104 protein-coding genes and 8 tRNA genes are annotated in these 83,496 nt (G+C 53.1%); 75 read left to right on the plus strand and 37 right to left on the minus strand.

Annotation, left to right across the window (positions count from 1 at the left end):
- The first annotated feature begins 179 nt into the window (after positions 1 to 179).
- Together H8Z83_RS20215 and H8Z83_RS19665 are read left to right on the plus strand one after the other, a co-directional pair.
- Positions 180 to 1,100 carry a recombinase family protein gene (locus tag H8Z83_RS20215; protein ID WP_256181770.1) on the plus strand — a complete coding sequence of 307 codons (921 nt, stop codon included), beginning with the start codon at positions 180 to 182 and terminating at the stop codon, positions 1,098 to 1,100.
- A 180-nt stretch (positions 1,101 to 1,280) separates the two neighbouring features.
- A complete protein-coding gene (locus H8Z83_RS19665; protein ID WP_227145533.1) occupies positions 1,281 to 1,736 on the plus strand; it encodes a DUF4368 domain-containing protein in 456 nt (151 codons plus the stop codon).
- Between the two features lie 131 nt (positions 1,737 to 1,867).
- Here the strand turns inward: H8Z83_RS19665 and H8Z83_RS13285 are convergent.
- The 18 genes from H8Z83_RS13285 to H8Z83_RS13365 form a co-directional block, all read right to left on the minus strand.
- Positions 1,868 to 1,955: transfer RNA gene (locus tag H8Z83_RS13285), tRNA-Tyr, on the minus strand.
- Positions 1,956 to 2,051: 96 nt separating this feature from the next.
- Positions 2,052 to 2,127: transfer RNA gene (locus H8Z83_RS13290), tRNA-Gln, on the minus strand.
- A gap of 6 nt (positions 2,128 to 2,133) precedes the next feature.
- Positions 2,134 to 2,208, minus strand: a tRNA-Trp gene (locus H8Z83_RS13295).
- A 9-nt stretch (positions 2,209 to 2,217) separates the two neighbouring features.
- A tRNA-Glu gene (locus H8Z83_RS13300) sits at positions 2,218 to 2,294 on the minus strand.
- Between the two features lie 3 nt (positions 2,295 to 2,297).
- A tRNA-Cys gene (locus H8Z83_RS13305) sits at positions 2,298 to 2,374 on the minus strand.
- Between the two features lies 1 nt (position 2,375).
- Positions 2,376 to 2,451: transfer RNA gene (locus H8Z83_RS13310), tRNA-Gln, on the minus strand.
- A gap of 6 nt (positions 2,452 to 2,457) precedes the next feature.
- A tRNA-Glu gene (locus tag H8Z83_RS13315) sits at positions 2,458 to 2,534 on the minus strand.
- Positions 2,535 to 2,563: 29 nt separating this feature from the next.
- Entirely contained in the window at positions 2,564 to 2,800 is a 237-nt protein-coding gene (locus H8Z83_RS13320; protein WP_108979729.1) for a helix-turn-helix domain-containing protein, read from the minus strand.
- Between the two features lie 125 nt (positions 2,801 to 2,925).
- Positions 2,926 to 3,060 (minus strand): hypothetical protein, encoded by a 135-nt coding sequence (locus H8Z83_RS19920; protein ID WP_256435340.1) that lies wholly within the window; start codon positions 3,058 to 3,060, stop codon positions 2,926 to 2,928.
- A gap of 86 nt (positions 3,061 to 3,146) precedes the next feature.
- Positions 3,147 to 3,386: a hypothetical protein gene (locus H8Z83_RS13325; RefSeq protein WP_162497703.1), complete on the minus strand. Its 240-nt coding sequence runs from the start codon at positions 3,384 to 3,386 to the stop codon at positions 3,147 to 3,149.
- 72 nt (positions 3,387 to 3,458) lie between these two features.
- A complete protein-coding gene (locus H8Z83_RS13330) occupies positions 3,459 to 3,845 on the minus strand; it encodes a hypothetical protein (RefSeq protein WP_108979727.1) in 387 nt (128 codons plus the stop codon).
- Positions 3,846 to 3,959: 114 nt separating this feature from the next.
- A complete protein-coding gene (locus H8Z83_RS13335; RefSeq protein ID WP_187015496.1) occupies positions 3,960 to 4,493 on the minus strand; it encodes an HdeD family acid-resistance protein in 534 nt (177 codons plus the stop codon).
- Between the two features lie 163 nt (positions 4,494 to 4,656).
- Positions 4,657 to 5,091 carry an Hsp20/alpha crystallin family protein gene (locus tag H8Z83_RS13340; RefSeq protein WP_148337218.1) on the minus strand — a complete coding sequence of 145 codons (435 nt, stop codon included), beginning with the start codon at positions 5,089 to 5,091 and terminating at the stop codon, positions 4,657 to 4,659.
- A 208-nt stretch (positions 5,092 to 5,299) separates the two neighbouring features.
- Positions 5,300 to 5,695, minus strand: coding sequence for a hypothetical protein (locus tag H8Z83_RS13345; RefSeq protein ID WP_187015497.1), 396 nt, complete (start codon positions 5,693 to 5,695; stop codon positions 5,300 to 5,302).
- Between the two features lie 16 nt (positions 5,696 to 5,711).
- Positions 5,712 to 6,305, minus strand: coding sequence for a metallophosphoesterase (locus H8Z83_RS13350; protein WP_108979723.1), 594 nt, complete (start codon positions 6,303 to 6,305; stop codon positions 5,712 to 5,714).
- A gap of 11 nt (positions 6,306 to 6,316) precedes the next feature.
- A complete protein-coding gene (locus tag H8Z83_RS13355) occupies positions 6,317 to 6,925 on the minus strand; it encodes a hypothetical protein (protein WP_147560840.1) in 609 nt (202 codons plus the stop codon).
- Positions 6,922 to 7,857 carry a metallophosphoesterase gene (locus H8Z83_RS13360; RefSeq protein ID WP_227145523.1) on the minus strand — a complete coding sequence of 312 codons (936 nt, stop codon included), beginning with the start codon at positions 7,855 to 7,857 and terminating at the stop codon, positions 6,922 to 6,924. Before H8Z83_RS13360 ends, H8Z83_RS13355 begins: the two co-directional genes overlap by 4 nt.
- Positions 7,858 to 7,990: 133 nt before the next feature.
- Entirely contained in the window at positions 7,991 to 9,616 is a 1,626-nt protein-coding gene (locus H8Z83_RS13365) for a 3'-5' exonuclease family protein (RefSeq protein WP_177696120.1), read from the minus strand.
- A 188-nt stretch (positions 9,617 to 9,804) separates the two neighbouring features.
- Here H8Z83_RS13365 and H8Z83_RS13370 point away from each other — a divergent pair, with 188 nt between their 5' ends.
- Positions 9,805 to 10,059, plus strand: a complete 255-nt coding sequence (locus H8Z83_RS13370; RefSeq protein ID WP_187015498.1) for a hypothetical protein — start codon at positions 9,805 to 9,807, stop codon at positions 10,057 to 10,059.
- Positions 10,060 to 10,094: 35 nt separating this feature from the next.
- Here H8Z83_RS13370 and H8Z83_RS13375 read toward each other — a convergent pair whose 3' ends face one another.
- The 3 genes from H8Z83_RS13375 to H8Z83_RS13385 all read right to left on the minus strand — a co-directional run bounded on the left by H8Z83_RS13375 (position 10,095) and on the right by H8Z83_RS13385 (position 12,042).
- Positions 10,095 to 10,757 carry a hypothetical protein gene (locus tag H8Z83_RS13375; RefSeq protein ID WP_187015499.1) on the minus strand — a complete coding sequence of 221 codons (663 nt, stop codon included), beginning with the start codon at positions 10,755 to 10,757 and terminating at the stop codon, positions 10,095 to 10,097.
- A gap of 142 nt (positions 10,758 to 10,899) precedes the next feature.
- Positions 10,900 to 11,232: a helix-turn-helix domain-containing protein gene (locus tag H8Z83_RS13380; protein ID WP_187015500.1), complete on the minus strand. Its 333-nt coding sequence runs from the start codon at positions 11,230 to 11,232 to the stop codon at positions 10,900 to 10,902.
- 177 nt (positions 11,233 to 11,409) lie between these two features.
- Entirely contained in the window at positions 11,410 to 12,042 is a 633-nt protein-coding gene (locus H8Z83_RS13385; RefSeq protein ID WP_177696124.1) for a metallophosphoesterase, read from the minus strand.
- A gap of 105 nt (positions 12,043 to 12,147) precedes the next feature.
- Between H8Z83_RS13385 and H8Z83_RS13390 the strand changes: the two genes are divergently transcribed.
- Entirely contained in the window at positions 12,148 to 12,384 is a 237-nt protein-coding gene (locus tag H8Z83_RS13390; protein WP_187015501.1) for a hypothetical protein, read from the plus strand.
- Positions 12,385 to 12,498: 114 nt separating this feature from the next.
- Here H8Z83_RS13390 and H8Z83_RS13395 read toward each other — a convergent pair whose 3' ends face one another.
- The 10 genes from H8Z83_RS13395 to H8Z83_RS13440 form a co-directional block, all read right to left on the minus strand.
- A complete protein-coding gene (locus H8Z83_RS13395) occupies positions 12,499 to 13,068 on the minus strand; it encodes a hypothetical protein (RefSeq protein ID WP_108979715.1) in 570 nt (189 codons plus the stop codon).
- Entirely contained in the window at positions 13,065 to 14,129 is a 1,065-nt protein-coding gene (locus H8Z83_RS13400) for a recombinase family protein (protein WP_187015502.1), read from the minus strand. Before H8Z83_RS13400 ends, H8Z83_RS13395 begins: the two co-directional genes overlap by 4 nt.
- Positions 14,113 to 14,517, minus strand: a complete 405-nt coding sequence (locus H8Z83_RS13405; RefSeq protein ID WP_147560805.1) for a recombinase family protein — start codon at positions 14,515 to 14,517, stop codon at positions 14,113 to 14,115. Before H8Z83_RS13405 ends, H8Z83_RS13400 begins: the two co-directional genes overlap by 17 nt.
- Positions 14,514 to 15,128: a recombinase family protein gene (locus H8Z83_RS13410; protein ID WP_187015503.1), complete on the minus strand. Its 615-nt coding sequence runs from the start codon at positions 15,126 to 15,128 to the stop codon at positions 14,514 to 14,516. The genes H8Z83_RS13405 and H8Z83_RS13410 overlap by 4 nt, the downstream gene beginning before the upstream one ends.
- A 4-nt stretch (positions 15,129 to 15,132) precedes the next feature.
- A complete protein-coding gene (locus H8Z83_RS13415) occupies positions 15,133 to 15,471 on the minus strand; it encodes a hypothetical protein (protein WP_108979711.1) in 339 nt (112 codons plus the stop codon).
- Positions 15,458 to 16,387: a ParM/StbA family protein gene (locus H8Z83_RS13420; protein WP_148341853.1), complete on the minus strand. Its 930-nt coding sequence runs from the start codon at positions 16,385 to 16,387 to the stop codon at positions 15,458 to 15,460. The genes H8Z83_RS13415 and H8Z83_RS13420 overlap by 14 nt, the downstream gene beginning before the upstream one ends.
- A 126-nt stretch (positions 16,388 to 16,513) precedes the next feature.
- Complete coding sequence (locus tag H8Z83_RS13425) at positions 16,514 to 16,915, minus strand: RNA polymerase sigma factor (RefSeq protein ID WP_148341852.1); 402 nt, start codon at positions 16,913 to 16,915, stop codon at positions 16,514 to 16,516.
- Between the two features lie 348 nt (positions 16,916 to 17,263).
- Positions 17,264 to 17,815 (minus strand): hypothetical protein, encoded by a 552-nt coding sequence (locus H8Z83_RS13430; RefSeq protein ID WP_108979708.1) that lies wholly within the window; start codon positions 17,813 to 17,815, stop codon positions 17,264 to 17,266.
- A gap of 25 nt (positions 17,816 to 17,840) precedes the next feature.
- On the minus strand, positions 17,841 to 18,197 hold the full coding sequence (locus H8Z83_RS13435) for a S24 family peptidase (protein WP_187015504.1): 357 nt from the start codon (positions 18,195 to 18,197) through the stop codon (positions 17,841 to 17,843).
- A gap of 7 nt (positions 18,198 to 18,204) precedes the next feature.
- On the minus strand, positions 18,205 to 19,449 hold the full coding sequence (locus H8Z83_RS13440) for a DNA polymerase Y family protein (protein ID WP_187015505.1): 1,245 nt from the start codon (positions 19,447 to 19,449) through the stop codon (positions 18,205 to 18,207).
- A gap of 217 nt (positions 19,450 to 19,666) precedes the next feature.
- Between H8Z83_RS13440 and H8Z83_RS13445 the strand changes: the two genes are divergently transcribed.
- The 50 genes from H8Z83_RS13445 (at position 19,667) to H8Z83_RS13680 (ending at position 62,999) form a co-directional block, all read left to right on the plus strand.
- The gene (locus H8Z83_RS13445; protein WP_118624399.1) at positions 19,667 to 20,104 is read left to right on the plus strand and encodes a helix-turn-helix domain-containing protein; all 438 of its coding nucleotides are present in this window, start codon (positions 19,667 to 19,669) and stop codon (positions 20,102 to 20,104) included.
- Positions 20,105 to 20,208: 104 nt separating this feature from the next.
- Entirely contained in the window at positions 20,209 to 20,739 is a 531-nt protein-coding gene (locus H8Z83_RS13450; RefSeq protein ID WP_243185022.1) for an ImmA/IrrE family metallo-endopeptidase, read from the plus strand.
- Positions 20,740 to 20,741: 2 nt separating this feature from the next.
- Complete coding sequence (locus H8Z83_RS13455; RefSeq protein ID WP_186878196.1) at positions 20,742 to 21,038, plus strand: hypothetical protein; 297 nt, start codon at positions 20,742 to 20,744, stop codon at positions 21,036 to 21,038.
- A 38-nt stretch (positions 21,039 to 21,076) separates the two neighbouring features.
- Positions 21,077 to 21,589, plus strand: coding sequence for a hypothetical protein (locus H8Z83_RS13460; RefSeq protein ID WP_187015507.1), 513 nt, complete (start codon positions 21,077 to 21,079; stop codon positions 21,587 to 21,589).
- Between the two features lie 325 nt (positions 21,590 to 21,914).
- Entirely contained in the window at positions 21,915 to 23,066 is a 1,152-nt protein-coding gene (locus H8Z83_RS13465) for a transposase (protein ID WP_187015508.1), read from the plus strand.
- Between the two features lie 5 nt (positions 23,067 to 23,071).
- Positions 23,072 to 23,860: an N-6 DNA methylase gene (locus H8Z83_RS13470; protein ID WP_187015509.1), complete on the plus strand. Its 789-nt coding sequence runs from the start codon at positions 23,072 to 23,074 to the stop codon at positions 23,858 to 23,860.
- Positions 23,861 to 23,885: 25 nt separating this feature from the next.
- Entirely contained in the window at positions 23,886 to 24,404 is a 519-nt protein-coding gene (locus tag H8Z83_RS13475) for a hypothetical protein (RefSeq protein WP_187015510.1), read from the plus strand.
- Complete coding sequence (locus H8Z83_RS13480; RefSeq protein ID WP_187015511.1) at positions 24,401 to 24,595, plus strand: hypothetical protein; 195 nt, start codon at positions 24,401 to 24,403, stop codon at positions 24,593 to 24,595. Before H8Z83_RS13475 ends, H8Z83_RS13480 begins: the two co-directional genes overlap by 4 nt.
- Positions 24,579 to 24,833, plus strand: a complete 255-nt coding sequence (locus tag H8Z83_RS13485) for a hypothetical protein (protein WP_108979697.1) — start codon at positions 24,579 to 24,581, stop codon at positions 24,831 to 24,833. The genes H8Z83_RS13480 and H8Z83_RS13485 overlap by 17 nt, the downstream gene beginning before the upstream one ends.
- 2 nt (positions 24,834 to 24,835) lie before the next feature.
- Positions 24,836 to 25,096 carry a hypothetical protein gene (locus H8Z83_RS13490; protein WP_147560781.1) on the plus strand — a complete coding sequence of 87 codons (261 nt, stop codon included), beginning with the start codon at positions 24,836 to 24,838 and terminating at the stop codon, positions 25,094 to 25,096.
- Between the two features lie 12 nt (positions 25,097 to 25,108).
- A complete protein-coding gene (locus H8Z83_RS13495; protein WP_187015512.1) occupies positions 25,109 to 25,651 on the plus strand; it encodes a hypothetical protein in 543 nt (180 codons plus the stop codon).
- A gap of 3 nt (positions 25,652 to 25,654) precedes the next feature.
- Positions 25,655 to 26,692 (plus strand): YqaJ viral recombinase family nuclease, encoded by a 1,038-nt coding sequence (locus H8Z83_RS13500; protein WP_187015513.1) that lies wholly within the window; start codon positions 25,655 to 25,657, stop codon positions 26,690 to 26,692.
- 11 nt (positions 26,693 to 26,703) lie between these two features.
- Entirely contained in the window at positions 26,704 to 28,914 is a 2,211-nt protein-coding gene (recD2, locus tag H8Z83_RS13505) for an SF1B family DNA helicase RecD2 (protein WP_187015514.1), read from the plus strand.
- A gap of 66 nt (positions 28,915 to 28,980) precedes the next feature.
- Positions 28,981 to 29,796: a hypothetical protein gene (locus tag H8Z83_RS13510; protein ID WP_147560771.1), complete on the plus strand. Its 816-nt coding sequence runs from the start codon at positions 28,981 to 28,983 to the stop codon at positions 29,794 to 29,796.
- Between the two features lie 28 nt (positions 29,797 to 29,824).
- On the plus strand, positions 29,825 to 30,919 hold the full coding sequence (locus H8Z83_RS13515) for a CHC2 zinc finger domain-containing protein (RefSeq protein WP_187015515.1): 1,095 nt from the start codon (positions 29,825 to 29,827) through the stop codon (positions 30,917 to 30,919).
- A gap of 57 nt (positions 30,920 to 30,976) precedes the next feature.
- Positions 30,977 to 31,357 carry a hypothetical protein gene (locus tag H8Z83_RS13520; RefSeq protein WP_187015516.1) on the plus strand — a complete coding sequence of 127 codons (381 nt, stop codon included), beginning with the start codon at positions 30,977 to 30,979 and terminating at the stop codon, positions 31,355 to 31,357.
- Positions 31,354 to 31,488, plus strand: coding sequence for a hypothetical protein (locus H8Z83_RS19925; RefSeq protein WP_255654084.1), 135 nt, complete (start codon positions 31,354 to 31,356; stop codon positions 31,486 to 31,488). The genes H8Z83_RS13520 and H8Z83_RS19925 overlap by 4 nt, the downstream gene beginning before the upstream one ends.
- A gap of 140 nt (positions 31,489 to 31,628) precedes the next feature.
- Entirely contained in the window at positions 31,629 to 31,958 is a 330-nt protein-coding gene (locus tag H8Z83_RS13525; RefSeq protein ID WP_226907800.1) for a DUF6870 family protein, read from the plus strand.
- A 118-nt stretch (positions 31,959 to 32,076) separates the two neighbouring features.
- Positions 32,077 to 33,738 (plus strand): recombinase family protein, encoded by a 1,662-nt coding sequence (locus tag H8Z83_RS13530; RefSeq protein ID WP_187015517.1) that lies wholly within the window; start codon positions 32,077 to 32,079, stop codon positions 33,736 to 33,738.
- A gap of 2 nt (positions 33,739 to 33,740) precedes the next feature.
- Entirely contained in the window at positions 33,741 to 35,429 is a 1,689-nt protein-coding gene (locus H8Z83_RS13535) for a recombinase family protein (protein ID WP_187015518.1), read from the plus strand.
- The gene (locus H8Z83_RS13540) at positions 35,419 to 37,005 is read left to right on the plus strand and encodes a recombinase family protein (RefSeq protein ID WP_187015519.1); all 1,587 of its coding nucleotides are present in this window, start codon (positions 35,419 to 35,421) and stop codon (positions 37,003 to 37,005) included. The genes H8Z83_RS13535 and H8Z83_RS13540 overlap by 11 nt, the downstream gene beginning before the upstream one ends.
- 52 nt (positions 37,006 to 37,057) lie before the next feature.
- Positions 37,058 to 37,192: a SpoVA/SpoVAEb family sporulation membrane protein gene (locus H8Z83_RS13545; protein WP_243185012.1), complete on the plus strand. Its 135-nt coding sequence runs from the start codon at positions 37,058 to 37,060 to the stop codon at positions 37,190 to 37,192.
- Positions 37,193 to 37,246: 54 nt separating this feature from the next.
- The gene (locus H8Z83_RS13550) at positions 37,247 to 37,699 is read left to right on the plus strand and encodes a hypothetical protein (RefSeq protein WP_187015520.1); all 453 of its coding nucleotides are present in this window, start codon (positions 37,247 to 37,249) and stop codon (positions 37,697 to 37,699) included.
- Positions 37,700 to 37,738: 39 nt separating this feature from the next.
- The gene (locus H8Z83_RS13555) at positions 37,739 to 39,022 is read left to right on the plus strand and encodes a nickel pincer cofactor-dependent isomerase, group 22 (protein ID WP_187015521.1); all 1,284 of its coding nucleotides are present in this window, start codon (positions 37,739 to 37,741) and stop codon (positions 39,020 to 39,022) included.
- Positions 39,023 to 39,126: 104 nt separating this feature from the next.
- Complete coding sequence (locus H8Z83_RS13560) at positions 39,127 to 40,494, plus strand: GntP family permease (RefSeq protein WP_187015522.1); 1,368 nt, start codon at positions 39,127 to 39,129, stop codon at positions 40,492 to 40,494.
- A 37-nt stretch (positions 40,495 to 40,531) separates the two neighbouring features.
- Positions 40,532 to 40,822 carry a UxaA family hydrolase gene (locus tag H8Z83_RS13565; RefSeq protein ID WP_187015523.1) on the plus strand — a complete coding sequence of 97 codons (291 nt, stop codon included), beginning with the start codon at positions 40,532 to 40,534 and terminating at the stop codon, positions 40,820 to 40,822.
- Positions 40,823 to 40,837: 15 nt separating this feature from the next.
- On the plus strand, positions 40,838 to 42,001 hold the full coding sequence (locus tag H8Z83_RS13570) for a UxaA family hydrolase (protein ID WP_187015524.1): 1,164 nt from the start codon (positions 40,838 to 40,840) through the stop codon (positions 41,999 to 42,001).
- A 464-nt stretch (positions 42,002 to 42,465) separates the two neighbouring features.
- The gene (locus H8Z83_RS13575) at positions 42,466 to 44,460 is read left to right on the plus strand and encodes a DNA gyrase/topoisomerase IV subunit B (RefSeq protein ID WP_187015525.1); all 1,995 of its coding nucleotides are present in this window, start codon (positions 42,466 to 42,468) and stop codon (positions 44,458 to 44,460) included.
- Positions 44,461 to 45,203: 743 nt separating this feature from the next.
- Entirely contained in the window at positions 45,204 to 47,450 is a 2,247-nt protein-coding gene (locus H8Z83_RS13580; RefSeq protein WP_187015526.1) for a DNA gyrase subunit A, read from the plus strand.
- A 43-nt stretch (positions 47,451 to 47,493) separates the two neighbouring features.
- On the plus strand, positions 47,494 to 48,345 hold the full coding sequence (locus tag H8Z83_RS13585) for a YitT family protein (RefSeq protein WP_187015527.1): 852 nt from the start codon (positions 47,494 to 47,496) through the stop codon (positions 48,343 to 48,345).
- Positions 48,346 to 48,358: 13 nt separating this feature from the next.
- On the plus strand, positions 48,359 to 48,958 hold the full coding sequence (locus H8Z83_RS13590) for a lactate utilization protein (protein WP_187015528.1): 600 nt from the start codon (positions 48,359 to 48,361) through the stop codon (positions 48,956 to 48,958).
- Between the two features lie 25 nt (positions 48,959 to 48,983).
- Positions 48,984 to 49,709 carry a hypothetical protein gene (locus tag H8Z83_RS13595; protein ID WP_187015529.1) on the plus strand — a complete coding sequence of 242 codons (726 nt, stop codon included), beginning with the start codon at positions 48,984 to 48,986 and terminating at the stop codon, positions 49,707 to 49,709.
- A 93-nt stretch (positions 49,710 to 49,802) separates the two neighbouring features.
- Positions 49,803 to 49,878 (plus strand) — tRNA-Gly (locus H8Z83_RS13600).
- 367 nt (positions 49,879 to 50,245) lie between these two features.
- Positions 50,246 to 50,416 carry a hypothetical protein gene (locus tag H8Z83_RS13605; protein ID WP_187015530.1) on the plus strand — a complete coding sequence of 57 codons (171 nt, stop codon included), beginning with the start codon at positions 50,246 to 50,248 and terminating at the stop codon, positions 50,414 to 50,416.
- Between the two features lie 213 nt (positions 50,417 to 50,629).
- Positions 50,630 to 51,061, plus strand: a complete 432-nt coding sequence (locus H8Z83_RS13610) for a translation initiation factor 2 (protein WP_187015531.1) — start codon at positions 50,630 to 50,632, stop codon at positions 51,059 to 51,061.
- A gap of 117 nt (positions 51,062 to 51,178) precedes the next feature.
- Positions 51,179 to 51,679: a DUF3991 domain-containing protein gene (locus H8Z83_RS19670; RefSeq protein WP_243185014.1), complete on the plus strand. Its 501-nt coding sequence runs from the start codon at positions 51,179 to 51,181 to the stop codon at positions 51,677 to 51,679.
- Between the two features lie 60 nt (positions 51,680 to 51,739).
- A complete protein-coding gene (locus H8Z83_RS19675) occupies positions 51,740 to 52,102 on the plus strand; it encodes a toprim domain-containing protein (RefSeq protein WP_366464314.1) in 363 nt (120 codons plus the stop codon).
- Positions 52,103 to 52,166: 64 nt separating this feature from the next.
- Entirely contained in the window at positions 52,167 to 55,427 is a 3,261-nt protein-coding gene (locus H8Z83_RS13620) for an S-layer homology domain-containing protein (protein ID WP_243185015.1), read from the plus strand.
- 78 nt (positions 55,428 to 55,505) lie between these two features.
- Complete coding sequence (locus H8Z83_RS13625; RefSeq protein WP_187015532.1) at positions 55,506 to 55,880, plus strand: single-stranded DNA-binding protein; 375 nt, start codon at positions 55,506 to 55,508, stop codon at positions 55,878 to 55,880.
- Positions 55,880 to 56,854 carry a ParB N-terminal domain-containing protein gene (locus H8Z83_RS13630; protein WP_187015533.1) on the plus strand — a complete coding sequence of 325 codons (975 nt, stop codon included), beginning with the start codon at positions 55,880 to 55,882 and terminating at the stop codon, positions 56,852 to 56,854. Before H8Z83_RS13625 ends, H8Z83_RS13630 begins: the two co-directional genes overlap by 1 nt.
- Positions 56,851 to 57,342 (plus strand): hypothetical protein, encoded by a 492-nt coding sequence (locus H8Z83_RS13635; RefSeq protein WP_187015534.1) that lies wholly within the window; start codon positions 56,851 to 56,853, stop codon positions 57,340 to 57,342. The genes H8Z83_RS13630 and H8Z83_RS13635 overlap by 4 nt, the downstream gene beginning before the upstream one ends.
- Positions 57,339 to 57,761, plus strand: coding sequence for a synapsin-1 (Synapsin I) (locus tag H8Z83_RS13640; RefSeq protein WP_187015535.1), 423 nt, complete (start codon positions 57,339 to 57,341; stop codon positions 57,759 to 57,761). Before H8Z83_RS13635 ends, H8Z83_RS13640 begins: the two co-directional genes overlap by 4 nt.
- Positions 57,748 to 58,143, plus strand: a complete 396-nt coding sequence (locus tag H8Z83_RS13645) for a hypothetical protein (RefSeq protein WP_187015536.1) — start codon at positions 57,748 to 57,750, stop codon at positions 58,141 to 58,143. The genes H8Z83_RS13640 and H8Z83_RS13645 overlap by 14 nt, the downstream gene beginning before the upstream one ends.
- Positions 58,133 to 58,819, plus strand: coding sequence for a DUF4240 domain-containing protein (locus H8Z83_RS13650; RefSeq protein ID WP_187015537.1), 687 nt, complete (start codon positions 58,133 to 58,135; stop codon positions 58,817 to 58,819). The genes H8Z83_RS13645 and H8Z83_RS13650 overlap by 11 nt, the downstream gene beginning before the upstream one ends.
- Complete coding sequence (locus H8Z83_RS13655; protein WP_187015538.1) at positions 58,816 to 59,742, plus strand: ParM/StbA family protein; 927 nt, start codon at positions 58,816 to 58,818, stop codon at positions 59,740 to 59,742. Before H8Z83_RS13650 ends, H8Z83_RS13655 begins: the two co-directional genes overlap by 4 nt.
- Positions 59,732 to 60,028, plus strand: a complete 297-nt coding sequence (locus tag H8Z83_RS13660; RefSeq protein WP_187015539.1) for a hypothetical protein — start codon at positions 59,732 to 59,734, stop codon at positions 60,026 to 60,028. The genes H8Z83_RS13655 and H8Z83_RS13660 overlap by 11 nt, the downstream gene beginning before the upstream one ends.
- Before the next feature lie 14 nt (positions 60,029 to 60,042).
- The gene (gene dcm / locus H8Z83_RS13665) at positions 60,043 to 61,278 is read left to right on the plus strand and encodes a DNA (cytosine-5-)-methyltransferase (protein ID WP_187015540.1); all 1,236 of its coding nucleotides are present in this window, start codon (positions 60,043 to 60,045) and stop codon (positions 61,276 to 61,278) included.
- The gene (locus H8Z83_RS13670) at positions 61,275 to 62,237 is read left to right on the plus strand and encodes an amidoligase family protein (RefSeq protein ID WP_187015541.1); all 963 of its coding nucleotides are present in this window, start codon (positions 61,275 to 61,277) and stop codon (positions 62,235 to 62,237) included. The genes dcm and H8Z83_RS13670 overlap by 4 nt, the downstream gene beginning before the upstream one ends.
- Positions 62,234 to 62,491, plus strand: coding sequence for a hypothetical protein (locus H8Z83_RS13675; RefSeq protein WP_366464319.1), 258 nt, complete (start codon positions 62,234 to 62,236; stop codon positions 62,489 to 62,491). Before H8Z83_RS13670 ends, H8Z83_RS13675 begins: the two co-directional genes overlap by 4 nt.
- Position 62,492: 1 nt before the next feature.
- Positions 62,493 to 62,999 (plus strand): gamma-glutamylcyclotransferase family protein, encoded by a 507-nt coding sequence (locus tag H8Z83_RS13680; RefSeq protein WP_187015543.1) that lies wholly within the window; start codon positions 62,493 to 62,495, stop codon positions 62,997 to 62,999.
- 65 nt (positions 63,000 to 63,064) lie between these two features.
- On the opposite strand, the gene H8Z83_RS13685 is transcribed toward H8Z83_RS13680, so the two are convergent.
- Entirely contained in the window at positions 63,065 to 63,526 is a 462-nt protein-coding gene (locus H8Z83_RS13685; RefSeq protein WP_187015544.1) for an SLOG family protein, read from the minus strand.
- 157 nt (positions 63,527 to 63,683) lie between these two features.
- On the opposite strand from H8Z83_RS13685, the gene H8Z83_RS13690 reads away from it, so the two are divergent.
- The 4 genes from H8Z83_RS13690 to metK all read left to right on the plus strand — a co-directional run bounded on the left by H8Z83_RS13690 (position 63,684) and on the right by metK (position 65,955).
- Positions 63,684 to 63,860: a helix-turn-helix domain-containing protein gene (locus H8Z83_RS13690; RefSeq protein WP_337764891.1), complete on the plus strand. Its 177-nt coding sequence runs from the start codon at positions 63,684 to 63,686 to the stop codon at positions 63,858 to 63,860.
- Positions 63,861 to 64,072: 212 nt separating this feature from the next.
- On the plus strand, positions 64,073 to 64,342 hold the full coding sequence (locus tag H8Z83_RS13695; protein WP_187015545.1) for a hypothetical protein: 270 nt from the start codon (positions 64,073 to 64,075) through the stop codon (positions 64,340 to 64,342).
- A 106-nt stretch (positions 64,343 to 64,448) separates the two neighbouring features.
- The gene (locus H8Z83_RS13700; protein ID WP_436231648.1) at positions 64,449 to 64,814 is read left to right on the plus strand and encodes a DUF3846 domain-containing protein; all 366 of its coding nucleotides are present in this window, start codon (positions 64,449 to 64,451) and stop codon (positions 64,812 to 64,814) included.
- Positions 64,804 to 65,955: a methionine adenosyltransferase gene (gene metK, locus H8Z83_RS13705; protein WP_187015547.1), complete on the plus strand. Its 1,152-nt coding sequence runs from the start codon at positions 64,804 to 64,806 to the stop codon at positions 65,953 to 65,955. The genes H8Z83_RS13700 and metK overlap by 11 nt, the downstream gene beginning before the upstream one ends.
- Positions 65,956 to 65,994: 39 nt before the next feature.
- Here the strand turns inward: metK and H8Z83_RS13710 are convergent, their stop codons facing one another.
- Positions 65,995 to 66,267 carry an HU family DNA-binding protein gene (locus H8Z83_RS13710; protein WP_187015548.1) on the minus strand — a complete coding sequence of 91 codons (273 nt, stop codon included), beginning with the start codon at positions 66,265 to 66,267 and terminating at the stop codon, positions 65,995 to 65,997.
- Between the two features lie 184 nt (positions 66,268 to 66,451).
- On the opposite strand from H8Z83_RS13710, the gene H8Z83_RS13715 reads away from it, so the two are divergent.
- The 13 genes from H8Z83_RS13715 to H8Z83_RS13775 all read left to right on the plus strand — a co-directional run bounded on the left by H8Z83_RS13715 (position 66,452) and on the right by H8Z83_RS13775 (position 76,123).
- A complete protein-coding gene (locus H8Z83_RS13715; RefSeq protein WP_207732061.1) occupies positions 66,452 to 67,144 on the plus strand; it encodes a phosphoadenosine phosphosulfate reductase in 693 nt (230 codons plus the stop codon).
- An 11-nt stretch (positions 67,145 to 67,155) separates the two neighbouring features.
- On the plus strand, positions 67,156 to 67,791 hold the full coding sequence (locus tag H8Z83_RS13720) for a hypothetical protein (protein ID WP_243185018.1): 636 nt from the start codon (positions 67,156 to 67,158) through the stop codon (positions 67,789 to 67,791).
- Positions 67,788 to 68,558 (plus strand): DUF7768 domain-containing protein, encoded by a 771-nt coding sequence (locus tag H8Z83_RS13725; RefSeq protein WP_187015550.1) that lies wholly within the window; start codon positions 67,788 to 67,790, stop codon positions 68,556 to 68,558. Before H8Z83_RS13720 ends, H8Z83_RS13725 begins: the two co-directional genes overlap by 4 nt.
- Before the next feature lie 6 nt (positions 68,559 to 68,564).
- Positions 68,565 to 68,828: a hypothetical protein gene (locus H8Z83_RS13730; RefSeq protein WP_187015551.1), complete on the plus strand. Its 264-nt coding sequence runs from the start codon at positions 68,565 to 68,567 to the stop codon at positions 68,826 to 68,828.
- Complete coding sequence (locus tag H8Z83_RS13735; RefSeq protein WP_187015552.1) at positions 68,818 to 69,546, plus strand: DNA-methyltransferase; 729 nt, start codon at positions 68,818 to 68,820, stop codon at positions 69,544 to 69,546. Before H8Z83_RS13730 ends, H8Z83_RS13735 begins: the two co-directional genes overlap by 11 nt.
- A 94-nt stretch (positions 69,547 to 69,640) precedes the next feature.
- Entirely contained in the window at positions 69,641 to 69,907 is a 267-nt protein-coding gene (locus H8Z83_RS13740) for a hypothetical protein (protein WP_187015553.1), read from the plus strand.
- 6 nt (positions 69,908 to 69,913) lie between these two features.
- Positions 69,914 to 70,822 (plus strand): HipA domain-containing protein, encoded by a 909-nt coding sequence (locus H8Z83_RS13745; protein ID WP_187015554.1) that lies wholly within the window; start codon positions 69,914 to 69,916, stop codon positions 70,820 to 70,822.
- A gap of 99 nt (positions 70,823 to 70,921) precedes the next feature.
- Complete coding sequence (locus H8Z83_RS13750) at positions 70,922 to 71,320, plus strand: DUF6329 domain-containing protein (RefSeq protein ID WP_187015555.1); 399 nt, start codon at positions 70,922 to 70,924, stop codon at positions 71,318 to 71,320.
- A gap of 224 nt (positions 71,321 to 71,544) precedes the next feature.
- Positions 71,545 to 71,862 (plus strand): plasmid mobilization protein, encoded by a 318-nt coding sequence (locus tag H8Z83_RS13755; RefSeq protein WP_172697350.1) that lies wholly within the window; start codon positions 71,545 to 71,547, stop codon positions 71,860 to 71,862.
- Positions 71,862 to 73,268 carry a relaxase/mobilization nuclease domain-containing protein gene (locus H8Z83_RS13760; RefSeq protein WP_187015556.1) on the plus strand — a complete coding sequence of 469 codons (1,407 nt, stop codon included), beginning with the start codon at positions 71,862 to 71,864 and terminating at the stop codon, positions 73,266 to 73,268. Before H8Z83_RS13755 ends, H8Z83_RS13760 begins: the two co-directional genes overlap by 1 nt.
- Positions 73,249 to 73,986, plus strand: a complete 738-nt coding sequence (locus tag H8Z83_RS13765) for a DUF3801 domain-containing protein (protein ID WP_187015557.1) — start codon at positions 73,249 to 73,251, stop codon at positions 73,984 to 73,986. The genes H8Z83_RS13760 and H8Z83_RS13765 overlap by 20 nt, the downstream gene beginning before the upstream one ends.
- A gap of 119 nt (positions 73,987 to 74,105) precedes the next feature.
- Positions 74,106 to 75,797 carry a VirD4-like conjugal transfer protein, CD1115 family gene (locus H8Z83_RS13770; protein WP_243185020.1) on the plus strand — a complete coding sequence of 564 codons (1,692 nt, stop codon included), beginning with the start codon at positions 74,106 to 74,108 and terminating at the stop codon, positions 75,795 to 75,797.
- A complete protein-coding gene (locus H8Z83_RS13775) occupies positions 75,797 to 76,123 on the plus strand; it encodes a formate hydrogenlyase (RefSeq protein ID WP_187015558.1) in 327 nt (108 codons plus the stop codon). The genes H8Z83_RS13770 and H8Z83_RS13775 overlap by 1 nt, the downstream gene beginning before the upstream one ends.
- A 46-nt stretch (positions 76,124 to 76,169) precedes the next feature.
- Here the strand turns inward: H8Z83_RS13775 and H8Z83_RS13780 are convergent, their stop codons facing one another.
- Together H8Z83_RS13780 and H8Z83_RS13785 are read right to left on the minus strand one after the other, a co-directional pair.
- Positions 76,170 to 76,472 carry a type II toxin-antitoxin system RelE/ParE family toxin gene (locus H8Z83_RS13780; protein ID WP_187015559.1) on the minus strand — a complete coding sequence of 101 codons (303 nt, stop codon included), beginning with the start codon at positions 76,470 to 76,472 and terminating at the stop codon, positions 76,170 to 76,172.
- Positions 76,459 to 76,731 carry a type II toxin-antitoxin system Phd/YefM family antitoxin gene (locus tag H8Z83_RS13785; RefSeq protein ID WP_187015560.1) on the minus strand — a complete coding sequence of 91 codons (273 nt, stop codon included), beginning with the start codon at positions 76,729 to 76,731 and terminating at the stop codon, positions 76,459 to 76,461. Before H8Z83_RS13785 ends, H8Z83_RS13780 begins: the two co-directional genes overlap by 14 nt.
- 138 nt (positions 76,732 to 76,869) lie before the next feature.
- Here H8Z83_RS13785 and H8Z83_RS13790 point away from each other — a divergent pair, with 138 nt between their 5' ends.
- On the plus strand, positions 76,870 to 77,667 hold the full coding sequence (locus H8Z83_RS13790; RefSeq protein ID WP_207732062.1) for a VirB6/TrbL-like conjugal transfer protein, CD1112 family: 798 nt from the start codon (positions 76,870 to 76,872) through the stop codon (positions 77,665 to 77,667).
- Here the strand turns inward: H8Z83_RS13790 and H8Z83_RS13795 are convergent.
- Positions 77,664 to 78,038 carry a molecular chaperone GrpE gene (locus H8Z83_RS13795; RefSeq protein ID WP_187015561.1) on the minus strand — a complete coding sequence of 125 codons (375 nt, stop codon included), beginning with the start codon at positions 78,036 to 78,038 and terminating at the stop codon, positions 77,664 to 77,666. The genes H8Z83_RS13790 and H8Z83_RS13795 overlap by 4 nt on opposite strands.
- A gap of 101 nt (positions 78,039 to 78,139) precedes the next feature.
- On the opposite strand from H8Z83_RS13795, the gene H8Z83_RS13800 reads away from it, so the two are divergent.
- The 3 genes from H8Z83_RS13800 to H8Z83_RS13810 are packed head-to-tail and all read left to right on the plus strand — an operon-like array spanning position 78,140 to position 82,865.
- Positions 78,140 to 78,493 carry a PrgI family protein gene (locus H8Z83_RS13800; protein WP_187015562.1) on the plus strand — a complete coding sequence of 118 codons (354 nt, stop codon included), beginning with the start codon at positions 78,140 to 78,142 and terminating at the stop codon, positions 78,491 to 78,493.
- Positions 78,486 to 80,819: a VirB4-like conjugal transfer ATPase, CD1110 family gene (locus H8Z83_RS13805; RefSeq protein WP_187015563.1), complete on the plus strand. Its 2,334-nt coding sequence runs from the start codon at positions 78,486 to 78,488 to the stop codon at positions 80,817 to 80,819. The genes H8Z83_RS13800 and H8Z83_RS13805 overlap by 8 nt, the downstream gene beginning before the upstream one ends.
- Positions 80,820 to 80,825: 6 nt before the next feature.
- The gene (locus H8Z83_RS13810) at positions 80,826 to 82,865 is read left to right on the plus strand and encodes a C40 family peptidase (protein WP_187015564.1); all 2,040 of its coding nucleotides are present in this window, start codon (positions 80,826 to 80,828) and stop codon (positions 82,863 to 82,865) included.
- Between the two features lie 430 nt (positions 82,866 to 83,295).
- Here the strand turns inward: H8Z83_RS13810 and H8Z83_RS13815 are convergent.
- Positions 83,296 to 83,496 (minus strand): S-layer homology domain-containing protein (locus H8Z83_RS13815; RefSeq protein WP_187015565.1); only part of this gene is annotated, 201 nt, incomplete at its 5' end.

Here is an 83,496-nt window from a genome sequence, read left to right on the forward strand (position 1 = left end):
CCTACTGCCCTGGCCAGTATGATTGACATCGGAGTGGCCGGAGAAAACCGAAACACCATCCTAATCATTGCGGCGGTGATGGCAACCCTGGCCATTCTGCGGCTCTGTGTTTATTATATTTGAGCTATTCACAGTAAAGTTGGACATTTGTATTCAGCGGGAGAAAATAACCTTGACAAATCTCGTCTCAGAAGGCCATGCTTTTGCAGTATGCCAGGGAGCATCACTTCCCCAACCCAACCTTTTTCGTGGATGACGGTGTAAGCGGTGTGACCTATGACCGTCCCGGCTTTCAGGCCATGCTGGCCGAAATCGAGGCGGGACGGGTGGCCGTGGCGATCGCCAAAGACCTTTCCAGACTGGGCCGCAACTCCGCGCTGACCGGGCTTTACACCAACTTCACCTTTCCGCAGAACGGTGTTCGTTTCATCGCCATCAACGACAACTACGACACCATTGACCCTAACCGTGTGGACAACGATTTTGCGGGCATCAAAAACTGGTTCAACGAGTTCTATGCCCGGGACACCAGCCGCAAGATCAGAGCCGTCCAGAAAGCCAAGGGTGAGCGAGGCGTACCCCTGACCACCAATGTGCCCTATGGCTATGTAAAAGACCTGGAGAACCCCCGCCGCTGGGTGGTTGACCCGGTAGCCGCTGATGTGGTGAAACGCATCTTCGACCTGTGTATGAAGGGCCGTGGTCCCATGCAGATCGCCAACCAACTGAAAGCGGACAAGGTGCTAACGCCCAGCGCATACAGGGCCTTGCAGGGCATCAAGACCCCAAACAAGAAACCGGAGGACCCCTGCGACTGGCACAGCAGTACCGTTGTGGCGATTCTGGAACGGCGGGAGTACACGGGCTGTACGGTGAACTTCAAGACCTATACCAACTCCATCTGGGACAAGAAGCAGCGGGACAATCCCCTTGAGAAGCAAGCCATCTTCCCCAATACACATGAGGCCATCATCGAGGAAGCCGTGTTTGAGAAGGTACAGCAGGTGCGCCAGCAGCGGCATCGCAATACCCGTACAGGCCGAAGCAGCATCTTTTCCGGGCTGGTGTACTGTGCCGACTGCGGTGAGAAGCTGTATTAAGGGGCGACGAACAATTACCGACCGGAGGGCGCGTTCTTTGACTGTTCTCTCCATTAGAAGCACAAGGACAAGTGCGGTACTCATTACATCCGGGAAACCGTACTCAGCCACATAGTCCTGAAACACATTCAGGCTGTGACGGGCTACATTCTGCGGCATGAGGCACATCTCCGTGCAGTGATGGAGGAACAACTCCGGCTGGAAAGCAGTGAGCAGATCCGCATCCGAAGGAAACGGCTGGAACGGAACGAAAACCGCATCGCTGAACTGAAACGGCTGTTCATCCGGATTTACGAGGACAACGCCTGCGGACGGCTGAGTGATGAGCGCTTCGATATGCTGAGCCTGACCTATGAAACGGAGCAGAAGCAGTTGGAGACCGAGTGCGTAACTTTGCGACAGGAAATTGAAGTACAGGAACGACAGAACGAAAACGTTGAGAAGTTCATTCAGACGGCGCACAAGTATGTGGGCATCGATAAGCTGGACGGCTACGCTCTGCGGGAACTGGTGTCCGCCATCTATGTGGACGCACCGGACAAATCCAGCGGGAAGCGTGTGCAGCACATTCACATCCAGTACGATGGGCTGGGCTTCATCCCGCTGAATGAGCTGATGAAAGAGGAAACGGCGTGACCGAAGTCACGCCGCACCCTTTGAAAACTCAAGGTTTTCACCATTTTTTCATTTTACTGTTTTACGACCACCCGGCCAATGATGTGACCATTATGAAAGAGGGGCACCCAGAAGCGGGTACCCCTCTATTTTGGTGGGTCAGGTTGGAATTGAACCAACGATGTTTCAGATGTCACGGTTTTACAGACCGCTGCGATCGCCAACTACGCGCACTGACCCATATGGCGGAGAGCGCAGAACTCGAATCTGATATCACTTCTGATACGATCCGCTTAGCGGGCGGTCCCCGGGCCTTCCGGGTTCACTCTCCAAATATGGCTGGGGTGGCTGGACTTGAACCAACAAATGCCGGTGTCAGAGACCGGTGCCTTGACCATTTGGCGACACCCCAGTATATTGGCAGGGATAGGGCGACTCGAACACCCACGGGCGGTTTTGGGGACCGCTGTTCTTCCGGTTAAACTATACCCCTGTATGATGATGGTGATGCCTGCGGGATTTGAACCCAGCATTACAAGCTTGAGAGGCTTGCGTCCTAACCAATTAGACGAAGGCACCAGATGGAGATACGGGTCGGATTCGAACCGACGATTAACAGCTTTGCAGGCTGTCCTCTTCAACCTCTTGAGTACCGTATCATGGCTGGGATAGTTGGATTCAAACCAACAGTGGCCGGCATCAAAGGCCGGTGCCTTAGCCGCTTAGCAATATCCCAGTATTATGGAGATCCGCGCCGGACTCGAACCGGTCATTGCAGCCGTGAAAGGGCTGTGTCCTAACCATTTAGACGAGCGGACCGTATGGCAGGGAGAAGTTCTCCCTGCATATTAAGCAACCGAGTGATCGGTAATGAGGATATCATCAATACGCACATGCAGCAGTGCAGCAAGGGCGATAAGATTATCTACAGTCGGCAGCGCAGTGCCGTTTTGCCACTTGTAAATGGCCTGCGGGGAATTGAAGCCGAATGCCATTTGTAGGTCATGCACCGTCAGCCCCGCTGCTTTGCGAAGCATCACAATATTGGTGCCTGTGCGAGCAAGGTTGATCGTTGGAATGTTCATTCTCAAATACACCTCCTATCTGAATTATTTGGCCTCATGGGCATGAAAAAGCCGCTTGTCTGCACTCAAGACAAGCGGCTTCAATAATTCAGAGAAGGAGATCCTGATAGACCGATTCTTTCAGGTCAACAGGTACTCAATCCGATCATATTCTTCTGCTTATCTTGATATGGGCGTGCTTCGCAAAAGCTATATTCCTCGCACTGGAAGATAGCCTGCCATTCGCTCATATAGAAGATAGCGGAAGAAATAGTCTTCATAGTTCTGCGTCCTTTCTGTAGAGATTTGTTCTTGGTTTCTGACTGTACTATACCACAACTCTTTCGGTTTGTCATTCAACTTGTGGTTAAATATCGCTGTTTTCTGGAGAGATGACACCATTCTCAACATAGTATCGGTAGCTGCCGTCGATATTGACCTTGCCCCAGTGCTTAATATCATCATTCTCTTCAAGCTCATCTGGATGGATACAAAAGTCGTCGATCTGGTCGCCATAATCCTCGTCGGCATATACCTGACAATAGTATCCGCCTTCATTAGGCTCACAATCTGGCGTTGCAGAAACATAAAGGCCCCTGTACTCCATGGTCATCGACTCCTTGTACAAAAAATGCGGTCCCAATATGTCAGAATGCACAAACCGTTTCAAGTGCAGTTTTCACCCATTACACCAGGCTACAGCCTCTTTGAATTGCTCCCATGTAATAGCTGTACCGTATTCATCATAGATGCTGAACTCGGGATTGTCGCGGAGCCACTGCTCTACGGAGAAAATGTCTCGAAACCCGTTCTCGACTCTCCAGGAAAAATGACCGGCTCTTGCTGTGCCGATCACGACGGACGCACTTTCCGGTTCCTCAATCTGAAAGAGGAACTGATTTGAGATTTTATTAAGCAGTTCATCCATTGTGTCCTCCAGGTCAGAAGTGACGGGGATTTCTTTGATCCGGTTGATGCAATCCGCCTGGATTGCGATTAGCTTTTCCTGAAGAGCAGCCACTTCTTCAACGACCTGTCGTTTCATAAATTCATATTGCGTACTCATTGTGTTTCCTCCCATGAGTCATGACTGCCGTGCACTGCCTTCAAGGCATCTCTATGCGCAACCTCTTCAACAAGATAGTCAGCCTGTGCGACCATGGATTTTTGTTGTTAAGCTTTACATCCAGAACCGTCCGGACAGACACCCGAACACGATGGAAACCACGCCCTGGATCATCAGGAACAGCCCCGCCAGAACGGACAGCGTCACCGCCGCAGCCAAGGGGTCCATAAAGGAGAGGAATCCAGCCGCCGCCATTAGCAGGCCGAAGGCTGTCACCCAGCCCCATCCCCGCACTCCAAACCGGCGCAGATCAAAGGAGTTTACAAATTTCGTGATGCCGGAGAACAACAGCCACATACCCAGAATATAGGGCAGGGTCATCATGGTGAACATCTGGTTGCACAGCAGGAAGATGGACAGCAGCACCGTAAGGATGCCATCCACCAAAAACCATCCGGAACCGTAAATACTGCTGCCCGCCGTGGCAAAAATCATAATATCTACCGCACCGGAAAATAACATGGCCATTCCTAACAGGAAGGACAGCCCGCTCAGGGCAGCGCCGGGATGGAGCATACATGCACCACCCGCCACGATCAGCAGCACACCTGCCACGATCCACAGCACGCGGGAAACGGTTTTATTCATACATCATGCCTCCTAAGGAAAAAGAGGGGGATCCAACTTTCCTCCCGTCGATCCATTCGATCTTGTTTCGTATCCCCGCCCGGAACCCGGACGGAAATACGACGCAGGACCGCCGTTAAAAGAAACCGGCCGGGACCCGTCCTTGCGGGCCCCGGCCATTTGGTCACTCAATGGCGATAGCGGTCTGAGCAGGCACCTGCTTGACCTCGGCCTTGGGGACGAACAGCTTCAGAACGCCGTTCTCATACTTGGCCTTCACATCCTGAGGCTCCACATCCTCGCCCACATAGAAGCTGCGGCTGAGAGAACCGGCGTAACGCTCCTGGCGGATATAACGGCCCTTCTTATCCTCCTCGTCCTTGTCCAGTCCCTTGGCGGCGCTGACGGTCAGGCAGCCGTCCTGCAGCTGGATCTCTACCTCGTCCTTCTTAAAACCGGGCAGGTTCATGTCAATCTCGTAACCGTTCTCGACCTCCCGCACATCGGTGTTCATCAGGTTCTTCGCATGCTTGCCGTACAGCTCATGTTCGGCATTCGGGAACATTGCGCTATTAAAGAAATCATCAAACAGGTTCTCACTAAAAATACTGGGTAACATAAATTGTTCCTCCATTCAATTCCCGCTCTCGGTTCCGGGAGAAGCTCCCGGTCCGGAGCTTGAGTATTTATAATTTGATTTGATCTCTTGGGGGGGATCTCTTTATCCCTCTCCCTAAGATCGTGTTCATTATAACCCCGTTTTTAGCAATGTCAATATACGAGTGCCAACGTTTACAAAATCAGCGATCTTTGTTCACACTTTCCTGCTATTTTTGAGTATTCGTTTTGTTATATTCGATTTTTCTTTGGTTTCGATTTAAATTATCGTCATTTTGTTTATAAATTAAAAACTCGCATCTCGACTTCTTTACATAGAGGGCGCCGGCCTCAGTCAAATCAACAGAGACTTCCTTGCCGGCTTCTTCCCAGGATACGGTGTAACCGGCATCCGGCGCTTCGTATAACCACCAGCCGATATTGTCATACTGGTCTTGCATAGTGTACTTCAGCAAATCGCGCAGTGCGAGCAGGTAGAGATTGTCCTTGTCGAAGGCAGGAAAACCATCGCACATTTTACTGAGGGCCTTATCGAACTCATCAATACGAGCCTCCTGCTGGCGTATCTTCTCAATCGTGCTCAAAAACAGTGCTTTTGGCAGCACAGGCAGCACTCCTTTCTTATTCATGCGCGGATAGGATTTCTTTCAGCGTTCTCGGCTCGTAGCCCATGTAAGGCATCATGCAGCCGACATTGATGGCGCGAATGGGCTTTCCTTGTTGAACATTCAGTTTCTTGTTCTCGTTGAGCTCTTTGACGCATTTCTGGAAGAATGCCTCTTCCACAGTATTATGAGTATGGGCGTAGAGAAGAATCGATCCGCGATGCTGGCCGTTCCACATCAGGATGGGATAGTGCATCAAGCAGAGCTTGTATGTCTTTCCATCAAAGGAATCGGCAATCTCCCGGTAGTCAGTGATTTCCTCAAAGAGCCGCTGATAGCGATAGTCGGACAGGTCATCGTGGTTACCGCGAAACAAAATCTTCTTGCCCTTCAACTGGGCAACCAGCGCGAGTAGTGCACTGTTCTTACCCCGCATGGCCATATCGCCCAGGATATAGACGGTATCACCGTTGTTGATCTTGGCGTTCCAGCGTTCGAGGATGTACTGGTTCATCTCTTCTACCGTAGCGAACGGGCGTCTGTCGTAGTTTCTGCCTTCATCTGTCTGGTTGCGGTTGAATAGGTGCAAATCTCCAATGTAATAATTCATCCGATCCCTCCTTAGGTGATACGGTAGATCACACGGATTTGAGAGGCAGCCCGATCACCATAGGACTGACCCGCCCGGTAAGGGAGCGCATCATTGAAGCACTCAACCTGATACTTCAGGCGCTCCACCATAGCCCGGATGTTCTCTGTGTTTGCAAAGGTGTCGTTCCAGCGATAGAGCACATACTCGTTTCGGGTAGCCTGAGGCAATTCGAGCAACTCGTGAGCGGTCAGGTATTCGTAAATTTCGTCAATCTTGTGTTCTTCATAAGCTGCAATCTGGTTGCGGGTGACATAGTATTCCATCTGGTACGGGCCATTGAGCAGCCGTTCAAAATCATCGAGATTCCCGGCTACATAGAAGCGCTCCAGTCGAAGACTATCCTCTCGGCCTTCAAAAGTACTTGCAAGTAAAAGCTGCTGCGTGCTCTCAGCCAAGTCATCAAAGCCAATGGCCCATGCTCCGTTCACCTGATCCTCCAGCAAGCCAATAAAGCTGCGTGAAATGGTGGCGAGGTACTGATGACGCAATTTGCCGTCAATATCCTTGGTATGGAAGTCGATGTTGTACCACTTGCCCTCGTACTTGGCCTCGACCATGAAATCATAATAGGTGCTCATGAGATATCATCTCCATTCTTTTGGTTTGGTGCATCATCCAGAAGTCCCAGCGCTTCCACAATCTCCGCCTGACGATGCATGCGGCGAAGCATGTCCTTTTCTGCCGCAACGGAGGCTTCGCGAGGGATCATAGTGTAGTCATTATGCATGATCCGAATCTTGTCCACTTCTTTCTCGGTGTGGTAGTGGGCGAAATACCATCGCTCATAATCGAGTTTCGCCTCGATCTGCTCCAGCCATACTTCGGTAGACTTGTCCACGGTGCTCTGATCGATCATGGGCAGAAAGACCTCGGTCGGCTCATACTTCAACGGGCCGGTATGAGACAACACGATATCAATCTTCCAGCTGCGCTCGGCGAGGACGCGCTCCACCTTGGCTTTGATTTCTTCGGAAGGCTGTTCATCTGGGAACCAGCTCCAACCACGGGCCAGACGATAGTATTTATCCACGCTGTAGGCGCCGCCGATGACAATGCAGGAATTGCCATTGAAGTCATAGACCTCGCCGTCAATGGCGAACAGGATATTAGGATAAGCCGGCTGCATCCATACCTTGCCACCGTGATATTCAGCGACCTCATAACCGAGCTCTTCGGACGGGCGCATCTCGTGATTGCCGTGTAGGCAGAAGAAGGTGATGGGTACCTGGGCAAGTTGGTCTTTCTTCTTTCGGTCCCTGCGGTCATTGTAGTAGTTCAGCCCTGCGTCGCCCAAGATCACAAAGGTGTTTTCCGGTTCAACCTCTCTGCGTGCGCAGAACTCGATCACGCGCTCAAATTGCCCATGGGTGTCGCCAGTTATATATACTTGGTTGCGAGGGGCCAGGATTTCCAGCAGATGGGCTCGCACCTCTTCCTCAGAATAGTATGGGCCCTCTTGTGCTTCTTCGAGCATGGCCATCAACTCTTTTGCTGCTTCTTCTCTGTCCATTTTTATTCACTCCTTTTCGTTGGCAGGAGTTTGGATACTCCCAATACCACTTACGGATGACAGGATTGCTTAACAACAGAATCAAACGAAATTGGCGCGACGATGGAGCTACCCATTGCCGCGCCTTTCTTACTTAACCCATTGCCAGCTCCTGGCTCTGGTTGTCCTTGGCAACAATCTCTTCAATCAACTTGCTGTCATGGCGCATGATGTAATCAAAGGTGTCTTTGAGGGAGAGGAAGAGACGGGGCTGTGTATGGAACTTCTTTGTGTTCCCGCGCTCGGTGACGAGATTGATATGCTCCAGCCGAACGGGCCGCAAACTCATGTCGATACGCCACTTGCCGGCCATGGTCTGCAGCGTGAAATACCGCATGTCATATTCGAAGGGCAGACAGTGCTGCGTACAGAGCTGAATCAGGGTGTCCGTAGTCTCGCCGTGTCGCTCCTTATTGGTGATAGGAATTGAGAATTTTACATCCTGCTTGGGACTGGGTCTGCAATGGCGGCAAGGAGAATAGCCGGCTCGCACAGCGTCCTGATACCGCGCAAAACCCCTGAGCTGGTTGAGCCCGGTAATCTTAGAGCAGTTTCTTGTGTGGAAGGTGCTATACCCCTTGCTTGCCCAGAAAGCAAGACCGGGTTGCGAAAGGGCCATGACGGTATTGCGCTCAGCCTCCGTCAAATCGCCGCGCTTGAAAGCTGTTTCACGTTCTTCTTTAGCTCGCTTGAACCGACCAAGTGCCTTTCGTTCTTCGCCGTTCAGATTGCGGTTTTCCGCTTTCTGCGGCTTGTTTTGCTTTATCGGCAAAGAAATGCGCTTGCGCTCTATCGGCACGGGCTTACAATGTTTACAGGGCCGGCGTCCGCTCTTCAAGCAGGTCTCATAGGATACGGTACCCTGAATGTCAAAGGATAGCAGCACATGGGAGCAGTTTCGTGTATGAAACACCTTGGACTGCTTGGAATACACATAATTGTAATCAGAGCGGGTGATGGAGTCCTGGTTACGATCCCAAAGCGCATCCAGAAATTCATCATGGCAGCAGGCGCAGGGTTTATACCTCTTCCGGATCGGTGCCTTAAACGAAGTGTATGCCGGCAGGTAACGGTTATCCGGAAGCAGCTCGCAATCAGAGTGGTGCAGCAGCTGGGTTGAGGTATCGTAGAGAAGCGGAAACACCGGTGATCCTTTCAGAGCAGTGGTGTCCTTTACCCACTTCTTGGGTGGCGCCTGCAGATTTCTTTGCTGGAAATCGATGCTTTGAACGAGAGACTGTATCGCCAAAACATCATTGATGGAACAGTGTGCAGGCTCTGGCGTCGTGATATCTCTTGCCGCACAAATCTTGTAGGGACTTCCTACGGCACCTTTCTGACCGGCCAGGAACCCGTAGATGTAGTCGGAGAGGAATACTACCATAGAGACCCGATCACGGATCTGTGCTACCTTGGTGAACATGATATAGAGGTCATAGGCCTCCTGGTGCCACCAGCAGAGAATGTCCTCGGGCTGTAGCCAGTGCTCAAAGGCGTCAAGTGCCGGATAGAGCGAATCTGCATTCAGAAAGTTGTCACGAGTCCAACCGGAGAAGGCCATGTGATCCCACTTCTGGAAGGTGATATCCTTGGGCCGAAAGAGTACAGAGAAGGAATCCACCGTCTGCCATTCTTCATCTACACGGATTGCCGCAAGCTGTGTTGGCCAGTGGTTTCCATGGCGATTTGTAACCCACTCCATATCGATCAGAACATACATCTCTGTCACCTCTCCTTTGTGAGACCTATCGGATTATGGCCATAGCATACAATAGAGGGTGTCCAAAAGAACGGACAGCACATATGTGTACCCTGCGGGGAGGTAGTAATTACAGTACAACGCCGTGTTTTTTTCAAAAACTATGTTGCACTTTCTCTGTTTTGGTGTCTCATATATGGGGGATCAAAATGAACATATTGCAAAAGCTGTTTCAAGGAAAATGCATTCCTGTTTCAGAGCATGGCGGGAACTCATATTGTGAATATGAGGTAGCCGTGGAAAAACTTTGTAAGATTGCAGAAAACCTGCGACAATATGGCGTGCCGGAAGAGCTGATTTCTGCGCTTGATAAAGCGGAGAACGAGATCCTTGCATTGGAAGAGGAGCGGATGTTCCGTTTTGCGATTCGATATGGAGCAGAATTACAGCGAGAGCTTATGTGAAAGGGACAGGCCATTGCGGCCTGCCCCTTTCGCTATTATGAGGTTTTCTTCTTCCGTTCCTGCTCCCGTTCAACCTGTTCATAGGAGCCGATGTACCCAAGTCTGTATTCCAGAAGAAGCGTGTGGTCGATCATACTCATGCTCTCAAGCCCTCCGACTGCGTCAATAACCCTCAGCGCCGCACGATAGCCACAATAGAAAGCGTGGCAGGCAAAGGAGTGAATGCGTTGGCCCCAAGCGCATTCCAACGAGACAACATGCTCCTTGTTTTCATCCGTCAGCTCCTCGCCCAGCTCCTTCCCCAGGCGGAGAATCTCGTCGTTGCGGGCGTAGTAGTCTACATGGCGCTGCATACCGGGCATCTCCATAAGGCTTTTCATGAGGTAGCGATCGAAGCCATCCTCTGTTATCCCATTCCCACTGAAGAACAACTGGAAGCCAGAGAACAGGCCCGCTTCAAACCCATAGTGGGAGGCGTATTTGCGATTCTGCCGATAGCGCTCTTCCATCGTCTTCAACTTCTCCATTTGCTCGGAACTGAGCACTTTGGGCAACTCCAATCTTGCCGCATCATACTCGCCCTCTTCCGTTGCGAATGACTCTACTGCCCATGCATCGTACTCCTCGCTGATATATGCGTCGTAGGTGGAGTCGAGGGCACGCCTTTTCATGTTTTCCAGCATACTTGCTACGCTCATTTTTACTATCTCCCTTGTACTATATTGATACTAATCGTACCAGATAAGTACATAATAAGGGGAAGTAAGCGCAAAACTTGTCGAATCATGGGGAGTGCGCAAAAAAAGATATGCACCTACCGAAAACCGGCAGGTGCATGGCTTAGCAGATTCGCTTTATGACAGGTATCGCATTGAGTGCGATCTCCACACAAGCGTCCTCTTGGGCTTTTGTCAGGCCCATATTCTCAAGTTCCCGGCGTACTCTGCGCTCGAGGGGAAGTTCAGTTTTACCGGCGAGGTAATCCAGGGACACATCGAGTATATCCGAAATGTTGTCTAACAGAGCGTAACTGGGTCGTCTGGTACCATTTTCGATATGGCGCAGAGACTCCGGGGCAATGCCAAGCTGCTCAGAGAGTTGTTCCGCAGTCAGTTTCCTGAATTGCCTCGCAGTCCGTATTCGGTTGCCCATTACATGTAAATTGGTGCTCATTGAACATCTCCTACCTATCATTATCTTTCTTTAAGTATAGGAGATTAACGGCGACTCAAAAATGAGCAGGACAGTACGGATAATACCAAATTAGTACGATTGCAGGAATTATCGCTGACAAGAAAAAGGACGCCTTCTACCAGTATAAGCAGAAGGCATCCTCATGTTGATTGGTTATTAGATGTAGAATTCTTTCAGATCGTCCAGTCGAAGGCAGGCGAGGCGCCGCAGCTCTGTCTTATTCCCGCACCCACAATCGATATCGATCAGCCCGTTTCCATGCCAGACGGCGAAGGGACTTTCCATATCGCCACTCATGTAGCAGGTGGGCGTATGGCCGACGACTGCGATGCGATCCTCGAAGTACGGAGGATCATCCGGTTTAGGCCTCCTCCAAATCCGATCATCCGGGTCATCTGACGGCATGGCATGAACCAGATGGAATTTGCGGTCGCCAACCTCAACATCAAAATGATCCGGCAGCGTACTCAGGAAATGTATGATCCTGCTTCGCTCAGCGAGCGAACATACATAGAGCAGCTCTCGATATGTATTACTTCCACCATTCTCTAGCCATAACCGTCTGCTTCCATACACACTGTTGGGGCCAAGGGTATCCAGACACATTTGCTCGTGGTTGCCTAGTAGCATGAACATGTTCGGTGTGTCCTTGATGATTTTGAGTATCTCCACGCCTCCTGGATGGCGATCTATCACATCGCCTATGATGTATAGCGTATCGTCTGAAGAGAAATTGATCAGGTCGAGCATCGCCTTGAAGCGATCCAACTCGCCATGGATGTCGGACATACAGTATATCACTTGCGATGCCTCCTTCTGAAAAAGTCAAGTCTTGATTTGTTTTGAAATCCCTCTATAATCGTCTGTAAAGAACACGAAAGAGGAGTAGAGAAGATGAACCAATCCGTATTGCCCGGTTTCGAGTTCCTGCTGATGGTGACAAAGGAAATTATGCAGGAGTATCCGAAAGCGCAGACTGTTGGCGAACTGGATGAAATGCTCCTGAAGGTCTGTCATGAGGCAAATAACGAGTCAATATCGGATGCTGAATTCCGTGGCATGATCTACGACCTGATGCTCAGGAAAGTAGAGCTCATGGAGGATCGGATGCCAAAGGTCCAGCTTACCTAAAGATATCGCACTCGCTGTCCAATAGAACGGACATACCCTACAATACCATTTTTCCTCTTCACTATCAAGAGGTTGAAGGCCCCCGACATCGTTATGGATGCCGGGGGCTTCTTGTTAGCTCACTTGCACATACTGAGTTTCGATGACTTCACTGGGAGGCACGGAAGCAAAGGGCTGTCGGGACCATGCGGGGGCCATAACAGGAAGCAGAGAGCCGGACTCGGCCAGTTCATAGGCACGCAGCATATCTTCCGCAGACAGGTTCGGGGTCCGGGTACGAGGCGGTGCAATCTTGGTCAGATCAAAGATGATCGCGCCCTGCTCAGGCCAGGGCACGCCATAGAACCGGCGCGGCGTCTTCGCGGTTTCCCAGCCCAGCTTGCTCCGGATGATGTGGGTGAGCATCCGGTTACTCACAGTCGTCCACTTTTTTTGACCTTTCAGATCATCGGCAGTGCGACCGGCCATAAAGGGCACGGCGCACTTGTCCTTCGGATCACAGGCCTGAATGGCCAGCGTGCAGCCATCCGAGCTGATCAGCAGACGAATATGCTCCGGATAGCCCAACTCAGCGGCACTCAGATTATTGAACCGTATGCTCGAGTGGGCGATGCGCGCCTCAGCGGCGCTGAAGGTGCGAAGGGTCGGGTTGACAATGCGGAATTCAGACATGCAGGCATTCATACATCAATGTCCTCCTTGAATAGTATCGGATGTAGTGAGGAGAGAATTCCCTCTCCAGTAATTTCTTCGAGAATAACAGCTTCGCGATCGGGCATAGAGATCCGGTTCTTTGCCTCACGCCACTCCTCCTTGGAGATCAGAGGCGGGTGAACATCACGCATCCGGTACCGTTCCACCTGGCCCAGATTGCGAACGCGCTTGTGAGCGAACAGGTCTACACATAGGCTCTTTTGCATAATCACATCTCCACAGTATCGGTCGTTGCCGAGAATGTAGGTGACGGAAGAGATCGTCCAGCACGGCTTCTTTCCGGTGGGAGTGGGGATACCTTCGTGCGTCAGTATCTTTGCGATCTCATATGGGGTTTTACCCCCGAGATAGAAGGCGAAGATCCGAATAACTACACCGGCTTCCTCCTCATCCACGACAAGCTTGCCATCAACATTCTGATATCCGTAGGGCTTGACCAGTTTGGGAATGCCCTTAGCAAATCGCTGTCGGATACCCCAGGCAACGCTGATGGACTTGTTGACGCTCTCGTCCTGTGCAAATGCGGCCAAAACGGTTAGGAGCAGTTCGCCATTTTGGGATAGCGTGTTGATGTTCTCTGTTTCAAAGTAGATGCCGACGGGTGGCGATAGGGCTCTCAGGTCACGGGCGTACTTGATGCAGTCCACGACATTACGGGCAAAACGGCTGACAGACTTTGTGACGATGAGGTCGATCTTGCCAGCCTTACAGTCCTCAATCATGTTGTTGAAGTCCTTGCGGTTCTTCACCGAAGTTGCTGAGATGCCTTCATCGGCATAGATGCGAACCAGCGTCCAATTCGGGTGCTTGGCAATGTACTCGTTGTAGTACTGTTGCTGGATTTCAAAACTCTCTGCCTGCATTTCGGACATCGTACTGACTCGGCAGTACGGAGCAACCCGATAGATAACATCATCGGAATGCTGAGGAGCCATGTCCTCTCGGGCAGGCATTCGCTCTACCTGTTTCCCATCATGGAACGCCTCGCGGATCCTTTGCTTGCGATTCTCGTTTTTACTTTCCTGGGCCAAAATCGTTTTCTCCTTCCTTATGGTATCTGGAATAGAAGAAGGCGTGAGGCGGGGGCAGCTGGATCTTTCCCTGAGGGGTATAGACCCTGATCCCATGCCGGTTCAGCTTCTGGCCAATCAAGGTGTAGCCCTCAGTGCTCCTTGATAATCTGGATGGATCAACAATCAGCACGCAATCATAGGCGCCGTGTTTTCCATCTCGGATCAGCGTTTTGATGCTCTGCCGCTGCGGGTCAGTGCCACTTTCAAAAACAGTCACTTCTGCCACGACGGTAAGGCCGAGATCCTCAGCAGCCTTTCGCAGCATCTCAAGTTGGCTGTTCATGGCTATTTGGTTGGGTTCATTTGCGGTGCCGCCAATGCGGCAATATATGCAACAACGACTCATTCGCTTTCGTCCTCCAATTCATATTTCCGTACAAGACGGTAGAATGTAGATGCGCTGATCCCGAGCTGTTTATAGCACTGGACAGCGGTGATTTGGCCCTGCTTCCACTGGGGGTAGTAGGTATCCCAGCCTTCGACGGTGCATCGTGGCCGGCCAAACTTGACGCCTTTTAGGTGTGCAGCGGCAATGCCCTCTGCCTGTGCCTTAGACTTGGTATCGACCTCGAGCTGTGCTCCAAAAGAGAGCACAGCGAGGACGATATCGGTGATGACGCTGCCAAGCAGGTCCTTATATTGGGTGGTGTCGAGGATGGGGGTGTCCAGAACAACGATATCAACACCAAGAGTCTTTGTGAGAAACTCCCATTCCGCGCGGATGGCAGAGTAGTTGCGACCGAAGCGGTCGATGCTTTTGACAACTAACACATCTCCTTTTCGCAAGATGGTGTTGCGCAGGGCCAAATAGTTGGTTCTCTCAAAGCTGCGGCCACTCTGCTTGTCCACATAGATATCACGCTCTTCGATCCCAGACTCCAGGAGTTCCAGAACCTGTCGGTCCTCATTCTGATCCGTGGTGGACACGCGAGCGTAACCAAAGCGTTTGTTACTCATATGCTCACCCCTTGGTCCGGAACATTCCCATAACGCCACCGAGCTCGGCGAGGTCATCTGCAGCAAGGCTTGATCCATTTGTCTCCGGAGCCGGAGTTTGCGCTGAGATCTGCAACTCGCCGCTGGAGATCATTTCGGTAATGATCTCCTTCACAGTGCTTGCAATCCACTCCTTGCTATGCTCATCAGCAACCTCAGGGCAGCTGGTGTAGTGTAGTATGGCGCTTACAACCAGTTCAGACATACTGCGTGGTCGCTGGCGAAGGATTTCCAGAGCACGCCGGTGCCGAAAGTCCATCTCATTGAACTGAAGGACCACACGGGCCTTTTTATTGCTGCCCATTTGCCGCCACCTCACTCTGGTAGAGGAGCTCATAGCCGCGAGCATTGGCATGAATATCCTCGATGAAAATGGGGAAAGCTACTTTGTTACCGCGTTCGATCATTCCACGCAGGAGCAAGGAACCGCCACCAGCAAAGACGCATTTACTGGTGGAGACATCAACGCCTCGCTCACGCAGGAAGTTGTAGAACTCCGTAAGGAAGTCATTGGTCATGGTACGGATCAACTGCTGTACCTCGCCGGGAAGGACGGTGGGTTGGTTTCGGATGACCTCGTCGATATCGCAGTCTTCCAGGATCCGGGCATAGAGCGCATTACACTTGCTTGCGATACCGTTGTAGAGGGTAATGACACCCTTCTCGAAGCTCTCTACCACCGCCAGATCCGGATGGCCGCTGCGTAGCTTCAGGACATCGATGGTAAAGCCGCCAATGTCAATGATATAGGCGACGGAATGAGCTTTCAGCGTGCCGAACTGGGTAACGGCAGCCGCAAATGCCTGGGGATAGCTGAGTACCTTGCTGACCCGGATCGAGTAGTACTTTCCGTTATACTCAAAATCCACGATCTCGCGTCGGCGCAGGAAGTACTGCTCGAAACGGCTGTGCAGCTGCTCATAGTGTGCGGGAGGCAGACCCACAAGCAGGGTAATGTCAATGGGATCGAGTGTCTCGGGCACCTTGCGGCGCTCCAGCTCCTTGGCGATGGCAAAGAGGGTGAGGACATAGAAACGCTCATCCTCCGTCTTATCGCGGAGATAGGCGATGCGCTGCTCTGTCAGCGTATAGTACTTGTTGTTCCAGCAGATGTAGTCCGTTTTGAAGCCCTGGAGCCCCTCGGATACAATCAGGCCGGAAGTGAACAACGCGTTGGGGGTCTTAATCGACTTATTGCCGTGATCGACAGAAATAATCATGGAAATTTACCTCCTTATCCGGTGAAACAAGGCGAGGCGGGAAGCCCCGCTTGATGTGTCTGTTAGTATTTACGCATAGTGTTTTCTTAGAACAACAACTACGCAAAATGTTTTTCTGCGTGTAGTTTAGTGGTCTTGCAGAAGACCCCGGAGCTTCTTGAGGGCTCCGTTGACCGACTTCAATGCAGCGTTCATATGGCAGCCTTCCCGCCTTGCAATCTCACGGATTGACATATTATCCATGAGCATACGGATGCGGCGCTGCTGGATGGGCGTCAACTGAGAAATCGCCGCATAGAGCTCTACGACCTGCTCGTCCCAGATCAGAGCGTCCTCAAGCTCGTTAAGCGTAAAGTGCTGCGGCATTTCCTCCAGATCGTCCATCGGGGTCCAGTCGCGGTGATATACTTCCTTTCGATGAATACGCTGAGTTTCGTTCTGCAGCGCACGCCATTCTTCGTACAGCTCATCGCTGACGGGAATTTCCTGATAAATGCCATAGTAGTCCTTGATTTTGATTGTCTTCATGTGTTACCTCCAAGTCGTTTCATTAGCGGATGCGGACGAACGACTTGAGGGGGGCGCACGGGCCCAGTAGCTGGCTCTTGACATGGATTACGCTCCCAATCAGGGCAACAAAAAAGCCGGCCACTCTCGTTTTCGAGAATGGTCGGCTCTTTGTTCCGGTATTGGCTGGCGCACAAGGGTATGAAAAAAGCCCCTCGGATCATAGACCCGAGAGGCTATAGGTGCTCCAGCATAATCCATTATACCGGCTGAGTCTCTACACTACAATTTCGTTTGGCTCTCAATTTCCTCCCAATTTTCTATCATGTTTTCTCTCATCTGACTGCCACATTGTCTCTCATTTGTCTCTCACGAGACTTCCACCTGAGCGGTGACGCTACCGCTTTGCTGCAGGTGCTCCCTGATGATCAGATCAGGGATTACGACACACCAGAGGCTTGCCGCATAGGCACGGATAGCTGGCTTGATGTGCCGATAGTATGTAGATGAGGAGATTCCGAGGTTGAGATATGCTTCCTCATTTGAGGTGCAGTAGACATCAAAGTACCTTGCCTGGAGGATGTTGAAATAGGTGCCTCCATTGGGCGGCGTGTCCTTCACGAGCACCAGGGCATCCTCCATAACGGACAGAAGCTGCATGGAGTGGCCCATCTCGGCAAGGCGATCGGCGATGCGTTTCCGGTCAGTGTCACGGTCATAGTCGATGGCCAGATTGATGAAGTCGGAGATGCTTTGCCGTCTACCTTCATAGCACTCTTCTTCCATCTCACCGATGCGAGAGGCAGTCCTTCGAACGGCGGGGCCGTAAATCTGGAGCAGCGCCAAAGTCTTATCAATATCCTCCTCGGTGAGGGTACTGGTGATGTCAAAGGTTTTCAAGTAGTTCTGGAATTTACTCATTATTCGTCCTTTCTGCCAGGCCTCTTTAATGGTAAAAGTTGAAGGAGCCAAGAACTTTGGCATAGGCCTTGGACTTATTGTGGAGGATGCGCTTTTCGCCGTCCGCCTTGACTTTACGATCTTTCAGGTAGAGATAGAGTGCGAAGGCTCCATTTTCCTTCACGACGATCAGGTCACCGTCATTGATCTCGGCTGCCCTCTGACAGAACAACACGCTGCCGGTGGAAATACCGTGCTCCTGATAACGATGTCCATCGGCCATAATGCAAAAACACTTTTTGGGAATCAGACCAGAAAATCCGTCGATCTGGATGGAGCCATAGCCATTGCTCAAAATGGGGTGTCTGGCTTGAGTCGTTTCAACTGCTGTGTTTATAGTCAATACCTCCTCAGTGATACATAACAGAGGGCATCTTGTATTCAACCTCCCGATGGGCAGGCATCTTCAGCCCCGTGGTGAGTGCGGCGAAATTGATCATACCGAGCCCATAGCGATGGCGGATATCTTCCACGGTGCGTTCCAAAGTTAAACGCTTATTATGCTTCTCAAAATCAGACCAGAGATCGAGCTGGATTGGTGTATCCGAGGGAATCAGGTCGATCGCGCTAATCGTCAGAGATCGAACATCCGCATTCCATGGATAACGCCGGCAGAACAGATTAAAGCCAGCCGCAGCAATCTCTGTATAACTTTGAGTTGGGAATTCCAGCTTCCCCTGATACTCTCTCTGAGACAGTGTGTTGTCGCGAATACTGATGCGGATCCGCGTGGCAGCCAGTTTACTTTTCCGCAGCTTTGCGCCCACTTCCTGTGAGAGCTCCATCAGAACATGTCGAACCTCTTCATTTGTACGCAGGTCTGCTGTGCAGGTGATTCCGTGTCCCACGCTCTTGATGGGGATTTCGTAGTCGCATGGCATAACGCGCGATTGATCCAGTCCATTGGCAAACACCCACAGCTTTTCACCATTGACGCCAAGCCTGCGAATTAGCATTGCCCGATCCGCTTGGGCCAGATCTCCGATGGTACGGATCCCGTAGAGCCGAAGCTTTTCCGTCGTTGCTCGCCCCACATAGAGCAGGTCTGAAACGGGGAGCCGCCAGATTTGATCTTTGAAGGATTCCCGCGTTATGACAGTCACGGCATCTGGCTTTTTCATGTCTGAGCCGAGTTTCGCAAAAATCTTATTGAAGCTGACGCCAATGGAAACGGTGAGTCCGACTTCTTCTTTCACAGTAGTCCGAATCTCGTTGGCGATTTCAAGCGGAGTTTTCTGCTGGAGAAGCGGAGACCCAGTCAGTTCAATCCAGCTCTCATCAATGCCAAATGACTCGACTTCCGGAGAGTATCGCAAATAGATAGAGCGGACAATTTTGGAGAATTTCAGATATTGATCCATATGCGGTTCTACAATCGTCAGTTGCGGACACTTCTGGCGTGCCTCCCAAATCACTTCACCTGTCTTCACCCCACATTGCTTTGCCAATTGGTTCTTCGCAAGAACGATCCCATGTCGATCCTCTGTGCTGCCGCAAACTGCAATGTACTTTCCACGCAATTCCGGATGCAGCATACATTCAATACTCGCATAGCAGTTGTTGAGGTCACTATGCAATACAACTCGGCCTTCCATATTCGGCATACCTCCTGTCCATAACCCTCAAGAAATAGTTCCATCAAGTTCCTAAAAGTTCCTATTGACAAGTTCCAGTTCGCAGAATATAATGAGCCTAAAGTTCCAACCGAGTTCTATTAAGTTCCAATAAGTTCTAATAACAAAATAGCAGGTCAGGAAATGGTTTGTCAATAGAACTTTCAAAAACTTTCCAAACCTGCGAGAGGAGACGGTTATGAAGACGACTGGTGAAAAGATTCGAGAGAGCCGCACGCATCTGGGCCTTACGCAAACAGAACTGGCCGATAAGATTGGTGTCACGCTGCGCACGATTACCAAATACGAAAAACAAGGTGTAATGCCTCGCGGTGTAAATCTTCAGAGGTTGGCAGAGGTGCTGGGTGTTTCCACGGCATATCTAAGCAACGATGAGATCGTAGATCCCAACTATGGACTTGAAGAGGCACCATACATCGAGAGCGCAAGAGCAGCCTATGGCCGTAAAGGAGCAACTGATGTAGAGCAGCTGCTGACACAAACGCGTGCTCTCTTTGCTGGTGGAGATGTCCCTGAGCAGGATAAGGAGCTTTTCTTCCAAGCAGTCACTGAGGCGTATTTTGCTAATAAGCAGCGAGCCAGCGAGAAGTTCACCCGTAAAGACTACAAAAAGTAAGCAGGAATATTCTGAGTGTACGGATTTTTGGACAACCCTTGTGGTACTGTCAGGCTGTATAATAGAAAACTACTTTCTGAAGTGAGGCGAGTGGATTGCTGACGATGACGATTAGGCAGGAAGTAAGTCGATTGAAAATGAAATATCAGACAGATGACCCGTATGAGATCTGCGAGTATTTGGATATCCAGGTGATGGATCGTCCAATGGGAAAGAGTCCCCGTTCCTGCAAGGGCTTTTTTCTGGTTTCTTCTCGGTGCAAACTGATTGTAATCAACAGTGATTTGCCCGACAGCATTCAACGGATCATCATTGCGCACGAGCTGGGGCATGCAGTCCTCCACAGCGATTCTGCCATTAACACCTTCCATGAGTTTGCGATGTTTGAGGATACAAATCGAATGGAGTATGAGGCAAATGTGTTTGCTGCGGAGTTCATGCTCAGCGATGACACCGTCTTAGAAGCGCTGGAGATGCAAATGGACTTTTATCAGACAGCGAAGTGTTTGTATGTGCCACCTGAGTTACTGGACTTCAAGCTACGGATTCTACAATGCCAAGGTGTAAGAATCATAGCTCCGTATATCGCGCACGGGGATTTCCTCAAGCGAGATCTGGAGCAGCCGTTGAGTTAAGTATGCTGCCAGGTGAGGCTTATAAGGTCTATGTGAGCGTTTTTGTAGAGCATCGTTCGGATGGGACAATGCTGCCTAGGGAAATCATCTGGGAGGATGGCCAGAAATATGAAATAGACCGCGTGATCGATATTCGCCCAGCCTATGCTGCAAAAGCCGGCGGGCAAGGCGATCGTTACACCATCCAAGTCAATGGTGCAAGAACATATCTCTATTTTGAACGATCCACCAATCTAACGGGTAATACGATAGGCCGTTGGTTTGTGGAACGAAAGGTGCCATTGAGGGATCTACTTTAGAGCCCATGACATTGGAGAAACTTGTGAGGAGGGAAAAAATGTATAGCGCTGCTATCCAAAGATATTTCAATGAGCACATCCATCTGCCGTATTCCTTCTTCCAGCAGCCTCAGCGTTTTATCCGACATGCGCTCAAGAAGAAGGGTGCGTTCATGGCAACCGCATACAACTATGTCGAGCCCAGCGAGGCTGACAATGAAGACATTATCGAGTATCTTGCTACAGACTTCGATGTCATGGCCGGCAACACGGCTGGCCGGCTCTGCATTTTAATGAAGCTTCCAGAGCCCACGATGCCTCTGCACTGTAAGATGATTGGTTGCTCCATCAAGCAGAATGGGAGCAATCCCATCTGGCGCACGATTGAGCTGACTGAGCAAGGGACTCTGCTCCTGTGTGGTTGGGGCGAAGGCCATACACATATGACGATTTGTGAGGTGGGCTCTGAGCCCGATCAATTCATTCCTCGCTTAACGCAGGAACTGGCCACTGCTACGGCTTTTTGGTCTCATGTCACTGGTACAGGTTTCCCTGTGGCTGGACGACCTTGATGAGATATCCCAAAAAACTGAATGAAGACGGAAGGATCGATCTCTGTTGAATGGGATCGATCCTTTTTTGTCTGGAAAGCAGAATTAGGTATTCTGGCACGAGTAAAGCTCCAATGGTATTCTGACTCTGTACTTATTAGATTTCATCTCCGTTATGGAGCTTCATAAGCTGTGAGCCAACACATTCTGGCATTTCTGGGCGGACAATTTGTTTCGCCGCTCTCTTTGCGCTTTGATTTGAATTTTCAGATCAGAGCGCTCCTTTTTTGTCCAAATTCCGCATTGCGGGTTTGAGAATTATTTATTTGAAAGGTGGAACAAGCAAATGATGGAAAGCAAAGTATTCGCGGACAACTTCAGTCGTAGCTTCAGCGAGTCGGGGGACTTCTTTCAGTTCCTCAGCGCTCGGCAGGCCCGCAGCAAGTGGATGACAGCTCCGTCCAAGGAACTCCGGTTTGAGCCGGTGGAACGGGGATCCACGCTCGGAAATCTGTATATGCAGATCTACGACCACAACGGCGATGCAGATGTTCTGGAGGACACGATGGAGAATACCAGCCTCCTGTTGAAGGTGGATGGTAAGGACTACCCGGTCCGTTCCTGTGCTCTCAAGACCGTTCTGGAGCGTGCCCGCATCTCCGGTCATGCCCTCAACAAAGTCTCCAAAAGCGTATTCGCTGAGATTCTCAACTACTGCATGGGCGTTGCCTCCGGCGACAGCCTGATCAAAGTCGCAGATGAGAAGGTATCGGCAGTACACGGTGGAGATCCCAAGGACTACACGGTCATGGAGATGCTGCCCCTGTTCAAAGCGACCAATGACTTCCTCGATCGAGAGTATCCCGGCAATCGGTTCATGACCGCCCACTTCGATCACTCTATCGCAACCGCTATCTGGTGCCTGGATGGCCAGGCAGACAAACTCCTTGATACATACCACCGGGAGATTGCCGCCAAAGGCCTGCGTGCCGACAAACTGGTTCCCGCACTGCGTTTCTCCACCTCCGATGTCGGCATGAGTGGAGCGAACCTCTATCCGATCTTCCTGGCCGGCGCAGAGTCCCGGATTATCCCACTGGGATATCCCATCCGCACCGAGCACAAGAACGGATCTGGCATGGAGTACTTCGAGGAGCAGCTTGGTTTGGTCTATGCGCAGTTCGAGAAAGCAGTCGATAAGCAGGTTCAGCTCATGAACATCGAGATCCGCTATCCCGTTACTACCTTAATGCGGGTGCTGAAGCGGATCAAGGCGCCCAAGAAGGCTTCCTATGAGGCGATGGACTACTTTATGGCCATTCACGGTGATGCGCCCTGTACGGCGTATGACCTGTTCATGCAGATGAGCGATGTTATCTTCTCTGCCCAGTGTGACGGCGCATCCGGTATGCGCATTGCACAGCTTGAGGAGATCGTCAGCCGGGCGCTGAATGTGAACTGGCACGAGTATGATCACCCTGGCGACTTCAAGTGGTGATTGCGATGGCCAAAGCTGTTTACTACCCGAAGGGTGAGAGGCAAAAGACCATCATCAAGCTTTTGAACTCTCTGGAAGGGCGCTATTCCAGGTGGGATATTTGGCAGGATTTCATTGTCCTGTCTGCCGTCAGCATTGCCAATGCTTTCGGTGGCCCATACAGAGAGCAACGCGAAGCGATGTATCTGGAGCGTAGCAAAAAATACTCAACCTCCGAGCTGGAAGTCTTAGCGCAGATGCTCGCCGAAGTTGTCGATGAGATGGAGCAAAATCCAGATCAGGATATGCTTGGCGAGCTGTTCATGGCATTGGGCCTTGCGAATGAGTGGAAGGGGCAGTTCTTTACACCCTATGACATCTGCAGAGCGATGGCAGCCATGAATCTGGGTGAGGATCTGAAAAGTCAGATAGAGGAAAAAGGCTGGGTATCTGTGAGTGATCCCGCCTGTGGGGCCGGCGCATTACTGCTTGCCTTCGCAAACGAGTGCAAAAGGAACCACATCAACTATCAGACTTCCGTTTTCTTTGTCGCGCAAGACATTGACTTCTTGGCGGGCTGCATGTGCTACATCCAGATGAGCCTACTCGGCTGTCCCGGCTATGTGGTCATTGACGATTCCATCCTCCATCCGGCGCAGAGCTACAATGAGGACGGACTTATCCCCAAGAACAGCCCCAATGTCTGGCTCACCCCGATGTATTTCAGGGATGTCTGGCATTGGCGGAGAATTTTCGCACAGCTGGACCTAATTACTCAGACAAAGGAGAGAACGCATGGAAAACCTGACATGTAAGGGACTGAGTGCCGCTCATCGGAGAATGCTGATCAAATGCATTACCGAAGAGATTGGCAGCATTCCTGAACCGGTGGAAATCGAGTTCATGGAGCCCATTCGACGGAAACAGTATTCATCGCTATGGTACGGCGGCCAGATCGCTGCCATTCGGGTTCACGGTTGCGTTTTTGAGGTCCATGCATTAGGCGATGTCTACGCATGGCTCTATGACAAGAGCGACCGCAATCGCGAACTGCTCTATGTGAAGGACAAGAACAACTCCGGCCGATTTGGATCGGATATCCAGCCTTATCTCAAGACTGACCGTGCTTTGGTAGCAGCAATCTGCAGGAAGCACAATCGGTATTGGATCGATATGGAGCATAACAACTGGTGGGAATGCTCTGTCTATACACCGGATGGAGTATTCCATGATTTGATGTGGGTGCTGGATAGCGACCACATTTTCGCTGGAATCAGGGAGGTGTTCTGTCACATGGACGCAGTTCTGAAGGATCTCGGTGTCCCGGCGGGAAACGAGGGTTCGGAGGTGTCATCATGAGCAGTTTTCGAATTCCCTTGGTTTGGCAGATGTACGGGCATGTGGATGTAGAGGCTGATACCCTGGACGACGCTATCGAATACGCCTTGGGGCCGGATTGCCCGCTTCCTGAAGGCGAGTATGTAGATGACTCGATCCAGGTGGACGATCTGCTTTTGAACCAGGAGGCAACCCATGAAAGCCATCAATGAGCACTTTGAAGTTGGGCAGCAATACTATGCTCTCGTCAGTAAAGAGGTGTTGGTGGTGTCTGAAGTTTTGCAGCCTGGAATGTACCCGTCAGGCTCCGGAGGATACCATACGCTCCGGTCGCCGATGGTTCGGTTCAGAAGTGAGAAGACTGGCTTAGTGCATACCTGCAGCCTTGAGCTGGCCAAGCATCTGCTGCTTGCCAAGCGACAGACAGCAAAAGAAAAAGGGGTTGGTTGATCATGAATAAGGCACGACGCTTCGTCATTGAGACTCCGCTTGGAAAGCTTGAGGTCTACGCCAAGCACGATAAGAGCGATTGTGCGGAAGACTATCCCGGCGTCTTTATCGACTTTGTACGCGAGGATGGCGCCACGGTCGTGCTGGCTTGTGTGGAGTATGATCCGGACAAAGATTTGCTCCAGACAGTCGTCTATGGCGATTGCGCATCGGACGAGCCAACAGCGATTGTTGAACACTACAATACTGATTTTGAAGAATGAGGAGGATCGATTATGCCTAATTGGGCGTTTGGAACTGTTAAGGTGACTGGTACTCGCGAGGGTGTCAAGTCTTTTGTGGAGCGTTTCATCAGCAGCGATGATCAATCAACTGTCCCCGGAAAGCGGTTTTTTGCCCGAAGCTTTTCCGAGCAGAAGCGAGAGCAGAGCGTCAAGGATGCCATGGAAGAATTCGAGGGGAAAGCAGATAACGAAACTGCTGAGCATTCCTTCCTCATCATGTTTGCCTGGTCTGTTTGGTCCTGCATGATTGATGGTTACCCCCAGCGAAATGATGCCGAGTGCATCACGCTGAGTGAGGCCTGTATGGAGGATCATGTAGCTGTTGAAATCCGCTCTACGGAGACCGGAATGTGCTTTGAGGAACATGTCACCTGCGACGAGGATGGCAATCTTAACCATGCTGAACGAGACCTGAGCCGCTGCAAGTGCCGCAACTGCGGTGAGATCAGCCTCTTCGGATCTTTTGAGGATCTGGACGATGCTGAGTGCTCGGAATGCGGTGAATGTGGTTTCGACCGTTGTGAGGAGGAGTGATTTATGGCGCTGAATTTGAATTACACACCCAATAAGCTGGTCGATATCACCACCCTCACTGAGGATCAGTGGTTGGACTGGCGGCGCAAAGGGATTGGCGGCAGCGATGTAGCTGTCGCCCTTAATTCCTCTCCGTATCGCACGGCCAGAGAACTCTACTATGACAAGATCGGAGTGGTCATGGCAGATGAAGGCCCGGATAAGAGCATCACTTTCCAAATTGGGCATCTGCTCGAGGATGTGGTGGCTCAGATCTTCGCCAAGAAGACCGGCCTGTCTGTCTTTGAAGACCACTGGATGTACCAGCATCCTATTTTCCCGTTCCTGATTGCCGATGTAGACCGGTTCGTTATGCTTCCGGATGGTCGAAAGGCCATCCTCGAATGCAAAACCGCGCACTATGATATGCAGTTCAAGTGGGCGAATGGCTCTGTGCCACGCCATTATGAGCTGCAGGTGCGACACTACATGGCCGTCATGAACATCGATGTCGCCTTTATCGCATGCCTGTTTTCCAACAATGAGAACGACTTCGTATGGCAGAAGATTGAGCGCGACCTCGATGAGGAGGAGAATACGATTATGGAGCTGGAGGCGTTCTGGCACAATCATGTTCTGGCTCGTGTGGAACCGCCTCTGGTAGAAAAGCCGGATGCAGTGCTGGAGTCCCTTCGTCGTTATTTCGGGCCGGCCGATAAGTCTGAGCCGAGTGTTGATTTGGACTGCAAGTTCCTTGGCAGCCTGAAAGAAATTCTGAACCTGAAGGAGGAAAAGAAGGTGATCGATGCGCAGTCCAAAGCATTGGAGACACGCATCAAGTCGCTCTACGCCCCCATTGTCGAGCAAATGGGGACTGCCTGTAAGGCGTCCTGTGAGCACGGCAGTGAGTGCTTCAGAGTAACCTACAATCCTCAATACAGGGAAGGGATCAACAAGGACAGGCTGTCAGCGCTGAGAGCCCAGTATCCGGAAATCTACGACGAGTTCGTCGATCAGACAGAATTGAGAATTTTCAAGGTGGTCAAGACGGCCATCGCATAAGGAGTGATCGAATGCTATGTCGATATGAGCGCACCATCTTCAAGTCGGATAAGGGCTTCTGCATCTTCTCCTACAGCACCGAGGATCAGTCAGTTCCCAAGGAAGCGCATAACCGATCGTTCTACCACGACGATAAGATCCACTTCACGGCAATCGGCTATCACCTTGTAGCCTCAAATGCCGTGGAAGTAGAACTTGATGGCACCTGGGAGAACTCGAAACATGGTCTTCAGCTATCGGTCTCAATGTGTAAGGAGATTGTTCCTACAAATCAGGCTGGTATCCTCGCATACCTGAGTAGTGGTGTGATTAAGGGCGTTGGCCCGGAGATTGCCAAAGCCATTGTTGCAAGGTTTGGGGATAAGACCATGGAGGTGCTGGACAAGGAGCCACAGAAGCTGCTGAGCATCAAGGGAATCGCCCAGAGGAAGCTCAAGGCCATCATCGCCTCCTATGAGGAGACAAAGGCCCTGAGCGACCTTATGATCTACTTGGCGCCGTTTGGTGTTTCAATGAAGAAGGCTGCGATGATCAAAGAAGAGTTCGGCGACAACAGCCTGAAGATCGTGAAGTCGGATCCCTTCCAGCTTTGTAAGATCAAAGGGTTTGGCTTTATGACCGTGGACTCGATTGCCCGCAAAACCAAGGTAAGCCTAAAGCATCCTATGCGATACTCCGGCGCAATCAATTATGTGCTGGATGAGGCCAGGGTATCTGGGCATCTCTTTCTCACCGTTGATGAGACCGTGGGTCAGTGCTATGACCTGCTCAACTCGGATTGTGAAGAAGAGGTGGTCTCCGAGGAGGAGATCCGACAGGCCATCTCCAATGAGCGTGTTGAGTCCCGTGTCTATGTTGAGGGATCTCGTGTGTACCTGAGCTATGAGCGTATGTGCGAAGTCAAAGCTGCCAAGCGGATTGTGTCCATGCTCCTCCAGGAAGGGTTCGATGAGATCCGTGACCTGGATGAAAAGATCGATCGGGCGGAGAAAAACTTGCATCAGAGACTGGCCCCTTCTCAGCGCAATGCTGTGAAGCTATGCTTGTCCTATCCCATATCCATCATGACTGGTGGACCGGGCAGCGGCAAGACGACAACGCTAAGGTTTATCTTGGACATCTACCAGGCAGCGTTCCCGTCAAACGAGATCCTTTTGGCTGCACCCACCGGTAGAGCCAGTCGGCGAATGTCGGAGCAAACGGGCAAATATGCCTCCACGCTTCACTCTGCTCTTGGTCTGGTCACCGAAGAGGATAGTCCACTCAACGATACGGAAATGCTTTCTGCAGATCTTATCGTGGTGGATGAGTTCTCCATGGTGGATATGCGCCTTGCGTATGTGCTGATGGAGCGAATCAAGCCAGGAGCCCAACTGATCATCGTAGGTGATGCTGACCAGCTTCCATCTGTCGGTGCCGGCAATGTGTTACGGGAGATGATCCGTAGCGAGAAGGTGCCAACGGCAGTTTTGGAAACGGTATTCCGGCAGGCATCCAATAGTCGGATAATCACCAATGCCCATGCAATCAATCATAATGACACACATCTACAGTATGGGGATGACTTCCAGATGCTCGAAGTGCAAAACTCGGAAGAGGCAGCGCGGCTGGTCATTAAAAACTATCTGCGCGAAGTTGCAATTCATGGCATAGAGAATGTTCAGATCCTATCGCCGTTTCGGAAGCGTGGCGCTGTGGCGTCCAATGCATTGAACGAGACAATACGGGAACTCGTCAACCCTCCGAACAATCTGAAAAAGGAAATGAAGTGTGGCAGCCGGGTCTTCCGTGTGGGCGATCGCATTATGCAGACTGTAAACAGGATCAATGTGTCGAATGGCGATGTCGGTATCATAACCGACGTGGAGACAGAGGATGATGATACGATTGCGCGTGTCAAGCTTCTGGATGGGCGTGAGCTGAGCTATACGCAGGAAATGTTGGAGGACCTTGAGTTTTCCTACTGTACGACCATCCATAAGAGCCAAGGACAAGAGTATCCGGTCATCATCGTTCCTCTTCTGAAGGAGCACTATATCATGTTGCGGCGAAATCTGCTCTATACAGCGGTGACCAGAGCCAAGGCAAAGGTCATTCTGATTGGGCAGAAACAAGCCGTATTTATTGCGATCCACAAATGTGATGTGGGTCAACGGAACACCGTCCTCGCTGATCGAATCGTGGCTTACTACAACCGCGAGCTCTGCAAGCGAGTGACTTGATTTTTGGGAACCGGGGTGGTCAGAAGCCACCTCGTTTCTACATTTATTATGAAGGGAAGACTCAACATGAGTGAATTGAACACAAACGCGATCCCGGCCATCAATGCCGTTGAAGGATTTAACCCTGCTGACTTTGTGCGTAACACCGTTGGAGAAGAAGGTGAAAACGATCTCTATTTGGATGTCAAGTACCGACTCCTCTGGTTCCGGCTGCACTGCCCGAACGGCAAGATTGATCCGGAGCTTGTACATCTAGACGAGAAGAGCGCTGTTGTCTGCTGCAAGGTCTACGCAGACAAGGCTGACCCTGCTGACCAGTTCATTGGGAAAGCCTACTCTCAGCGCTTTCCTACTGAGGAGCGTTTTGGAGATCGCTTCCTGGAGATAGCAGAAACGGTGGCAAAAGGGCGTGCGCTGGCCGATGCCGGCTATGGTACGCAGTTCTGCATGAATGGAGAAACCCTGGCGAGCATCATCGCTGACGCTCCCATCAAAATGCCGCCTGATGAAGACGCCGGACATCCGGGAAATGTAGCGGCCAGCTTTACTGCGCAGCCGATGCCTCCTGCAGTTCCGGCTCAGAGTGCTCCGGTGTCTCAGCCACCTCAGCAGATGCAGCCTCAGACACCCGCACAGCAGCCGAAAGCAGCTGCGCCTGAACCGCCCAAGACGGTTGATGAGTATATGAGAGTCATGACCATCGAGCAGGCCAAGGCCGTTAAGGTTGATTTCGGCCGCTTTAACGGTTGGACCCTGGGCGATATTGCCATGAAGAACCCCGGAGATTTGGCGTGGTATGTGAAGAACTATTCTGGCCATAACCTTGCACTCAAGGCAGGTGCCACAAAGCTGCTGGAAGCTGTTGGTCAGATGGCCAGCTGATTGGGCCCCTCACCGAGGGAGGTGATTGATGATGGGCAGAAAACCAGATCTGCCATGTGACATCGAACAGGTAATTGATTTGCTTGGAATTGAAGTGATCAGAGATACCGGCACGCAACTACATTGTAGGTGTCCATTCTGTGCAGATCGAAAAGCTCATATGAATGTGAAGATCCGAGACAATGTGTTTCGGTGCAACCGCTGCGGCAAAGGTGGGGGCATCCTCCACCTTTACGCAGAGTTTTGCGAAGTCACCCTCCATACGGCCTATGAGGAGCTTTGTAAGATATTCGGTCCCGACAGCAATGAAAAACCGCGCGAGTATAAGAGAAGGCGGAAGATAATTGAGACAGCGGAACTGCCGATAGCCTCAGCTGAGGTGCGAGATAACACCTATTCAAATCTGCTCTCACTTTTGACCCTGTGCCCCACACATCAAGCATCGCTGAAGGAACGAGGCCTGACCCGAGATGAGATTGACTGGCTTGGCTATCGGACAACCCCCACGACACGCCTGAGACGGATCGTGACTGAGTTGCTGGAGCGCGGTTGTGTTCTTGATGGTGTTCCTGGTTTCTATTGCCAGAAAGATACCGGGCAGTGGACGCTCGACATCAGAGGTTCTGGAATCATGCTCCCGGATCGAAATCTTAATGGGCAAATTGAGGCCATTCAGGTTCGACTCGACAAGGTTTATAACCAGAAGTTCTATAACCTAACGAGCATCGATCAGTACTATGGAACACAGTCCAAGTGCTGTCCACATTATGTCGGGGTTCACGAAGGCGACGAGGTAGTCTGTCTCACAGAAGGCGTGATGAAGGCAGATATTGCCTACAGTTTTGCACTTGGCACCTCATATGAAAGTGGTTTTGCCGGCCTTACCGGAGTGCCAAGCTATTCCCAGTTCGAGCGTGCGCTTGAAGAGCTTAACTCTATCGGCGTGGTACGAATCAACATTATGGTTGACTCGGACTACCAGGTCAAAGAAGAGGTCCGAAAGGCGCGTGATCGCTATATCGAAATGGGGGTTGCTGCTGGCTTTGAGGTGGCTCCGATTACCTGGACACAAAAGCGGAAAGGCGTAGATGATCTCTATAAGCACCTTTTCCGGAACAAATGATTATGACTTGGGCTGCAGCATTTTAGCTGCAGCCCTCTGCGTATGAGGAGAATCTATATGGTTCCTATTGAAAACCAAGAGCGACCGAACATCAAGTCAGTCTATACTTGCTCGAACTGTGAGAAGGCTCTGTTTGATGGCGATGATGACCATCCGAGATGGAACTTCTGCCCCATGTGCGGCCAGGAGATTGAGTGGGATAAATCTGCAAAGGTCGTTTGGGAAGAAAAAAACTGTAATGTCTGTGGCGGTTGGCTTGTTAAGCGCCACCCTGCAGGTTTTTGGTATGCCTCAAGCGACTATATTGGGATGGATACCTGCTACACCTGTTGGCTCGAGGAGTGCCTTACGACCAACTGCCTTGGCTGTAAGCGAGGGAACTATCCGGACTGCAAGTGGATTGATTTGAAAAAGTCTTATCAGGAGGAAGACAAATGAGCGTTGAGATCTATATTGATGACTTGAAGCCTGACATTCAAAGACAGGTATTGGAAGAGCTGGGGCTCGAAACTGCAGAAGATGGGAATTATGATATTATCCCTCTTTTCAGCGTAGAGAGACCGGAATGATTTTTGGGCAGATCACAAATTTTTAGTAGAGGGGGGGTGGTCAAACACACCCTCATTTCTACATTCATTATGAGGAGTGAACTGCTGGAATAATCCAAATAATACTAGGGATAATATCCCAAGGAGGTGCTATCGGTATTATGGAAGAACCTAAGATTACTTCTGGTACAGTGCCATATATCGCATCTGAAATCCCTGATGATCCAAGAGATATCACACCCGAGCAGTGGGAAGCGATGAAGGCGGTTGATATTCGGACAGTAGACAAGTCTCAGCTTGTAGACTTGAGCACCGTTCACATTGATGAATCCTTGCCTGTGCGTGAAAGAGTGCTCAGTTATCTGAAGCAAGTGAAGAATCCATACTGTGTCCGAGTGGGCAACTTTGCTGTCAAGGTGAAATACAAAGAGGACGGGCCATCCTTTGAGGAAGTGTTCAAGCATCTGCTGCAGCAGCAGAGCATGATGTAATTCTTGCCAGGTCCGTTTTTCATCTGGATAAAGGGCCATAGATGTGGTATAATAGCCTCGGACTAAATCAAGCATACTCACTCCTTAGGCAGACAGACCACGCCAAAGGAGTGAGATTATGCAGAATAATGCGAACGAGATGGCTGTGTTTAATACCGCCATCTATGTGCGTCTTTCCAAGGAAGACATCGTTGCGGCGCAATCTGGCCGTGAGAGCAACAGCATTACCAACCAGAAGCAGCTTATCCTGGACTTTCTGAAGGATAAGCCTGAATTTAATATTGTCTCCATTCGTATAGACGATGGATATACAGGGACGAATTTTGACCGTCCAGCCTTTCAGCGCATGCTGAACGATATTAAGGCTGGACGGATCAATTGCGTGGTCGTAAAAGACCTGTCCCGTTTCGGAAGAGAGTATATCAATTCCGGAAAGTATATCCACCGTCTATTTCCTGTTTTAGGGGTGCGCTTAATCGCTATCAATGACAACATCGACACGATTACCCGTGACGAGAGTAGCGAGTTTAGCATCACGCTCAAGAACTTGATGAATGACAACTACAGCCGTGACATCTCAGTGAAGGTCAGAAGCCAGCTGCAGGTGAAGCGGAAACATGGTGACTTTATTTGTCCGTTTGCACCGTATGGGTACCAGAAGTGCGAGGGAAACCACAATCGAATTGAGCCCGATCCCTATGCTGCCACAGTTGTCCAGGATATTTTCAACTGGAAAATTCAAGGCATGACGAACAATGGCATAGCAATTCGGCTTGCAGAGAGCGGAATTCTTGCGCCGCTGGAGTATAAGCGCCACAAGGGAGAGCCGTTATTCTCCGGCTTCAAAATGAAGGAACGGTGCGAATGGACAGCGCAGGCAGTTGCCCGGATACTCACCAACCCGATCTATATTGGAACCCTCCGCCAAGGCCTTCGCCGTAGACCAAACTATAAAATCAAGAAATCAATACCAACAGAAGAAAACGAGTGGGTTGTGATCCACGACGCCCATGAGCCTGTTGTCACGAAGAGGACATTCTATCTTGCTCAAAAAGCTCTTCTGATAGATACGCGAGCAGCACCACGAGCAACGACAGTTTATCCGCTATCCGGCTTGTTGGAATGCGGAGAATGCGGGAACGCAGTTACTCGAAGCACAATTAACAACGGATATAAGTTATACAGCTATTTCCGCTGCAGCGTGCGCACGAAAGAGAATCGCTGTGAACTCAAGCAGGTACCAGAGGCACAGGTTGAGGCAGCTGTCCTTCAGCTATTGCAAGAGCATATCAGCGCGGTGGTTGAGCTCGACCGGTGTCTATCTGAAATTCAGCAGGTGCCATATCAGAAAATCAATGTTGCCAAGTGTGAGCAGCGCAGAGAAAAACTTGCGGCAGAAATCGCTCGTTATCGCGATCTGAAGGCATCTCTCTATGAAGATATGAAAGAAGGACTCATTTCGAAGACTGACTTCTGTGACATCAGAGGTCAGTATGATGCAAGAATTGCCGATGCGCTGATTGCTCAGGAGCAGATCGACCGAGAACTCAGTATCTATCTCTCGGGCGAACAGTCCCCGAACAACTGGATGAAGACATTTACCGAACATCGAGGATTGAAATCACTCACGCGGGCAGTTGTTCTGGAGTGCATTGAAAAAGTTGTTATTCACAAAGACGAAAAGTTGGAAATCATCTTTGAGCATTCCGAGGACTATGCCCGTTTGGTGAGCAGCCTGCAGGAATATGCCGCGCGTGGAATACTAGGGGAGGCGATGTAAGCATGGCAAGAAAGAGCAGAAAAAATGTCCAAGTCACACCCGCAGTTGTTGTAGGCCCCGTCCAGTACAAGGTAGCGCTCTATGCCAGAATCTCGGTTGAGAACGAACAAAAGCGAGAAGCAGACACCATAGGTAATCAGATTGCGTTGCTGAAGGACTTTGTTTCCCAGCATCAGGATTTAGTTGTCTTTGACCTCTATTGTGATGACGATATCTCGGGAGTTAGCTTTGTGCGCCCGGAATTCGCTCGAATGATGAATGACATCCGAGCTGGCAAGGTGACCTGTGTGATTGTCAAAGACTTGTCTCGTCTGGGGCGAAATATGATTGAGAGCGGTGAATATATTGAGCAGATCTTTCCGAGAATGGGTGTGCGCTTTATCTCCGTTACCGATCGCTTTGATTCATTGCGGGATGATGCCGACATTTCAATCCAACTGAAAAATTTTGCAAACGAGGCATATGCGAGAGACATTTCCAAGAAAATTCGGGCGGTGAAACGGACGCAGCAGCTTGCTGGTAAGTGGACCACTGGCACTCCGCCATATGGATATATGTTAGATCCGGATGACAAGTACCACCTATTTCCTGATCCGCAAACGGGGCCAATCGTTCTTGCCATTTTCCGTATGGTGGCAGAGAATCATACTCTCCACTTCATAGCGAAAACTCTGAATGAGCAAGGGGTGCCCAGTCCCGGACGCTATCTGTACGATATTGGTTTGCGGAAGACGGAGAAGTTCAAAAATGCCATCTGGTATCTGCAAACGATCAAGAAAATTCTTGTCGATCCGGTCTATCTTGGTTGGATTGTGTCCGGAAAGTACAGAAGCCAGCTGTGCGAGCGGGGGACAAAGACTACAGTTAAAACGCCCGAAGAGGAATGGATTATCAATAAAGGTATGCATGAACCCATTGTTTCCAAAGAGCTTTTTGATAAGGTTCAGGACATCCTCTCGGCTAGGCAAAGTGAACAGGGCCTTGCGACTATCTACGATTCCAAGAGTAAACGAAGAAGTATGTTCAAAGGAATTCTTCGTTGCGGAGAATGTGGTCGCAGTATGTACTTGCGCAGTAAATCTAATCGCGGTTATTACTATTATTGCACTCTCCATGAGAATTACAATGCCACCATTTGTCCCAAGAAAGCGGTCAAACAGGAGGATGTAGAGTCCCTTGCCCTGCGGCTTATCCAAACTCAGATAAGAGCATTCTCCGATGCCCAGAGACTGATTGCCAACTTGAATGCTACGCCTTCTTCGCAGACCCGCTATCAGATATATGAAACCCAGATTGATGATGCAAAGAGAAATATTGAAAAGTTCAATCAGCTGAAGGCAGCCCTGTATGGCGATTTTGCAGATGGGCTTCTGAGCCATCAAGATTACACAGATCTGAGCGAGGACTACTCTAGGAGGGCGGATGATTTGAGAATCTTTATTGCTGAATTGGAGAAGGAAAAGGAAAAGTACTCAGCGGGATTTGGCAGCAAAATGCAGTGGGCACTGTTGGTTGAAAAGTATAAGGATCAGGAGTCCCTTGACGCTGAGATGGCAGCAGCCTTCATTGAGACGCTTACCTTGTTTAACGATGGCCATGTTGAAGTGGCATTCCGCCATCGTGATGAGATTGAACAGGTTCTCTATGTCGCTGCGACCCGAGGAAAGGAGGCGGAGAGATATGCCGGATAAGGTGCTGGCGTTTTATATTCGTTTGTCGAGTGAAGACCGAGATCTCAAAACAAATGCATTGAAGAATGAGAGTAACAGTGTTTTCAACCAAAGGCGGTTACTCCAGGATTACTATGATACACATGAATCGCTCCATGGTTATAAAGTGATCGTGTTCTGCGATGACGGTGTCACGGGAACACATTTTGACAGGCCAAAGTTCGATGAGCTAATTGAGATGGCTCGCAATCAGGAAATTCATTGCATTATGGTGAAGGACCTATCTCGTTTCGGAAGAAACTTTCTTGAGATGGGAAACTACCTCGAACTGATCCTGCCTCTTTATGGGGTCCGCTTTATCTCTATCAATGATGCCTTTGATAGTGATGACTACTTAGGTGTCACGGGCGGACTTGAGTTAGCCCTCCGCAATCTCATCAATAATATGTATAGCCGAGATCTATCAACCAAGGTGCGCTCAGCTTTTCGTACCCGCAATCTGCGTGGTGAATACTGGGGAGGAAACGGCTTCTATGGCTACCAAGTCCATCCTCATAACAAAAAGAGATTGATCGTAGATGAGCAGGTTCGTGACATCATTGTCATGATTTTCGAGTCCTGCGTTGCAGGCATGACCACGAGCGAGATCGCTCAAATGCTGAATGATATGGGCATTCCATCCCCGTTAGAGCATAAACGGCGAAATGGCGGGTTTTATAATGGGGTGGTCAAGGAAGAGACTGGAATCTGGCTCAAGGGGGCTGTTCGAAAGATTTTGACTGATGAGCGCTATACCGGTAAGATGATTACCAATACTCGAGAGACAGAAGAAGTAGGAAAGCCTAAGATGCGGTCGTTGCCCCGAGATCAATGGATCATAGTGCCAGGTACACATGAAGCAATCATTTCGGAGGAGCTGTTCCGAGCTGCACAGAATGCGCTCCAAGGGCGTATTCGGAATGTTAACAAGAATACTGCCGGGAACCGAGCCAACAATCTGTTTGTTTGTGGCTGCTGCGGGAGGAAGCTCCGAAAGAATCCAGCAAAGGAACCACACCTTGTTTGCCCGAAAAATGACAGTATTAAGGGTGCTGAGTGTGCAGGCATCTTTGTCAATCAGGCCCATATTGAGCAAGCTGTTCTTCAGATGCTGCGGGAACAAAGTAGGAGCTTCCTTGAGCAGCATTGCTTGATGCAGGCATGCATTGACAAAAAGCTTTCAAGTATTCAAACGGAGCTTGATGCTAACACCAATATGACAAGACGGCTCCAAAGTAGAAAGGCTGAACTATATGAGCAATACCGAGCGGGTCGCATAAGCAGAGAGAAATTTGCTGATATCCAGAAGACAGATTCAGAGAAGCTGGCAAGACTCTCATGTAGAGCTGAAGAGATCAAGCGGCTTCTGGTAGAGCACTATGAGTCTCGAGGTAATCTTGCGGCGGGAAAAAGAACAGCCGATCAGATCATCCTGCTTAAAGATTATGATCCGGAAATAATTAGAAATTTTGTAGAGCGGGTTCGTGTGTACCCTTCAGGAGAGATTGAGATAGATATGCGTACTTCGAGCGGGTTTGCATTTGTAACGGCAAGCTAAAACAATAAGCGGCCCACTTTGGAGGCAGCTGAAAAAATTCCGAAAAAACTGTATGTCTATCTTGACACAACCAGAGGGCTTCGTCACCGGTATGGCGGCGAAGATGTTCACCGTGGCCGGGCCGGTCATTACCTTCGGGACACTGGCATCGGTGATCTACGGCGTGATCCTGATGCTGTTGAAATGATCGGCGGGGGGAAAATTGCATATCTGAACCGAACTCCTTTGACGTGGAGATGTCTTGGCGGATCTGTGCGTCGGATTCACCTTTCCTGAAAACGGGGAGGTGACAACTGCGATCGACCATGCAGCCTGCGGCCTTGCATTGAAATTTCGCAAAGCTGAACCGGTAGGTGTATTGCGTGGCATTTTTCAAATTCTACAAAAAATTGTTATTTTTTTGTCATATCTTATAATTGCAAAAGAAACGGACACAGATTATACTAACAGTGTTAATGAGCGATATTGTTTCGCTTTTCTTTTTACATTGACTCGTGCACGTGCACGGAACGGAAAAACATATACAGCTCGAGTGGAGACCAACAGAGCAAGTATGGAACGCATCGCCGCTAGAGCCTGGCGTATCCCGGGGCACTGGAATCGGGTGCTGCCAGCTATGATCTTGACGGGCACGGTGTTGGGGGGAACAGCCCACGGCATCCGTTTTCAAATTAAAAATCTGTATACTTGTTGATACGATATGCCGCCTGCGGCGGCGAGAGAGGAGCAAGACATGGAAACCATTACCAACCTGATCAAAGACACACCGATCCCCAAGATGGTCAAGGTTCGCCAGAACTTCGACAAGACCTGCATCCCTGAGAGCGATATTCCCGGCATCATCACCCGGGAGCTGGATCGCCCTGAGATCGGCGGCAAGATCCAGCCCGGTCAGAAGATCGCCATTACCTGCGGCAGCCGCGGCATCAATCACAATGCCGTGATGGCCCGTGCCATTGTGGATTTTGTCAAATCCAAGGGTGCCGAGCCTTACATTGTGGCGGCTATGGGCAGCCACGGCGGCGCTACCGCCGAGGGCCAGCTCCAGATCCTCAAGGACTACGGCGTCACTGAGGAAGCCATGGGCTGCCCCGTGAAAAGTTCCATGGAGACGGTGCAGATCGGCATTTCCGGCATGCGTCACCAGCCGGTGTTCATGGACAAGAACGCCTCTGAGGCGGACGGCATCATCCTCTTCAACCGCATCAAGCCCCATACCTCCTTCCGCGGTCCCTATGAAAGCGGCCTGATGAAGATGATGGCCATCGGCCTTGGCAAGCAGAAGGGCGCTGAGAGCATCCATCATCAGAGTCCTGCCATCATGCATGAGCTGGTGGAGGAGTACGGCCGGACGATCCTGGAAAACGCACCGGTTCTGGGCGGCATCGCCATCATTGAAAATGCCTATGATGATACCTATCTCATCAAGGGCCTGAGCCCGGAGGAGATCATCAGCGAGGAACCCAAGCTCAAGGAGATCTCCTACAAGACCATCGCCCACCTGCTGTTTGACAAGTGCGACGTGCTGGTGGTGGATAAGATCGGCAAGAACATCTCCGGCGACGGCATGGACCCCAACGTGTCCGGCCGCTTTGTCCAGCCCAAGTACTGCTCCGGCGGTATTCAGGCGGAGAAGTGCGTCATCCTGGACCTGACCGACGAGACCCACGGCAATGCACAGGGCATCGGCCTGGCGGAGGTCACCACCCGCCGTCTGTTCAACAAGATGAAGCTGGAGATGACCTATCCCACCGGCGTGACCAACACCTTCCTGCATCTGATGAAGATTCCCATGATCATGGACAATGACCGGGAAGCTTTACAGCTGGCCCTGATGTGCTGCCCCGAGGCAGAGGATCATGACCACATGAAGATGATCCGCATCCCCAACACCGCCCATATCGGTGTCATCGAGATTTCTGAGGGTATGCTGCCTTTGGTGGAGAACAACCCCAACTTTGAGGTTCTCACGGAGCCCTATGACCTGCCCTTTGACGAAAACGGCAACCTGTTCTGAAAAATCCGAGCTGCCGGAGGCCTGCCGTGAACAGGCGGACCGCCGGAAAGCTCTGGTTTTAAATAGTAGTGCAAGAAACGCAAAAAAAGAAAGGAACTGACTCTATGGTATCTCCCGCAATGCTGATCGTAGCACTGGTGATCGCAATCGCAATCATCCTGTTCTGCATCATCGTTCTCAAACTCAACGCTTCCATCGGCATGGTTCTGGCCAGCCTGTTCATGGGTGTGGCCGGCGGCCTCGACCTGATGACTACAATGGACACCATCTCCTCCGGCTTCGGCAGCATGATGACCAGCATCGGCCTGCCTGTCGGCTTCGGCACCATCCTGGGCCAGCTGATGAGTGACAGCGGCGCTGCCGACATCATCGCCGACAAGCTGGTTTCCGCTTTCCCTGAAAAGCGCTCCATCTGGGGCCTGAGCCTGGCCGGCTTCGTGCTGTCCATCCCTGTGTTCTTTGACGTTACCTTCATTATCCTGATCCCCATCGGCATCACCATTGCCGCCAAGATCGATATGAAGATGTGCTATGTCACCGGCTGCCTGACCATCGGCGCCACCACCGCTCACTGCGTGGTGCCTCCCACGCCCAACCCTCTGGCTGCTGCCGATATCTTTGGCTTTGATCTGGGCATCATGATGATCGTCGGTCTGGTTGTCGGTTTTATCACTGTTCTGGTGTCTGACTTCATCTATGTTAAGATCCACAACCGCGGCATTTGGAATGAGGAAAAGGACGTGAACCACAGCTCCAACGTTGTCAATGAGCTGGTGGCTGCCCGTGCTGCCCAGAATGACGCTAAGGCCCGCCCCTCCTTCGGCATGGCGCTGCTGCCTGTTGTGATCCCCGTGGTGTGCATCCTGTTCGGCACTCTGGGCACCGCTGTGTTTGACGAGGAGCCTCTGATCTGCAGCTTCCTGGGCAACAAGCTGGTTGCCATGACTCTGGGCACTCTGGGTGCTTATCTGGTGAGCCTGCCTTACATCGGCCGCGAAAATCTGGAGAAGTCTGCCGGTGAGGCCCTGAAGAGTGCCGGCGTGGTGCTGCTGATCACCGGTGCAGGCGGCTCCTTCTCCTCCGTTATCACCGCCACCGGCATTGGCAACGCCATCGTGAGCCTGCTGGGCACCGATACCACCTCCGTCATCCCTGCCATGTTCCTGGCCTACTTCATTGGCATGATCTTCCGTGTGGCGCAGGGCTCCGGCACCGTGGCCGGCATGACCTCTATGGGCATCATGGCAACCATCGCTCCCGCCATCGGCTGCCATCCCGTGTGGATCGCGCTGGCCTGCCTGTCCGGCGGCAACTCCATCGGCCATGTCAATGACTCCGGCTTCTGGGTGGCCACCAATATGTCCGGCCTGACCGTGACCGGCGGTCTGAAGACCTACACCCTGGGCTCCTTTATCTCCTCTGTGTGCATTTTCGTGCTGGCTCTGATCGGCGCCCTGGTGATCCCCCTGTAAGCATACCCGGCCCCATAATATGAAGGAGGAATTATACATGCAAAATGCAATGATTATTGACCCCAAAGACAATGTGGCCGTTGCCATTGAGCCGATTGCCGCAGGGGATACCGTTACCTATCTCAAAGAGGGAAAGACTGTATCTCTGAAAGCCACGGAAGATATTACCATTTATCATAAGCTGGCTACCCGGACCATCGAAAATGGTGAGCCTGTGGTGAAGTATGGCGAACACATCGGTGTGGCCACGGAACAGATCCCCGAGGGCGCTCATGTTCATGTTCACAATGTTGAGAGCATGAAAGAAGATCGCCGCGGGATGGAGTAAGGGAGGATACAGAATATGACTTTTTACGGATATCGCCGTCCTGACGGACGGGTTGGCGTGCGTAACCGAGTACTGATCCTGCCCGCCAGCGTTTGCGCCACAGACACGGCCCGCATCATTGCACAGCAGGTCGAGGGCGCTATCAGCTTCAATAACCAGCAGGGCTGCTCTCAGGTGGCCCCTGACCAGCAGTTCACTATGGATGTAATGGCCGGCTATGCCGCCAACCCCAATATCTACGGTACTGTGGTGGTGTCTCTGGGCTGCGAAAACTGCCAGATGGACCTGGTGGTCAAGGCCATTGAGGAGCGCACCAACAAGCCCCTCAAGCAGGTCATCATTCAGGAAGTGGGCGGAACCCTCAAGGCTGTTGAGATCGCCGTTCGTTATGCCAAGGAGATGGTGGCTGAAGCCTCCATGCTCCAGAAGGAGGAGTTCCCCCTGTCCGAACTGATTGTCGGCACGGAATGCGGCGGCTCCGATCCTACCAGCGGCCTTGCTGCCAACCCCGCCATCGGCGCTATGAGCGATCTGGTGGTGCAGGCAGGCGGTACCAGCATTCTCTCCGAGACCTCCGAGTTCATTGGCGCTGAGCACATTCTGGCCCGCCGTGCTATCAACAAGGAAGTCCACGATCGCATCTATGAGATCACCAGCCGCTTTGAGGCGCACTTCCACGCTGTCGGCGAAGATGTCCGCCAGGGCAACCCCTCTCCGGGCAACAAGGCCGGCGGCATCACCACGCTGGAGGAGAAGTCTCTGGGCTGCATCCACAAGGGTGGCCACAGCCCCATCAATGCTGTATATGATTACGCCAAACAGGTCGAGAGCAAGCAGGGCCTGGTCATCATGGACACGCCGGGCAATGACCCCGCCTCCGTGGCGGCCATGGTGGCCGGCGGTGCACAGGTCATTGTGTTCTCCAGTGGCCGGGGTTCACCGGTGGGCCATCCCATTGCTCCTGTGGTGAAGGTCACGGGCAATAAGATCACTTTTGCCAATATGGAAGATAACATCGACTTCTGCGCAGCTCCTCTGATCTACGGGGAGAAGACGGTGGAGCAGCTGGGTACTGATCTGCTGAATATGGTGGTAGAGACCGCCTGCGGCAAGCAGACCAAGGCGGAAGCACTGGGCTTTGTTGAGACCGCTATTGCCCGTATCTGCAACTACGTCTGATTTGTTTTATAAAGTACATCTATAAAGTACATCGTCGGCTCTGACGCGGCTTTATGCCGCGTCAGAGCTTTTTTGTGCAAAGAGAGAATTGGATAGACCGTCCCAATATTTAAGAGCGGAAAGAAAGCGGCCGCAAACAGGCGGCATATCATCAGGGCTTCTTCCTTGTATAAGCTGTGTAAAATTTGTGAACTTTTTTCGCTTTAACAGGGTTACATAACGATGTGGAAAAAACTGTGGAAAATGTGAAGAACCCTTTGGAACCGGGGAAAATCCGGGGTGACGGGCTGTTATATAAAAAGTTACGTAACAACCTTTCTGGGTGAAACGGCACTCTTTCTGACAAAAAAACGGGGAACAGCGGGGGATGCTTGCAGTCGGGACGGGGATATGCTATAATCAACTCAATATGAAAATGGCAGAATGTTCCCTGATAAACGGGGAAATGCCCTCTTGGAGGAACTATGGCGACTAAAAAACAGGATTATGGCAATGACAGCATCTCGTCTCTGAAAGGCGCGGACCGGGTCCGGAAACGGCCCGGTGTCATTTTTGGCTCCGACGGTCTGGACGGCTGCGAACACGCGGTTTTTGAGATTCTCTCCAACTCCATCGACGAGGCCCGGGAGGGCCACGGCCGGGTCATCACCGTGACGCGGTACAATGACCGCTCTATTCAGGTGGAGGATATGGGCCGGGGCTGTCCCGTGGACTGGAACGAAAAGGAGCAGCGCTACAACTGGGAACTGGTGTACTGCGAGCTGTACGCCGGCGGCAAGTATGATAACCTCACCGGTGACAACTATGAATACTCTCTGGGCCTCAACGGTCTGGGTGCCTGTGCCACCCAGTACGCCTCCCGCTACATGGACGTCACCGTCTGGCGGGACGGCTTTGAGTACAAGCTCCACTTTGAGCGGGGCGAGATCGTGGGAGGGCTGGAAAAGACGCCCCTGCCCAAGTCTCAGGTGAAAAAGACCGGCACACGCACCCGCTGGCTGCCGGATCTGGATGTGTTTACCGACATTGCCATCCCGGCGGAATACTTCACGGATGTGCTGCGCCGTCAAGCAGTGGTGAATGAGGGGATTACCTTCAAGTTCCGGGATCAGCAGGAGGACGGCTCTCTGCCTGAGGAGGATTTCGTTTACGAGCACGGCATCCAGGACTATGTGGCGGAGCTGGCCGGAGAGGGCGCACTGACCGCCCCGGTGTTCTGGCAGGCGGAAAAGCGGGGCCGGGACCGGGCGGACAAGCCGGAGTACAAGGTGAAGCTCTCTGCCGCCTGCTGCTTTTCCAACAAGGTGCAGGTCATCGAGCACTACCACAACTCCTCCTGGCTGGAGCATGGCGGCGCGCCGGAAAAGGCAACAAAAAGCGCTTTTGTCTCCGCAGTAGATAAGTACCTGCGGGAGCAGAACAAATATCAGAAAAACGAAAGCAAGATCACATGGCAGGATATTGAGGACTGCCTGATCTTCGTCTCCAACAACTTCTCTACCCAGACCAGCTACGAGAACCAGACGAAAAAATCCATCACCAACAAGTTCGTGCAGGAGGCCATGACGGAGTTCCTGCGGACGAATCTGGAAATTTACTTCATTGAGAATCACTTCGACGCGGAGAAGATCGCTGAGCAGGTGCTGGTGAACAAGCGCAGCCGGGAAAGTGCGGAGAAGCAGCGGCTGAATATCAAGAAAAAGCTCTCCGGCAATATCGACATCTCCAACCGGGTCCAGAAATTCGTGGACTGCCGCTCCAAGGATGTGGAGAAGCGGGAAATTTATATCGTGGAGGGCGACTCCGCATTGGGCAGCGTCAAGCTCAGCCGGGACGCGGAGTACCAGGGCATCATGCCCGTCCGGGGCAAGATCCTGAACTGCCTGAAAGCGGACTACGCCCGCATTTTCAAAAGCGAGATCATCACAGATCTGATCCGTGTGCTGGGCTGCGGCGTGGAGATCCAGAACAAGCACGTGAAGGATCTGGCAGCCTTCGATCTGAACAACCTCCGGTGGAACAAGGTGGTCATCTGCACCGATGGCGACGTGGACGGCTTCCAGATCCGGACGCTGATTTTGACCATGCTCTACCGCCTGACCCCTACCCTGATCCAACAGGGGTATGTGTATATCGCGGAAACGCCGCTTTTCGAGATCAACTGCGGGGATAAGACGTGGTTCGCCTATTCCGACAAGGAGAAGGCGGATATTGTCAAAGCTCTGGAGGGGAAGAAGTACAAGATCGACCGCTCCAAGGGCCTTGGTGAGAACGACCCCGACATGATGTGGCTCACCACCATGAACCCGGAGACCCGGCGGCTCATCCGGGTCATGCCGGAGGATGTGGAGCGGACGGCGGAGGTGTTCGACCTCCTGCTGGGGGATAACCTCCAGGGCCGGAAGGACCATATCGCGGAAAACGGAGCAAGATTTTTGGATCTGGCGGATATTTCATAATTGTGCCGCCATGCGGCACCAGATTGCGGCCCCCACTTTTCTTTTGTCTTGTCAAAAGAAAAGTCGCCGCCGCAGCGGTGGAAAAGAAAAGCGCTATCAACCAAACTTGCACACCGTGCAAGTTTGGGGAAACGGGTTCTGTGAGAACTGCTGTGCAAATGAAGCAGTGCGTACTAAATCACGGGCGGGGTACACATCTTGCTTAACTCTGTGCGCCGTGACGATCAAACATCAAATTCCGGGGCATAGGCAGGACACCCCCTGCTCCTCTTTCCGCTGCCGCTGATATTCATTTGCGGAATCAGCCAGCGCGTAGCGAAGCGGAACGCGCGGGAGCAGAAATACGCCGGTTCGGTTTTGCAGCCTGATGTGCGGTGTGCCTACAGGTGCGGGGACGCAATGCCGGACGGAACAGGTTTAGCGCAGCCGGTAGGAGACTTCCGGATTTGGTCGGAAGTCCGTGACAGCCAGCCCCCGTTTCGGGTGATTTGACACAGAAGTGTCAAATCATCCCTCAGCGTCTTTTCTTTTGACCATGAATGGCCGTTTTCTTTTCCGCAAGAGGAAAAGAAAATGGGGATTCAATTCTGCATGGTATCACCATGCTCCCCCGTGCGGCAACGCCACGCTCCTTTGTGAAGCAAGGAACATACAGGGGACATCTGCACGGCAAAGCCGTGTTGCTCAGCAATTTATCTGGCAAAAACACCACTTTTTTGTGGATAAAATAAGGAACGTTTATTATGCCGAAAAAGAAGCAGCCGGAAGGATCCCGGCATCCAGCCAATAACCCCAACGTCATGGGCCTCCGGGCGGCGGTGGTGGAGCAGCCCATCACCGACACGCTGGAGACCAACTATATGCCCTACGCCATGAGCGTCATCGTCTCCCGCGCCATTCCGGAGATCGACGGCTTCAAGCCCTCTCACCGCAAGCTGCTCTACACCATGTATAAAATGGGGCTGCTGACGGGAGCAAGGACGAAGTCCGCCAACATCGTGGGCCAGACCATGCGCCTAAACCCCCACGGCGATGCCGCCATCTACGATACGATGGTGCGTCTCTCCAAGGGCTACGGCGCTTTGCTGACGCCATTTGTGGACTCCAAGGGCAACTTCGGTAAGTCCTATTCCAGGGATATGTCCTGGGCCGCCCCCCGGTATACGGAGGCGAAGCTCTCCGCCATCTGCGGTGAGATCTTCAAGGACATCGACAGCGACACCGTGGACTTCGTGGATAACTACGACAACACCATGAAGGAGCCGGCGCTGCTGCCCACCACCTTCCCCAATATTCTGGTATCCGCCAACAGCGGCATCGCCGTGGGCATGGCCTCCCAGTTCTGCGGCTTTAACCTGAAAGAGGTCTGCGATACCGCGGTGGCCTATCTGAAAAACCCGGACTGCGACCTGACGGAGACGCTGCTGGCCCCGGATTTTCCCACCGGCGGTGAGCTGATTTTTGACACAGATGCCATTCGGGACATTTACAATACGGGTCGGGGTAGCGTCCGGGTGCGGGCCAAGTACCGCTATGTGAAGGATCAGAACCTGCTGGAAATTTACGAGATCCCCTACTCCACCACAGTAGAGGCCATTCTGGACAAGGTGGCGGAGCTGATCAAGGCGGGCAAGGCGAAAGAGATCTCGGATATGCGGGATGAGACCGACCTCTCCGGCCTGAAGCTGGCCATCGATCTGAAACGGGGCGTGGACCCTGATAAACTGATGGCCAAGCTCTATAAGCTGACGCCGCTGGAAGACGCCTTTGCCTGCAACTTCAATGTGCTGATCGCCGGCAGCCCCAAGGTGCTGGGCGTCCGGCAGATTTTAGAGGAATGGACGGCATGGCGCACCGACAGTGTGAAGCGGCGGATCTTCTTCGTGCTGGGCAAGAAGAAGGAAAAGCTGCACCTGCTGAAGGGCCTGAAGCGCATCCTGCTGGATATTGACAAGGCCATCCGCATTATCCGGGAGACGGAGGAGGAAGCCGAGGTCATCCCCAATCTGATGATCGGCTTCGGCATCGACCAGATTCAGGCGGAATATGTGGCGGAGATCAAGCTGCGGAACATCAACAAGGAATACATCCTCAAGCGCACCCGGGAAACCGACGCACTGCGGGATGAGATCGACGATCTGGAGGACCTGTTGAACAGCCCTAAGCGGGTGAAGAAGGTCATCGTGGAGGAGCTGAACGCCGCCGCCAAGAAATACGGCGAGCCCCGCCGCACCTCCATCGTCTACCCCCACGAGATCACCAGCTACACCCCGGAGGAGGAACAGAAGGAGGAGTATCCCGTCACTGTGTTCCTGTCCCGTGAGGGGTATTTCAAGAAAATCACCCCCGCCTCTCTGCGGATGAATAGTGAGCAGAAGTTCAAGGAGGGGGATGCCCTCCGCCAAAGCTTTGAGACCACCTCCAACGCCGAGGCCATGTTCTTTACCGACCAGTGTCAGGTCTACAAGACCCGGCTGGGCGAGTTTGATGACGCCAAGGCCAGCGTACTGGGTGACTACCTGCCCACCAAGCTAAAAATGGATGCGGGAGAAAATGTGATCTTCATGGTGCTGCCGGGGGTAGACTACGCTGGAAGCCTGCTGTTCTTCTATGAGAACGGCAAGGCGGCCCGGATTGAGATGAAGGCGTATCAGACTGCCTCCAACCGCCGGAAGCTCACCGGCGCCTATTCCGACAAGTCGCCCCTGGCCTGCATCCGTCGCCTGGATGAGGACTGTGAACTGGCTGTGTATTCCAACGAACCTCGCTGCCTGATCTTCCACACGGCGCTGTTGGCTCCCAAGACCACCCGTTCCGCTCAGGGCGTGGCGGTGATGACGTTGAAGCCCAAGTATCATCTGGAAACGGTGCTGTTGTCTGAGGAGACCTCTATTACCAACCGGACCCGCTATCGGGTGCGGGCCATTCCCGCCGCCGGCGCTTTGGTAAGGGAAGAGGATTCTGAGGATCAGCAGATCAGCCTGCTGTAAGGCCATGTTCCGGGCGAATAGATAAAGATAGGGAGAAATCCATTTGAAAAAACAACTGAGAAGCTATGGCATTATAACAGTGGGCTCTGTGATCTTCGCACTGTCCTTCGACTGGTTTTTTGCCGCTAACGCCGTGGGTATGGGCGGCATCACCGGCCTGGCCCAAGTGCTGAATGTCCTGTTCCCGGCTCTTTCCGTAGGTATCGGCACGATCCTCCTGAATGTCCCGCTGTTTCTGGCCGGATGGAAGTTCATCGGCTTTCACCTACTGGCCTCGTCCCTGTTTTCCATGACGGTCAGCTCACTGGCGATGGACGGCATCGCCCTTTTGTATACATTCTCCCCGATGGATCCCATGCTGGCCTCCATCTGCGGCGGCGCTATGATGGGTGCGGGACTGGGCATCGTCTTTTCTCAGGGGGCTACCACCGGCGGCACGGACATCGTGGCCCGCCTGCTGAAGCTGAAATTTCCGTGGCTTCCTATGGGCAAGCTGATACTGATCCCGGATGGTGTGGTACTGGCATTGACGGCCATCGCCTTTCAGCGGCTGGAAACGGCTCTCTATGGTGCGGTGGCCCTGTATGTGTCCAGCAAGGTTATGGACACGGTGCTCTACGGCCTGAATGCGTCCAAGGTGGCCTACATCATCTCGAATCACTGGCAGAAGATCTCCGACGCTATTCTGGCCTATGACCGGGGCGTGACCATCCTCAATGCCACCGGCGCGTACAGCGGCAGCGAAAAGCACGTTTTGATGGTGGCCTTCCGCCAGCGGGAGATCGTGGAGATCAAGGAGATCGTCCATGAGGCGGACCCGGCGGCATTTTTGATCGTCTGCGACGCCCATGACGTGCTGGGCGAGGGCTTCGGCGAGTATCAGAAGGAATTATAAGGAGGCAGTTTCCATGACGGATTTTACAAGGGTCAAAAAAAATCTGGAATCCAAGCGGTTCCGCGTCAGTACGTTTGCCACGGCGGAGGAGGCCGCGGACTATCTGGATCGCTCCATTGACGGCGTATCTGTGGGCATCGGCGGCTCCGTCACGGCGGAGCAGATGGGCCTTTACGAAAAATTGTCCGGACATAACCGGGTGTTCTGGCACTGGCGTCCGGAGTCGGCGGAGGACCCCCGCAGAGAGGCTATGACGGCGGATATGTATATCACCTCTGTCAACGGCATGGCGGAGACTGGCGAGCTCATCAACATCGACGGCAACGGCAACCGGGTAGCATCGTCCCTGTACGGCCACAAGAAGGTCTGGTTCATCGTGGGACGGAACAAGCTGGCCCCCACCTACGAGGAGGCCCTTTGGCGGGCGCGGAACATTGCTGCGCCGAAGAATGCCCAACGGCTGGGCCGGAAAACGCCCTGCGCCGTTCATGGAGATCGCTGCTATGACTGCAAGAGCCCGGAGCGGATCTGCCGGGGCCTGGTGGTCCTGTGGGAGGCCGTAGCCAACATGGAGATGGAAGTGGTCCTGATCGATCAGGATCTGGGCTATTAAACGATTTAAAAAAGGAGGGGCGCGAATGAAGGTATATCGACTGGCGGCGGCGGGACTGGCGCTGGGCCTGCTGACAGGCTGCGCCTCTCTTCTGGAGCGCTCCTATACCACATCAGAGCCTCACAGCAGCAAGTTCTGGGAAAGTGAGGCCGCCGCTACCCTGCGGGCGGAAAACCGGCAGGATATGGTCAACGATCTGCTGATCCTCATCGGTCAGCACACAGAAACCGCGTCGCTGCGGCTGTATAATTTCCCGGACGAACAAACTGCGTTGGAGGAATTGGAAAAGGCGGCACAGGAGGTTCAGCAGGAGACCCCGCTGGGAGCCTATGCCGTGGAGTACATCACCTATATCAGCCAGCCCCAGCGGAGCTGCTTTGAGGCGGACCTTCAGATCGGATATCGGCGCACGGCGGAGCAGATGCAGACCATCGTCAGCGCCTCCAGCGTCAGTGCGCTTGGTGATCTGCTGGAGGCGGCGCTGGACGGTGGCCGGACGGAACTGGTGGTCCGCATGGGCTATTGGCAGGCAGACAGCCGGGAGAAGGTGGCGCAGGAGGTTCAGCAGGTGCGGCAGGAGCGGGGGACCCGGGAGGAAGCGGTCTGGATCGTCCATTACTATCCGGAAACCGACCCGGTGGGGATCATTGAATTCCTGCTCAAGCCCACGGAGGAAGAAATTCAGGTGTATCAAGCAGAGCAGGTGTCTGCGGCGCAGTCGGAGGCATCTTCAACAGAACAGGCGCCGTGATAGGCTCTTTGAAAGACATCGAAAAAACTATTGAAAAAAATGTAAAAAATGCTTGACAGAACGGGGAGGTCTTGCTATAATACTTCTTGTTCCGCGGGCTTAGCTCATCTGGTAGAGCGCCACCTTGCCAAGGTGGAGGTAGCGAGTTCGAGCCTCGTAGCCCGCTCCAGAGTAAATCAGGACATCCGATTTGGATGCCCTGATTTTTTTATTAGACGAAAAGAACTCGATACCGACACCCATGCGCGAAGCGCATTTTAATCAGAGGTGAGGCAGGGTTCCTGCGAATTGCGGAACACAATTCGCGGGATGCCGGGAAGCGGGTTCGAGCCTCGTAGCCCGCTCCAGAGTAAATCAGGACATCCGATTTGGATGCCCTGATTTTTTTCGTTAGACGGAAAGAACTCGATACCGACACCCATGCGCGAAGCGCATTTTAATCAGAGGCGAGGCAGGGTTCCTGCGAATTGCGGAACGCAATTCGCGGGATGCCGGGAAGCGAGTTCGAGCCTCGTAGCCCGCTCCAAGATGTGTTGATGAAAGATGCAACACAGAAAACGCCGCACGAAAGTGCGGCGTTTTTGCATCTTTACAGGCTTTTTGCTGGCGAAAAAGTTGGGAAAAACGCTTTTTTCAGAAAAACAGTTTTTCCACGCGAGAGGCGACATTTCAGAGATGCAGCAGAGCGCTCTTATGGACTGGTGTGACTTGAACACCGAGGCTAAAAAAGAATGAAGAATAAGAAGGCAGGCCGCCGTTCGGCTCCCCATGTGGGAGCGGACGGTGGCCTTTTTCGTCTCATTGGTGCTTATGTTGCTTTCGCTTCGTTTGTCTGCCATTCCTTGGTGGTGTTGGTAATAGCTTTCTCGTAACCTTTCGGGTATGCTTGCGTTACAAAAATACGAAAGAGGTGTCCGAGAATGGCAACCACCAAAAACTTGTGCGCTCAGATTCCCATCGACCTGCATGAGCGGGTCAGCGAAGAACGGGAACGGCTGGGCCAGACCACCAGCGAGTACATCACAAATCTCATCCAAGACTATTACAACATGATGGAAAATCAGAAAGGCGGCATTCAAATGACTGAAAAAGGCAGAACCATGGCATTCCAGATTCCCGAAGAACTCTTCCAGCGCATCAAGCGTCACTTGGAGCGCGAGACGCTCCGCAACGGCAAAAAGCTCACCCAGCGAGACTTCGTGCTGAACCTGATCACGCAGGCGCTGGACGAGGCGGACGCTGAGAACACCGAAGAGCAGAACACCCCCACTGAGGCCCCTGTCGCGCCCCGTGTGGCCGACGTGACCGCTCCAGCGGACACGGACACCCCCCACGAAGATAACGCTGTGTAGGCCCGCGTTAAAGCCCAAACAAAAGAACATGATTTAGGGAAAAGCCACCCAGGGCATCCGAATCTCTCGGATGCCCTGGGTGGCTTTTTGCGTTTCGCCAGAAAGGAGGTCATCACTATGGCAAGCAAGATCAAAAGACGCTTCACAGACACAGAAATGCAGATCGCCAAGGAAACGGATCTGCCGGAGCTGATGTCCCATTTGGGCTATCAGGTGCGGCGGATCGGCAGATACCACACCACAGCGGAAATGGACAGCCTGCGGATCAAGGACCGCCGCAAGTGGTTTCGGTACTCGCAGAATACTGGCGGGGACGCCATTACCTTCCTGCAGCAATTCTGCGGCAAGAGCTTTCCAGAGGCTGTGGAGTACCTACTGGCCTTTCACGGCAGGGCAAGAGACTCCCCCGACAAAGCGGTGCCTTCCGTCAAGCGGGACGAGGTGCAAAAGCCCTTTACCCTGCCCCCTCGCAATGCGGATGATCGCAGGGTGTTTGCCTACCTGCACAAGCGCGGCATCGTCCCACAGGTGATCCGTCAGTTTTTGAACAGCGGCCTGCTGTATGAGGACGCCGAGCATCACAACTGCGTGTTCGTCGGAAAGAACAGCGCGGGGTAGGCAAAATACGCGGGCCTGCGCGGGACCTATGACCGGGAGGGCAAGGGCTTCCGCGGAGATGTGACAGGCAGCGATAAACACATCGGCTTCGCACTCCCGTATGACCGCAGCTCAGATCAGGTTTTCGTATTCGAGGCGCCCATCGACCTGATGAGCTATCTCACACTCCACCGGAACACACCGAACGCGCTGGCCCTCTGCGGCCTTTATGACGGTGCACTGCAAGCCTATCTGACAGATCATCCGCAGATCAAACGAATCGAATTGTGCCTGGACGCAGATGGGCCGGGACGGGAGGCGGCTCGGCAATTTCAGAACAAATACACAGCCATGGGCTACGCCGTGACCGTGGAGGAACCCCGCAGCGGCAAGGACTGGAATGAGTATCTGCAAAAAAGAAAAACACCTGAGAGGGGGCGGTAACCAAGTAATCAACACGAAAGATCCAAAGAAACCTATTCGGAAAATATAAGGAGGAAGTTCGCATTTGAATAAAAAATATTTCTTTTCTCACCGTGTACTGGCCATGCTTCTGACACTGGCCCTGTGCCTTGGCATGATCCCCACGGCATCAGCCGCCCAGCAGAACAGCTACCATGATCCCGTCGAGCATTGGCAGCAGGCCAGCAACCGGACGAATGAACTGGATGTCAACGCCATCGTCACCCACGAGACCTTCTACTGCGCCACCTGCCGGGAAAACACGGATTTCACCGTCTGGCGTGTTCCGGAGTATACCCGCTCCGGTGAGACGGCCCTGAACCGCAACGTCAAGTATTCCAACGGGATGTGTATTGACGAAGTAACGGTAGGTAGTCTGGATGCCGGTGTCCCCGGCGAGAACGCCTATTACACCGGCTACCACTGGACCAAATCCGTATGCAGCCGCTGTGGAGACTGGAACAGTAACGAGACCAACGGCGCCCCCTACGCATGGGATAAGAACATCTACGTTCTGCATGACTGCGCCGCCAAATTTTATCTGGATCTGCCGGAGACCGTTACTCATGAATATGTAGACAGCAAGTACCACCGCACCGTCACCAAGGGCGGCACCTACTGCTGCTTCTGTTACGGTACAAATTACGAGAAATCCTCTGTGCTGGAACGCCATGACATGGCGGTGGAGACTCTGCCCCAGCCCGCTCATGGCCGTTTCGCTGCCGTGGAGAAGTGCCGCCTGTGTGACTATACCCGATATGACTACACGGCGGCCAAGGCCGTTGTTGCCAGCTACTACGGCGTGGCAGACGGACAGCCCCATACCATCAGCGTCACGGACTTGTCTGAAGCCGGTGTCCGCACGGCCATCCGCTACGGCAACAGCGCGGATAGCTGCACCATGACCACCGCACCCAACTATACGGACGAGGGTCAGTACACTGTCTATTACGAAATCACCTACACCTGTGACGGTGTGGATATGACGGAAAACGGCGTGGCCTATGTCTGGCTGCGGGATGATACCACAGATGAAAACGGCAACTGCGGCTGCGGCTGCTCTAACCCTAACTGCGGCTGTCAGAACAAGCATTGCAACGGAAATTGCTGCACCGACAAGGGCTGCGGTGAAAACCACAAGTATATTCTGCTGGACAGCACCAAGGCCGGCTGCACCACCCTCGGCTATGACCGCTACCTCTGTACGGAGTGCGGCAAAATCGAAAAGCGCGACTATGTGGACTCTCTGGGCCACGCATGGCAGGGCATCGTCATCCGTGACGCTACCTGCGAAACCGATGGCAAGCTGCTGGAGCTTTGCTCCCGCTGCGGACAGATGAAGCAGACCGCCACGCCCAAGGGCGAACACAGCTATGAGGTCTATACCGTGGCCGCCACCTGTACCAGCCCCGGCTATACCGTCCGGGAATGCTCCGTTTGCGGAGACCGGCACATCGAGGACATTACTCCCGCCATTCCGCATGATTACAAGGCTCATGTGATCGAGGCTACCTGCGATGCAGAGGGAAAGACCATCCATCGCTGTGATGGCTGCGGCAGTTCTTTTGTCACAGACTATACGGAAGCCCTGGGCCATAGCTGGGACAAGGGCACCCTTGTCACCAACGCCACCTGCACCGGCGAGGGGGTCATGGAATACCGCTGCACCCGCTGCGGCTATCACCGTCTGGATGCCGACCCCGCGGATGGCCACATCCCCGGCGCTCCTGCTACCTGCACGGAACCCCAGCTCTGCACCCGCTGCGGTGCTGTGCTGGAAAAGGCCCTGGGACATGATTACAAGTCCGAAGTGACGGCTCCCACCTGCACGGAGATGGGCTACACCACTAACACCTGCTCCCGGTGCGGTGATACCAACAAGAGCAACTACACCGAGCCTGCCGGTCATAAGCCCAGCGACTGGATCATCGACAAGGAGCCGACCACCGATTCCGAGGGCAGCAAGCACAAGGAATGTACCGTGTGTGGTGAAAAGCTGGAGACACAGCCCATTGAAAAGATCTACAACAGCGCCACCACAGATAGTAAGGGTGAGGCCATTGTGGGCGGCTACCTTGTGACCGTCACCGACACCAAGAATCCCGTCGCAAACGCCGCTGTGGCGCTCCATAAGGACAATTCGATCTCCATCCGCCTGCCCAATAGCCGCCTGCTGGACTACGCAGACCAGACCACCGTCACCGTGCAGCTGGTCAAGGACAAGAGCGCTGTACCGGGCATGAGCATTTCTGTCACGGATAAGAATGACAACTATGCCGCGGGCAAGACCGACAAGGCGGGGCAGGTCACCGTTCCCACCGGCAGCGGCAAGACCAATGAGGACGGTAAGGTCACTGCTGGCTATGAGGATGCGGACGGCGACCGTTGGACGCTGACCATCAAGGTGGAGCATACCGATACCGGACGCCCCATCCCCAACGCGGAGGTCGCCATCGGCAAGACCGGCAATATTACGGTCAAACTGCCGGATGGCACGGATCTGGATAAAAACCACCGTGTGACGGTTACCGTCACCGACCACAAGAAAAATCCGCAGGAGAATAAAAACATCATTGTTAAGGGCGACCTGAGCCAAACGGCCAAGGGCAAGACGGATCAGGACGGCAAGCTGACCGTTCCGGAAATCGAGGAAAGAGAGCGTCACGGCGCATATATCCTGGGCTACACGGACGGGACCTTCGGCCCCAGCCGCAGCATGACCCGTGCGGAGGCCGCCGCTATCTTCGCCCGTCTGCTGGCGGAGAAGAACGGCGATACCATTTCCACCGTGGCCAACACCAGATTTACGGACATTCCCGCCCATGCCTGGTACTCCGGCTATGCCAAATACCTCAATAACAACGGTGTCACCTACGGTAAGAGCAAGACCATCTTTGCCCCCAACGATGCCATTACCCGTGCCGAGTTCACTGCGCTGGCCGTCCGCTTCTTTGATGTGTACGGCGATGGCGACGCTGAGATCATGGAGCAGTATAAGGACTTCAACGATGTGAGCGACGGTTATTGGGCTGCCGCGTACATCAAGGCTGCCGCCAAGCATGGCTGGATCAACGGCTATGGTGATGGCTCCTTCCGCGCTGACGATGAGATCAACCGTGCGGAGGTTGTGACCATCGTCAACCGCCTGCTGGGCCGCGAAGCGGATGAGGCATACATTGCGGATAACCTCCGCAAGCTGAACACCTTCCCGGATGTCAGCCGCAAGCATTGGGCGTACTACGCAGTCATGGAGGCCGCCAACACCCATACCGCCATTCTTGGTGACAGCGAAAGCTGGGGCAAGTAAACACCCTGCCACCCTCCCGATGCCGGGAGGGTGGCTTTTCTAACATCAAACATCATAATTAAAAAGGAGAACTGAACTATGCTGAAGATCACTGCCATTGGCAACCTGACCAACGATGTGGAACTGAAAATGAATGAGACCACCGGCAAGCCCTACGCCATCCTGCGAATCGCCTCGGACCGCCGCTATAAGGATAAGGATGGCAACAAGCTCACCGACTTTATCTCCATCAAGGTGCGCGGCCCTCTGGCCGAGCGCTGCGCCGAGTTTGCCTGGAAGGGCTGCAAGCTGGCGGCCTCCGGCGATTTTGAGACCATTACTTTTGAGGACGAACCGGAGCGTCAGCCCGGTTTCCTCATCAAAGCCAGCGAGGTGGAGTTCCTCTCTCCCCGCAAGGTGGAGGAAACGGCGCAGGAATTGGAAGATGAGTCTGTCCGCGAGGTCGCTGCCTGATGAAAAATACCGGGATCACATATACCAGCGCTGAACGCAGCCCTGTGATCCTGCCGGAGATGGCCGAGCTGCTCCCGCCTTTGAGCGCGGAGCAGCTCGACGCTCTGGAAGCAGATCTCATCAAAAACGGCTGCTACGCACCCATCATCATCAATGAGGACATGGTCATCATCGACGGGCACAACCGTCAGGCACTGTGCGAAAAGCATGATCTGCCGTACACGATGGCCGTTTTCTCGTTTGAGGATCTGCTGGAAGCCAAGCAGTGGGCGCTGGATACCCAGAAGGGACGCCGCAATCTGGAAAAGTGGGAGCTGGGCAAGATCGCCCTGAAGCTAAAACCAGAGATTGAAGCCAAGGCCAAAGCCAACATGGCTGCTGGCGGACAGAATTTCCGCCCCAGTGAGGCCGAGGAAGGTTCGGCAACATTGCCAAACCTTCCTTCTGTTGAAAAAGCGGTAGATACCCGCAAGGAACTGGCCGAAGCGGTCGGCTTGGGCGAGCGTACCATGGGCAAGGTCATGCAAATCGATGAGAATGCCCCGGACGCTATCAAGGAGGCGCTGGACAAAAAGGAACTGTCCATCAACAAGGGCTATGACCTGACCCGCCAGCTTCAGGATGTACCGGAGGATCAGCGGGAACAGGCTGCCGCGGAGCTGCTGGAATATGAAAAGGCGAAGAAGAATCTCAAACAGCAAAATGCGGAGATCGACCGCAGGGGCAAAGTTGCAAACACTTTCTGCAAGGCATACGAAAAGGCTTCTCTTCTGACTGCCGCCGAGAAAGATGTCCGCTGCTGGACGGAAGGTACCCGCATGACGCTGGAGGAACTCCAGGACACCGTGAAGGAGTCCCGTGAGATCGCCCAGGTGTTCGCCGCCATTGCCGATATCATTGAGCAGAAGATTCTGCCTGCAGACTGGCGAAACACCGGCCCCGCGGAGGATATTCCCTGTGGGGTGGCGTCATGAGCGAGATGCTTTCTGTTCGCCAGTGGCAGGACCTGTTCCGCAGTGGGGCGTTTCAGGATAGATCCCGTGAGACGCAGATCCGCGCCGGGTGGTATGACTGGTTTTGCAGCGATACGGCTCTTGCCGGCAGACTGCAGAGGATCGGCAGGGTGGTCATGGGGATCACGGAGCCTGCCATTCTGGACAATTACTATGTCTGGTTTAAAAACAACTGCCCTCTGGACGGCCCCCTCTATGATGACGTGCGCTTTGAGCCGTTGGAGGGAGACCGCTGCGGACGGTACTTTGTGGTGTCTCAGGATTGCCCTTATGAAAAGCAGAAATGGACGCTGTATACGGAGCGGAGCGGCTTTGAGACCCCGGAGTTCAGTTGCGATAAGGTCCGCGAGATGGAAAAATACCTGAACAGTCAGGGCAAAAATCTTGCACAGGCTATGCAGCTGTCCGCTGTCGTGAAAAAACCGAAAAAGGAGGAACCGACGCGATGAAAGAGAAGAAAAGTCCTTCACCGCCCAGCCTCCCTCCTGACGCCCAAAGGGAGATCCTGGACAGGCTGTCCGCGGAGACTCGGATCAGTTCTCAGGAGATCGCCGCCATTTTGAAGCGGCACGGCGTCTGCGGCGATATGGACGCCTTGCAGGATGCCTATCGGAAGCGGCTGGGCCAGCGCCTTATGTCCACCATTCGGGATGAGACCGGCAAGCGTGAGGTGCTGGCAGCCAGCGGCGGCGAGTATGTCATCGTGGATTGCTGCAACGATCCGCAGAAGCTGAAGGCTATTCGACACCGCATCCAGGCGCAGATGAACGGACTGGATGTGTCTGCCGGAAAGGTGCGCAAGCGTGTTCGTTTTCTGGAACGCTTCGCTTCTTGGGTGAGAAAGGAGACCTCGGATGGCGCGGCGTGAATTGTCAGCGGCGGATATCTACCATAAATTCGCGGCGCAGCTGGACAAGGATGGCTTTCGGTTGTACCACGCCGCGCAGCGGAGCACCGGCTTCCAGCCCTATGACGCCTTCCCTTATGAAGATAACCGGGGCGCGTTTGAGGCAGCGGACGGACATACCCTTCTGCGCTATCTGGAAGCAGCTCATTTCGATGCCGTCACATGGGAGATCGTCCCCGGCACCACCTATGAACGGGCCATCCTCGGCAAAGTGGACACCACTACACCGGAATACCGCGCGTTTCGTGAAGCGATCTGCAAGGACGCACTGGGGCGCATGGGGTTGGGGCATCTCCTGAAAACAAAGGAAAAAGAAGTGAAAGAGGTGGGACATGAACGATAACATCACCGAGATCAACAAAGATACCTTCTGGGAGCTGATCCAGAGTGCAAAGGAAACCTGCGGACAGGATATGGACGCTATGATGGACTTCCTGAAAGACCGTCTGGTATCTATGGGACCGGAGCAGGCTCAGAACTTCCACGACATCCTCCACGCCTATGAGGATCTTGCGGACAAGTTTGGACTGTGGGACGCCGCCGAGGTCATGAAGGAATATGGCTGCAGCGATGACGGCTTTATCGACTTCCGCGCCTGGCTCATTGCCCAGGGAAGGGATGTCTATCTGTCCGCGCTGGCAGACCCGGATTCTCTTGCGGAGGTCATCCCCTACGGGGACTGCTGCTTTGAGACGCTCAGTTATGTGGGAGATTATGCCTATGAGCAGCTCACAGACAAAAGCGCCTATGACCAGACGGATCAGACAAGATATGAAACACTGCTGGCAGAGTTGGAACAGGATATCGTCTACAAGGGCGGTATTGAATTTCCCAGAGAGGGACCGGAGCTGAAACAGTACCTGCCACGGCTCTGCGCGGCGCATCCGGGCTGGGATGGCAAGACACGCTGGAATGTGCAGCAAAAGGAAATGCGGGATCTCATCCGTGCCGGAAAGGCGTATGACCAGCGGCAAGCGCCCAAAAAGAAACACCGCAATCATGGAGGTGAGGCCAGATGAGCGAATCCGTCATCATCGGTGTAGATCATGGCTACGCTGCCATGAAAACCGCGCATTTTTCCTTTCACACCGGGCTGGTGGCCCATGAGCATGAGCCGTACACGCTGAACAATGTGCTGGAATACGGCGGTAAATATTACGTGGTGGGCAGTGGACGCCAGCCGCTCCAAAAGGACAAGACCCAAACGGAGGATTACTACCTTCTCACGCTGGCCGCCGTCGCAAAGGAACTGGTATACCGCAATGCCGGAACGGCAGCGGACATCCATCTGGCAGCCGGACTGCCGCTCACCAGCTTTGGCAGGGATAAGAAAGCATTCCGGGACTACCTGTGCCGGGGCGGCAAACCGGTGTCCTTCCGCTATGAAGGAGAGGACTATGTCATCACGATCTCCAAAGTGTCGCTGTATCCGCAGGGCTATGCCGCAGCGCTGACGCAGGGTAGCCTGCTGGATGAGCCATCCGTCATCGTTGCGGATATCGGCGGCTGGACGGTGGATCTCATGCGGCTGGACAACCGCATCCCCAACGCCGCCATCTGCCGCAGTCTGGAACTCGGCATGATCCGCTGCCTGGATGAGATCAGCGAGCAGATCCGCCGTGGCCTTGATCTGTCTATGACGGCAGCTCAGATTGAAAGCGTTCTGCGCGGCGATGCCAGCCATGTGAACGAGGACGCGAAAAAGATCATTTATCAGGAAGCGGAACGCTACACCAAACGCCTGCTCTCCGCCATCGCGGAGAGCGGTCTGGATGTCCGAGCCATGCCTGCTGTTTTTCTGGGCGGCGGTGCGACGCTGCTGAAGCATCATGCTTCCGCCGCGGACGGACTATGCCGTCCCATCATACTGGATGACGTTTGCTTAAATGCCAAGGGATATGAGCGTCTGACAGAGCGAATGTCGAAAAAGCATGAGCAGTGACAAGAAGCGGCTGAACCTGTCCTTCTCCATGGCCTCGCCCATCCAGCGGCAGGCGTGGCGGACGCTGATGGATATTCCGGCAGGTGAGCGCACCGGTGCCGTTTGCCGGATGATCTGTGAACACAAAAATCAGCGGGAACTGCTGGAGGCTGTGCGTCAGGCGATCCGTCAGGAATTGCAGGGTAGCCAGATCCAAATCGCACAAGCAGCGCCGCAGGCCGGGAGCATCGACGAGGATGTTCTCGGCTTTCTTGCGTCGCTGCAGGAAGGAGATGATACAGACTGATCCGATACTTTGATATGTTTGCCGGCATTGGCGGTTTCCGCTCCGGGCTGACCCGTGCGGGCGGTTTCCAGTGTGTTGGACACTGTGAGATCGACAAATACGCCAATGCCAGCTACCAAGCGATCTACGAACCGGGAAAGGAGGAACGATACTATCCGGACGCAACCCAAATTGACCCCGCAGACCTGCCGGACTTCGACCTGCTCTGTGGAGGATTCCCCTGCCAGGCATTTTCTAACGCTGGCCGCAGACGGGGCTTTGCCGACGCCAGAGGAACTCTCTTCTTTGAGATTGCCCGATTGGCTCAAGCAAAGCGACCTCCGTATCTGCTGCTTGAAAATGTTCCCGGCCTTTTATCGCATGACAAAGGGAAAACCTTTTCGGTCATCCTCTCCGCACTGGATGACCTGGGGTACCATGTCGAATGGACTGTGCTTAACAGCAAATGTTTTGGAGTCCCGCAATCAAGACGAAGGCTGTTCCTTATCGGATATCTTGATCCCCGATGCGCCGGGAAAATATTACCTGTCTTCGGCACAGGTGGAAAAGCTCTTGTACAAGTCCTCGGAGGGCCGCAAGGATCCCGGATCTATGACGCAGACGGAGTAGCCTGCACCCAGACTGCCGGCGCTGGTGGCATGGGCGGGAAGACCGGATTATACCTGGTGGGCTTTAACCGGAAAGATGGGATCGTCGGAAAGCGGGATACAGCAATTCCGCTGAACGCCAGCGATTTCAGAGGAATCAACCGGAACCAAACACAAAACGCTGTGCTGGTAGACCTTTGCAGCGGGCATCCAAAGCAAACGGACGCTGCCCGCTGTCTCACCGCCCGGTATGGACAGACCACACTGTCCAACCGTAAAGGCGAGCGCTCCGGTGTCCTGCTCATCAAGGAGGCGACCAAGAAGGGGTACAAGGAGGCTCAACCCGGCGATACGGTGGATTTGGGCTACGCAGGCAGCAACACCCGCCGCGGGCGCGTTGGGTGTGATATTGCCCATACGCTGGAAACCAGCTGTATTCAGGGAATTGTAGAAAACGGTGGACGCATCCGCCGTCTCATGCCCCGCGAGTGCCTGCGGCTCCAGGGTTTTGAGGAATGGCAAATTGACCGCATCCTCGCCATCCAGTCCGACGCTCAGGCCTATAAGCAGGCGGGCAACAGTGTCACCGTCAATGTAATTGAGGCGATTGCCAAGCGTATCCAGGTAGTGGACGAGGAATTGAAAACAGGTGCCGCAGCATGATCGGAATGAAGGATCAGTGCTTTGGCGTTGAGGTCGAGATGACGGGACTCACTCGCGGGCAGGCTGCGCAGGCGCTGGCCAATTATTTTGGCACAGAACCTTACTATGTGGGGGGCGGATACGATAAATGGAGCGTGAAAGACCCGGATGGCAAGGCATGGAGCATCATGAGCGATTCCAGCATTGTTACGGAAATGAAAACTGAAAGCGGGTATATGCATACCAGCAACATCGAATACCGGGTTGAGATGGTGACGCCAAAACTCACTTACGCGGAGTTACCCAGGCTTCAGGAGTGTGTCCGTCAGGTGCGCCATGCCGGGGCCAAAGTCAACCACTCCTGCGGTATCCATGTTCATGTGGACGCCGCCAACCACAACCGCCAGAGTCTGAAAAACCTTCTGAGCATTATGTACTCCAAGGAGGATATCCTGTTCAAAGCACTGCAGGTAAATTCAAGCCGTGTCAGCCAATACTGCCAGAAGGTGCGGGAGCCAATGCTAAAGAAAGCACGCAAGCTCTCCTCTGACGAAACAAAAAATCTCACGGCGCTGGAAAGCATCTGGTATGAAGGGAATATCTCTGACCGAGAACACTATAACTGGACCCGCTATTATGCCCTGAATCTGCACTCTGTGTTTTATAGAGGAACCGTTGAGTGGCGTTGTTTCAACTCTACGCTTCATGCCGGAAAGGTCGCGGCCTATGTGAATTTATGCCTTGCCATGTCTGCTCAAGCCATTAACCAGCGCAGCACCGTCATGCGGAAAACCTATAGTGACAACGAACTGTTCACCTTCCGTGTCTGGCTGGTGCGGCTGGGACTCAACGGTGACGAGTTCAAGAATACCCGTAATCATCTGCTGGCCAATCTGGAGGGTGATCGGGCATGGCGCTATGACAAGGATACTTATGAAGCCAATAAAAAGAAGAAAAAATCCAGAGAAATGGAGAGGTGAAGCCATTGAAGATACAGATCGAAGAAACCGTCTATGAGGGAACGGCCACGGAGATCATGGGCCGTCTGCGGGACCAGACCTTTGATCCCACAGAGTTCCCGGACATCGAGAGCTACATCTGGTTTTTACAGAGCAATGTCATCCGCACCACAGGAATGGACTGCCCACTGCCGGATGGAGATACGGAAACGCAGGCGCAGGCCATGTTCCGCCATCTGGACAGAATCGGCGGACTCAGACTGCTGGTGGACTAAGATGGAAGAAACTCTGTATTTCGCCTACGGCAGCAATATCAATTTAGAACAGATGGAGCATCGCTGTCCAGACGCCCAGCTCGTTGGGCCGGTGACGCTGCAGAACTATGAGTTGCAGTTCCGCGGCAGCGGCTTTGCCACTGTCTCTCCCAAGAAAGGCAGCGTCGTCCACGGTCTGCTATGGAAGCTCACACCGAAGTCTGAACAGGCGCTGGACCGCTACGAAGGCTATCCTCGCCACTACACCAAGGAGCAGGTATCTGTGCGGACCACAGATGACGCAGCCGTTTCCGTCATGGCTTATATCATGGCAGAACCGATGAGCCGCCAGCCCGCACTGCCTTCTCCGTATTATTACCGTGCGATCCAGCAAGGCTTCGAGGCCAATGGCTTGCCGGTGGAATCGCTGGAGGAAGCGTGGAACAGGACCATCGACGAGATCTGGTTAGGAAAAGTGGAGAGGCTGAAGAATGGGAAAAATCTACAAACCAGAAAACCGGAGAGGTAACTTCGTAAGATGGGCATAAAATCGTCGGGCGATGCAACGTTTGAGTCGCCCAAATCACACAAAGTTCATACCTCGATTACCCGGACCTCCTTCTCCAGCGTATGGGCATAGCGCATGGTGTAAAGCGTTCCACCACGATCTCGCCCATCATAAACGGCAATCACACGCTGGGACTTCACGGCCATATACCGGTTTCTCCGCATAAAGCATGAAGGGGTATATTCTTGGCATACGACCGTGACCTCATCGCAGATTCGCAGCAAATCGTGAAATTGCTTGTTTTTTGTTTTAATCCTGCCCGCATAGGGCAAAGCCGCTTCTAAATACAGATTGGGGATGTATTCCTTTTGCTCGGCAACGATGGCCGCAAACATGAGATCCGTTCCTTCAGCAAAACCAGAGATGAAGCGGGTATATCCATCCTCAATCGCTGCCAGGACTTCACGTCGAAGCGCTTGCTCTACGTAGACGGCCCGATCTATTGGAATATCCCGATGTCCCGTAACACAACATACTTTTGTTTCCATTATGGTTCCTCCCATTGCGGTTCAAGTTTAGAACGTCCTGATATGGGCAATATTGCCTATAACGCTATATGTTCATTATAGGCAATAATGAAGATATGTAAAGCGCGAAACGGAGGGAGGAACCGGGATGATCTCATACGCCCCATTATGGGAAACGATGGAAAAGCGTGGAGCGACCACATATACGCTGCAATGTAAAGGTGGGATCAGTAGTTCTACGATCCGGAGGCTGAAAGCGAATGAATCCGTTTCGACCAACACTTTGGACGCGCTATGTAAAATACTGGATTGTACTTTGGCTGATATAGTGACTTATCTGCCAGACAAGGAATAACGAGGAATGGAGGGGAATTCCATTCCTCGTTTTTGGAATCGTTTTGCCCTAAAAGCGAAAGGTGGGGAACACATAAGGACATTCTTCGGCTGGTCATTCCCACTGCGGAGATGCGCAGATTGGCGCGCTTGACTATGGAAATCGTGATAGGGCTTCTATTATCCCTTCGTATGTGCTACAATGATGCCTGTTTGTGTGAAAGGGGTGTCGTAGTGTTTTATACGATGGAGGAAGCGGCTGTCCTTTGTGGGTTTCTGGAACTGTATTTAAACCGGGACAGCGTAGATGCAGCAGTACGAAAGAACTACGAAAAGTTCCGACTTGGACTCGTGCAGGAGTCCCTGGGGCGGGATGACTACATCTGGGCCGCCAAAGCACTGAGCTTTCTGCGCCCCCACTGGTGGCAGGATCACGAGGACCATAGAGCGCTGGAGAATGCTTTGCTGAAAACGCAAACACTGGCTCTGAAACCAAAAAAATAATCAAACCATTTCGCGGCAACAGCGGTCTCAGACTGCTGCTGCCGCTTATTTTTTAGGAGGCGATCCTATCAATCATCCAAAAATGACCATTCTTGTGGTGGAGCCGATGAAAAAGCCCACTATACAGGAGATCGACGGCAGCCTGGAATCCATGCAGCGGATCGTAGGTGGAGATATTGAGGCTGTTTACCCGTTCGATGACCCGGTCGTGCTCGTCTGTCACGGAGAGGGCAAGCTTCTGGGATTGCCTATGAACCGTGCCCTGACAGATGAATCCGGAGTACCGTATGACATTGTCTGCGGCACCTTTTTTGTAGTCGGAATTGGAGATGAGAATTTTACATCCCTGACGGAGCAGCAGATCGAAAAGTATCGGAAGAAATACGCCAATGAGATGGTGTTTTCTGTTCCTGTGCCGTCCGGAAACCATAAAAAACAATGCAATAAGGAGAAAAACGAACATGAAAGATAAGTATGTCTTAACCGCGGAGTCTGTCACTGCGGGCCACCCGGACAAGCTCTGCGACACCATTGCCGACGCCGTAGTGGATGCCTGTCTGGAGCATGACCCCACCGCCCATGTAGCCTGTGAGGTCATGGCTACCGCAGGTAAGATCATCGCGGCTGGCGAGATCACGGCGGCACGGTTCCCAGACATCCCTGCCGTTATCTGCCGCACCGTGCGGGAAGCCGGATATGGCGGCAGCGATTATGAGGTGGAGGTGATCACCCACGAGCAAAGTCCCGACATCGCCGGAGCGGTCAATAATGGCGCAGAGACCGGAGCAGGCGACCAGGGTATCGTGTACGGCTACGCCTGCGATGAAACGCCTGAGCTTCTTCCGCTGCCGGTAGTGCTGGCACATAAACTCACCCGCCTGCTGACCCAGGCGAGAAAACTGCACACGATCCCCAGCTTGAAGCCGGACGGTAAGGCGCAGGTGTCTGTGGAGTATCAGTTCGGCGTTCCCAAGCGTGTCTCTGCCGTAGTGGTCTCCTGCCAGCATGAGGATGGTGTGGAGCTGGCAGAGCTTCGCCATGCGGTCATGCGCCATATTATCCAGCCCGCTTTTCAGGACTTCCCGCTGGATGCCGAAACGGAGATCCTCATCAATCCTTCCGGCAGATTTGTGGAGGGCGGCTTTGAAGCGGATACCGGACTCACGGGCCGTAAGCTGATGGTGGATACCTACGGCGGCCTCGCACCACATGGCGGCGGCGCGTTGTCCGGCAAGGATGGCACCAAGGTGGATCGCAGCGGCGCTTACATGGCCCGCTACATCGCAAAAAACATTGTGGCGGCGGGACTTGCTGAACGCTGCACCGTCAGTCTGGCCTACGCCATCGGCAAGGCGAAGCCTGTCATGGTGGAGGTGGATGCCCACGGCACTGGCAAGTATTCCGATACTGCGCTGGAGCAGGCCGTTCGCACGGTGTGCAAGCTGACGCCGAACGGCATGATCGATACGCTGGGTTTGGACAAACCTATTTTCCGTAAATTCTGCAACTACGGACACTTCACCCACGCGGATGCCCCGTGGGAGCAGACGGATATGACGGAGGTGCTGGAAAGCGCCTGCCACGCCAAGGAGACAGGGGTTTCCGCCCGCTGATAAAAAACAGCGAGAGGACTCGCCTCTCGCTGTCAGGTGTTACTGAATGCTGTCCTTGAACGCCTTGCCGGCCTTAAAGACCGGAGCCTTGGAAGCGGCGATTTCAATGGTCGCACCGGTGGCCGGGTTTTTACCGGAGCGGGCAGCACGCTCTTTTGCCTCAAAGGTGCCGAAGCCAACCAGTTGGACCTTGTCTCCAGACTTCAGTGCAGCTTCCACGGTATCAATGAATGCACTCAGTGCGGCGTCGCAGTCCTTTTTAGCAAGTCCGCTGGCCTCTGCCATAGCGGTGAGAAGTTCCGTCTTGTTCATGTTGTTTTCTCCTTTGGTTAGATAGTAGCTGAAAATAATATTTTATATTATACCAAAAAATCACCCGGCTGACAATATAGCCGGAACAATAAGAAAAACGAGGAGTGATACCATTTCAAAAGAAAGATCAAAACCTCTTCATATTGCCAGCTGCAGCTTTGGTAAGGACAGTCTTGCCACTATTTTGCTGGCGCTGGAGCATGGGGAGCCGCTGGACGAAGCTGTTTACTGTGAGGTGATGTTTGATAAAACCATTTCAGGTGAGGTGCCGGAACACCGGGACTTTATCTATCATACCGCCATTCCAAAGCTGGAGCGGATGGGGGTGAAGGTGCGTGTCCTGTGCGCGGAGAAAACCTATGTAGATCTGTTCACAGGGACGGTCACCCGCGGCCCAAAGAAAGGGATGCTGCGGGCGTTTCCCATCTGCGGAAGGTGTTATGTTCAGCGGGATTGTAAGATCCGCCCCTTTCGCCAATACCAGAGGACCCTGCCGCCGGATACAGTACAGTATATCGGCATCGCCTATGATGAGTGGGAACGGCTGCTGCGCCTGACCGGGCAGCAGGTGTCCCTTTTGGAAAAGTATCATTTTACAGAAGAAGATGCCAAGCAGCTCTGCCGCAAGGCAGGGCTGCTGTCGCCTGTCTATGAATTTACAGACCGGGGCGGGTGCTGGTTTTGTCCCAATGGCAAAAAGAAGGAACTGCGCCATCTTTATGACCATCACCCGGACCTCTGGGCAAGGATGCTGGAATTACAGGCGCTTCCTGGAAAGGTGTCTGAAAAGTTCAACCGAACGGAATCATTCTCGGATATTGACGAACGGTTCCGTATGGAGGACGCACAAAAAAGTCCCTGTGAAAAGGCGGCATAAAGAAGGAGTTGATGAAAACGAGCAACAAAAAATATGAGATCACCGATATTGCTCATGAAACTTATCCGTTTCTCCACCGCATCCGGGCGCTGCGGGATATTGGGGAAAATGTAAAAGCTGGGGATCTGGGCGGCTTCGTGGAGGGAGAACACAATCTGGAAACAGAACTGTCTGACAGCGCATGGATCTTCGATGATGCCATTGCCTGCGGCAGCGCCTATGTGAATCAGGACTCCAGCCTGCACAATACCGCCATTGCCTGCGATCATGCCTATGTGTCCTGCGGGTCTGCTCTGTATGGACAAGCCCGTGCGGAGGATGATGCTTACCTGCGCGGGGCTGTGATGTGTGGGAATGCATACGCATCCGGTTTTGCGCAGATCATTTGCGGCCCAGACAAATTTAAACCACCGATTCTATCCGGCCACTGTAAGGTGTGCGGGAGTGTGCGGGGGAATGTAAAGGTCTGTGGGGCCGGTGCTGTTCTGCCCGGTGAAGAGATCCTCAATGATTTGAAAGACATTACTGTTCTTATCTCCGATAGCGGCCGCCGCATTCTGCGCGGCACGGTTAAAGACACCCTCAGACCCAGAAAGGAGCATGCTCCACAAAAAGAAAAATCCAAGAAGCGAGGGATGGAACGATGACTGGCTACGAACAGGAGCTCCGCAAGCTGTTCGAAAACAGCGGTTTGATAGATCGCCCGCAATTCTCCGGGCGTGTCTGCGTAGGCGAACTTGGGAAGGACCTGCGTGTGCGGGCTGAACTCTTCTCCGCCCATGTTGCTGCCGATTATGATGCAATACGTCTCGCGGTACTCAACCGCACAGAGGGCGTGGTGGACAAGACCCTGGTACGCTTCGAGGATGTATGGGGAAAAAGGATCGTTCCCGGCAATCCAAACTTCCGTAGTGGAGTCATACCGCACCTGCGGAGCGATTATGGAGAGTTAGACTGGTACGTCTACCATCCAGATGCCGCGGATTATGACATACTCAGGCAGGCTATTGGGCAATACCTGTCCGCATTCCGGGAACGTGTACCGGAACGGAGTCTGGTTGGCTCCAAACTGGTATATATCTGTGCGCCGCTGCAGGGCAATGTAAAAAAGAACATCGAATTTGCCCGGCAAAAGGCGCTGGAGGTGTTTGCAGATGGTGATGTCCCCATCTGCCCGCACATACTGTTTTCATACGCCGCAAATCCGAATCACCCGGAGCAAGACGCTAAAACCAAGGAGATGTCCCTGCGTCTGCTGGAAGCCTGCCAGCAGGTCAACGTCTACGGTTCCGTCTGGACAGACGAGATGTGGGATGAGATCCATCATGCCAGTAAGCTGGGAATTCCGATGATGACGGACCAGAAAACCATTGGCCGGACGCCGCCCAGGCGTTCCGGCAGAAAGGAGCGGTAAGCCTTCATGGAGCAGGAACGCAAAAAGCCGTCCTGCCCCCTTGTCGGGCAGAACGGCAATATTTTCAATCTCATCGGTCTTGCAAGCCGGACACTGCGGCAAAACGGTATGACAGCCGAGGCAAAAGAGATGCAAAACCGTATCATGGGCGGAGACTGCCACAGCTATGAGGAAGCCTTGGGAATCATCAGCGAGTATGTAGAGACGGAGTTATCCGGCAGTATTCCCGCAAAAAACAAAAACAAGGAGGACCACACACATGAACGATAACCAGAAATGGGAGATCATTCAAGGTGACGCGCTGAAGGTGCTGAGCGGGTTCGCCCCCAACACCTTCGGTGCTGTCATCACCGATCCCCCGTATGCTTCCGGAGGCCGGACACAATCCGAGAAAAACAAGTCCACCGCCAGAAAGTATTCCAGTATGGGGGAGAACGCGCCACCTCCCTTTGACGGCGATGCCAAGGACCAGCGCTCCTGGACCCGCTGGGCGGCAGAATGGCTGTACGAGGCGAGGAAAGCAAGCAAGCCCGGTGCGCCGGTGTGTATGTTCATCGACTGGCGGCAGCTGCCCGCAGCCACCGATGCCCTTCAATGGGCGGGATGGATCTGGCGGGGCACCGCTGTCTGGGATAAGGGCAACAGCCGTCCTCAGAAGGGCCGCTTCCGCCAGCAGGCGGAGTACATTGTCTGGGGTTCCAACGGAGATATGCCTATCAGCCGTCCGGTGCCCTGTCTGCCAGGAGTGTTCAAATATGGCAATCCGCAGAACCGCATTCATCTTACGGAGAAACCCTTGCAGCTCATGCGGGACATTGTGAAGATCACGGAACCGGGCGGCCATATTCTGGACCCCTTCGCCGGTTCCGGCACCACGGTGCTGGCGGCTGTTCTGGAGGGTTATTCCGCCACCGGCATTGAAGTGACCGACACCTATGCCAAGCTGGCAAGAGAAAGAATCTGTTCAGAACTGGAGGAAGCTGCGTGACCTGCTGCGCTGTCTGGCAAAGGGACTTGCTATAATGCCGGAAAATCGGTATAATAAAAACGATCCAGTAAGAGAGCATTGTGAGGAATTAGTTATGAATCACGCACAATATGATCAGGAAACCGGAAAGCCGTTGGATCAGTCGTATCTTGAATGCGGACTTCCCGATGATTTGCGGGCTTCTATTCAGGAGATGCAAAAATCTTGGGCCATTATAGACAGCGGAAGCCGAGATCCTCATTGGGACATCTACTGGTGTAATCTGAATGCGGACATTAACTCAGCCGAAGTCGAACGGATTATTTCTCCCGAGCAGGCATGGTATTTGCGTGAAAAGTATCTTCGCATGGAAAGAGAGTGATACCTCTTGATAAACTTTACAGACCTCCCCACTCGCAATAAATTCTATGCAGGGGCAAACGGCGCAAAGCGAGCTGTAATTTATCAAGGCGAACAGTATATGCTGAAGTTCCCCGCACAAGCCCCCAAGAATAAAGACTTGAGTTATGCCAACAGTTGCGTTACCGAGTATATCGGCTGCCATATTTTCAACAGCGTTGGGATCAACGCTCAGGAAACTCTCCTTGGCACTTATGAAAAAAATGGCGTAAAAAAGATTGTTGTTGCTTGCAAGGATTTTACCTCTCCCGGAATTGTGCTGCAGGACTTTGCCTCGCTGAAAAACACGGTGATCGATTCCGGTCACAGCGGGTATGGTACAGAACTGTCTGACATCATGCGGGCCATGGAGGATCAGACAGCATTCCCTCCCGCATTGTTGCAGCAGCATTTTTGGAATGTATTCATTATAGACGCGCTGATCGGAAATTGGGATCGGCACAACGGAAACTGGGGTTTTCTCTATAATACCGCGACAGACGAAATTGCCATTGCCCCTGTGTATGACTGCGGGAGCTGCCTGTATCCCCAGGCTGATGAAGCCATCATGCGAGACACCATAGATAAGCAGCAGGAACGAGATTTTCGCACTTTCTCAATCCCTCTTTCCAGCATTAAGGTCAATGGCAAAAAAATCAACTACTTTGATTTTATTTCCTCTTTGGAGAATGCAGATTGCAGCAAAGCATTGAAGCGGATACTGCCCAAAATCAACATGGATGCAATTTTCCGTATCGTGGATGAGACTCCATTCATTTCGGATCTGCAAAAGCAGTTCTATAAGACAATGCTGCAGACACGGAAAGAACGCATCCTTGATTTTGCAATGGAAAAGCTGCGGAAAAGGGAAAAGTCCAAAGAACTTGAGGCACGGTAATAAATAAACAAAACGTTTTTTCAAGAGCAGGGTGTTCACAAAACACCCTGCTTTTTCTATAAGGGTGTTCACAAAACACCCTGCCACAAGGAGAGAAGTATGTCAGAAAATTTTGCGAGTTTTTATCGGAAAGCAGCCAGTGTGCGGGATATTCTCGAGAAGGCTCCGTTCCCGGAGAAAGCGCGGTTCCAGATCACAAAAGTGATCGAACTGCCGAAAGAGCAGTACCGCCGCTACATGAACGAGCTTTTGCGGGATGTTTCCTTCATATCCCGGAACGTGTCGGATATGGGGTTCGATGGAAAAACTGAAACATTTCTCTGTCTGTTCGTGACCTGCCGAGATGTGAACACCGGCCTGCTGATAGAGGCCGATGGTTTTGACTATGCCAGGTACGCGGCCTTTATCCCGGATAAGAAAGCCCTCGCGCTGGACGGCATTCCGGTAGAGCGCGCAAATGAAAAGTGTCTTCGTCAGCGCTCCGGCCCGGAACGCTGATTTCTTTTTACGAGGAAGCGGGCTGCGCCCGCCCAACATTGCAATCAACCAACCACTTAAAAAAGAACCTCCGGCCCGCAGGGCCGCAGCCAACGCCGCCGTGGGCGGCGCTGGCGCAAGCATCGCGCAAATGTACATTTGCACAGCTTGCTGGGGTAAGCCCCAGTCCCCAATGCCGCCTGCGAGCGGAAGTAACGCGGCAGCGCCGCAGGAAGGAGCACGAAATGGCTGAAATCGAAAAAAGACACCATCTTCATATTGTCCTGACACCTCGGCAGTACAGACTGCTGTGCAGTCAGGCAAAGCAGTGCCGCTTGACGAAGCGGGCCTACCTTGCCAGTCTCATTGAAGGGCAGCCGGTCAAATCCCGCCCCAGCCAGGAGATCAAAGACCTGCGAACGGAGATCCATCACATCGGAAATAACATCAATCAGATCGCCCGCAGTGTTAATGCCGGCATTGCCAAACCAGAGGATGCCAGACGGGGACTCTATCTGCTGGATCAGGTCTATGAACTGATGTTTCAGGTGGCGAATAAGTAGTGGCCGTTACCAAAATACTTCCCCGTAGCGGTGGCCTGCAGCAGGCCATTGATTATGTCCTCAATGGGGATAAAACGGATGACTGTATCTTAACGGCTCACTTCAACTGTGATCCAGGGCGTGAATACCGCCAGATGATGCAGACCAAGTGGGAAACACACCGGACAGACGGGCGTCAATGTTACCACATTATTCAATCATTCCGCCCCGGTGAGATCACACCGGAACTGGCGTTGGAGATAGCCAAAGAATTTGTGCGGGAACACCTGGACGGGTTTGAGGCGGTCATCGGTACGCACGTGGATCGACACCATATCCATTCGCATATCGTATTCAATTCCGTCAATGCGGACACTGGTGAGAAATACCACAGTACCCAACAAAGTTACTATCAGCAGATCCGCGGCATCTCAGACCGGCTCTGCCGGGAGCATGGCCTGTCCGTTATCATGGCGGGAGAGTCTGCCAAAGCCATCAGCTATGTGGAGTGGCTGCGGCGGTCTAAGGGCCAGCCGACCTTTCGCTCCATGCTGGAAGCAGATCTGCGGGCGGCTATCCAGGACGCCAACGATCTCGGACACTTCTTCCTGCTCATGGAACACATGGGATATGAGATCCGCCACGGTGATCGGCTGGGTTTTCGCCTGCGGGGACAGGAGAGATTCCAGTATCCCGGCAGACGCAATACGCTGTTCACGGAGAATGGTATCCGTGCTGCTATTCAAGGAAATCTTGCGGAAATTGAAGCAGGCAGCCGTCCCACCGTGCTCTCACGGCCTAAGTATCGGCCATACCTGGCGCATCCGAAATACACCGGCTTCCTTGCCCTCTATGTGCATTATCTCTATTTGCTGGGTAAGATCGGGCAGCGGCAGTATCCGCCCCGCATGACGCCGCATCTGCGGCAGGAAGTCATGCGCTTCGAGCAGTATCAGGCGCAGTTCGCGTTCCTGCGGGAAAATGACATCACAACGCCTGCTGACATGGCGGCATTCGAACAACGCACAGAGGAAACGCTGGCCAAACTCATCAAGCAGCGTACCATCCTCAATGTGCGGAAAAAGAAACGGCAAAAACTGTATACGGCTTTGGCGGATGTGGAAGCGTTGGCTCCCAGCAAAGCGCTCTATGAAGAAGGCCTGACCGGCATGGAGGCGGAATTTGAACGGTACATGGAAGCGGTGGCGCTGCTGGAGAGCAGCGGTGTTCCCAGGAACCGGCTGACGGAAGAAAAGGCGGAGATCTATGAACAGTTGGCGGAGCTGAACCGCGAGATCCGCACGGAGCGGCAAAAGCTGAAGCTCTGCCATAAGATACAAAACCAAGTGCCTGTCATGGAACAGGACATTCAAAAAACAGAAGAACACCAGAAGGAGGTGCGGGAACATGAACATCGGAGGCGGTGAAGCGGCGGACCAATTAGTGCGCATGATGCTCTCCGGCGGTGAGGTAGCTGTCCGGCTGAGCGGTTCCGGCCTTAAAAATATGCTGGCGCTGACGCTGGCACTGGCAAAAAACCATAAGACGATCTCCGGCAAAGTCAACCTCGTGAAGATGCTGAAAGAGACCCGCGACGTGCGTCGGTTCGCCATGTCTCCGGAGCAGTATCAGGCATTCAAAAAGAAGGCTGGAAAGCAGAAAATCTTATTCTCTGCCATTCGGGATACGGACGGTCACGGCAAGGTGGTGGATGTCATCATGCCGGTAACGGAGATCGACAGAGCGAATATGATCTTCGAGCGCATCCATTACCTCGGTCAACCAGCGCAGGCACAGCAGCCTCCACGGGAGCAAGCCCCGTCCAAGGCCAGAGAAGCCCGTGAAAGGCAGGCTGCAACCCAAGTCGAGCAGGATCAGCGCCCCCAAGAGAACACCCCTGTGACACCGCCTGTGGGCCAGCGTCAGGAGGTGGAGCCAAAAAAAGGATCTCGGTCGGGACAAGACTTGCCCGCTACCGTGCCCAGCTCGACCTCGTCCAAAGACGGGAGCCGGATGACGAGTGAGGAACGCCCCTCCGTGCTGGAACGTCTGAAGGGCTACAAGGCACAGTTGGATCAGCAGCAGAAGCCTGCCCCGGCCAGAACAAAAAATCGGCAAAAGAGTAAAAATGGTAAAATGAAATAAGTATTATAGATCACCCAAAGCAGTCCCATTGGCGATACACGATCCGCCGATGGGACTGCTATTTTGTTCTCCCGGAGGTGAATTGTCTGAAACAAACATCCAAGCAAAGCAACCTAATTTTGCGCCTTTTCCTCCATATCCCGGTCATCTGGGCGGCGCTGCTCATTGCACAATCCCTTGGCGGCGGTTTGCCGGATCTGTTCTCCAACCTGACCGCCGCGCTGGAGCATCCATTCCAGATCCAATGGACGGACAAGAGCCTGTTGACCATCCTGATTTGTACCGGCGTTTACATTATGAGCCTGTGCATCTATGACGCGGAAAGCGGCAGGACGCGGGATGGCGAGGAACATGGCTCGGCCATGTGGGGCTCGCCCAGGCAGGTCAATGCGCAGTTCTGTCAAAAACAGAATAAGATCCTGACCCGCCATGTGCGGCTGGGGCTGGATACCCACAAACACCGGCGCTCCTTGAATGTGCTGGTCATCGGCGGCAGCGGCGCGGCCAAGACCCGCGGCTATGTGAAGCCAAACATTTTAGAGGCCAATACCAATTATGTGATCACGGACCCGAAAATGGAAGTCCTGACCGACACGGGCGGATACCTGAAAAAGAAGGGCTATGACGTCCGCGTGCTGAATCTCGTGAATTTGGAACAGTCTGACGGCTATAACCCCTTCTGCTACCTGCGGGATGAGAAAGATGCTCTGAAGCTGGTGAATACGCTGATCCAGGCGACCACGCCCAAAGGCAGCCATGAGTCTGACCCGTTCTGGACGAAGTCAGAAACAGCTCTGCTCCAAGCCATTATCCTCATGCTGCATCAGGAAGCGCCGGAGTATGAACAGAACTTTTCCATGGTCATGCGCGTGCTGGAATACGCTGAAGTCCGGGAGGATGATGACGAATACATCTCGCCGTTGGACCTGCTGTTTAAGGCGATGGAACATGAGCATCCGGAAAGTGTGGCCCTGCGGCAGTATAAGGTATTCAAGCAGGCGGCGGGCAAGACAGCGAAAAGTATTTTGGTAAGCGCCGCCGTGCGGCTGGCCCCATTCAATCTGCCGCAGATCAAGGCCATCACCGATCATGATGACATGGACTTGTATACCCTGGGAGAGAAAAAATGTGCCCTCTATGCCGTGATCCCGGATAATGATACGACTTTCAATTTTCTTGTCAGCCTGCTGTACTCCCAGATATTCCAGACGCTGTACTACTGTGCCGACCAGATCCACCATGGGGCGCTGCCGTGCCATGTCCACTTTATTTTGGACGAGGCTCCATCTATCAATCTGCCCGGTCTGCCACGGGAATTGGCAACCATGCGCTCCCGAAATATTTCGTGCAGCACCATCATCCAGAACATGGCGCAGATCAAGGAACTGTATAAGGATTCGTGGGAAACCATCCCCGGCAACTCGGATACCCTTCTCTACCTTGGCGGTAACGAGAGCAGTACCCACAAGTACATTTCGGAGGCCCTGGGCAAGTCCACCATCGACACCAAGACCCATGGGCAGACGAAGGGGCGCTCCGGTTCCTACTCCACCAACTTCCAGATGAGCGGCAGAGAACTGCTGACCCCGGATGAGGTACGGATGTTGGACAACCGGTACTGTATCCTGTTCATCCGTGGGGCCAGACCGGTGCTGGATCTGAAATACGAGCTCATGGAGCATCCTGCCATCCGCTATACCATGGACGGCGGCGCACCGCCCTATATCCACCACGGGACAGCGACACCGACCCTGCCAGGAGAACCGCTGTTCCGATTTGATCAAAACGATGAAAAGGAGATTGCTGCATAATGAAACATGATCTGAAAACCAACAACTTTGAACGAAAGGTAACGCGCATCTACGCCATCCTTGCCTGTACAGCCATGGTGATGATGGTCACCGCAGTTCCCGCGCTGGCTGCGGACGACCCGCTGACGGTGGTCAATAATCTGAGTGAGTTTATTTTCTCTCTCATCCGCGCCATTGGCCTTATCCTGCTGGGCTTCGGCATCCTGCAGGTGGGCCTGTCTCTCAAGAGCCATGATCCCTCCCAGCGAGCCAACGGTATGCTCACCGTGGCAGGCGGCATCGTGATCACCTTTACCAAGGAGATACTCACTTTGATCACTGGCTGAAAAAAACGGCGGAGTGCATCGTTTTCAATGCACTCCGCCATCTGCTTCACAGTAATGCGCTGTAATCTCTGCGGGCATATAAAATTCTGCGGATCTGCACTGTGTCGCCAATAATGACATAGAACACCAGATAATTTTTGACGATGAGATAGCGGTAGCCTTTTGCAGCCAGCGCCAGATCCTTCGGCTTCGGACAGCGTTCTGGCATTTTGGATAAGCTGGCGATCTCTTCGACCAGCAAGTCATAATACTTCAACGCAGCATCCGGGGACAGCGTGTTCAGATATCCAATTACTTCCTCCAAGTCCTGCTTGGCGGTGGGAAATATCTTGATTTTATACGTTTCCATGAACACGCTCCCGCAGGCTCTTCGCCAGCGTCAAGAAATCCTCGCCTTCCGCACCGGAGGCGATCTCCTGTTCCGCCACGGCCAGCTTTCCATAGAGATCAATGAGTGCCTGCTGGCGCTCATACTCCTCCATACTGATCACTACCATGTCGCCGGTGCCGTTGCGGGTGATATAAACGGGCTCACGAGTCTGGCGGCAGAAGTCCGAGATCTCATTGGCATTGCTGCGAAGATCGGAAATAGGACGAATACTTGGCATACCTTGCACCTCCTTGTTTTCAACCATAGTATAGCAAAATAATGAGCAAATATCAATACGAATTTTGAGCAAAGAAAGAAGGCGAAAACGATCGGAAGTGGAAATTGGATCATAGATAACTTAAACTCCGCGCTGGAGATGTGGAATGGCAGGCTGGAGGAAATCTGGCAGCTCATCGCCACATCGCCGGAGAATTTCAAGGGCGGCGGTATCTGGAATGTCATCGTCGGTATCAACGACGGATTGAAAGCGGTAGGATATGCGCTGTTGGTGCTGTTCTTTGTTATGGGCATTGTAAAAACCTGCGGCAGCTTTGCGGAGATGAAGAAGCCGGAACTGGCGTTCAAGTGCTTCATCCGCTTTGTGCTGGCGCAGGCGGCGGTGACCTGGGGCATGGAACTGATGACAGGGGCCTTCCGGGTAGCTCAGGGCATGGTGACAACGATCATCGACTCGTCCGGCCTGACGGCCATGTCGGCTACGGCACTGCCGGATGAGATGGCGAGCATCATCGAGGATGTGGGCTTTTTCGATTCTATCCCCTTATGGGCGGTGACGCTGCTGGGCTCCCTTTTTATCTGGGTTTTGTCCCTCGTGATGATCCTGACGGTGTATAGCCGTTTTTTCAAGCTCTATATCGCAACGGCCATCGCCCCTGTACCGCTGGCCAGCTTTGCGGGCCAGCCCTCCAGCAGCATTGGCGTAGCCTTTTTGAAAAGCTATGCCGCCATCTGTCTGGAGGGCTGTGTCATCGTATTGGCTTGTGTGATTTTTTCGGCGTTCGCGTCCTCGCCGCCTGCCATTGCGGACGATACGCTGGCGGCAGCCACCATTGTGTGGAACTATGTAGGTGAACTGATTTTCAATATGCTGGTGCTGGTGGGGGCCATCAAGATGAGTGACCGGATCATCCGGGAACTGATAGGCCTGGGTTAATCCTCATCGTCAGACAATTCAATGTCGCTCAGGTCCATGGCATAGCCGCCATACTCATCCGGCTGCACACCGTTTCTTTGCTGCTCACGGATACGATAGCGAACAATACTCTCTAGGTCTTTTTCTTCTTGGCGCTTCTGGAAGATGCTTTGTATCTTCCGAACCAGAGAAATGATCCAAGACAGGACTACCAGACCAAGGAGGACAAAGAAAATAATATCACCCAGGCTTTGGTGTGCCTGATACCAACTATGCCAAAATGTATTCATAGCGATCACATACAGCAGCGGAATCGTCAAGCGAAATACGGCGGCCAACTTGAAAATGATAGAGATGATGAGCATTGCTATGCTCAAAAGAATGACCGGCATGCAAAGAGCCTCCTCTCAGTTTTGGATACGGCGCTATGTTACCATAGCCGTGCCGATCATACAAGAGGCTGTATGCCAATTCTCAAAAAGGAGTTGATATATTGGAGGTACGCATCAACAAGGAAGTGCGCAACTATCAGGAAAGTCTGTTTTTTGGACTGTCACTGCGGCAGTTTTTGTTTGCCCTGCTGGCGGTAGCCGTGGCGGTAGGTGTTTATTTTGGGCTGCGCCCCGTGCTGGGGAATGGCGAGATTGGCTGGGTCTGCATTCTGGCCGCGTTCCCATTTGCTCTGGGCGGTTTTTTCCAGTACAACGGCATGACTCTGGAACAATTTTTATTGGCTTTTTTTCGCTCGGAATTTCTCACCCCAAAACGGCTTGTGTTCAAATCGGAAAATATGTACGCAAAACTGATGGCACACTCATCTGTGAAGGAGGCGTTGAATCTTGATTAAAACCCTGCAGACTACGTTAAAACAGGACAAAGAACAATTCAAGGTACCGAGATCTGTACAGGATACCATCCCCATCCGGCGACTCTGGCCGGATGGGGTCTTTCAGTTTGACAGCAAGTATTCCAAGACACTGCGATTCAGCGATATCAACTACGCCATTGCATCCAAAGAGGATAAGACAGCTATGTTTCTCAGCTATTCCGAATTGCTGAACGCGCTGGATACCGGCTCTACTACAAAAATCACCATCAACAATAAGCGCCTGAACCGCCGCAACTTTGAACAGGAAATCCTCATTCCCGCTCGCGGAGATTTTCTGGACGGCGGACGGGCGGAGTATAATGCCATGCTGTTGGATAAGGTTACCGATTCCTCCAACAGCGTGGTGCAGGAACGCTATATCACCCTGTCGGCACATAAGAAAAATATCGAGGAAGCCCGCACTTTTTTTGACCGCACAGTCAATGATGTGACTTCCCGACTCAATCACATGGACTCCCGCTGTGAGGAACTGGACGCCGTGGAACGCCTCCGCATCCTTCATGATTTCTACCGCGTGGGTGAAGAAACGCAGTTCCGATTGGATCTAACAGACTGCATGAAGCGTGGCTGTTCCTTCAAGGACGCCGTCTGTCCGGACAGCATGGAGTTTAAGAAAGACCACTTTGTCATGGGCGGTAAGTATGGCCGGGTACTGTTCCTGAAGGAGTATGCCAGCTATATCAAGGACGCTATGATCAATGAGCTCACCAGCCTGAACCGCAGTCTCATGCTGTCCATTGACATCATCCCTGTCCCTACCGACGAGGCGGTGCGAGAGATGCAGAACCGCCTGCTGGGTGTGGAGACCAATGTGACCAACTGGCAGCGCCGACAGAACGCCAACAATAACTTTTCTGCCGTTGTCCCCTACGATCTGGAACAGCAGCGCAAGGAGACCCGTGAGATGCTGGACGATCTCACCACCCGTGATCAACGCATGATGTTCGCAGTGGTGACGCTGGTGCATCTGGCGGACAGCAAGGAGGAACTGGACAGTGACACGGAAACGCTGCAGTCCATTGCCCGCAAGCACCTCTGTCAGCTCACGACCCTGAACTGGCAGCAGGCAGACGGCCTTGTGACGGCGCTGCCGCTGGGCCTGCGCCGCATCGACGCCCTCCGCACGCTCACCACCGAGGCGTTGGCTGTGCTCATGCCCTTCAAGGCACAGGAGATCTGGGACCGGGGCGGCGTGTACTACGGGCAGAACGCCATCAGCAAAAATCTTATCGTAGCGGATCGCAAACGGCTGTTGAATGGCAACGCCTTCATTCTGGGTGTTTCCGGTTCCGGAAAATCCTTCAGCGCCAAGAAGGAGATGGTGTCACTGGCATTGTCTACCGACGATGATATTATCATCATCGACCCTGAATCCGAGTACCGTCCGCTGGTGGAAGGGCTGGGCGGTCAGGTCATCAATATCTCCGCCACATCACCCAACCATATCAACGCCATGGATATGGAGCAGGGCTACGGTGACGGCGAGAATCCTGTGGTGCTGAAATCTGAGTTTTTGCTGTCTCTTTGTGAGCAGCTTATCGGCGCCGGGAAGTTGTCTGCCAAGGAAAAGTCCATCATTGACCGCTGCACCGCCCAGATCTATCGGGACTACATCCGCGGCGGATATCAGGGGCAGGCCCCGACCCTGCAGGACTTTCATGCGGAGCTGCTCCGCCAGCCGGAAAAGGAAGCTGCGGACGTGGCACTGGCAATCGAATTGTTTACGGAGGGTAGTTTGAACACCTTTGCCAAACCCACTAATGTGGATACCAATGCCCGTATCCTTTGCTATGATATCCGGGATCTTGGCAAGCAGCTCTTGCCGGTGGGAATGCTGGTGGTGTTGGACAGCATCTTCAACCGCATCATCCGAAACCGCGGGCTGAAGCGGAATACCTGGATCTATATCGACGAGATCTATCTGCTGTTCCAGCATGAATACAGCGCCAATTTCCTGTTCACCCTGTGGAAGCGTATGAGAAAGTATCAGGCTTGCGGAACGGGGATCAGCCAGAATATCGAAGACCTGCTCCAGTCGCACACGGCCCGCACCATGCTGGCGAACTCTGAATTTCTCATCATGCTGAATCAGGCGGCCACGGATCGGGAAGAACTGGCGCACCTGCTGAATATCTCAGACAACCAGCTCTCCTACATCACCAACGTGGACTCCGGCCGGGGGCTTATCAAGTGCGGAAGCGCTATCGTGCCTTTTGTGGATCATTTCCCCAAGAACAAGCTCTACCGCTTAATGACCACAAAACCCTCGGACTTGGCTGCGTGATAGCCCATGGAGAAAATTAAAGAAAAACCCACGCTGGGTGAGCGTGTCAAAGAGAAAGCTGTATCCGCGCCAAAGGAACTTTTGCGCAAGGGGCTGGATGACGGCTCGGAGCGTCTGCGGACTCAGCTCCGGGATACCGCCCAGCAGGGGCGGCGGGATGAATATGGCGGCGACGCCATTGAGGACACCGCCGCCAGTGGCCTGCACCGCGCCGAAAAGGAACTGCTGAAGCAGCGCAAGAAGAAAAATACGGAGCAGAGCGCGTCACCCCAGGGTGACGCCTCTGTCCCCAGCTCCAACAGCGACGTGCCGCCTGTCATCCGCACCAGAGAGACTGACGCGGCGAGGGCAAGAGCGCCCTCACCGCCAGTGCGGGAACAGGCACGGCAGGCGGCTATGAAGCAGGCAGTCAAGACGAAGAATGCCTATATCAGTACACAGCGGAAAACGGTCATGACGGCAGCACCGGAGCCGCAGCGGCAGGGTCAGCAGGCGTTCATTCAAGAGCAGGGTCGCAAAGCGTCCCGCCAGCAGGCGCAGCGCAGGCGGGCAGAGCGGCGGTTCCGGCACCAGGATGATCTGCATGGTGATTCGCTGTGTTCGGAAGGTTTCGAGCCAACCAGCAGAGGCAGAATCAAAGAGCACGGCGGCATTCAGCCGCCGAAGAAGCATCGGCTCCCCGAGCCGAAAGCACCGAATCACGCCGCGGGGATCGTACCGAAGGTCCGTGAGGGGGGCAAAGCTACTGGTCTATCCGCCGAACAGGCCGTACACTCATCCACCGTCCATGCGACTGCGGCCGGAACACACGCTGCCAGAGAAGCGGCCATGCAGATGGCCAAGCGGCAGCAGATGACAAAAGCGGCAGAAACCGCGGTGCAAAAAACCGCGCAGGCGGCGGGCCGCGCGCTGCGCTCCATCATTGCCGCTGCCCAGAGCTTACTTGCGGCAATAGCGGCTGGTGGGAGCACAGTTGTCGCCATGGTGCTGGTGATTTGTCTGATTGGACTTCTGATCGTGTCGCCTTTTGGGATCTTTTTCTCCGGAGAGGACAGCGGCACCGGCTACACCATGCCGGAAGCTGTCAGCGTATTGAACGGCGAGTTCGCCGCCCGGATTGAACAGATCAAGGCAGAGAACCCGCATGACGAACTGGATATGGCCAACGCCGGCAACGCCGCCATGATCTCCAACTGGCGGGATGTGCTGGCTGTTTATGCTGTGCGGACCACCACGGACAACGCTTCGCCGGATGAGGTCGCTACGCTGACCGAAGAAAAAATGGAGATCCTTCGTGAAATCTTCTGGGACATGAACGCCATCACTTATTGGACGGAAATAGTACCAGGCGGCAAAGATGAAGCGGATACGGTCATTTTGCATATCACCGTCACAATAAAAACGCATCTGCAAATGGCGGATGAGTACCAATTCAACACGGAAAAGCGCAGATTGTTAGAAGAACTCATGCAGCCGAAATATCAGGAACTGTTCATGGCTTTGACGGGAAGTTATCAGAATATCGAACTCAGCCCGGAGAATGTGGTGAAAATTATGGAGAATCTCCCCGCCGACCTTAGTGCGGAACGCAGGCAAGTTGTGCTGACGGCGTATCAACTCTTGGGCAAAGTCCATTATTTCTGGGGAGGAAAGTCATTGATTATAGGCTGGGACAGCCGTTGGGGAATGCCGATGAAAGTTACAGCCGAGGGCAGTTCCACCACCGGCACCGTGCGGCCCTTCGGACTGGATTGTTCGGGAATGGTGGATTGGGTATTCTACAACCAGAGCGGCGGACAATACGTCATTGGGCATGGCGGCGGGGCCACTGCGCAGCACAGCTACTGTACGCCTATTGCTTGGAGTGACGCCCAGCCGGGAGACCTTGTCTTTTATCCGGGTGACAGCCATGTCGGTATTGTCTGCGGCTTTGACAGCAGCGGCAATATCATGGTCATCCACTGCGCCAGCGGCACGAACAATGTGGTGGTTACCGGCAAGGAAGGATTTACTGCCGTTAGCAGACCCTTTTACTACAGTAAATAGCGTCAGGGGCTGTCTAGAATATTTGTTCTGGGACAGCCCCTGTTTATTTTGATGTACCGCAGCACGTTATTGTCCTATGTGTGTCCAGCCGCCCTCAGCTTTGACGGTATAGGCGTCGGGTGTAACTAACCGCCAGGGGTATTATTGCTACCGCCATCACTACTGCCTCTGCCGCTGCTTACCAATTTGGGAATGCTCTCCGTCTTTGTGGCCTTGCAAATCCCACAGGTGTAAGTTTTGACGCCTGTTTTTTCGTGGATAGGTGCAGTTGTCACTTTACCCTCGCCTGTACAGACGCCGCTGGAATTGACGCTTACGTTACCGGGTGGTTACTGAGCACTTACACAGCTTACCAAAGAACGGCGGCAGGGAATCGTTGATTCCGAGCCGCCGTTCTGATTCACTTTTGGTTACCCGTCAGTCGCTACCCTTACTTGCCCTGATAGGCACGGAACAGGAAGGTCACGATCTGGGCGCGGGTACAGCCGTTGTTGGGGCTGAAGGTGGAAGCAGACGTACCGTTGGTCACGCCGCTCTCCACGGCCCAGGCCACTGCGTCAGCATAGAAAGCATCGGCCGTCACGTCGGTGAAGCCGTTCACCGTGGTGGGCGCGGTGCCCAGTGCGCGGTA

This window comes from Dysosmobacter segnis, assembly GCF_014297285.1.
GTDB lineage: Bacteria > Bacillota > Clostridia > Oscillospirales > Oscillospiraceae > Oscillibacter > Oscillibacter segnis.

Coding starts and splice junctions, on each gene's coding strand:
- H8Z83_RS19665 (WP_227145533.1), top strand. CDS start 1,281: ATGGAGGAACAACTCCGGCTGGAAAGCAGTGAGCAGATCCGCATCCGA.
- H8Z83_RS13320 (WP_108979729.1), bottom strand. CDS start 2,800: ATGAACATTCCAACGATCAACCTTGCTCGCACAGGCACCAATATTGTG.
- H8Z83_RS19920 (WP_256435340.1), bottom strand. CDS start 3,060: ATGAAGACTATTTCTTCCGCTATCTTCTATATGAGCGAATGGCAGGCT.
- H8Z83_RS13325 (WP_162497703.1), bottom strand. CDS start 3,386: ATGGAGTACAGGGGCCTTTATGTTTCTGCAACGCCAGATTGTGAGCCT.
- H8Z83_RS13330 (WP_108979727.1), bottom strand. CDS start 3,845: ATGAGTACGCAATATGAATTTATGAAACGACAGGTCGTTGAAGAAGTG.
- H8Z83_RS13335 (WP_187015496.1), bottom strand. CDS start 4,493: ATGAATAAAACCGTTTCCCGCGTGCTGTGGATCGTGGCAGGTGTGCTG.
- H8Z83_RS13340 (WP_148337218.1), bottom strand. CDS start 5,091: ATGTTACCCAGTATTTTTAGTGAGAACCTGTTTGATGATTTCTTTAAT.
- H8Z83_RS13350 (WP_108979723.1), bottom strand. CDS start 6,305: ATGAATTATTACATTGGAGATTTGCACCTATTCAACCGCAACCAGACA.
- H8Z83_RS13355 (WP_147560840.1), bottom strand. CDS start 6,925: ATGAGCACCTATTATGATTTCATGGTCGAGGCCAAGTACGAGGGCAAG.
- H8Z83_RS13360 (WP_227145523.1), bottom strand. CDS start 7,857: ATGGACAGAGAAGAAGCAGCAAAAGAGTTGATGGCCATGCTCGAAGAA.
- H8Z83_RS13365 (WP_177696120.1), bottom strand. CDS start 9,616: ATGTATGTTCTGATCGATATGGAGTGGGTTACAAATCGCCATGGAAAC.
- H8Z83_RS13370 (WP_187015498.1), top strand. CDS start 9,805: ATGAACATATTGCAAAAGCTGTTTCAAGGAAAATGCATTCCTGTTTCA.
- H8Z83_RS13375 (WP_187015499.1), bottom strand. CDS start 10,757: ATGAGCGTAGCAAGTATGCTGGAAAACATGAAAAGGCGTGCCCTCGAC.
- H8Z83_RS13380 (WP_187015500.1), bottom strand. CDS start 11,232: ATGAGCACCAATTTACATGTAATGGGCAACCGAATACGGACTGCGAGG.
- H8Z83_RS13385 (WP_177696124.1), bottom strand. CDS start 12,042: ATGTCCGACATCCATGGCGAGTTGGATCGCTTCAAGGCGATGCTCGAC.
- H8Z83_RS13390 (WP_187015501.1), top strand. CDS start 12,148: ATGAACCAATCCGTATTGCCCGGTTTCGAGTTCCTGCTGATGGTGACA.
- H8Z83_RS13395 (WP_108979715.1), bottom strand. CDS start 13,068: ATGAATGCCTGCATGTCTGAATTCCGCATTGTCAACCCGACCCTTCGC.
- H8Z83_RS13405 (WP_147560805.1), bottom strand. CDS start 14,517: ATGAGTCGTTGTTGCATATATTGCCGCATTGGCGGCACCGCAAATGAA.
- H8Z83_RS13410 (WP_187015503.1), bottom strand. CDS start 15,128: ATGAGTAACAAACGCTTTGGTTACGCTCGCGTGTCCACCACGGATCAG.
- H8Z83_RS13415 (WP_108979711.1), bottom strand. CDS start 15,471: ATGGGCAGCAATAAAAAGGCCCGTGTGGTCCTTCAGTTCAATGAGATG.
- H8Z83_RS13420 (WP_148341853.1), bottom strand. CDS start 16,387: ATGATTATTTCTGTCGATCACGGCAATAAGTCGATTAAGACCCCCAAC.
- H8Z83_RS13425 (WP_148341852.1), bottom strand. CDS start 16,915: ATGAAGACAATCAAAATCAAGGACTACTATGGCATTTATCAGGAAATT.
- H8Z83_RS13430 (WP_108979708.1), bottom strand. CDS start 17,815: ATGAGTAAATTCCAGAACTACTTGAAAACCTTTGACATCACCAGTACC.
- H8Z83_RS13440 (WP_187015505.1), bottom strand. CDS start 19,449: ATGGAAGGCCGAGTTGTATTGCATAGTGACCTCAACAACTGCTATGCG.
- H8Z83_RS13445 (WP_118624399.1), top strand. CDS start 19,667: ATGAAGACGACTGGTGAAAAGATTCGAGAGAGCCGCACGCATCTGGGC.
- H8Z83_RS13450 (WP_243185022.1), top strand. CDS start 20,209: ATGACGATTAGGCAGGAAGTAAGTCGATTGAAAATGAAATATCAGACA.
- H8Z83_RS13455 (WP_186878196.1), top strand. CDS start 20,742: ATGCTGCCAGGTGAGGCTTATAAGGTCTATGTGAGCGTTTTTGTAGAG.
- H8Z83_RS13460 (WP_187015507.1), top strand. CDS start 21,077: ATGTATAGCGCTGCTATCCAAAGATATTTCAATGAGCACATCCATCTG.
- H8Z83_RS13465 (WP_187015508.1), top strand. CDS start 21,915: ATGATGGAAAGCAAAGTATTCGCGGACAACTTCAGTCGTAGCTTCAGC.
- H8Z83_RS13470 (WP_187015509.1), top strand. CDS start 23,072: ATGGCCAAAGCTGTTTACTACCCGAAGGGTGAGAGGCAAAAGACCATC.
- H8Z83_RS13475 (WP_187015510.1), top strand. CDS start 23,886: ATGCTGATCAAATGCATTACCGAAGAGATTGGCAGCATTCCTGAACCG.
- H8Z83_RS13480 (WP_187015511.1), top strand. CDS start 24,401: ATGAGCAGTTTTCGAATTCCCTTGGTTTGGCAGATGTACGGGCATGTG.
- H8Z83_RS13485 (WP_108979697.1), top strand. CDS start 24,579: ATGAAAGCCATCAATGAGCACTTTGAAGTTGGGCAGCAATACTATGCT.
- H8Z83_RS13490 (WP_147560781.1), top strand. CDS start 24,836: ATGAATAAGGCACGACGCTTCGTCATTGAGACTCCGCTTGGAAAGCTT.
- H8Z83_RS13495 (WP_187015512.1), top strand. CDS start 25,109: ATGCCTAATTGGGCGTTTGGAACTGTTAAGGTGACTGGTACTCGCGAG.
- H8Z83_RS13500 (WP_187015513.1), top strand. CDS start 25,655: ATGGCGCTGAATTTGAATTACACACCCAATAAGCTGGTCGATATCACC.
- recD2 (WP_187015514.1), top strand. CDS start 26,704: ATGCTATGTCGATATGAGCGCACCATCTTCAAGTCGGATAAGGGCTTC.
- H8Z83_RS13510 (WP_147560771.1), top strand. CDS start 28,981: ATGAGTGAATTGAACACAAACGCGATCCCGGCCATCAATGCCGTTGAA.
- H8Z83_RS13515 (WP_187015515.1), top strand. CDS start 29,825: ATGATGGGCAGAAAACCAGATCTGCCATGTGACATCGAACAGGTAATT.
- H8Z83_RS13520 (WP_187015516.1), top strand. CDS start 30,977: ATGGTTCCTATTGAAAACCAAGAGCGACCGAACATCAAGTCAGTCTAT.
- H8Z83_RS19925 (WP_255654084.1), top strand. CDS start 31,354: ATGAGCGTTGAGATCTATATTGATGACTTGAAGCCTGACATTCAAAGA.
- H8Z83_RS13525 (WP_226907800.1), top strand. CDS start 31,629: ATGGAAGAACCTAAGATTACTTCTGGTACAGTGCCATATATCGCATCT.
- H8Z83_RS13530 (WP_187015517.1), top strand. CDS start 32,077: ATGCAGAATAATGCGAACGAGATGGCTGTGTTTAATACCGCCATCTAT.
- H8Z83_RS13535 (WP_187015518.1), top strand. CDS start 33,741: ATGGCAAGAAAGAGCAGAAAAAATGTCCAAGTCACACCCGCAGTTGTT.
- H8Z83_RS13540 (WP_187015519.1), top strand. CDS start 35,419: ATGCCGGATAAGGTGCTGGCGTTTTATATTCGTTTGTCGAGTGAAGAC.
- H8Z83_RS13545 (WP_243185012.1), top strand. CDS start 37,058: ATGTCTATCTTGACACAACCAGAGGGCTTCGTCACCGGTATGGCGGCG.
- H8Z83_RS13555 (WP_187015521.1), top strand. CDS start 37,739: ATGGAAACCATTACCAACCTGATCAAAGACACACCGATCCCCAAGATG.
- H8Z83_RS13560 (WP_187015522.1), top strand. CDS start 39,127: ATGGTATCTCCCGCAATGCTGATCGTAGCACTGGTGATCGCAATCGCA.
- H8Z83_RS13565 (WP_187015523.1), top strand. CDS start 40,532: ATGCAAAATGCAATGATTATTGACCCCAAAGACAATGTGGCCGTTGCC.
- H8Z83_RS13570 (WP_187015524.1), top strand. CDS start 40,838: ATGACTTTTTACGGATATCGCCGTCCTGACGGACGGGTTGGCGTGCGT.
- H8Z83_RS13575 (WP_187015525.1), top strand. CDS start 42,466: ATGGCGACTAAAAAACAGGATTATGGCAATGACAGCATCTCGTCTCTG.
- H8Z83_RS13580 (WP_187015526.1), top strand. CDS start 45,204: ATGCCGAAAAAGAAGCAGCCGGAAGGATCCCGGCATCCAGCCAATAAC.
- H8Z83_RS13590 (WP_187015528.1), top strand. CDS start 48,359: ATGACGGATTTTACAAGGGTCAAAAAAAATCTGGAATCCAAGCGGTTC.
- H8Z83_RS13595 (WP_187015529.1), top strand. CDS start 48,984: ATGAAGGTATATCGACTGGCGGCGGCGGGACTGGCGCTGGGCCTGCTG.
- H8Z83_RS13605 (WP_187015530.1), top strand. CDS start 50,246: ATGAAAGATGCAACACAGAAAACGCCGCACGAAAGTGCGGCGTTTTTG.
- H8Z83_RS13610 (WP_187015531.1), top strand. CDS start 50,630: ATGGCAACCACCAAAAACTTGTGCGCTCAGATTCCCATCGACCTGCAT.
- H8Z83_RS19670 (WP_243185014.1), top strand. CDS start 51,179: ATGGCAAGCAAGATCAAAAGACGCTTCACAGACACAGAAATGCAGATC.
- H8Z83_RS13625 (WP_187015532.1), top strand. CDS start 55,506: ATGCTGAAGATCACTGCCATTGGCAACCTGACCAACGATGTGGAACTG.
- H8Z83_RS13630 (WP_187015533.1), top strand. CDS start 55,880: ATGAAAAATACCGGGATCACATATACCAGCGCTGAACGCAGCCCTGTG.
- H8Z83_RS13635 (WP_187015534.1), top strand. CDS start 56,851: ATGAGCGAGATGCTTTCTGTTCGCCAGTGGCAGGACCTGTTCCGCAGT.
- H8Z83_RS13640 (WP_187015535.1), top strand. CDS start 57,339: ATGAAAGAGAAGAAAAGTCCTTCACCGCCCAGCCTCCCTCCTGACGCC.
- H8Z83_RS13645 (WP_187015536.1), top strand. CDS start 57,748: ATGGCGCGGCGTGAATTGTCAGCGGCGGATATCTACCATAAATTCGCG.
- H8Z83_RS13650 (WP_187015537.1), top strand. CDS start 58,133: ATGAACGATAACATCACCGAGATCAACAAAGATACCTTCTGGGAGCTG.
- H8Z83_RS13655 (WP_187015538.1), top strand. CDS start 58,816: ATGAGCGAATCCGTCATCATCGGTGTAGATCATGGCTACGCTGCCATG.
- H8Z83_RS13660 (WP_187015539.1), top strand. CDS start 59,732: ATGAGCAGTGACAAGAAGCGGCTGAACCTGTCCTTCTCCATGGCCTCG.
- dcm (WP_187015540.1), top strand. CDS start 60,043: ATGTTTGCCGGCATTGGCGGTTTCCGCTCCGGGCTGACCCGTGCGGGC.
- H8Z83_RS13670 (WP_187015541.1), top strand. CDS start 61,275: ATGATCGGAATGAAGGATCAGTGCTTTGGCGTTGAGGTCGAGATGACG.
- H8Z83_RS13680 (WP_187015543.1), top strand. CDS start 62,493: ATGGAAGAAACTCTGTATTTCGCCTACGGCAGCAATATCAATTTAGAA.
- H8Z83_RS13685 (WP_187015544.1), bottom strand. CDS start 63,526: ATGGAAACAAAAGTATGTTGTGTTACGGGACATCGGGATATTCCAATA.
- H8Z83_RS13690 (WP_337764891.1), top strand. CDS start 63,684: ATGGAAAAGCGTGGAGCGACCACATATACGCTGCAATGTAAAGGTGGG.
- H8Z83_RS13700 (WP_436231648.1), top strand. CDS start 64,449: ATGAAAAAGCCCACTATACAGGAGATCGACGGCAGCCTGGAATCCATG.
- metK (WP_187015547.1), top strand. CDS start 64,804: ATGAAAGATAAGTATGTCTTAACCGCGGAGTCTGTCACTGCGGGCCAC.
- H8Z83_RS13710 (WP_187015548.1), bottom strand. CDS start 66,267: ATGAACAAGACGGAACTTCTCACCGCTATGGCAGAGGCCAGCGGACTT.
- H8Z83_RS13720 (WP_243185018.1), top strand. CDS start 67,156: ATGAAAACGAGCAACAAAAAATATGAGATCACCGATATTGCTCATGAA.
- H8Z83_RS13725 (WP_187015550.1), top strand. CDS start 67,788: ATGACTGGCTACGAACAGGAGCTCCGCAAGCTGTTCGAAAACAGCGGT.
- H8Z83_RS13730 (WP_187015551.1), top strand. CDS start 68,565: ATGGAGCAGGAACGCAAAAAGCCGTCCTGCCCCCTTGTCGGGCAGAAC.
- H8Z83_RS13735 (WP_187015552.1), top strand. CDS start 68,818: ATGAACGATAACCAGAAATGGGAGATCATTCAAGGTGACGCGCTGAAG.
- H8Z83_RS13740 (WP_187015553.1), top strand. CDS start 69,641: ATGAATCACGCACAATATGATCAGGAAACCGGAAAGCCGTTGGATCAG.
- H8Z83_RS13750 (WP_187015555.1), top strand. CDS start 70,922: ATGTCAGAAAATTTTGCGAGTTTTTATCGGAAAGCAGCCAGTGTGCGG.
- H8Z83_RS13755 (WP_172697350.1), top strand. CDS start 71,545: ATGGCTGAAATCGAAAAAAGACACCATCTTCATATTGTCCTGACACCT.
- H8Z83_RS13765 (WP_187015557.1), top strand. CDS start 73,249: ATGAACATCGGAGGCGGTGAAGCGGCGGACCAATTAGTGCGCATGATG.
- H8Z83_RS13775 (WP_187015558.1), top strand. CDS start 75,797: ATGAAACATGATCTGAAAACCAACAACTTTGAACGAAAGGTAACGCGC.
- H8Z83_RS13780 (WP_187015559.1), bottom strand. CDS start 76,472: ATGGAAACGTATAAAATCAAGATATTTCCCACCGCCAAGCAGGACTTG.
- H8Z83_RS13785 (WP_187015560.1), bottom strand. CDS start 76,731: ATGCCAAGTATTCGTCCTATTTCCGATCTTCGCAGCAATGCCAATGAG.
- H8Z83_RS13790 (WP_207732062.1), top strand. CDS start 76,870: ATGTGGAATGGCAGGCTGGAGGAAATCTGGCAGCTCATCGCCACATCG.
- H8Z83_RS13795 (WP_187015561.1), bottom strand. CDS start 78,038: ATGCCGGTCATTCTTTTGAGCATAGCAATGCTCATCATCTCTATCATT.
- H8Z83_RS13810 (WP_187015564.1), top strand. CDS start 80,826: ATGGAGAAAATTAAAGAAAAACCCACGCTGGGTGAGCGTGTCAAAGAG.